The 112160-nt window shown below is 64.5% G+C and carries 96 protein-coding genes, 4 tRNA genes and 1 pseudogene; 41 read left to right on the forward strand and 60 right to left on the reverse strand.

The features are described from left to right. Nucleotides 1-229 precede the first annotated feature (229 nt). The 11 genes from xylB to AC3WJE_RS04780 all read right to left on the reverse strand — a co-directional run bounded on the left by xylB (nt 230) and on the right by AC3WJE_RS04780 (nt 27952). Complete coding sequence (gene xylB, locus AC3WJE_RS04730; protein ID WP_493729627.1) at nt 230-1723, reverse strand: xylulokinase; 1494 nt, start codon at nt 1721-1723, stop codon at nt 230-232. Continuing rightward, a complete protein-coding gene (locus AC3WJE_RS04735; RefSeq protein WP_493729628.1) occupies nt 1720-4107 on the reverse strand; it encodes a glycoside hydrolase family 95 protein in 2388 nt (795 codons plus the stop codon). Before AC3WJE_RS04735 ends, xylB begins: the two co-directional genes overlap by 4 nt. Nucleotides 4108-4234: 127 nt before the next feature. Further along, nucleotides 4235-7111, reverse strand: a complete 2877-nt coding sequence (locus tag AC3WJE_RS04740) for a TIM-barrel domain-containing protein (RefSeq protein WP_493729629.1) — start codon at nt 7109-7111, stop codon at nt 4235-4237. Nucleotides 7112-7187: 76 nt separating this feature from the next. Next, on the reverse strand, nt 7188-8882 hold the full coding sequence (locus AC3WJE_RS04745) for a DUF5597 domain-containing protein (RefSeq protein WP_493729630.1): 1695 nt from the start codon (nt 8880-8882) through the stop codon (nt 7188-7190). 87 nt (nt 8883-8969) lie between these two features. Continuing rightward, nucleotides 8970-10895, reverse strand: coding sequence for a sialate O-acetylesterase (locus tag AC3WJE_RS04750; protein WP_493729631.1), 1926 nt, complete (start codon nt 10893-10895; stop codon nt 8970-8972). 16 nt (nt 10896-10911) lie between these two features. Then, complete coding sequence (locus AC3WJE_RS04755; RefSeq protein WP_493729632.1) at nt 10912-13239, reverse strand: WD40/YVTN/BNR-like repeat-containing protein; 2328 nt, start codon at nt 13237-13239, stop codon at nt 10912-10914. Nucleotides 13240-13608: 369 nt separating this feature from the next. After that, nucleotides 13609-16557: a TonB-dependent receptor gene (locus AC3WJE_RS04760; RefSeq protein WP_493729633.1), complete on the reverse strand. Its 2949-nt coding sequence runs from the start codon at nt 16555-16557 to the stop codon at nt 13609-13611. Between the two features lie 435 nt (nt 16558-16992). Further along, nucleotides 16993-19698 (reverse strand): TonB-dependent receptor, encoded by a 2706-nt coding sequence (locus tag AC3WJE_RS04765; protein WP_493729634.1) that lies wholly within the window; start codon nt 19696-19698, stop codon nt 16993-16995. Nucleotides 19699-20068: 370 nt separating this feature from the next. Beyond that, complete coding sequence (locus AC3WJE_RS04770; protein WP_493729635.1) at nt 20069-22975, reverse strand: TonB-dependent receptor; 2907 nt, start codon at nt 22973-22975, stop codon at nt 20069-20071. Between the two features lie 655 nt (nt 22976-23630). Beyond that, nucleotides 23631-26627 (reverse strand): TonB-dependent receptor, encoded by a 2997-nt coding sequence (locus AC3WJE_RS04775; protein ID WP_493729636.1) that lies wholly within the window; start codon nt 26625-26627, stop codon nt 23631-23633. A 368-nt stretch (nt 26628-26995) separates the two neighbouring features. Beyond that, entirely contained in the window at nt 26996-27952 is a 957-nt protein-coding gene (locus tag AC3WJE_RS04780; protein WP_493729637.1) for a LysR family transcriptional regulator, read from the reverse strand. 267 nt (nt 27953-28219) lie between these two features. Between AC3WJE_RS04780 and AC3WJE_RS04785 the strand changes: the two genes are divergently transcribed. The 6 genes from AC3WJE_RS04785 to fdxA all read left to right on the forward strand — a co-directional run bounded on the left by AC3WJE_RS04785 (nt 28220) and on the right by fdxA (nt 33011). Beyond that, nucleotides 28220-28960 (forward strand): SDR family oxidoreductase, encoded by a 741-nt coding sequence (locus AC3WJE_RS04785; RefSeq protein WP_493729638.1) that lies wholly within the window; start codon nt 28220-28222, stop codon nt 28958-28960. Between the two features lie 4 nt (nt 28961-28964). Continuing rightward, complete coding sequence (locus AC3WJE_RS04790) at nt 28965-29591, forward strand: 2-dehydro-3-deoxy-6-phosphogalactonate aldolase (protein ID WP_493729639.1); 627 nt, start codon at nt 28965-28967, stop codon at nt 29589-29591. Next, the gene (gene dgoD / locus AC3WJE_RS04795; RefSeq protein WP_493729640.1) at nt 29588-30736 is read left to right on the forward strand and encodes a galactonate dehydratase; all 1149 of its coding nucleotides are present in this window, start codon (nt 29588-29590) and stop codon (nt 30734-30736) included. The genes AC3WJE_RS04790 and dgoD overlap by 4 nt, the downstream gene beginning before the upstream one ends. A 9-nt stretch (nt 30737-30745) precedes the next feature. Then, nucleotides 30746-31645: an SMP-30/gluconolactonase/LRE family protein gene (locus AC3WJE_RS04800; protein WP_493729641.1), complete on the forward strand. Its 900-nt coding sequence runs from the start codon at nt 30746-30748 to the stop codon at nt 31643-31645. Further along, on the forward strand, nt 31642-32526 hold the full coding sequence (locus tag AC3WJE_RS04805; RefSeq protein WP_493729642.1) for a 2-dehydro-3-deoxygalactonokinase: 885 nt from the start codon (nt 31642-31644) through the stop codon (nt 32524-32526). Before AC3WJE_RS04800 ends, AC3WJE_RS04805 begins: the two co-directional genes overlap by 4 nt. A gap of 161 nt (nt 32527-32687) precedes the next feature. Continuing rightward, nucleotides 32688-33011: a ferredoxin FdxA gene (gene fdxA, locus AC3WJE_RS04810; protein WP_493729784.1), complete on the forward strand. Its 324-nt coding sequence runs from the start codon at nt 32688-32690 to the stop codon at nt 33009-33011. Nucleotides 33012-33128: 117 nt separating this feature from the next. Here the strand turns inward: fdxA and AC3WJE_RS04815 are convergent, their stop codons facing one another. Both AC3WJE_RS04815 and dapA read right to left on the reverse strand, forming a co-directional pair. After that, the gene (locus AC3WJE_RS04815) at nt 33129-33656 is read right to left on the reverse strand and encodes a hypothetical protein (RefSeq protein WP_493729643.1); all 528 of its coding nucleotides are present in this window, start codon (nt 33654-33656) and stop codon (nt 33129-33131) included. A gap of 16 nt (nt 33657-33672) precedes the next feature. Then, complete coding sequence (dapA, locus tag AC3WJE_RS04820; protein WP_493729644.1) at nt 33673-34581, reverse strand: 4-hydroxy-tetrahydrodipicolinate synthase; 909 nt, start codon at nt 34579-34581, stop codon at nt 33673-33675. 145 nt (nt 34582-34726) lie between these two features. Here dapA and AC3WJE_RS04825 point away from each other — a divergent pair, with 145 nt between their 5' ends. The 9 genes from AC3WJE_RS04825 (at nt 34727) to AC3WJE_RS04865 (ending at nt 40157) form a co-directional block, all read left to right on the forward strand. Further along, nucleotides 34727-35302 carry a glycine cleavage system transcriptional repressor gene (locus tag AC3WJE_RS04825; RefSeq protein ID WP_493729645.1) on the forward strand — a complete coding sequence of 192 codons (576 nt, stop codon included), beginning with the start codon at nt 34727-34729 and terminating at the stop codon, nt 35300-35302. A 14-nt stretch (nt 35303-35316) separates the two neighbouring features. Beyond that, complete coding sequence (locus AC3WJE_RS04830; protein WP_493729646.1) at nt 35317-35673, forward strand: ribonuclease E inhibitor RraB; 357 nt, start codon at nt 35317-35319, stop codon at nt 35671-35673. Nucleotides 35674-35700: 27 nt separating this feature from the next. Further along, nucleotides 35701-36183 (forward strand): peroxiredoxin, encoded by a 483-nt coding sequence (locus tag AC3WJE_RS04835; RefSeq protein WP_493729647.1) that lies wholly within the window; start codon nt 35701-35703, stop codon nt 36181-36183. A gap of 81 nt (nt 36184-36264) precedes the next feature. Continuing rightward, nucleotides 36265-37662, forward strand: coding sequence for a PhoH family protein (locus AC3WJE_RS04840; protein WP_493729648.1), 1398 nt, complete (start codon nt 36265-36267; stop codon nt 37660-37662). Continuing rightward, nucleotides 37659-38138, forward strand: coding sequence for a hypothetical protein (locus AC3WJE_RS04845; protein ID WP_493729649.1), 480 nt, complete (start codon nt 37659-37661; stop codon nt 38136-38138). The genes AC3WJE_RS04840 and AC3WJE_RS04845 overlap by 4 nt, the downstream gene beginning before the upstream one ends. A 25-nt stretch (nt 38139-38163) precedes the next feature. Continuing rightward, nucleotides 38164-38856 carry a YoaK family protein gene (locus AC3WJE_RS04850; RefSeq protein WP_493729650.1) on the forward strand — a complete coding sequence of 231 codons (693 nt, stop codon included), beginning with the start codon at nt 38164-38166 and terminating at the stop codon, nt 38854-38856. A gap of 91 nt (nt 38857-38947) precedes the next feature. Beyond that, a complete protein-coding gene (locus tag AC3WJE_RS04855; RefSeq protein WP_493729651.1) occupies nt 38948-39787 on the forward strand; it encodes an alpha/beta hydrolase family protein in 840 nt (279 codons plus the stop codon). A 152-nt stretch (nt 39788-39939) separates the two neighbouring features. Beyond that, nucleotides 39940-40016 (forward strand) — tRNA-Arg (locus tag AC3WJE_RS04860). Nucleotides 40017-40080: 64 nt separating this feature from the next. After that, nucleotides 40081-40157: transfer RNA gene (locus tag AC3WJE_RS04865), tRNA-Arg, on the forward strand. 52 nt (nt 40158-40209) lie between these two features. On the opposite strand, the gene AC3WJE_RS04870 is transcribed toward AC3WJE_RS04865, so the two are convergent. Next, the gene (locus AC3WJE_RS04870) at nt 40210-41172 is read right to left on the reverse strand and encodes a DedA family protein/thiosulfate sulfurtransferase GlpE (RefSeq protein WP_493729652.1); all 963 of its coding nucleotides are present in this window, start codon (nt 41170-41172) and stop codon (nt 40210-40212) included. Nucleotides 41173-41217: 45 nt separating this feature from the next. After that, nucleotides 41218-42153, reverse strand: a complete 936-nt coding sequence (locus tag AC3WJE_RS04875) for a LysR family transcriptional regulator (protein ID WP_493729653.1) — start codon at nt 42151-42153, stop codon at nt 41218-41220. Between the two features lie 139 nt (nt 42154-42292). Here AC3WJE_RS04875 and AC3WJE_RS04880 point away from each other — a divergent pair, with 139 nt between their 5' ends. Continuing rightward, nucleotides 42293-42997 carry a pirin family protein gene (locus AC3WJE_RS04880; protein WP_493729654.1) on the forward strand — a complete coding sequence of 235 codons (705 nt, stop codon included), beginning with the start codon at nt 42293-42295 and terminating at the stop codon, nt 42995-42997. Nucleotides 42998-43223: 226 nt separating this feature from the next. Here AC3WJE_RS04880 and AC3WJE_RS04885 read toward each other — a convergent pair. The 17 genes from AC3WJE_RS04885 to rlmE all read right to left on the reverse strand — a co-directional run bounded on the left by AC3WJE_RS04885 (nt 43224) and on the right by rlmE (nt 60017). Next, nucleotides 43224-43316: transfer RNA gene (locus tag AC3WJE_RS04885), tRNA-Ser, on the reverse strand. 86 nt (nt 43317-43402) lie between these two features. After that, nucleotides 43403-43606 carry a carbon storage regulator CsrA gene (gene csrA / locus AC3WJE_RS04890; RefSeq protein ID WP_493729655.1) on the reverse strand — a complete coding sequence of 68 codons (204 nt, stop codon included), beginning with the start codon at nt 43604-43606 and terminating at the stop codon, nt 43403-43405. Nucleotides 43607-43746: 140 nt separating this feature from the next. Then, the gene (gene alaS, locus AC3WJE_RS04895; RefSeq protein ID WP_493729656.1) at nt 43747-46395 is read right to left on the reverse strand and encodes an alanine--tRNA ligase; all 2649 of its coding nucleotides are present in this window, start codon (nt 46393-46395) and stop codon (nt 43747-43749) included. 216 nt (nt 46396-46611) lie between these two features. After that, on the reverse strand, nt 46612-47157 hold the full coding sequence (recX, locus tag AC3WJE_RS04900; protein WP_493729657.1) for a recombination regulator RecX: 546 nt from the start codon (nt 47155-47157) through the stop codon (nt 46612-46614). 10 nt (nt 47158-47167) lie between these two features. Then, nucleotides 47168-47539 carry a TfoX/Sxy family protein gene (locus AC3WJE_RS04905; protein ID WP_493729658.1) on the reverse strand — a complete coding sequence of 124 codons (372 nt, stop codon included), beginning with the start codon at nt 47537-47539 and terminating at the stop codon, nt 47168-47170. A gap of 148 nt (nt 47540-47687) precedes the next feature. Further along, complete coding sequence (gene recA, locus AC3WJE_RS04910) at nt 47688-48719, reverse strand: recombinase RecA (RefSeq protein WP_493729659.1); 1032 nt, start codon at nt 48717-48719, stop codon at nt 47688-47690. 174 nt (nt 48720-48893) lie between these two features. Continuing rightward, nucleotides 48894-49526, reverse strand: coding sequence for a transcriptional repressor LexA (gene lexA, locus AC3WJE_RS04915; protein ID WP_493729660.1), 633 nt, complete (start codon nt 49524-49526; stop codon nt 48894-48896). Between the two features lie 137 nt (nt 49527-49663). Next, nucleotides 49664-51355, reverse strand: a complete 1692-nt coding sequence (gene ubiB, locus AC3WJE_RS04920; RefSeq protein WP_493729661.1) for a 2-polyprenylphenol 6-hydroxylase — start codon at nt 51353-51355, stop codon at nt 49664-49666. Nucleotides 51356-51389: 34 nt separating this feature from the next. Next, nucleotides 51390-51884, reverse strand: coding sequence for a CinA family protein (locus tag AC3WJE_RS04925; protein WP_493729662.1), 495 nt, complete (start codon nt 51882-51884; stop codon nt 51390-51392). 106 nt (nt 51885-51990) lie between these two features. Continuing rightward, entirely contained in the window at nt 51991-53298 is a 1308-nt protein-coding gene (locus AC3WJE_RS04930; RefSeq protein ID WP_493729663.1) for an MFS family transporter, read from the reverse strand. A 162-nt stretch (nt 53299-53460) separates the two neighbouring features. After that, nucleotides 53461-54771, reverse strand: coding sequence for a ribosome rescue GTPase HflX (gene hflX / locus AC3WJE_RS04935; RefSeq protein WP_493729664.1), 1311 nt, complete (start codon nt 54769-54771; stop codon nt 53461-53463). 14 nt (nt 54772-54785) lie between these two features. Beyond that, nucleotides 54786-55067, reverse strand: a complete 282-nt coding sequence (hfq, locus tag AC3WJE_RS04940; protein ID WP_493729665.1) for an RNA chaperone Hfq — start codon at nt 55065-55067, stop codon at nt 54786-54788. Nucleotides 55068-55148: 81 nt separating this feature from the next. Then, nucleotides 55149-56129 (reverse strand): tRNA (adenosine(37)-N6)-dimethylallyltransferase MiaA, encoded by a 981-nt coding sequence (gene miaA / locus AC3WJE_RS04945; protein ID WP_493729666.1) that lies wholly within the window; start codon nt 56127-56129, stop codon nt 55149-55151. Nucleotides 56130-56174: 45 nt separating this feature from the next. Then, nucleotides 56175-57071 (reverse strand): dihydropteroate synthase, encoded by an 897-nt coding sequence (gene folP / locus AC3WJE_RS04950; protein WP_493729667.1) that lies wholly within the window; start codon nt 57069-57071, stop codon nt 56175-56177. Continuing rightward, nucleotides 57071-57250, reverse strand: coding sequence for a hypothetical protein (locus AC3WJE_RS04955; RefSeq protein WP_493729668.1), 180 nt, complete (start codon nt 57248-57250; stop codon nt 57071-57073). The genes folP and AC3WJE_RS04955 overlap by 1 nt, the downstream gene beginning before the upstream one ends. 136 nt (nt 57251-57386) lie before the next feature. Then, on the reverse strand, nt 57387-59321 hold the full coding sequence (gene ftsH, locus AC3WJE_RS04960) for an ATP-dependent zinc metalloprotease FtsH (protein ID WP_493729669.1): 1935 nt from the start codon (nt 59319-59321) through the stop codon (nt 57387-57389). A gap of 63 nt (nt 59322-59384) precedes the next feature. Further along, a complete protein-coding gene (gene rlmE, locus AC3WJE_RS04965; RefSeq protein ID WP_493729670.1) occupies nt 59385-60017 on the reverse strand; it encodes a 23S rRNA (uridine(2552)-2'-O)-methyltransferase RlmE in 633 nt (210 codons plus the stop codon). On the opposite strand from rlmE, the gene yhbY reads away from it, so the two are divergent. The 3 genes from yhbY to AC3WJE_RS04980 all read left to right on the forward strand — a co-directional run bounded on the left by yhbY (nt 59980) and on the right by AC3WJE_RS04980 (nt 62060). Continuing rightward, nucleotides 59980-60387, forward strand: coding sequence for a ribosome assembly RNA-binding protein YhbY (gene yhbY / locus AC3WJE_RS04970; protein ID WP_493729671.1), 408 nt, complete (start codon nt 59980-59982; stop codon nt 60385-60387). The genes rlmE and yhbY overlap by 38 nt on opposite strands. 8 nt (nt 60388-60395) lie before the next feature. Continuing rightward, nucleotides 60396-60770, forward strand: a complete 375-nt coding sequence (locus AC3WJE_RS04975; protein ID WP_493729672.1) for an Mth938-like domain-containing protein — start codon at nt 60396-60398, stop codon at nt 60768-60770. 105 nt (nt 60771-60875) lie between these two features. After that, complete coding sequence (locus AC3WJE_RS04980) at nt 60876-62060, forward strand: hypothetical protein (RefSeq protein WP_493729673.1); 1185 nt, start codon at nt 60876-60878, stop codon at nt 62058-62060. 93 nt (nt 62061-62153) lie between these two features. Here AC3WJE_RS04980 and AC3WJE_RS04985 read toward each other — a convergent pair whose 3' ends face one another. Genes AC3WJE_RS04985 through surE form a run of 4 tightly spaced genes read right to left on the reverse strand, consistent with a single transcriptional unit; the run spans nt 62154 to nt 65001 of the window. Further along, complete coding sequence (locus AC3WJE_RS04985) at nt 62154-62918, reverse strand: peptidoglycan DD-metalloendopeptidase family protein (RefSeq protein WP_493729674.1); 765 nt, start codon at nt 62916-62918, stop codon at nt 62154-62156. Further along, the gene (locus AC3WJE_RS04990) at nt 62915-63529 is read right to left on the reverse strand and encodes a YqaA family protein (protein WP_493729675.1); all 615 of its coding nucleotides are present in this window, start codon (nt 63527-63529) and stop codon (nt 62915-62917) included. Before AC3WJE_RS04990 ends, AC3WJE_RS04985 begins: the two co-directional genes overlap by 4 nt. A gap of 18 nt (nt 63530-63547) precedes the next feature. After that, complete coding sequence (locus AC3WJE_RS04995; RefSeq protein ID WP_493729676.1) at nt 63548-64225, reverse strand: protein-L-isoaspartate(D-aspartate) O-methyltransferase; 678 nt, start codon at nt 64223-64225, stop codon at nt 63548-63550. Further along, complete coding sequence (surE, locus tag AC3WJE_RS05000; RefSeq protein ID WP_493729677.1) at nt 64222-65001, reverse strand: 5'/3'-nucleotidase SurE; 780 nt, start codon at nt 64999-65001, stop codon at nt 64222-64224. Before surE ends, AC3WJE_RS04995 begins: the two co-directional genes overlap by 4 nt. 91 nt (nt 65002-65092) lie before the next feature. On the opposite strand from surE, the gene AC3WJE_RS05005 reads away from it, so the two are divergent. Further along, a complete protein-coding gene (locus tag AC3WJE_RS05005; RefSeq protein WP_493729678.1) occupies nt 65093-65632 on the forward strand; it encodes a Smr/MutS family protein in 540 nt (179 codons plus the stop codon). 128 nt (nt 65633-65760) lie between these two features. On the opposite strand, the gene truD is transcribed toward AC3WJE_RS05005, so the two are convergent. The 8 genes from truD to AC3WJE_RS05045 all read right to left on the reverse strand — a co-directional run bounded on the left by truD (nt 65761) and on the right by AC3WJE_RS05045 (nt 72886). Further along, nucleotides 65761-66795, reverse strand: a complete 1035-nt coding sequence (gene truD / locus AC3WJE_RS05010; protein WP_493729679.1) for a tRNA pseudouridine(13) synthase TruD — start codon at nt 66793-66795, stop codon at nt 65761-65763. Beyond that, nucleotides 66792-67280, reverse strand: a complete 489-nt coding sequence (gene ispF / locus AC3WJE_RS05015; protein ID WP_493729680.1) for a 2-C-methyl-D-erythritol 2,4-cyclodiphosphate synthase — start codon at nt 67278-67280, stop codon at nt 66792-66794. Before ispF ends, truD begins: the two co-directional genes overlap by 4 nt. Nucleotides 67281-67308: 28 nt before the next feature. Continuing rightward, nucleotides 67309-68007 carry a 2-C-methyl-D-erythritol 4-phosphate cytidylyltransferase gene (gene ispD, locus AC3WJE_RS05020; protein ID WP_493729681.1) on the reverse strand — a complete coding sequence of 233 codons (699 nt, stop codon included), beginning with the start codon at nt 68005-68007 and terminating at the stop codon, nt 67309-67311. Next, on the reverse strand, nt 68004-68360 hold the full coding sequence (gene ftsB / locus AC3WJE_RS05025) for a cell division protein FtsB (protein ID WP_493729682.1): 357 nt from the start codon (nt 68358-68360) through the stop codon (nt 68004-68006). Before ftsB ends, ispD begins: the two co-directional genes overlap by 4 nt. Before the next feature lie 3 nt (nt 68361-68363). Further along, the gene (gene eno, locus AC3WJE_RS05030) at nt 68364-69656 is read right to left on the reverse strand and encodes a phosphopyruvate hydratase (protein ID WP_493729683.1); all 1293 of its coding nucleotides are present in this window, start codon (nt 69654-69656) and stop codon (nt 68364-68366) included. 182 nt (nt 69657-69838) lie between these two features. Next, nucleotides 69839-70684 carry a 3-deoxy-8-phosphooctulonate synthase gene (gene kdsA, locus AC3WJE_RS05035; RefSeq protein WP_493729684.1) on the reverse strand — a complete coding sequence of 282 codons (846 nt, stop codon included), beginning with the start codon at nt 70682-70684 and terminating at the stop codon, nt 69839-69841. A gap of 144 nt (nt 70685-70828) precedes the next feature. Further along, a complete protein-coding gene (gene pyrG / locus AC3WJE_RS05040; RefSeq protein ID WP_493729685.1) occupies nt 70829-72493 on the reverse strand; it encodes a CTP synthase in 1665 nt (554 codons plus the stop codon). A 129-nt stretch (nt 72494-72622) separates the two neighbouring features. After that, entirely contained in the window at nt 72623-72886 is a 264-nt protein-coding gene (locus tag AC3WJE_RS05045) for a hypothetical protein (RefSeq protein ID WP_493729686.1), read from the reverse strand. A 168-nt stretch (nt 72887-73054) separates the two neighbouring features. On the opposite strand from AC3WJE_RS05045, the gene parE reads away from it, so the two are divergent. Then, a complete protein-coding gene (gene parE, locus AC3WJE_RS05050) occupies nt 73055-74944 on the forward strand; it encodes a DNA topoisomerase IV subunit B (RefSeq protein ID WP_493729687.1) in 1890 nt (629 codons plus the stop codon). 191 nt (nt 74945-75135) lie between these two features. On the opposite strand, the gene AC3WJE_RS05055 is transcribed toward parE, so the two are convergent. Continuing rightward, nucleotides 75136-75936, reverse strand: a complete 801-nt coding sequence (locus AC3WJE_RS05055; protein WP_493729688.1) for a CDP-diacylglycerol diphosphatase — start codon at nt 75934-75936, stop codon at nt 75136-75138. A gap of 141 nt (nt 75937-76077) precedes the next feature. On the opposite strand from AC3WJE_RS05055, the gene AC3WJE_RS05060 reads away from it, so the two are divergent. Beyond that, on the forward strand, nt 76078-77565 hold the full coding sequence (locus tag AC3WJE_RS05060) for a S10 family peptidase (RefSeq protein ID WP_493729689.1): 1488 nt from the start codon (nt 76078-76080) through the stop codon (nt 77563-77565). A 120-nt stretch (nt 77566-77685) separates the two neighbouring features. Here AC3WJE_RS05060 and AC3WJE_RS05065 read toward each other — a convergent pair whose 3' ends face one another. After that, nucleotides 77686-78807, reverse strand: a complete 1122-nt coding sequence (locus tag AC3WJE_RS05065; protein ID WP_493729690.1) for an inorganic phosphate transporter — start codon at nt 78805-78807, stop codon at nt 77686-77688. A gap of 67 nt (nt 78808-78874) precedes the next feature. Further along, entirely contained in the window at nt 78875-79501 is a 627-nt protein-coding gene (locus AC3WJE_RS05070; protein WP_493729691.1) for a DUF47 domain-containing protein, read from the reverse strand. A 258-nt stretch (nt 79502-79759) separates the two neighbouring features. Here AC3WJE_RS05070 and AC3WJE_RS05075 point away from each other — a divergent pair, with 258 nt between their 5' ends. Together AC3WJE_RS05075 and AC3WJE_RS05080 are read left to right on the forward strand one after the other, a co-directional pair. Continuing rightward, a complete protein-coding gene (locus AC3WJE_RS05075) occupies nt 79760-81097 on the forward strand; it encodes a hemolysin family protein (protein WP_493729692.1) in 1338 nt (445 codons plus the stop codon). Next, nucleotides 81081-81734: an exopolysaccharide biosynthesis protein gene (locus tag AC3WJE_RS05080; protein ID WP_493729693.1), complete on the forward strand. Its 654-nt coding sequence runs from the start codon at nt 81081-81083 to the stop codon at nt 81732-81734. Before AC3WJE_RS05075 ends, AC3WJE_RS05080 begins: the two co-directional genes overlap by 17 nt. A 44-nt stretch (nt 81735-81778) precedes the next feature. Here AC3WJE_RS05080 and AC3WJE_RS05085 read toward each other — a convergent pair whose 3' ends face one another. Further along, a complete protein-coding gene (locus AC3WJE_RS05085) occupies nt 81779-82780 on the reverse strand; it encodes an LLM class flavin-dependent oxidoreductase (protein WP_493729694.1) in 1002 nt (333 codons plus the stop codon). A gap of 328 nt (nt 82781-83108) precedes the next feature. Continuing rightward, nucleotides 83109-83492 carry an RcnB family protein gene (locus AC3WJE_RS05090; protein ID WP_493729695.1) on the reverse strand — a complete coding sequence of 128 codons (384 nt, stop codon included), beginning with the start codon at nt 83490-83492 and terminating at the stop codon, nt 83109-83111. Nucleotides 83493-83747: 255 nt separating this feature from the next. On the opposite strand from AC3WJE_RS05090, the gene AC3WJE_RS05095 reads away from it, so the two are divergent. The 5 genes and pseudogenes from AC3WJE_RS05095 (at nt 83748) to AC3WJE_RS05115 (ending at nt 89929) form a co-directional block, all read left to right on the forward strand. After that, nucleotides 83748-84539, forward strand: a complete 792-nt coding sequence (locus tag AC3WJE_RS05095; protein WP_493729696.1) for an SPFH domain-containing protein — start codon at nt 83748-83750, stop codon at nt 84537-84539. 260 nt (nt 84540-84799) lie between these two features. After that, nucleotides 84800-86012 (forward strand): annotated as a pseudogene (locus AC3WJE_RS05100) (IS4 family transposase). A 408-nt stretch (nt 86013-86420) separates the two neighbouring features. After that, nucleotides 86421-88016, forward strand: coding sequence for an N-6 DNA methylase (locus AC3WJE_RS05105; protein ID WP_493729697.1), 1596 nt, complete (start codon nt 86421-86423; stop codon nt 88014-88016). Beyond that, nucleotides 88013-88918 carry a XamI family restriction endonuclease gene (locus AC3WJE_RS05110; RefSeq protein ID WP_493729698.1) on the forward strand — a complete coding sequence of 302 codons (906 nt, stop codon included), beginning with the start codon at nt 88013-88015 and terminating at the stop codon, nt 88916-88918. Before AC3WJE_RS05105 ends, AC3WJE_RS05110 begins: the two co-directional genes overlap by 4 nt. A gap of 627 nt (nt 88919-89545) precedes the next feature. Next, nucleotides 89546-89929, forward strand: a complete 384-nt coding sequence (locus tag AC3WJE_RS05115; RefSeq protein WP_493729699.1) for a hypothetical protein — start codon at nt 89546-89548, stop codon at nt 89927-89929. 935 nt (nt 89930-90864) lie between these two features. Here AC3WJE_RS05115 and AC3WJE_RS05120 read toward each other — a convergent pair. From AC3WJE_RS05120 to serS, 5 genes are all read right to left on the reverse strand, one after another. Next, a tRNA-Ser gene (locus tag AC3WJE_RS05120) sits at nt 90865-90954 on the reverse strand. 104 nt (nt 90955-91058) lie between these two features. Continuing rightward, complete coding sequence (locus AC3WJE_RS05125) at nt 91059-92054, reverse strand: LysR family transcriptional regulator (protein ID WP_493729700.1); 996 nt, start codon at nt 92052-92054, stop codon at nt 91059-91061. 107 nt (nt 92055-92161) lie between these two features. Next, the gene (locus AC3WJE_RS05130; protein ID WP_493729701.1) at nt 92162-92791 is read right to left on the reverse strand and encodes a LysE family translocator; all 630 of its coding nucleotides are present in this window, start codon (nt 92789-92791) and stop codon (nt 92162-92164) included. A gap of 125 nt (nt 92792-92916) precedes the next feature. Continuing rightward, nucleotides 92917-93717 carry a helix-turn-helix transcriptional regulator gene (locus AC3WJE_RS05135; protein ID WP_493729702.1) on the reverse strand — a complete coding sequence of 267 codons (801 nt, stop codon included), beginning with the start codon at nt 93715-93717 and terminating at the stop codon, nt 92917-92919. 21 nt (nt 93718-93738) lie between these two features. Continuing rightward, nucleotides 93739-95019 carry a serine--tRNA ligase gene (gene serS, locus AC3WJE_RS05140; protein ID WP_493729703.1) on the reverse strand — a complete coding sequence of 427 codons (1281 nt, stop codon included), beginning with the start codon at nt 95017-95019 and terminating at the stop codon, nt 93739-93741. A 178-nt stretch (nt 95020-95197) separates the two neighbouring features. On the opposite strand from serS, the gene AC3WJE_RS05145 reads away from it, so the two are divergent. Continuing rightward, nucleotides 95198-95791 carry an energy transducer TonB gene (locus AC3WJE_RS05145; protein WP_493729704.1) on the forward strand — a complete coding sequence of 198 codons (594 nt, stop codon included), beginning with the start codon at nt 95198-95200 and terminating at the stop codon, nt 95789-95791. A gap of 104 nt (nt 95792-95895) precedes the next feature. After that, nucleotides 95896-96465: an energy transducer TonB gene (locus AC3WJE_RS05150; RefSeq protein ID WP_493729705.1), complete on the forward strand. Its 570-nt coding sequence runs from the start codon at nt 95896-95898 to the stop codon at nt 96463-96465. Here AC3WJE_RS05150 and aroA read toward each other — a convergent pair. From aroA to serC, 3 genes are all read right to left on the reverse strand, one after another. Further along, nucleotides 96449-97771 (reverse strand): 3-phosphoshikimate 1-carboxyvinyltransferase, encoded by a 1323-nt coding sequence (gene aroA, locus AC3WJE_RS05155; RefSeq protein WP_493729706.1) that lies wholly within the window; start codon nt 97769-97771, stop codon nt 96449-96451. The genes AC3WJE_RS05150 and aroA overlap by 17 nt on opposite strands. Nucleotides 97772-98248: 477 nt before the next feature. Next, the gene (gene pheA / locus AC3WJE_RS05160; protein ID WP_493729707.1) at nt 98249-99388 is read right to left on the reverse strand and encodes a prephenate dehydratase; all 1140 of its coding nucleotides are present in this window, start codon (nt 99386-99388) and stop codon (nt 98249-98251) included. A gap of 70 nt (nt 99389-99458) precedes the next feature. After that, nucleotides 99459-100544 (reverse strand): phosphoserine transaminase, encoded by a 1086-nt coding sequence (gene serC, locus AC3WJE_RS05165; protein WP_493729708.1) that lies wholly within the window; start codon nt 100542-100544, stop codon nt 99459-99461. A 176-nt stretch (nt 100545-100720) separates the two neighbouring features. On the opposite strand from serC, the gene msrP reads away from it, so the two are divergent. Continuing rightward, a complete protein-coding gene (msrP, locus tag AC3WJE_RS05170; RefSeq protein ID WP_493729709.1) occupies nt 100721-101692 on the forward strand; it encodes a protein-methionine-sulfoxide reductase catalytic subunit MsrP in 972 nt (323 codons plus the stop codon). 105 nt (nt 101693-101797) lie between these two features. Beyond that, the gene (msrQ, locus tag AC3WJE_RS05175) at nt 101798-102427 is read left to right on the forward strand and encodes a protein-methionine-sulfoxide reductase heme-binding subunit MsrQ (RefSeq protein WP_493729710.1); all 630 of its coding nucleotides are present in this window, start codon (nt 101798-101800) and stop codon (nt 102425-102427) included. On the opposite strand, the gene AC3WJE_RS05180 is transcribed toward msrQ, so the two are convergent. Then, entirely contained in the window at nt 102396-103208 is an 813-nt protein-coding gene (locus AC3WJE_RS05180) for an FHA domain-containing protein (protein ID WP_493729711.1), read from the reverse strand. The two genes, msrQ and AC3WJE_RS05180, sit on opposite strands and share 32 nt — an antisense overlap. Nucleotides 103209-103296: 88 nt before the next feature. Here AC3WJE_RS05180 and AC3WJE_RS05185 point away from each other — a divergent pair, with 88 nt between their 5' ends. The 6 genes from AC3WJE_RS05185 to AC3WJE_RS05210 all read left to right on the forward strand — a co-directional run bounded on the left by AC3WJE_RS05185 (nt 103297) and on the right by AC3WJE_RS05210 (nt 106821). Next, nucleotides 103297-103581 (forward strand): polyhydroxyalkanoic acid system family protein, encoded by a 285-nt coding sequence (locus AC3WJE_RS05185; protein WP_493729712.1) that lies wholly within the window; start codon nt 103297-103299, stop codon nt 103579-103581. A gap of 144 nt (nt 103582-103725) precedes the next feature. Beyond that, nucleotides 103726-104232, forward strand: a complete 507-nt coding sequence (locus AC3WJE_RS05190) for a phasin family protein (protein ID WP_493729713.1) — start codon at nt 103726-103728, stop codon at nt 104230-104232. An 88-nt stretch (nt 104233-104320) separates the two neighbouring features. After that, entirely contained in the window at nt 104321-104632 is a 312-nt protein-coding gene (locus tag AC3WJE_RS05195) for a hypothetical protein (RefSeq protein ID WP_493729714.1), read from the forward strand. Beyond that, a complete protein-coding gene (locus AC3WJE_RS05200; protein ID WP_493729715.1) occupies nt 104626-105096 on the forward strand; it encodes a hypothetical protein in 471 nt (156 codons plus the stop codon). The genes AC3WJE_RS05195 and AC3WJE_RS05200 overlap by 7 nt, the downstream gene beginning before the upstream one ends. Nucleotides 105097-105456: 360 nt before the next feature. Beyond that, nucleotides 105457-106446, forward strand: a complete 990-nt coding sequence (locus AC3WJE_RS05205) for a restriction endonuclease (RefSeq protein WP_493729716.1) — start codon at nt 105457-105459, stop codon at nt 106444-106446. A 75-nt stretch (nt 106447-106521) separates the two neighbouring features. Then, nucleotides 106522-106821, forward strand: a complete 300-nt coding sequence (locus AC3WJE_RS05210; RefSeq protein ID WP_493729717.1) for a hypothetical protein — start codon at nt 106522-106524, stop codon at nt 106819-106821. Nucleotides 106822-106842: 21 nt separating this feature from the next. On the opposite strand, the gene hutC is transcribed toward AC3WJE_RS05210, so the two are convergent. Further along, nucleotides 106843-107589, reverse strand: a complete 747-nt coding sequence (gene hutC / locus AC3WJE_RS05215; RefSeq protein WP_493729718.1) for a histidine utilization transcriptional repressor HutC — start codon at nt 107587-107589, stop codon at nt 106843-106845. A 168-nt stretch (nt 107590-107757) separates the two neighbouring features. Continuing rightward, on the reverse strand, nt 107758-109140 hold the full coding sequence (locus tag AC3WJE_RS05220) for a formimidoylglutamate deiminase (RefSeq protein ID WP_493729719.1): 1383 nt from the start codon (nt 109138-109140) through the stop codon (nt 107758-107760). A 63-nt stretch (nt 109141-109203) separates the two neighbouring features. Between AC3WJE_RS05220 and hutI the strand changes: the two genes are divergently transcribed. Both hutI and hutH read left to right on the forward strand, forming a co-directional pair. Further along, nucleotides 109204-110409 (forward strand): imidazolonepropionase, encoded by a 1206-nt coding sequence (gene hutI, locus AC3WJE_RS05225; protein ID WP_493729720.1) that lies wholly within the window; start codon nt 109204-109206, stop codon nt 110407-110409. Nucleotides 110410-110541: 132 nt separating this feature from the next. Next, on the forward strand, nt 110542-112080 hold the full coding sequence (gene hutH / locus AC3WJE_RS05230) for a histidine ammonia-lyase (RefSeq protein WP_493729721.1): 1539 nt from the start codon (nt 110542-110544) through the stop codon (nt 112078-112080). Nucleotides 112081-112160: the final 80 nt, after the last annotated feature.

The following is a 112160-nucleotide window of genomic DNA, read 5'->3' on the forward strand; positions in this document are numbered from 1 at the left end:
CCAGCGGATTGTCCGAATCGCGACCTTCGAATTTGATCTGGCCGATGCCGGGGAAGTATTCCTTGGCGCCGACGAATAGATTGCTGCTCATGGTGTGGGTCCTTCTTTACTTTGACGAGTCTGGGGGAAGAAACAAACGGAGGAGTCGTAGGAGCGGCTCTGGGTGGCCTAGGGCCATCAGCCGCGAGGGCTTTTTACCGGTAACGCCCCATCGCGGCTGAAGCTGCTCCTACATAGCGGAGGCGCTGTACAGCGGCGTTACCGCGTGCAGGTTCTTGAGGAAAGTTTTGTAGGCATGGTCATAGGCCGTCACGCGGCCCGGATCGGGTCTGGTGGATAGGCTGTCGTCGACCTGCAGGTGCTCAAGCACCACATCGGCCAGCGACGCACCCTTGCCCTCGCACGCCCACAGCGCCTGCAGCGCGGCGCCGAACGCGGCACCTTCCGGCTGAGTCGGCACGATCACCTGCAGATCGAACACGTCGGCGACCATCTGCCGCCACTGTGCGCTCTTGGAGCCGCCACCGGTGAGCAGGATCGTGTCGAACTTCAGACCGGCATCGACAAAGGCGTCATAGCCGTTGCGCAGGCTGTAGGTCGCACCCTCCATCGCAGCGCGATAGACGTGCGCCGAGGTGGTGTTGTGCGGATCCATGCCGAACAGCATGCCGCGTGCGGCCGGCAGGTCCGGGGTGCGCTCGCCGTTGAGGAACGGCAGCATCGACAGGCCATCCGCGCCCGGCGTGGTGCCGGCGACGGCTGCTTCGGCCTGCTCGCGGTTGAGACCGAACATGCGCATCGCGGTCTCGGTGGCGACGGTGCAGTTCATCGTGCAGATCAGCGGCAACCAGCCGCCGGACGAGGAGCAGAACGCGGCCCAGCGCGCCTGATCGTCCACCACCGGATGATCAGCGTAGGCAAACAGCGTGCCGGAGGTGCCCAGGCTCATGGTCAGGCGCCCGGGAACCACGTTGCCGGTACCGATCGCGGCCATCATGTTGTCGCCGCCGCCGGTGGTGACCTGCACGCCATCCGGCAGGCCCAGCGTCTTCGCGGCGGTGGCCGACAGCGCGAACGTGGTGCCCAGCTCGACCAGTGGCGGCAACGCCTGACGCAGGTCGCGTTCGGAATCGAGCGCGCGCAGCATCGGCTCGGACCAGGTGCGCGTGCGCACGTCCAGCCAGCCGGTGCCGGAAGCGTCGCCGGCTTCCATGAAGCGCTCGCCGGTCAGCCAGAAATTGATGTAGTCGTGCGGCAGCATGACGCTGGTCATCGCCGCATACGCGTCGGGTCGGTGGGTACGCGTCCATGGCAGCTTGGAAGCGGTGTAACCGGCCAGAATCGGGTTACCCGCCGTCGCCACCGCGCCGCCGACGCCGCCGACTTCGGCCATGATCGTTTCGCACTCGGCCTGGGTGCTGGTGTCGCACCACAGCTTGACCGGCGCGGTCACCGTGCCGTCGGCCGCGACAGGCACGAAGCCATGCTGCTGGCCGGACACCGAGATGCCACGCACCTGCGCCCGTTGCTCGGCCGTCAGCGCGCCGAAGCAATGCACGATCCCGTCGACCCACCACGCCGCTTGCTGCTCGCGGGTACCGTCTTCCTCGCTGATCAGCGCCATCGGCGCCGCCGTGGTCGCCACGACCTGCCGCTGTACCGGATCGTAGATCACCAGCTTCACGCTCTGCGTGCCTACGTCCAACCCTGCATAAAGACTCATTGATTCACCAATCGATTGTTCTTGAGACCCACGCGCCGCTCGCGCCCGGCCCCCAGCTCGAAAGCCAGGACCTGATCGGCATAGGAAATCTCGTAATGGCCACCGTTGTCACTGTGCAGCACGGCATTTTTCAGCTGCCCCTGCTCCCAGGACAGGTCCAGCGATGCCGCACCGCGCACACGCAGGCCGCGTACGCTGCCGTTCGGCCAGGCCTTGGGCAGCGCCGGCAGCAGGAACACCGTGCCACCCCAGCTCTGCACCAGCATCTCGGTGATGCCGGCGGTGCCGCCGAAGTTGCCGTCGATCTGGAACGGCGGATGCGCATCGAACAGGTTCGGATAGCTCCGATCCGGTGCCAGCAGCAGTTCCAGGATCCGATAGGCGTGTTCGCCATCGCGCAGGCGCGCCCACAGGTTCAGGCGCCAGCCGATGCCCCAGCCGGTGGCGTTGTCGCCACGGATCTCCAGCGAACGCCTTGCAGCCGCGGCCAGATCGGGGGTGTCGCGCACGTTGATCTGGCTGGACGGATGCAGGGCATACAGGTGCGAGACGTGGCGATGGTGGATTTCCGGCGCCTGCATGTCCCAGTCCTGCTGCCACTCCTGCAACTGGCCGGCCTGGCCGATGCGGTGCGGCGGCAACTGCGAGCGTAGCTGGGCCAGTTGTGCACCGAACGCCTCGTCCACGCCCAGCAGCTTGCCCATCGCGATGCACTGCGCGAACAGGTCGCGGAGCAGTTGCGCGTCCATCGATGGACCAGCACAGACCGCCGCACCGAATGGATGCTGATTCTCTGGCGACATCGATGGATTGGTCACCATCGCACCGGTGCTCGGGTCGCGCTGCAGGGTGGCGACGAAGAATTCGGCAGCACCCTTGAACAGCGGATAGATCTTCTTCAGGTAGGCACGATCACGGCCGTAGTCCCAGCGATCCCACAGCTGCTGCAGCAACCACACGCCGCCCATGGGCCACAGGCTCCACTGCGCACCGTCGATCGGCCCGGCCTGGCGCCACAGATCGGTGTTGTTGTGCACCACCCAGCCCGGCGCGTCGTACATCGCTTTCGCGGTGTGCGCGCCAGTTTGTGCGAGATCGAACAGCATGGCTTCCAGCGGCTCGACGCACTCGTGCAGCGCGCTCGGCTCGGACGGCCAGTAGTTCATCTCGGTGTTGATGTTGATCGTGTACTTGCTCTCCCACGGCGGCATCATCAGGTCGTTCCAGACGCCCTGAAGATTGGCGGGCTGGCCGCCGGGTCGCGAGCTGCAGATCAGCAGGTAACGGCCGTACTGGTGGTAGAGCGCGGCCAGCGCGGGATCGTCACCACCGGCGAAACGGCGCACACGCTCGTCGGTCGGCAACTTGGCCGCTTCGCTGCTGCCCAGTTCGATGGCGACGCGCCGGAACAGACGGCGATGCTCGGCCAGATGGCGTTGCAGCAGCGTTGGATAGTCGAATGCGGCCGCCGTACGTAGCGTCTGCGTGGTGGCGGCAAGCGGATCGCCGCTGACATCGTCGTAACGGCGATAGCTGGTGGCGGCAGTCAGCAGCAGCACGACCTCGTCGGCATTCTCGACGTGGATGCGGTCGCGCAGCACGCGCACGCTGCCGCCCGTAACCTTCGGCAGTACCCGCAGCGCGAAGCGAAGCTGTCCTTCGATGCCGGCAAAGCCACCGTTGTTGCCGCTGAACAGCAGTCCGTCCTGCGCCGCAACGACCTCGCCCGTCTGCGGGCTGTCGATGCCGATACGCAGCGACACCCGGCCCGGCTGATTGCAGGACAGTCGCACCACGATGCATTGGTCGACCGGCGAGACGAACACCTCGCGCCGATGCAATGCACCGCCGGAAGTGAACGTGGTGGTGGCGATCGCGCTGTCCAGATCCAGCTCGCGGCGATAGCCGGAGATGCCGTCGGCGCGGTCGAAATCGAGCAGCAGGTCGGCCAGAGGCTGGTACGGCATCTGTTTGAGCGGACGCGACAACAGTTTCTCGTCGGCGAGCTTCTCGGCCTCGGCGTAGCGACCGGCGAAGATCAGCTCGCGCACCTGCGGCAGCGCCGCCAATGCGTCAGGACTGGTGGCGTCGTAAGGGCCACCGGCATAGAGCGTATCCTCGTTGAGCTGCAGGCGCTCGTGCGCGATGCCGCCCCACACCATCGCCGCCAGCCGGCCGTTGCCGACCGGCAGCGCTTCCACCCATTCGGTGGCCGATTGCGGATACCAGAGCGTCAGCGCGTCCTTCGGTGCGACCGGTGGCAGCTCGACGCTGAGCTTCGCCACCGGCGCGGCGACGCCCTCACCTGCTACCGCGACGACGCCGACCGCAAGGCCGGCGCCCATCGCTTTGCACAGTTCACGGCGAGTGAGTTCAAGGCTCATTGCACGCCCGCCCTTTGTGGGAGGGAATTCATTCCCGACGGGCTTTCCCGGCCATTCATCGGGAATGATGGCCCTAGGCCACCCAGAGTCCCTCCCACAGACGTCAAACCAGATGCTGCAAGCTGCATCACTTCGCCTGGCCGCCCTTGAACGCGACGGTCAACGGCTTGCCGCTGTACTGCACGCTTGCGTCGGCCTTCGGTTCCAGCGCGCCGGCATCCTCACGCGGGCCATCGACGAAGCGGACGTTGATCGTGCGCTTGCCCAGCATGCCCGGCCAGTTGCCTTCGCGCTTGCCGATGCTCAGCACGCCCTTGGCCTGGTCCCAGCTCAGCGGAATGCGGCTGAACTCGCCCTTCTCGTAGCCGTAGTCCTTGCCCTGGTCTTCGTAGAGCGAGAACTGGCCGTCGGCGCCGGTGTAGACGACCACGGTCAGCGGTGCGTCCGGCTTCTCGTCGACGTACTGCTGCACGGTGGTGGTCGGCACGATGGCGCCGGCACGCACGAACAGCGGCATGCGTTCGATCGGCGCGGCGGCCTCGACGGTCTGGCCGCCCTCGTAACGCTTGCCGGTGGCGAAGTCGAACCAGCTGGTTCCCGCCGGCAGATAGACCGACCGCGAGGTCGCGCCGAACTTGGTCACCGGAGCGACCAGGAACGACGGGCCGAACAGGTACTCGTCGTTGAGATCGGCCACCTTCGGGTCGTGCGGGAAGTCCATCGGCAGGCCACGCATGATCACGCCGTCCTTGAAGTAGGTATCGGCGGCCAACGTGTAGATGTACGGCATCAACGTGTAGCGCAGCTTGTCGTAATAGGCCATCGAGGCGTAGTACGGCGTGCCTTCCGGCGCGATGTTCCAGATCTCGCGGTACGGGAACTGGCCATGCGAGCGGAACAGCGGCACGAACGCACCGAACTGGAACCAGCGCGTATTGAGCTCGCGCCATTCCTGCTGGTGTGCCGGATCCTTGTTCTCGTAGCGCTTCTCGACCGAGAAACCGCCGATGTCGAAGGTCCAGTTCGGCAAGCCGGACATGGACACGTTCACGCCAGCGGTGATCTGGTCGAGCATGTCGTCCCAGCGCGAGACGATGTCGCCGCTCCACACCGCCACTGCGTTGCGCTGCGTGCCCGCGTAGCCCTTGCGCGAGAGGATGAACACGCGCTTGTTGTCGGCCGCGCGATCGCCCTCGTAGACGCCGTGGGTGTGCGGCAGCGGATAGGCATTGAAGTACTCGGTGGAGCTGCCCAGCGCATTCGGGGTCAGGCGGTACTTGCGGGTCTCGATATCCAGGTTGGAATGGATGTCCGGCTCGTCGGCATCCATCCACCACGCGTCGAAGCCCTTGCTGTTGAGCTTCTCGTTGATCTGGCGCCAGTAGATCTTCTGCGCCTCGGTGGCAAACGGATCGTAGAACCCGTTCAGATAGCCCTCACCGATCCAGTCCCGCTCGCCGGCCTCGACGTTGCGGGTGAACATGTAGCCCTTGGCCGCCAGTTCCTTGTAGTTGTCCGTGTTCGGATAGAACTTCGGCCAGATCGAGATCATCACGTTGGTGTGGTGATCGTGGAAGTAGTTGACCATCTCCTCCGGCTTCGGGAAGAACTTCTTGTCGAAGTCATGCGAGCCCCAGGCATCGACCGGCCAGTACGACCAGTCCAGCACGATGTTGTCCAGCGGCAGGCCACGCTTGCGGTACTCGGCAACCACGTCCTCCATTTCCTGCTGGCTCTTGTAGCGCTCGCGGCTCTGCCAGAAACCGTAGGCCCACTTCGGCAGCAGCACGGCCTTGCCGGTCAGCTCGCGATAGCCGGCGATGACCTGATCGGCGTTGTTGCCGGCCACATAGTAGTAATCGATCATCTGCCCGGCTTCGGACCACAGCGACAGATCCTTGGCCTCGGTCGCCGGCAACGGATCGCGGTGCAGCAGCGCGATGTAGCTCGGGTCGATCAAGTCCCACTCGACCTTGACGGTGTGACGCTCGCCCGGCTTCAGCTGCAGCGCGAACTCGTGATGCCACGGGTTCCAGTTCTGGCGCCAGCGATCGACGACCGGCTTGCCGTCGATGTAGAGCTTCAAATACTCGCTGCCGTACAGCGAGAAGGTGTGCTCACCGGCGCTGAGCGCCTCGATCTGCCCTTCCCAGCTGGCCTGCATGCGGCCGTTCTTGCTCTTGGCATTGTCCGGGTACTTGGCCAGATCCTTGATGTACTGGTAGTTGATCTCGCTCTCGCGACGCGTCACCACCACCTTGCCATCGACCGAATAGGTCGCGGTCAGCGCGCCCGGCTTGCCCTTGGCGTCGTACAGCTTGAGCGACTTGTCGAGCGGCTGCAGGCCGCGCGGATCGCCCAGGCGGGTGATCGAGTTGTTGTCCCAGAGGATGCCGTAGTTGCGACTGGACACCAGGAACGGCACCGCCAGGTCGAGATTGCTCTGCAGCAGCTCGACGTTGCGGCCCTTCTGGTTCATCCAGCCTTGCTGGTGCTGGCCGAAACCGTAGATCGCCTCGCCCTCCGGCGAGACGAAGCGCTGGCGCGTGCTCAGCAGGTGCTGGGTACCGTCAACGGTGATCGGCGTGAAGGTGCGGCCGCCGGCCACTTCGGACAGCACCGGCTTGCCATCGGCGTCGGCGAAGCTGACGTGGCCGTCGGTGGTGGACACGGTCGCGGTGACCTTGGCGGTCTTCAGCGTGACCACGTCGCCCTGCTGGTCGAGCGTGAACGCGGTATTGCCCTGCACCGGTACGCGCATCAGGCTGGCCGAGCGCTGGAAACCGCCGCCCTGGTCGGCACTGACGCGGATGATGCCGGCATCGACCACCTGCAGGCGCACCGGCGAGGCACCCTGCGCGCTGGGTACCACGGTGACGCCGTCGGCGGCCTTCTTCACTTCCTGTGCGCTGGCCGTGCCGGCGAGCAGCATCAGCGAGAACGCCAGGCTGCTCGCCAGCGGCGTGAGGTGCAGGCCGGCGGCCGTGCGGTTGGACTTGTGCATGTTCACTCCCTTTGTGATGCGGATTCGGCGTTCTTGTGTTGCGTCGACGCCTGGATCATTGAAACAGCGGGGTTGCTTACTGATAGGTGGCGAGCTTGATCTTGAGCAGTTGCGGGGCGCTGGAGAAGTTCACGCCGTAGTCGGTCTGGTCGCCGTTCCAGTTGCGCTGGAACTGCCACTGCCCGGCCTTGTCGTAGAAACCTTCCTCGACCCGGTCGTAGACCATGTTGGCGGTCGCTGCGCTTGCCGGATGCAGGGTCACGCGGGCATGCATGGCGGTGACCAGGAACTCGTCCGGCCCCAGCTCGGCGATCAGCGCGCCGCCGATCGGCTCCGGATTGCCCGGCGGCTCGCCCTGGAACCAGAACTGCGGCACGCCATAGGTGATGGTGGCGCTCCAGCGATCGTTGAGCGGCACTTCCTGCACTGCCACGCCCGGTTGCTCGGCTACGCCGTGCAGCTTGCCTTCGGAAGATGCCTTGGCGAACTGGCGCATGCCCAGCCCGACCAGCTTGAAGCCGAGCGCGAACGGCGCCAGCGCCTCGTCGTCGACCTGCTTGGCGCCGAGCGGATAGTTGGAATAACGCGTGTAGTCGATGCCGAATGTCGACCAGCCGATGCCGTCATGGCCCAGGGTCGGGAACAGGTAGCGCGCGTACTCGGTGCGGTTGCCGGTCTCGGCGACGAACAGCGCGTTGTCCGGGCGCGCGTAACGATCGAGCACCGTGGTGTACATCGTGTACTCGGGCATGTAGATGTCCGGCGCCAGCAGGTCGATATGCGGACCGGCCGCCTTCCAGATATCCAGCACGTTGTCGGTGGGACCACCGCTGGCGTACTGGCCCGGCTGACCCGGGTTGAACGGGCCACGCAGCGCCGCATTGACGTACATCGGCAGCGGATAGACCGCCTTGCCCGCTTCGGCGACCTGATCGATGAAGCGCGCGATCGACCAGGCGTGGAAGAACTCATCCGCATCCTTGCCGAATACCTGCGACCAGGTACCCGGCTGCTTGCCGAGCTTCTTCAGCAGTTCGTCCGGCACCTGGCCTTCGAACAGCTGCTGTGCCATCGGCGAGAAGTCGCGCACGCTGCCGTAGGTGCCCGCCTCGTTCTCCGGCTGCACCATGATGACGGTGTGCTGTGGGTCGGCCTGCTTGAGGTGCTTCATGAACTCGACGAACGCCTTGCGATCGGCGTCCAGCGTGGCCGGCGCGTGCGGCGACAGCGAGCCGATGCTGCGGCCATCCTGGGTCACCACGCGCGGGAAGCGCTTGTTGTCGGTCTTCACCCAATGCGGAGCGTAATTCGGGCCGTTGTTCTTCCAGGTGCCGAACCACAGCAGCACCAGCCGCACGTCATGCGTGCGTGCCTGCTGCAGCAGCGTGTCGACAAACGAGAAATCGAACTTACCTTCCTCCGGCTCGACCTGCTCCCAGCCGATCGGCACCTGCACGGTATTCGGGCCCAGCACCTGCATCGCCGGCCAGACCTGTTCCAGCGTCGCCGGATAGTTGCTGGAATTGTTGACCTGCGCGCCCAGGATCAGGAACGGCGCGCCATCGACCAGTAATGCGTGCTTGCCGTCCTTGCTGACGAATTGCGGCATCGACGTCTGTTTGGCTGACGTGTCGGAAGCTGCCGCTGTCACCGCGGGGGCCGTCGCGTCGGCTTTGCCGGCGCTTGGCGGTTCGACGCGCTGACAGGATGCCAGGACGCACGTCGCGGCAAGCAGCAGGAAACGGGATCGGCCAGACAGGGAAATCTTCATCAACAAGCAACTCCTACGTTTTTTCAACGAACAACGAAACGTGGTCCGCGCCAGACGACGATGGAACGAACTCAAAAGTCACAGCGCTCACCAGTCATCCGACCGGAACGGCGAGACCGGCAACCGCTCGCGATTGATCAGATCGGCATCGACCGGGTTTTCGCTCCAGCCATAGCGCACGGCCACCGGTGCGGGCACCGCATCGCTGTGCACCACCACACTGTCGCCCTCAATGCGCGCCTGCGCCGGATGGAATGCCTTGTCGGCACCGGCCACGGCGAAACCGTGTACCTCGTTGCCGCCACCACGCACCGCCAGCGCGCTGCCCATCGCAGCGAAGCGCACGCGCGCCTGACCGTCGGCGAACTCCGCACGTTCGAACACCGGCGCGCTGTAGACCAGCGACTCGCCGTAGGCGACATGCCGCGCCGCCAGCGCCAGGCGATGGCCCACGTCCTGCTTGTTGGTCGGATGGATGTTGTCGGGCATGCCGACGTCGATGATCACCGCCTGCCCGGTGGCCGGCAGCGCCAGGGCCCTGGACTGCGACTCGCGCAACTGCGCCCACGGGCTCAGATCGCCCTTGTCCGAACCGGCCTTCCAGTTGGCCAGTTGCACCCACAGGAACGGCAACTTCGGCTGGCCACGCTCATCGCGCCACTGCCGGATCATCGCCGCGAACTGGTCGCGGTAGCGCAGCGCACCGTATTCGTAGGCGTTGCTCTCGCCCTGGTACCAGATCACGCCCTTGACCGGGAACGCCTGCAACGGATGGATCATGGCGTTGTAGAGCAGCGTCGGCACCTGGTTCTTGTCGTCGTTGGCCGCCACCGTCACCTTGGCCGGGCGGAACTTCCAGGCGCCGTCGATCGGGCGCCGCGCACCGCCCTGCGGCTGCACGAAAAACACCGAAGCATCGCCCTTGATACCGCCACCGCCGCCGGTATCGAGAACCCGGATGGCGACATGATTGACGCCGGCATGCAGTGCGGTCGGCGGCACCGGATAGGCGCGCGGATCGTTGTAGCGCCATTCGGTATGGCCGACCTCGACGCCGTTGACATAGGTGACGTCGGTGTCGTCGGCAGGACCGATGCCCAGCGTGATACCGGCCTTCGCCTCGGTCGCATTCAGGGTGAACGTGACGCGGTACCAGGCGATGCCGTCCATGCCGGCATACCCACTCTGCTCCCAGAAAGCCGACACCGGGATGCTGTCCCAGTCGCTGTCATCGAAATCGGGAGCGGCCCAGGATGCACCTTCGTCGTCGACCTGGGGCCAACGCGCGATGCGCTTGCGTGTCGCCGCTATCTGTTGCTCGTCCTTGGTTCGCATCTCGTTGATGCGCGCGGCTACCTTCGACGCATCTACGCCTTGCGAGGCCACATCCATCCACGCTTCGATCGAACTGCCGCCCCAAGTGCTGTCGATGATGCCGATCGGCACACCGGTGCTCTGGCGCAGATCGCGTGCGAAGAAGTAGCCCACTGCCGAGAACGCCCCGGCGTTCTCAGGTGTGGCCGCCTTCCAGTCACCGCCGGCCAGACGCGGCTGTGGCGACTCGTTCCAGGATTTGGGCACCTTGAAATGACGCAGTTGCGGATCATGCGCGTTGGCGACCTCCTGCGCACCATCGCGCGCCTGTGCCAGCGGCCATTCCATGTTCGACTGACCACTGGCCAGCCACACGTCGCCGACCAGCACATCGCGGACCTGCAGCGCGCCGCCATCGCCATTCACCGTCAACACGTACGGGCCACCTGCCTTGTGCGCCGGCAGCACGGCCTTCCACGTGCCCTGTGCGTCGGCGGTGGCCTGAGCACGATGACCGTCGAATTCGACGCGGATCTTCGCTCCGGGCGTCGCCCAGCCCCATACCGGCATCGGCTGGTCGCGCTGCAACACCGCGCCATCGGCGAACAGCAACGGCAACTGCGGTTGTGCGGCCGCGGTACCACTCAGAACGCCGAGCGCCAACGTGGCCGATACGAACGGAAAACGGAAACGTTTCATCTGATCTCCTGAAAATTCAGCGCGGATCGCCATAGATCACCCCACGGCCCTCGGCGGCGAAGTACACGCGCCCATACAGGCGCGGATCGCCCGTCACCAGACGCATCCCGCCATAGCGATGCGCGTCGTCGTCGATACGGGTCCAACGTTTGCCATCGTCATCGGAGCGGAACAGCCCGGTGACCCCACCGACCTGGCCGTACACGAACAGCGTCGGCACCTTGCTGCCTGGCTTGGGCGCACCCAGCCCCAACGACAGCGCATTCTCCACGCCCGGCAGCCGCTCGAGCCCGCGTGCCGACCAGCGCAGCAGACCATGCCAGGCACCGGTGACATACACCGTTGCCGGCTGGGTGAGCGACGGGCGCACCTCCGCCCGGTACCACGGGCCGACTTCACCGATGCCCGCGCCCGCTTCCTTGAATTCCACACCACCATTGCCGCTGATGTAGAGCTTGCCGGTGATGGCATCAAAGCCGTAGTAGATGCCGGCATCGAACCGATCGGCCTCGACCACCGCATTCGCGGGGAGCCCCTTCACTGCCTGCCAACGGCCGCCGAAATCGGCGCTGATCCAGGCAATGTCAGACTTGTCCGGGGTCCAGATCACCCGCTTGCCGTCGGCCGCGATGGTGATGCGCCCGGCGCCCTCGCCCTGCGGCGGTTCGTTGGCGAACGCCTTCCAGCTGCGGCCGCCATCCTGCGAATACAGCGCCCGCACCTCGCCCTTGTGGTTACGGATGCGACCGGCGCGGACCAGCACCTGCGGCGCTTGCCCGGCCCAGGCCATCGCCTCGGTATTGGTCAGGCGCGGACCGCCGAACTGCAGCGTGTACTTGTCCAGATCGTCATGACGGAAACCGTCGATATCGCCCACGCCGCTGAGCAGATTTGCGCCCTCGGAAGGGCTTGCCAGTGCCAGCGCCGCGGTCTCTTCCAGGCCGTCGTCATCGAAGCCCCAGCGCACCGGCGCATGACCCGCCTCGCTGAGATTGCGCGATGCCCACAGGCCGTAACCGGTGACGAACAGCGCGTGGTCGGGATCGAACGGATCGATCGCCAGCGAGGCGATCCAGTGCGGGAACGCCTGCGCGGTCCACGGCACCACGCTGTGATCGAACTGCGAATCGCCGAGGATCGGTGTCCAGTGCTCGCCACCATCGACGCTGCGGAAGATCTCTTCGTGCGGCGCGTAGCGGCAGAACGTCGAGGCGATCAGCACCTTCGGGTTGGACGGATCCACCGCCACCGCGCCCCAGCCGAAACCATCGTGCTGCAGATCGGTCGACTGCGCCGCCGGGCTGATGTCACGCCACGCGCCGCCAGCGCTGGAATAACGCCACAGCGCGCCATTGTTCATCACGTTCGGGCCCGGCTCATCGCCGTAGGCCACGTACAGTTCGCCATCGCTGGCCAAGGCCATCCGCGTCGGTCGCACCCCATTCGGCTGGCCCGTCACCGGCGCCCAGTTCGCGCCACCGTCGTGCGAGACATACAGGCTGGTGCCCCGGGTCGACACACCGGCATACAGCGTCGGCGTGGGCGCACCCTGCCGCCCGCTGGCCGGATCGAACAACACCGACACGATGCCGATCGGCTGCAACCCGGCCCAACTGGTCTGCGTGCCGGATTCCGGTGCGGTGGCGACCGCCGGGAACGAGGTCACCTGCTTCCAGTGCGCACCGGCATCGTCGCTGCGCCATAGCCCATTCGCGCGCGAGCCGAAGAACAGCACCCGCCCATCATGCGGATCGACCGCCAGGCGCTCGCCATTGCCACGCCCCATCTCGTTGCCGCCAAGCGAGAACGGCAGGTCGGCGCGCTGGAAGGTGCGGCCGCGATCGGACGAGCGCAGGATCGCGCCATTGCCGTTCTTCAGATAAGTGCCGACGGCGAGATACAACCGCTCCGGATCGGAAGGATCCATCGCCAGGCTTTCCACCCCCATCAGATTGGCGTCGTCATGGCTCAGCCAGTCCAGCAGCGGGATCCAGCGCTTGCCAGCCGCATCCCAACGGTAGGCACCGCCGATATCGGTACGCGCATACGCCAGGCCGCGCTCGTTCGGGTGGAACATCACGCCGGAGACGAAACCGCCCGCCCCGACCGCGACGTTGCGCCAGGCATAGGGTGCCGACGCAGCCATGACCTGCGGTACGCACACCGCCAGCAATGCGACCAACGCCAGCAGCGCGAGCAGCTCACGCGCGCGGCGGCGGAGTGAACCAGGCCAGCCAAACAAAAACACCGGCCCGGATGCCTGCTCGGCATACCGGACCGGAGACGCACTTCCTACGGCGCGTTCTTGGAATGGCCTGCGCGCAGAGACCATACCGATGTTCATCGACGGCACTCGCATGCCGCTGGTTGGCGGCACGCGGGCCTGATCACATTCCGCAGGCGCGGAGCGTGGAGATACTGTCTCGACATGATTCCCTCCCAGGACACATGTGCTGTCGCCGCGCAGGTGCGGCATGCTCGACGCGCATGCTCGATGAATTCGACCATGCCTGCCTACCGCGTCGGACGCCCCCCCGAGGTGGCTGGCGCCTGCCAAACCCCGAGCATAGGACGGGCCAACCATTCCATGCCAATAAAAAAATAAAACCAAGCTATCCGAGTGGGGAATACGACCATCGGCTAGCGGCGGGTCAAACGCAGGACGGCAGGGCTCGGAAGAGCCCTGCCGTCCGTATATCGCACACTTGTGCGATCACCAGTTCATGCGCAGCACCAGCGAGTAGCGCCGATCGTTGATGAACCAGCCACGGCTGTACAGGCGGCTGTCGATTTCGCCGTCGGAATAGCCGCTCGGCCCCATCAGCACCTTGGTCACGGTATCGGTGATGTTGGTCGCCTGCAGGCCGACCTTGAGGTGCGAGTTGATGTTGTAGAACAACGAAGCATCCAGCTGGCCGTAATCATCGCTCCACATCGGCAGGCCGACATTGGCATCGCTGGTGGTCAGCAGGTAACGCGAGCGCCAGTTGTACGCCAGCCGGAACGAGAAATCGTACTTCTCGTAGATCAGCGCCGCGTTGTAGCTGCGCTTGGACAGCCCTTCCAGCGGCAGCGTCGCATACACGCCGGACTCGGCCTTGGTTACCGGCGTCAACAGTTCGACTGGCGAACCCTTGCTGTCCAGGTAGGTATAGTTGGCCGACACGCCGAAACCACTCAGCCAGCCCGGCAGGCTGTCGAAAAACTGCGTATAGCCCCACTCCGCACCGCGGATGTAGCCGTGACTCATGTTGTAGGGGCGCGAGATGCTGAAATCCACGCCGTCGTAGGTCTCGGTGCGGGTCTGCGTGGCGATGTAATCGCGGACATCCTTGTAGAACAAGGTCAGGTACATCATGTCCGTATTGTCGAAATACCACTCAAGCGCGGTATCGACCTGGTTGGCACGCATCGGCTTGAGGTTCGGATTGCCTGCGGTACCCGTCCATGAGGTGACGGAGACGGTGCCATCGCTGCCGGTGGTGGTGTTCGCGTACAGGAACATGTTCGCGGTGAGCTTGTCCATGTCCGGCCGCGCGACTGCCTTGGACACGGCAAAGCGCCACTGCAGATCGTCAGTGAACTTCACCCGCAGATTGAAGCTCGGCAGCACGTTCGTGTACTGCGTACCGCCCTCGATCGGGAAATACTGGCCGGTGAACTGGGTTTTCAGATAGGCCAGCTCGCCCAGGTCGGAAGCATCGTAGCTGCTGAAATCCGGATAGTTGCCGTAGCCGTCCGCCTTCGTCGACGTCTGCACCACGCGCACACCGATGTTGCCGTCGATCGGCGTCGAGACTTCATCGGTGCCGAAATAGGCAATGGCGTAAGCCGCCTGCGTGCGTTCCTTCTGCCGGTTGATGTACTGCAGGTCGTAGGTATCGACCGCGCTCCAGCTGCTGGCGAACGACTCCAGCGCCGCCACGGCGGCCGCATAGTTCTTCACCAGCGACGTACTCGGGAACCACAACGACGTCGGCACGTTCACCTGCCCCCGGAAGAAGCTCCCGAAGCTGTACAGCGACGAGCTGCCGGTCAGATATTCGTCCAGGCCGGCGGTGCCGCTGGAGTCCCAGGTCTCGCTGAGATAGTTCCAGTTGTAGGGCGTCGACTTGTTGGTCTGGTTGCGATCGGTGCTGCGCACGCCGAACTTGATCTTGCGCACGAACTGGTCGTCGAAGTCGTGTTCCAGATCCAGACGCAGCGCCAACTCACGCCCCTGGTTCTGGGCGAAATGATCCATCGCCCAGTTCCAGTAGTAGTTGCTCGAACTGGTGACCGCCGACGAGTCGCTCACGGTAAGCGTCGGGTACTCGCCCGTCAGGTCGTAGCCGACACCAGACAGGAACGTACTGCTCGCCACGGTCAGGTCGTACTGGCTGCTCCACGAACGCACCAGCTGAGCATCGGCACTCAGGATCGTGTGATCGGTCAGGTAACGCTCAAAACCCAGCGAGATATCCTGCGTCACCGTCTTCTGCTCGGCATAACGCGTATCGGTGGTGAACTTGACGCTTCCGTCGCCGCTGTAGATGTACGAGATCGGCGAACCCTTCTCGAACACGCCATCGGCGGAATAGCTGAACTGGGTGCCCCAATCCGGCAGCAGGTACTCGGAGCTGTCGGCGAACATCGCCGCATGCTCCAGCCAGCTCATGCGGTACTCCGAACGCAGGTACTGCAGCGTCACGGTGGTGTCATCGTCCGGACGCCACTGCAGCGTCGAGGCGATGCCCAGGCGCTTGCGCTCGAAATCCAGGTTGCGCCAGCTCACACCACCCGGCACATAGACCGAGCTGAGATCCGTGCCCGACGCCAGGTACGAGAAGGTGCCGTAGCCATCGTCGGCGGTGTGGCGCAGGTACGGCTCCACCTGCACGCCCTGCGTGGTCGTCGCCAGCTCTGAATAGGCCACGTCGAACAGCGCACCGACCTCACCGATGCCGGTCTGCCAGCGATCACTGAACAGGAACGACGCCGATGGCTTCTTTTCCTTGCTCAGGTCACCCCGGTTCATGTCCGCGCTCGCGGCGATCTTCCGGCCTTCGAAATCGAAGGGCTTGAAGGTACGCAGGTTGACGGTGCCGCCCAGGCCGCCTTCGATGATGTCGGCCGACGGGTTCTTGTACACGTCCACACCGGCCATCAGCTCCGAAGGCACGTCCTCGAAGCTCAGCCCTCGCCCGCTGTTGGCACTGAAGATGTCGCGGCCGTTGAGTTCTCCGCGCACCTGGGTCATGCCGCGGATCATCACGCCGCTGCCCTCGGCCGAGAAATGATCGGTGTCGTTGCGGGCCATGAAGTGATCGATGGTCACACCGCTCACACGCTGCAATGTTTCGGTGACGCTACGATCCGGCAAAGCGCCAATGTCTTCGGCGCTGACAGAATCGACGATCTGGTCGGAATCGCGCTTGATCACCTGCGACTTGATCAGGCTCGCACGCACACCACGCACTTCGACGGCATCCAGATCGGTGGCCTTGCCCTTCTCGGCAGGCTTTTCCTTGGTGTCCGTGTCGCTGGCGGCACTGTCCTGGGCATGCACCGATCCGGCCAGACACAACCAGATGCCAAGCGTGACCAATGAGCGGCGCGCAAGCTGACCTTGTTGCGGATGCACGGCATGACTTGACCGCGTGCGGCCTGAATGATTCGACATCTGATCCCTCCCAGGATGGTGGCGACTTTGGTTTTTTGAGACGTCCCGGATAAGGACGCCAAGCACCTGACAGAAGCGGGAGAAGACCTCAGCGGCCTTCCGGAGACCCGGAACGACCCAACAACGCCACCCAGGATGCGGGTGAAAAGTAGAGGCGAGGACATCGGTTGCGCCAATGAATTTTTAACAGGCGACTTATCCGAACAAATAATATCTTTTCAATTTCAATGCCTTGAGTGAAATAAATCAAACGGCGTCATTTGACGGCAAATTTCTCATCAAAAAACACTCGTCAGAACACATGACAGCTCGCGATCGCCGACCTCGACGTCGGTACCTGACACCGATCCCACAGCAAAGCCACACACGGGCAGGCACGAAAAAGCCCGGCTGCACTAGGCAAGCCGGGCCAGAGAAAACCACTTGGTTGCGGGATCAGAAGCTCGCGCGAACGGTCAGGCCGTAGCGACGATCGTTGATCACGAAGTCGCGATAGCGCGACTCGAAGCCAAGATAGCTTTCGTTGCGGGTGTCGAGCAGGTTGTTGCCATCCAGCGAGACCGACCAGACGTCATTGATGTTGTAGCGCAACGACGCATCCAGCTGACCGAAACCCTTGTTGTATACCGGCAGATTGCCGGTACCGTTACCGGCCGTGGTCACCAGCCAGTCACTGCGCCAGTTGTAGGCCACGCGTGCCTGGAACTTCGGCACTTCGTAACTGAGGATCACGTTGTAGCTGTTCTTGGACAGGCCCTGCAGCGGAACGATCAGCGCCTGACCATTGGTATCGGTCGCCGTCGGGCTCGGCGACTTCGAATCGACGTAGGTGTAGTTGGTCTGCAGACCGAAGTTGCTCAGCCAGCCCGGCAGGAAGTCGAAGAACTGGGTGTAGCCCAACTCGACGCCCTTGATCGTGCCCTCGTCGCCGTTGACCGGGCGGGTGATCTCCCAGGTCTCGCCACCGTAGACTTCGTTGAACACGGCATCGGCGATGAAGCCCTTGACCTTCTTGTAGAACACCGTGCCGTAGGCCATCGAACCCTTGCCGAAGTACCACTCCAGCGCGGTGTCGAACTGGTCGGCCTTCATCGGTGCCAGGTCCGGATTGCCAGCCGAGCCGGTACGACGGGTCACGCCGCCCGATTCAGCCGCGCTCAGACTCAGGTTCGGGTTCATCTGGTCGAAGCCCGGACGCGAGATGCCGCGCGAAGCAGCGAAACGCCACTGCAATTGGCTCGTCAGCATCCAGCGCAGGTTCAAGCTCGGCAGCACATCGGTGTAGGTCTGCTTGACGTCCACCGGCAGCAGGCCACCACCCTCAGCGTCGGTGCCGGTGCGCACGCCCTGCGAGTTCACCTCGGTGCGGACAATGCGCATGCCGATGTTGCCGTCGAACGGGATGTCGCCGTCGGTGCCGAAGCGCAACACGCCGTAGGCGGCGTAGGTCTTCTCGCCCTGGCTGTTGATGTTGTTCGGCGCGAACTCCAGCGGCGAAGCACCGAAGGCCGCCAGGGTCTGCTCGTAGTTGTTCACCGCCGAATCGGAAGCCGAGAGCGTCGGCCCGAACGCCTGCGAATCGCCGCGGAAGAAATCGGTGATCGGGTTGGCCACCAACTGCACGTCCGGATACTGCGAGAACGGCGCGCCGAGCCACATGAAGCGCCACACGTTGCCCTTGTTGTCGGCATCGCGGTCGGTGTAACGCACGCCGGCCTTGAAGCTGCGCGCGAAATCGCTGTCGAACGCCAGGTCCATATCGGCGCGCCAGGCGAATTCGGTGCCCTTGTTGTCGTCCTTGTTGTCGAGGTGGAACTTCCAGCCGGTGTAGTTGGCCGGATCGGTCAGGTAGCCCGAGTTGCCGCTTGCATCGGTCACCGACAGACGCGGCAGATCGCCGCGGAAATCGATGGTGTAGAACGGCACGGCCGTCATGCCGGTACCGATGATGTAGCGCGTGCCCTTGGTGGTGGCATCGACGTACTGCAGGTCGGTACTCAGGGTCAGGCTCGGATTCACCGTCCACTTGGCGCCCAGCGAGTAGTCGGTGGTGACCGAGTGACGCGTGGTCAGACTGGTGTTGGAGTCAGCCGGGGTGTTCTGGAAAGTGCCGCTGACGAACTCGTTGCGATTGTTGACCACGATGTCGTCGTAGCCCTGCATCGCATCCTGGCCGCTGTAGGCGAAGAACGAATAGTCGTGCCAGCTGAAGTCGTAATCCGAACGCAGCACCTGCGCGGTGACTTCCACGTCATCGGTCGGGCGCCACTGCAGCGCGAATGCACCGGTCTTGCGCTTGCGCTCGCCCACGGTGGTGTTGATGCCGGCGCCGTGCGGCACCGAAATTTCCTGCCCTTCGTAACCCGGCAGATCGGTCTGCGTGTACCACGGCTCGACCGAAATGGTGTCCTGGCGGAACGGGCTGGTCTGCTGCGAATAGTTCACCAGCAAGCCGATCTCGCCGATGCCGGTCTGCCAACGATTGCTGTACATGCCCGAAAACGCCGGCTTGCTGTCATCGGCCAGGTCGTAGTGGTTGTACTGCACGCTGCCCGCAATCTTGCGGCCGTCGTAATCGAATGGCAGACGCGTGCGCAGATCGACCGTACCGCCCAGACCACCTTCGATCATGTCGGCCGACGGGTTCTTGTAGACGTTCACGCCGGCCAGCAGCTCGGCCGAGACGTCCTCGAAGCTGAGACCACGACCGTCGTTGGCGGTGAAGATGTCGCGGCCGTTCAACTCGGTGCGGACCTGGGTCAGGCCGCGGATGGCGATCGAGCTGCCTTCGCCGTAGTTGCGCGTGATCTGGATGCCGGAGATGCGCTGCAGCGCTTCGGCGACGTTGTTGTCGGGCAGCTTGCCGATGTCCTCGGCAACGATCGAATCGACGATCTGCTCGGAATTCTGCTTGACCAGCTGCGCCTTGGTGACGCTCGAACGCGTGCCGGTGACCTGCACGGTATCGAGCTGGGTGGCGGCCTGGTCAGCCGGCTTGTCCTGTTCGGTGGCTTCCTGCGCGTAGGCGTTCGCGCTCAGCAGCGCGGCGACGCTGATCGCCATGATCGAACGGCGGAAATCACGGATGGATTGCTGGCCCACGATCCGGCCAGCCGGGACGCGGCGGTGTTGTACTGACATGAAACTCCCTCCCAGGACGCATGTACTGATTTTTCGACAGTGATCACGCCGGGATGGCGGTCCTGCCTGGTTGTTGTGGATTGCCGGCGCCTGCATCGGACACCCGCACCGGTCGTTCTCGATGCACAAGCGGAATGAGGGTCATGCCATTCCGCCATCGACCGGGGCGGGAGCATAGGCGGCCGCCGCGATGCCACACCAATGAAATAATTGACCACTTGTATCCGTATATTGCATATGTGGACACACATTTCACTGGAGGACACTGTCAGCCACGTATTCAGCGTCCCTCCCCCCTCGGAAAAAGCGAAGGCCCGCCAAGTGGCGGGCCTTCGATGGGCAGTGGCCGCGGGTGCGGCGCAGGATTCCTTTACCAGTTGGCGCGCAGCACCAGCGAGTAGCGGCGGTCGTTGATGAACCAGCTGCGGGTGTACAGGTGATAGTCGATCTCACCGTCGGAGTAGACCGTCGGCCCCATCAGCACCTTGGTCACGGTGTCGGTCAGGTTGTTGGCCTGCAGGCCCAGCTGCCAGTGTTCGTCGAACCGGTAGAACACCGAACCGTCAAGCTGGCCGGTGTCATCGGCCCAGGTCGGCAGATTGGTCGACACGTCGCTGGTGGTCAGCAGGTAGCGCGAGCGCCAGTTATAGGCCAGGCGTGCGGAGATCTTGCCCTTCTCGTAGATCGCCGCCAGGTTGTAGCTGCGCCGCGACAGACCTTCCAGCGGCAGCTTGACGCCGGTGACGGTGGTGTTGGTGTACGGATCCGTCGAGGTGTTGACGCCGCCCTGGCTGTCCACGAAGGTGAAGTTGGCATTGACGCCGAAACCGCTCATCCAGCCCGGCAGCGAATTGAAGAACTGGGTGTAGCCCAGCTCGAAGCCGCGGATGATGCCCTTGTCCATGTTGTACGGACGGGTCACCAGCCAGTCCTGATCGTTGTAGGTTTCGGTCCGGGTCTGGGTGGCGAAGTAGTCCTTCACACTCTTGTAGAACAGCGTCGCGTACAGCATGTCGCTGGTGCCGAAGTACCACTCCAGCGAGGTGTCGTACTGGTTGGCCCGCATCGGCTTCAGATTCGGATTGCCGGCGGTTCCGGTGTACTTCGAGACAACCTGGTTCCCGTCCGAATCCTCCGTCGTGGTCGCGGCCAACAACAGGTAGGGCTGCAACTGTGTGTAGTCAGGCCGTGCTATCGCCTTGGATGCCGCGATGCGCCACTGCAGGTTCTCGGTGGGCTTGAAGCGCACGTTCAGGCTGGGCAGCACGTTGGTGTACTGGCCCTTCGCATTGTTCGTGAAGTACTGACCGTAGTACTCCGCCTTCAGCTCATCGGAGACGTTGAGGTCGGTCATGTCCGGATAGATGCCGTAGCCGTCCGCCCGCGTCTTGGTCTGCACCACGCGCACGCCGACATTGCCATCGACCGGCCAACCCAGCGCCTCGTCGTTGCCGAAGTACAGCACCCCATACGCCGCCTGGGTGCGTTCGAACTGGCGGTTGGTGTCCTGCAACTGGTATTCGTCCGGCGACCAGCCCCACCCGCGCAGCGCCACGAGCTCCGAAAGCAGCGCCGAAGCCTGCGCGTAGTTCTTCACGAAGCTCATGTTCGGGAAGTACAGGTTGCTCGGGATGTTGACGCTACCGCGGAAGAAGTTGGAATAGCTGAACAGCGACGAGCTGGAGGTCAGGTAGCTCGACAGGTTCGCCAGTCCGGTCGACGAGGACGAGATGGTCGCCCAGTTGTCGCTGATCACGCCCCAGTTGTAACCGGAGTTCTTGTTGGTCTGGGTACGATCGGTACCGCGCATGCCGAAGCGGGCGAAACGCAGCCAGTCGTTGTCCTGGAAGGTGTATTCCAGGTCGACGCGGGTCGCCAGTTCGCGCCCGCGATTCTTGGCGAAATGATCCATCGCCGCCGCCCAGAAATAGTTGGACGAGTCGCTGGTGTAGCTGGTGTCGCTGATCGTCACCGACGGATACTTGCCGGACACGTTGTAGGTCAACCCGGGCAGGTAGGTCGCGGCGAAGACGGTGAAGTCGAAGTTGTCGTACTCGGACTGCACCAGCTGGATGTCGCCCTTCAGCACCAGGTTGTCGTTGAGATAGTGCTTGAAGCCGGCCGACAGGTCCTGGGTGACCGACGTGCTGCTGACATAGCGGCTGTCGGTCTGGAAGCGCACGCCACTGCCGGTGAGGTTGCCGCGCCACGAACTGGACTGCGGCGAACCACTCTCGAAAACACCGTCGCTGTCATAAGTGAAGGTGGTGCCATCGGCAGGTGTGATGCTGTTGGTACTGTCATTGAAGAACGCGGCCCGTTCCTCCCACTCGCTCTCGTAGCGCGAGCGCAGGTACTGGACATAGACTTCGGTGGTATCACTGGGACGCCACTGCAAAGCCGCAGCCACGCCGTCGCGTTTGCGGTTGAAGTCGAGCTGGCGCCAGTTCACACCACCGGGCACGTAGACCTCGCTGAAGTCGGTACCTGCCAGCACTGCACTGTCGGTACGCCGCACGTACGGCTCGACCTGGATGCCATCGCTGCGCGTGGCCAGCTCCGAGTGCGCCACGTCGACCATGAAGCCGATCTCGCCCAGATCGGTGTTCCAGCGGTTGCTGTAGAGGAATGAACCGGAAGGCTTGTACTTCTTGCTGAAGTCGCCGTAGTTCACGTCGAAGTTGCCGCCCATCAGCTGGCCGGGATTGTCGAACGGCATGCGCGTGCGCAGGTTCACCGTGCCGCCCAGGCCACCTTCGATGATCTCGGCCGACGGATTCTTGTACACGTCCACGCCCGCCATCAGCTCGGCCGGCACGTCCTCGAAACTCAGCCCGCGCCCGCTGCCGGCGCTGAAACTGTCACGCCCGTTCAACTCGCCACGCACCTGGGTCAGGCCGCGGATCATCACACCGCTGCCTTCCGCCGAGAAATGGTCGGGATCACTGCGCGCGGCGAAGTGGTCGATGGTCACACCGCTGACGCGCTGCAGGGTTTCGGTGACGCTCCGATCAGGCAGCGCCCCGATGTCCTCGGCGCTGACCGAATCCACGATCTGTTCGGAGTCACGCTTGATCACCTGTGACTTGATCAAACTGGCGCGTACGCCACGCACCGTGACGGTTTCCAGATCGATTGCCTTGCCCTTCTCCGCAGGCTTGGCGGCGCCCTTCTCTGCCGGCTTGGCGTCCGCATTCTTGGCGTCCGTGTCACTGGCATTGCTGTCCTGTGCCTGTGCGGATGCCGCCAGGCAGAACCATATGCCGAGCGCGATCAAGGAATGACGGACAAGACGAGTATCTTGATGGCACACAGCATCACTAAGCCGCTTGCGGCTTGATTGGTTCGACATCTGTTCCCTCCCAGGAAAGTGACGATAACTACGTGTTTTAGGCCTCCTGTTGGAGGCGAGATATATCCACCGGAACCCAATATGGCTTCGGTGCCCCGTTGATAAAGCCCGGCCCCCTACTCAGGTGCCATTAATGTGCAACGGAAAATAAACATCAAAAATCCAACATAGCCAATGAAATTTAGGCCGCAGACCTATATAAACAAATAATAGCCAATCAATTTCAATGACTTACATTAAATAAATCAAAATATTACCTGAGCGACAAAATTTCCATTGATTGCAATGTTCAGCAACAATGCGAGTTGATTGAACGTCAGGCGGCGGCGTTTATTTTTATCATCTGTAAATTTCGACACGATTCCCGGCCCTGGATGCCTGCGGTTCGTGGCTTCAATAACGGGCCGTACGCGTGGTCCCTTGGCATTTCACGGCCGAAGATCGGGAACCCGTGAATCCAGCAACGGCATCCTGCACCGATGATTCATCGACAAAAAAAAGCCCGCCAGTGGCGGGCCTTCATTCCAACAGTGATCTCAACAGAGAGAAGGATGTATCCCTTTCCCTGCCACCTCCGCAATCAGAACGTCACGCGCAAGGTCGCGGCGTAGCGCCTGTCGTTCACGTACCAGGAAGTGATCCGGCTACCGGCTCCATTCTGCTCCATGATCGTGCGCTGCTCGGCATTGTTGAGGTTGTTCATCTCCAGGCCGAGCTGCACATGGTCGTTGAACTTGTAGAAGATCGAGCCATCCAGCTGGCCGTAGTCGTCGCTATACACCGGCAGCTTCCACGCGACCGACTCGTTGTCCAGGTTGTTGTTGGTGCCGTTGTAGCCATTCGGCCCCACCGACAACAGATACTTGCTGCGCCAGTTGTAGGCCAGGCGGATCTGCCAATGTCCCTTTTCGTAGAACACGGCCATGTTGTAGGCGTTCTTGGACAGGCCGTCGGCCGGCAGGCTGCCGAAGGTTGAACCGTCGGTATCCGTCGGCACCACGGTGGGGTCGTTCGGCACCTTGGTCGAGCTGTCGATGTAGGTGTAGTTCGCCGACATGCCCAACCCGCTGAGAAAACCCGGAAGGAAGTCGAAGAACTGGTTCCAGCCGATTTCCGCGCCCTGGATCTTCGCCGTGCCGATGTTCACCAGCTGGGTGACCAGATAGTCGTAGTTGTTGCCGTCCACGCCCGGATAGGACACCAGTTGCGACTGGCGACGGAAGTAATCCTTGATGTCCTTGTAGAACACGTTGACCCAGGCCATGCCACCGTGATCCGGGTCGAAGTACCACTCCAGCGACAAGTCGAACTGGTTGGCCTTCATCGGATTGAGGTAGGGGTTGTCGTCGGAACTGCCGGTCAGGTCCAGTTTATCCACCGGCAAGGTGGTGGTGCCGGTCGGTGGCGTGTAGCCCTCCTTCACGGTAGCGTTGAGGATCTGGTAGGCCTGCATGTCGCTGAAATTCGGCCGTGCAATGGCCTTCGATGCGGCGAAACGCACGATCCAGTCCGGAGCCAACTCCCAACGCACGTTCAAGCTGGGCAGTACGTCCGTGTATTCGTTCTTCGCGACCATGGGCTCGGTCTGGCCGGTGCCCAGGTACGGGGCCAACGACTCGTCGGGGTAGACCAGATAGCCTCCGGCCGAGTTCGTGGTGCGTACCACGCGCACGCCGACGTTGCCGTCCAGATTCAGCCTGTCCACGCCGAAGTTGAGCATGAAGTACTGGGCCTGGGTCACCTCGCGTTGGCGATTGGTGTGGGCTTCGTCCAACTGCGTGATGGTATAGGTGCCGTCGTAGCCTTCCAGGTAGTACGGAAGGGCGGCGTCATGGATGGCTTGGTAGCTGCCGGGATAGCCCAGCGCGGTCGCCAAGATGGGGGCGTAGAACGAGCCTGGCGAATTGACTCCGCCCCGGTAGAAGTTATTGAAGGTGTTCAGATGTGTCAGACCGACATTGACGGTGTCGCTCAAGTTCAGCCCAGGCATGGGAGCGCCTTCAGGCAAGGCGTTCCCTGACATCCAGGTCTGGAACACCGGCTTCCAGTTGTAGCCGGTATCGATGCTGGTCGCGTTGCGCCGGGTCAGGCGGATGCCGGTCTTGAACGACTTGAAGAAGCCGCTGCCGTCATCGTTGGCCAGGTTGTACTTCAGGTCGGTACGCCAGGCCACTTCGGTGGCGACGTTCTTGTCCTGATGATCCATCGTGAACGCCCAATAATAATTATCGGGATTGGTCGTGTAGCTCTGATCCACCCCGATCGACGGCACACCCTTGCTCAGGTCGACGTCGATGTAAGGCACGTTAACGCCGAGGGATACCGTGGAGTCCAGGCTGTTGGTGGTGGACTTGATGTACTGCAGGTCGGTCGAAAGTTCGGCATCGTCGTTCAGCACCCACTTCAGGCCGGCCGAAAAGTCGGTGGTCTTGGAAGCCCGATGCGAAGCGCGGATGTCCGTGCCCATGGGGATACCGCCACTCTGGGTAAGCCGGCCCGAACGGAACACATCGCCGTCCAGTTCATACGGCTGGCTCGCGTCCAGCATCACCTGGGTCGGGTCGTTCTGCACGAAGATCGCGTCTTCGTTCCAGAGTTCGTCGTACTTGCTCTGGAACGCGGTGGCGTACACCTCGACATCACTGTTCGGCCGCCACTGCAGGGCCATATATGCGCCATCGCGCTTGCGTTCGTATTCCAGCGTACGCCAGTCGGCGCCGCGCGGCAGCCAGAGCTCTTCGTTGGTGCCATCGCCGTTCAAGTCGGTGTTGTTGTTCTTGAAGAACGGCCGCACGAACAGGCCATCGGTGCGGGTAGACAGCTTCGACTGGGCGATATCGACCAGGATGCCGAAGTCGCCGCCGGATCCGGTCTTCCATCGATTGCTGTACAGGAAGGAGCCGGACGGCTTGTACTTCTTGACGAAGTCGCCATAGTTTTCGCTGAACGAGGCGCTGACCTTCTGCCCCTGGAAATCGAAGGGCATGAAGGTGCGCAGGTTCACCGAACCGCCCAGGCCGCCTTCGATCATGTCGGCCTTCTGGTTCTTGAACACGTCCACGCCGGCCATCAGTTCCGACGGCACGTCCTGGAAGCTCAGGTTGCGGCCACCCGAAGCGGAAAAACTGTCGCGTCCGTTCAACTCCGAGCGCACCTGGGTCATGCCGCGAACCTGCACGCCATTGCCTTCGGCCGAGAAGTGTTCCGGATCGCCGACGGACAGGAAGTGGTCGATGGTCACGCCAGGGATGCGCGAGAGGGTTTCGGTGACGCTGCGGTCGGGCAGCGCGCCGATGTCCAGCGCGGTAACCGAGTCAACGAACGTCTCGGCGTCGCGCTTGATGTCCTGCGCCTTGTAGACGGACGCGCGGATGCCGGTGACCGTGACCCTGTCCAGTTCGGTGACCTTGTCTTTGGCCTTCTCGTCCTGGTCGGCATTTTGCGTATTGGCCTCCTGCGCGAACGCAGGGGAAGCCAGCAGCATCGCAATGCCGGCGGCAATGGCGGTGCGACGGAAACAGGGGACATGCGGGCGCACGCCCGCCCCCACCAACGTGTGGCTCGAATGGATCGACATCGCGACTCCCTCCCAGGAAACGACAATCAAGTTTTGAATTACAGGCAAACCCTTGCGGTTCACCTCGCCATGCCGCCCCTTCGGGTTACGGCACGCCCCCTGTTACCGGTCAACGCCCGACGTCACGTCGCTTCGGCGCTACCCGTCACAAACGTACGGGCAGCGCTGTCATTTGCACCAATAGAAAAAATTGCGGCAGATATTCGTTTTTGACATTCCTTGGCATATTGCGACAAGGAAAACGATTACTGCCACTTGAGCCCTCGCATTTATTTGGCAAGACCTGCATCCGGCCGTGGTTCTCGCCAGTCCATGTTGTGCGATGCAGCAGCGGCGAGCGCGGCGCTCTACAGCCTGGGACTACACAACTAGGCTCTCGGCTCCGGATAAAGCCGCCGTGCCGTGGTCCGCAGCGCCTGCAGGATGCGTTCCGCGCCGGGCGGGAGGATGTAGTCGCGGCGGCGGATGATCCCGAACGATTCCATGCGCACCCCCAGTTCGATCGGCAGCACGGTCAGCAGCTTGGCCTGGATCAGCGGCGCGACCGAATCCACCGGCAACGCGGTAAGCATGTCGCTGCCACGCAGCAGGTTGGTGGTGACCGGCAACGAGGAGGTCTCGATGGTATTGCCCGGTGCGTGCAAGCCGTGCTCCAGGAACATCGAGTCCAGCCGCGCCCGCAATATGCTGTCGGCCGGCGGCAGGATCCAGCCATAGCGCAGCAGATCGGCATGCTGCAGGCCGCTGCGGGTGGCCAGCGGGTGCCCGGCGCGGGCGATCACCGAATGCGGCTCGTCGGCCAACGGTTCGAATTCCAGCTCGCCCGCGCCTTCCGGGCCGAGGATGCGGCCGATCACGATGTCGAGCTGGCCATCCAGCAGCCTGGCCACCAGCGGGCGGCTGTAGTCCATCTCCACGCGCACCAGGATGTCCGGGAACTCGCGTTTCACCTCGGCAATCGCCTGCGGCACCAGGTTGGTGCCGGGATTGACCACGGTGCCGATCGAGGCCTGCCCCATCCGTCCACTCTTCAGCGCCGCGATTTCCTCCTGGGCGCGACCGATCTCGGACATCGCCGCGCGTGCACGCCGGATCAGCACCTGCCCGTACCAGGTCGGTTCGACCCCGCGCGCATGCCGTTCGAACAGCTTCACCCCCAGCATGTCCTCCATTTCCGCCAGCAGCTTGGAGGCGGCCGGCTGGGTCATGCTCGCCGCCTCCGCCGCGCGCAGCACCGAGCGCTGCTCATATAGATGCAACAGCAGCAGCAGTTGACGGGTCTTCAGTCGAGAGGCGTTGAACCAGGGTGTACCGGGAGTTGCCATGGGGGGGCTCGCTGCATTGGCGTATTCGTGAGGGGAATAGCATATGACGAAAAATTCATTTGCAGCACATATCTTGCACGCGCGAGGCTATCGACCGCCGATGCTGGAGTCCCCTACCTCCTGTTCTGCGGCAGAACACGAACGCGCCCGCCCCCTTCCCATGCCGGGATGACGGTGCGTCGTTGCCAGAAGCACCAGGAGGAGTGACATGACGCCAATCCCTCGACCGCCATCGGGTCGTAGACGCGTAACGCGCAGGATGTGCAAATGAGCGGCCGGCTTGCCGGCAAATCGGTCATCGTGACCGGCGCCGCCAGCGGTATCGGCGCAGCCACCGCCCACTTGTTCGCCGATGCCGGCGCGCAGGTCGCGGGCCTGGATCGCAACGCGCCGGTCGTCGCCGATCCGCGCGTGCACTACCACTGCACTGACATCACCGATCCTGCCGCGGTGGCTGAGGCCGTCGCCGCGGTGCTGGAGCATCACGGACGTGTCGATGCACTGGTCAACAACGCCGGCGCCGACGTGTTCTCCGATCCGCTGCAGCTCGACGATGCCGACTGGCAGCGCGGCATCGACCTGAACCTCAAGGGCGCCTGGAACGTCTGCAAGGCCGTGCTGCCGCCGATGCTCGCGCAGCGGGCCGGCAGCATCGTCAACATCGCCTCGGTGCATGGTCACAAGATCATCCCGCACGCCTTTCCATACCCGGTCGCCAAGCACGGCCTGATCGGGCTGACCAAATCGCTCGGCATCGAATACGCCGCGCACGGCATCCGGGTGAACTCGATTTCGCCGGGATTGATCCTGGTACCGCGCATAGAAGCCTGGTTCGAGCGCGAGCCCGAGGCACGCGAACGCCAGACCGCCTTGTTGCCCTCCAGGCGCATCGGCACGCCTGAGGAAGTGGCCTACACCGCGCTGTTCCTCGCCAGTGACGAGGCCCGCTTCATCAACGCCACCGACATCCTGATCGATGGCGGCCGTTCCCAGCTCTATCACGAGTGACGCCATGACCCATACCGACGCCCCATTCAAGCTGCCGCTGGTCGCGATCCTGCGCGGCATCACACCGGAAGAAACCCTGGCGCATGTCGGTGCGCTGGTCGATGCCGGCTTCGACGCGATCGAAATCCCGCTCAATTCGCCACGCTGGCGCGACAGCATCGCGCTCGCACAACGCGAGTACGGCGCACGCGCATGGATCGGCGGCGGCACCGTGCTGCGCAACGAGGACGTGGATGCGCTGGCCGACATCGGCGCGCGCTTCATCGTCACGCCCAATACGCGTCCATCGCTGATCAGTCACGCGGTCGAGCGCGGCCTGGTCGTCGTTGCCGGTTTTGCCACCGCCAGCGAGGCGTTCGACGCGATCGACGCCGGCGCGCAGTTGCTCAAGCTGTTCCCCGCCGCGACTTACGGGGCGAGCCACGTGCGTGCACTGCGCTCGGTATTGCCGGTGAGCGTGCCGGTCTATGTGGTCGGTGGCGTCACCACCACCAACCTCGACGAGTTCCTTGCCCAGGGCGCCGCCGGCGCCGGCATCGGCGGCGAGCTGTATCGCCCTGGACAACCCCTCGAAACCACCCAGTCGCATGCACGTGCGTTCGTGCAGGCATACCAGGAAGCCCAGGGATGAAGATCACCCGCCTCACCACCTATCACGCCGCACCACGCTGGCTGTTCCTGAAGATGGAAACCGACGAGGGCATCACCGGCTGGGGCGAGCCGGTGATCGAAGGGCGTTCGCGCAGCGTCGAGGCCGCCGTCCACGAACTGTCCCACTACCTGATCGGCAAGGATCCGAGCCGCATCAACGATCTGTGGCAGACGCTGTATCGCGGCGGCTTCTACCGCGGCGGCGCGATCCTGATGAGCGCCATCGCCGGCATCGACCAGGCGTTGTGGGACATCAAGGGCAAGGCGCTGGGCGTGCCGGTCTACGAACTGCTCGGCGGCCTGGTCCGCGATCGCATGAAGACCTATCGCTGGGTCGGCGGCGACCGCCCTGCCGACATCGTCGCGCAGATGCAGTCCTACCGTGAACTCGGCTACGACACCTTCAAGCTCAACGGCACCGAGGAAATGAAGCTGATCGACAGCCCGCGCGCGGTCGATGCCGCGGTGGCCAAGATCGCCGGCATCCGCGACGCGCTCGGCGACAGCGTCGATTTCGGCATCGATTTCCACGGCCGTGTCGGCCCGGCGATGGCCAAGTCGCTGCTGCGCGAACTGGAGCCGTATCGCCCGCTGTTCGTCGAAGAACCGGTGCTGGCCGAACAGGCCGAGTACTACCCGCGCCTGGCCGCAAGCACCTCGATTCCGCTGGCGGCCGGCGAGCGCATGTACTCGCGCTTCGAGTTCAAGCACGTGCTGGCCGGCGGTGGCATCGCGATGATCCAGCCCGACCTCTCGCACGCAGGCGGCATTACCGAATGCGTCAAGATCGCCGCGATGGCCGAGGCCTACGACGTCGGCTTCGCCCCGCACTGCCCGCTCGGTCCGGTTGCGCTGGCCGCATGCCTGCACGTGGACTTCGTCTCGCACAACGCGGTGCTGCAGGAACAGAGCATCGGCATCCACTACAACGAAGGCGCCGACCTGCTCGACTACGTCATCAACAAGGACGACTTCCGCTGCATCGATGGCAGTATTGCCGCGCTTCCGAAACCTGGCCTGGGTGTGGAAATCGATGAGGACATGCTCAAACGTGCGAATGAGAACCCGCCGGACTGGCACAACCCCGTGTGGCGTCATGCCGATGGCAGCATCGCCGAATGGTGAGGTAAGCGCGTGAATCCGATCGTCGCGACCCTGGCGGTCGACAGCCGCTGTACCCATGGCGAGGGTGTGATCTGGTGCGAGCGCCGGCAGGCGCTGTTCTGGGTCGACATCAGCGAAAAACGCATCTGGCGCCACGATCCCGCCACCGCGCAGACGCGGCAGTGGACGTTGCCCGATCGCCCCGGCTGCCTCGGCCTGATCGAGGACGGCCGCCTGCTGATCGTGCTGGCCAAATCCATCTGCGTGGCCGATCCGGACGCACCCGCCGGCGAGCTGCCGCTGCAGCGACTGGCGGAACTCGAAACCGACAACCCGCATACCCGCAGCAATGACGGGCGCAGCGACCGCCACGGCAATTTCGTGTTCGGCACGATGGACGAACACGCGCAGAAAGCCGCACGTGGCGCGTTCTATCAGTTCTCGCTGCGCCACGGCCTGCGCCGGTTGCCGCTGGGTGGCGTGTCGATCCCCAACTCGATCTGTTTCAGCCCCGACGGCCGCACGATGTACTACTGCGACTCGGTGCAGCCGCAGATCCTCTGCTGCGACTACGACCCGGACACCGCGCAGACCCGCAACCCACGCGCATTCGCCCCGCTCGATCACAACGCTGCAGAGCCGGACGGTTCGATCATCGACAGCGAAGGTTTCCTGTGGAACGCACAGTGGCGCGCCTGGCGCGTGGTGCGTTATCGCCCGGATGGTCAGCTCGATCGCATCGTGGAGATGCCAGTGAAACACCCGACTTGTAGCGCCTTCGGCGGCCCCGCGCTGGATCGCCTCTACGTGATCAGCTCACGCCTGGATCACGGCGACGACGAACTCACCCACACCCCGACCGCCGGCAGCCTGTTCCAGTGCGAACCAGGCACGACCGGCCTGCCGGAAAGCAGGATCGCCCTCGCATGATCGCCATCGACTGGGGTACCAGCAGCCTGCGCGCCTACCGCCTCGACGCGCACGGACAAATCATCGATACACGGCGCAGCGACCAGGGCATCCTCGCCAGCGCCGGCCGCTTTGCCAAAGTGTTGCGCGAACTGATCGGCGACTGGCCCGGCGACATCCTGCTGTGCGGCATGATCGGCAGCCGCAACGGCTGGATCGAGCTGCCCTACCTGCCCTGTCCGGCCGACACCTCGGCGCTGGCTGCGGCGATGCAGTTGCACGAGGACGCCGCCCTGCCCGGTCGACGCCTGTGGTTCGTGCCCGGCGTCGCCGCCCGCGTGCAGAGCGGCGTGCCGGACGTGATGCGCGGCGAGGAAACCCAGATCGTTGGCCTGCTGCCCACGCTCGGCGCCGGCAAGCACACCCTCTGCCTGCCCGGCACGCACTGCAAATGGGCGCGCGTCGAGGACGGTCGTCTGGTCGACTTCGCCACCACCATGACCGGCGAGCTGTATGCGCTGCTGCGTCAGCACAGCATCCTCGGCAAGCTGATGGACGGCGTCGACGACCATCTGCACGACGGCGCCTTCGCGCTCGGTGTCGCCCGCAGTGGCGAACCCGGCGGACTGAGCCATCACCTGTTCGGCACGCGCACGCTCGGCCTGTTCGACCGCCTGCCCGGCGCAGCGCTGGCCTCCTACCTGTCCGGCATGTTGATCGGCCACGAGATCCGCGACCGCCAGCCGATCGGCGACGTGGTGCACCTGGTCGGCAGCTCCGGCCTGTCGCAGCGTTATGCGCGTGCATTGGGCCTGCTCGGGATCGGCTCGATGCGCCATGGCGAAGACCTGGCCGCCACCGGCCTGTACCTGCTCGCCCAGCAGCACAGCCTGAGCGCCTGATCCTCCCGTAGGAGCGGCTTCAGCCGCGATGAAGCGTTCCCGGTAACGCCTCATCGCGGCTGAAGCCGCCCCTGCCCCGGCATGGCATGCGCGTTGAGAACAATCCGCACCTCAAACCTCCGACTGTTCTAGAATTGCCCGGCTTAACGCTGGACCACACCATGCCTTTTGTTGTCACCGAAAACTGCATCAAGTGCAAATACACCGACTGCGTCGAAGTCTGTCCGGTCGATTGTTTCCATGTCGGCCCGAACTTCCTGGTGATCGATCCCGACGAGTGCATCGATTGCACGCTGTGCGAGCCGGAATGCCCGGCAAATGCGATCTATCCGGAAGACGACGTCCCGGCCGGCCAGGAGGGCTTCGTCGCGCTCAACGCCGAGCTGGCCAAGGTATGGCCGGTCCTGACCCTACGTCAGGAACCGATGCCCGATGCCGCCGAATGGGACGGCAAGCCCGGCAAGCTGCCGCTGCTGGAGCGCTGAACCCGTACGCCGGCGAAGCCCATCGGGGCTGAAATCCCTGCCGCCTGGCCGACCAGATAACCAAAACGAAACGGGCGCCTCAAGGGCGCCCGTTTTGCTTTCAGCCGCCGCGGTGGCTCATTGGCCGCCGAGCTTGGCCTTCAGCGTCGCGATCAACTTGACCGGCGCCTCGGCCGTCGCCGGCACGCCGCGCGGATCGACCGCCGAGACGTAGCTGCCGCCATCGACCGTGGTCACGCGGACCAGGAAGTTGTTGCCTTCATAGCTGACGTCGAACGACCCCAGCAGCTGGGCACGGCTGGCGATCGTCACGCCTTCGACCTGCGTCAGCGCCTCGCCGACCTGACCGAACACCGCGTCCTTGGCACCGGCGACGGTAAAGCCGCTGTGGCTGGTGGCCGCCGCCGACTGGCCAACCGGGGCCGGTCCCTGCACCACCGACGCCAGCGCCGGCACCTTCATCGCACCCGAGGTATCGGGCAGATTCAGGCCCGGCGGCACTTCCAGCGGACGCTGCTCGGCCGGCAGCGCGTAGTCGCCACGAGGACCCTTGTGGAACCAGCTGCAGCCACTCGTGGCAGCGACGGCGGTGGTCGCCAGCAGCGCGAGCGACAGCACGCGGAAGGGGGAAACGGTAAGGCGCATCGGTAAATCTCCTGGGTCAGGCCGCGAGGCTTTCGCGGCTGGAAAGTTCTTCCAACGTTCTGGCCTCGATGGCCAGGCGGTCGGCGGCCGCATGATGCGACCCGGACAACGGCAGCAGCGGCAGCCGCAGCCCATGACCGATGCCAGCCCGCTGCAGCAGCGCCTTGACTGGGATCGGGTTGGATTCGATACCGCAAAACTCGTGAAATTCGCGCAGCCGTGCATCCCACGCCTCGGCCGCGGCACGATCACCGGCACGCGCCAGATCGCACAGGCGGCGGTAAGCCGCCGGCACCGCGTTGGCGCCCACCGAGATCAGGCCATCGCCACCCGTGAGCATCGCCCGCGCCGCAGTGCCGTCATCGCCACTGAGCACCGCGAAATCCTCGCCGCGCAGCGCCAGCAACGCCTGCATGCGTTCCGGTTCGGCGCGCGCCTCCTTGATGCCGACGATGTTCGGATGCCCGGCCAGCTCGGCCACCGTCTCCGGCAGCAGATCGCAACCGGTACGGCCCGGCACGTTGTAGAGCACCACCGGCAGACCGCCGTCATCGGCAACCGCCAGGTAATGCGCTTTCAATCCGTCCTGGGTCGGCCGCACGTACGGCGGTGTCACCACCAGCGCGTACTCGGCACCATTGGCCGCCGCACGCCGCGTCTGCGCAACGGTTTTGGCGGTGCCGGACAAGCCGGTCCCCGCCAGTACCGGCACGCGACCCGCCACGCGCGCGACTGCGTTGCGCAGGATCAGGTCGTATTCGTCGTCGGACAGCGTCGCCGCTTCGCCGGTGGAGCCGGCCACGACCACACCCTGGATGCCAGCGGCCAATTGCTGGTCGAGCAGGCGGTGCCAGGCGTCCAGGTCGAGAGCGCCGTCGGGACCGAATGGGGTCGCCAGCGCGGTGATGATGCCGGAAAGTGACAAGTTGGAACGGCTCTGTGCGGGGTTGAAAGGCCCGCGCAAGCGGGTCCGGGGCATCCTGCATGTTACTTGCGGCGCGAAAGCACGGGCAAGTATGCTGCGTACAGCGTGCCGGGGTATGCCGGCCGCCATTCAGCCTTACCCTGCAATGCCGGAATCCCCTTTGACCGACTCCACACCCCGGCCTTCGCCGAACGAAAACCACCTCCTGATCAACGCCTACACGACGCATCCGGAGTCCCCCCTGTTGCCCGTCACCCGCCGCATTGCCGACAGCGGCTGCAATCTCGTGGATGCGCGCCTGTCGACCGTCGGCCGCGACGTCTCGGTGACCGCCCTGGCGACCGGCTCGTGGGATTCGGTGGCCAAGCTCGAAGCGATGATGACGCGGCTGGAGCGCGAGGAAGGGCTGAAGCTGGTGTGGTATCGCACCGGGCCCAAGCAGACCCAGTCGAACCTGCTGCCCTACATCGTCGAGGTCATCGCCGCCGACAAGCCGGGCATCCTGTTCCAGCTGGCCGACTTCTTCGATCGCCAGGGCATCACCATCGAGAACCTGCAGAGTTCGCGCTACCGCGCGATGCAGACCGGTGCGGAGATGTTCTCGGCGCAGGTGACGATCGGCGTGCCCGCCAACATGCACATCGCCGCATTGCGCGACGATTTCCTCGAATTCTGCGATCACCTCAACCTCGACGCGATCATGGACCCGATGAAGTTCTGATCGCCGGAGCAGCGATGGCCATCGAGATATCCGCACTGGAACAGATGTTCGCCAACATTCGCGCCGATACCGACTGGAACATCGACGGCCCGATGCAATGGGGCTATTTCTTCGCCGACGGTGACGCCGACGCCCTGCAGCGGCTCGGTGCCGAACTGGCCCGCGAAGGCTACCGTTTGGTGGATGTCTTCCTCGCCGACAGGGAAGAAGGTGATGAAGACGAGGACGACGTCTATTTCCTGCACGTGGAGCGCATCGAGACGCACACGATCGACTCACTGCGCCGACGCAACGAACATCTCCAGGCGATGGCCGAGCAGTTCGGCGTGGCCACCTACGACGGCATGGACGTCGGCCCGCCTCCGCATTGACCCCTTTCCCGTCCCGCTTGAGGAGCCATGACTGAATCCCGGATCGAACTGCCGGCCTCGGCACTGAACCTTCCCCTCGCACTGTCCGACGGCGCCGGCACGACCCTGGCCGAACAGGCCGGCCACTGGCTGGTGCTGTACTTCTACCCCAAGGACAGCACACCCGGCTGCACCACCGAAGGCCTGGACTTCAACGCGCTGCTGCCGAAATTCGAGCGTGCCGGCGCCCGTGTGCTGGGTGTTTCACGCGACTCGGTAAAGTCCCACGATAACTTCTGCACCAAGCAGGGATTCCGCTTCCCACTGGTCAGCGATGCTGACGAGGCGCTGTGCAAGGCATTCGATGTCATCAAACTGAAGAACATGTACGGCAAACAGGTGCTGGGCATCGAACGCAGCACCTTCCTCATTTCGCCAGACAGTCGTATCGTGCAGGCGTGGCGCAAGGTCAAGGTGGCCGGCCACGCGGACGCAGTACTCGAAGCCCTGAAGGCCCACAGCAAGCAGTGAATCCTTTGTTTCCCGCATACAACATCACCCTGCTCCGCAGGTCGTGATGGTTCGTCCCTGCCCCTCACCCAGGAATCGATGATGACCCGAGGCAAGCGCATCTACGTACTGGATACCAACGTGCTGATGCACGACCCGACCGCGCTGTTCAAATTCGAGGAGCACGACGTCTTCCTGCCGATGCAGGTGATCGAGGAACTGGACAACGCCAAGAAGGGCACGTCCGAAGTCAGCCGCAACGCGCGCCAGGTCAGCCGCTTCCTCGACGAACTGCTGGGCAGCGCCAGTGCCGAGCAGATCCAGGCCGGCATCACCCTCAGCCACCCGCAGGGCATCCAGCTCAAGGGCCAGGGCGGCATCGGCAAGCTGTATTTCCAGACCACCGCCAGCCAGCCCGGCCGCACCTTCGGCGAGGTGGTGCCGGACAACAAGATCCTGGCTTCGGTATTGGAGCTGCGCGAGCTTCACCCGGAAGTGCCGGTGGTGCTGGTCTCCAAGGACATCAACCTGCGCATCAAGGCCTCGATCAGCGGCCTGACCGCCGAGGACTACGAGAACGACCGCGCGCTGGACGATTTCAGCCTGCTGTTCACCGGCGCGCTCGAACTGCCCGAGAACTTCTGGCAGAAGCACAACCAGGATCTGCGCAGCTGGAGCGACAAGGGCCGCACCCACTACGAGATCCAGCTCGCCGAGGACGAGGACTTCTACCCGAACCAGTACCTGTACCTGCCGGGTGAGGACGAGGTCGAAATGCGGGTGGCCAAGCTCGGCGCCGGCAAGGCGACGCTGAGCCTGGTCGAGGACTATCGCAGCGGCCAGCACGCGGTGTGGGGCATCGCCGCGCGCAACCGCGAGCAGAACTTCGCGCTCAACGCATTGATGGATCCGGAGATCGACTTCGTCACCCTGCTCGGCACCGCCGGCACCGGCAAGACCTTGCTTGCACTGGCGGCGGGTCTGGCGCAGACCATGGACCAGCAGCGCTACCGCGAGATCATCATGACCCGCGCGACCGTCAGCGTCGGCGAGGACATCGGCTTCCTGCCCGGCACCGAGGAAGAGAAGATGACGCCGTGGATGGGCGCGCTGACCGACAACCTGGAAGTGCTCACGCACAATCAGGAAGGCGGCGCCTGGGGCCGCGCGGCCACCAACGACCTGCTCGCCAGCCGCATCAAGATCCGCTCGATGAACTTCATGCGCGGCCGCACCTTCCTGTCGCGCTACCTGATCCTCGACGAAGCGCAGAACCTCACGCCCAAGCAGATGAAGACGCTGGTCACCCGCGCCGGTCCGGGCACCAAGATCGTCTGTCTCGGCAACGTCGAGCAGATCGATACGCCCTACCTCACCGAAACCACGTCCGGCCTGACCTACGCGGTGGACCGCTTCAAGGCCTGGCCGCACAGCGCGCACATCACCCTGCGTCGCGGCGAGCGCTCGCGTCTGGCCGATTACGCGTCGGAGGTCTTGTGAGCCGCGGCGCCCTCTGCGTCGCCGTAGCCGGCCTGCTGCTGGCCGGCTGCGCCACACGCGGGCCGGCCACGGTGCCGACCCAGGTCAGGAGCGGGCAGTCGTGGGTGATCACCCGCCCGCTCGCCGCCGCGCAGGTGCTGGACACCTGCTCGCGCGACAGCCCAGGGCGACATCCCGGCGAAGTGACCGGTTTCTGGGCACCCAGCCGGCAGCAGATCGATCAACTGGAAGCAGTGCTGCACAAGCTGCAACCCACGATCGCCGCGCCGGCGAAATCCGATCGCCAATACGTGGGCATCGAATCCAACGGGCGCCAGCTGATCTACATCAACGCGTTTTATCTTGCCGACCATTCGGATCTCGATCCCGGCCGGGCCGCCATCCGTGTCTGCGATGGCGGCTCGGCCTTCTGGGGTGCGATTTACGATCCGCAGAGCGGCGAGTTCTCCCAGATCGAAACCAACGGACCAGGCTGAGGCCGGAAACGCACGGAGGAACACCGTGGGAATCAACCTGCCGCGCTGGGTCTGGGTCGGGGCCGTTACGCTGTCGGCGGTAGCCGGTATGGTCAACGTGATCGCCTACCTGGGAGTCGAGCATCAGGTGGTCAGCCACATGTCCGGCACCACCAGCCTGCTCGGTGCCGCCCTGGCGCACGGAGACTGGAGCGAGGTGCGATTGCTGTGGGGCGTGTTGATCGCCTTCAGTCTCGGCGCGATGCTCAGCGGCCTGATCATCCAAGACAGCGCGTTGCAGCTTGGCCGGCGCTACGGCGTCGCGTTGTTGCTGGAGTCGATCCTGCTGCTGGCCGCGATCCCGCTGCTCGAACGCCATCCGACCTGGGGCATTTTCTCGGCCGCGGCGGCCTGCGGCCTGCAGAACGCAATGGCCACCACCTACAGCGGCGCTGCCGTGCGCACCACCCACCTGAGCGGGATGTTCACTGACCTTGGCATCGGCCTGGGCCACCTGCTGCGTGGCATGCCGCTGCAGATACGGCGGCTCACGCTGAGCGGCCTGATCATCAGCGGCTTCCTGTGCGGAAGCCTGCTCGGCACGTGGCTGTTCCAGAACCTGTACTACCGGTCGCTACTGGTACCGGCCTGCATCACTGGCCTCACCGGCACCGGCTACGTGATCTACCGGCAGTGGTCGCTGTACCGGGCCGAAGACGCGCAGTCGCACATCCGTTGAATGCACTGACGCTGGCACCACCAGGACCTTGCGTCATTTCTCGGCAACATGGCTTCGCCACACCCCCCTCCGTCAGTCCGCCAGACCACCGATGACCCCGACCACGCTCGACATCCAGGCAAGTGATGGACATCGCTGGCAACTGATCGCCCGGCTGCCCGCCAATCCGGTCGCCCGCCTGCTTTGGGTGCCCGCGCTCGGCGTGGCGGCACGCCACTACGAAGCCCTTGCCGACACGCTCGCAGCCAAGGGCATCGCCGTGTTTCTGCACGAATGGCGCGGCAATGGCAGCAGTTCGCTACGCCCTTCCCGCGAATGTGACTGGGGCTATCGAGAGCTGCTGCTCGAAGATCTCGCCGCCAGCCGCGCCGCGCTCTCCGCACATGCCGAAGCAACTCCACTGATCCTCGGCGGGCACAGCCTGGGTGGGCAATTGGCGTGCTGCCACGCGGCACTCTCGCCGGACGGAATCACGCACTTGTGGCTGGTCGCAAGCGGCAGCCCCTACTGGCGAACCTTTGCGCCGCCCCGACGCTACGCCCTGCCACTCGCCTACCGCTTCATGCCATGGCTGGCGCAACGCCGCGGCACGCTGCCGGGGCGCAGCCTGGGTTTCGGCGGAACCGAAGCACGCGGACTGATCCGCGATTGGGCGCGCGTCGGCCTCACCAATCACTATGCCGCTGCGGGCCTGCCCACGGAGCTGGAAACCGGCATGGCGGCGCTCCACGTCGCCATCACCGGCGTGGTGATGGCTGACGATTGGCTGGGTCCGGAAAGTTCGCTGCGGGCAATTCTCGCCAAGCTGGGCGGCCAATACAAAAGCATTCATCGCATCACACAGGCGCAATTGGGCACCCGCGCGGACCATTTCGCATGGATGAAGCAGCCTCAGGCAGTGGCACAGATGCTGTGTGAATCCCTGCGCTGACGCCTTTTCCCGCAGGCTTTCACGCCGACAGCGGCAAAGTACCGGAACCCGCCACGTTCAGCCGCTCGATAACCTCCGGCAGATGAACCATCCATTCGCCACAAAAGGTTGACGCCCGCCGTTCACATCCGCATAATTCCGCTCCTGTTGACGCGCCCGTAGCTCAGTTGGATAGAGTACCTGGCTACGAACCAGGCGGTCGGGAGTTCGAATCTCTCCGGGCGCACCATCATCAGGAAAACTAAAGAGACAGCATCCAGTGCTGTCTTTTTGCTTCAAAGCAGTAAAAAAATGCGCCCGTAGCTCAGTTGGATAGAGTACCTGGCTACGAACCAGGCGGTCGGGAGTTCGAATCTCTCCGGGCGCACCAAATTCGAAACGACCTACGGCAACGCAGGTCGTTTTTTTATGTGGCTTGTTTTTTATGCGGCTTGAGTGGCCTTCACGGCCAGCAGCTCAACCTCGTAGCCCGCTTCCTGCCATGCCGCCAGGCCACCGCGCAGGGGCCGCACATCACGATAGCGATGCTCACGCAGTCGCGCTGCAAGCCAAGCCGCCGACACCTCATCCGGGCACGCGCAGAAGATCACGATGCCTCGTTCAACCGGGTACGCCGCAAGGATCTCGTCGAGACGGCGCTCGTCCGCAAACACCGCACCCGGGATCGTGTAAGGCTCCAGCTCGCGATAACCCGGCGCACGGATATCGAGTACGACCGGCGCATCCTGCCCTTCAAGCGCGGCATACAGCTCGTCCACCTCGATCCTGGATTTCTCCAGCGAACGCCGCAGCACATGACGACGCCAGCCACGCCAACCGATGTAGATCGCCAGCAGCACGATCACCACGATCACCGCACCGGAACCAAGCTCGACCAGCACATCGGTCGCCCGCTCGATCTGCCCACGAAACAGCACGCCCAGCGCCACACCGGCCAACGCCCACAACGCCGCACCAAGCGCGTCGTAACGAAGGAACGCAGGCAGGCCTACCCGCATTGCACCCGCCATCGGTACGGACACCATCGACAGTCCCGGCACGAACTTGGCGATCGCCAGCACCCGCACACCCCAGCGACCATAGAAGCGCTCCGTCTTCTTCATGCAGCTGTCGCGCGACAACGACAGCCGACACAGCGAGCTCAGCGTCGAAGCACCATAGCGACGCCCGGCGCCGTACCAGACCAGATCACCCAACAGACTGGCCGCGATGGACACCGCCAATACCGCAAGGCAGCCGAACCAACCCGTCACACCGTCCTGCAACGCGAATCCCGCACCGACCACGATCAGCGTCGGCATCGCCGGCACCGGCAGTCCCAGCGACAACGCCAGCACGTTCACGAACACCAGCACCAGCCCGTATTGCTCCAGCAGCGCCTGCATTGCCCGACTCCACCACCCCAAGTAACCGTTGCGGATTATCCCGCCTTACGCGATGGAACCGACGGAACGGTACGTTGCCGCGATACGCTGTTGCCACTCGTCGAGCAGCCCCTTGCGCCGCAGGCGCTGACGCCACCAGGCCAGCGCCTTGCCCTCTTCCTCGATCCGCCAGGCGAGATAGAACGTTTCCTCCGGCTTGCGCTCCTCCACCTGCACCGCTACCAATCGCCCCTCCTTGATCGCCGCTTCCGCGTACGGCACAGGAAGGAAGCCGTAGCCCAGTCCCGAGAGCTGGAACAGGTACTTGTCATGCATGTCGGCCACCGTCAGCACGTCACGCTCGGACAGCAGCCCCACGGTCCGCGGCAACAGACGACGCGCCGTGTCCCCCACCGCGATGGCGCGATGCATCGCCAGGTCAGCGGAGGACACCTTGCCAAGCGCAGCCAACGGATGACTCGGCGCAACCGCGAACACGAAACCCACCTTGCCCAGCGGCTCGGCGACATAGCCCGCGCCACTCGGCCCCTCACCGGCCGCAATCACCAGATCCGCACGCCGATCCAGCAACGCCTCCCAGGCGCCAGACAGCGCGTCGCGCTGCAGGCGCAAGCGCGTGTTCGGCGCGGTGCCGCAAAAGGTACGAATGTCCGGCTCCAGCAACCATCCCGGAAACACCGAATCGACCGCGATCCCCAGATCGGCCTCCCAACCCGAAGCAACACGTCGCACGCGCTGTTCGAGCTCCTGCGCCGCCTGCAGCAGATGACGCCCCTCACGCAACAACTCCCGTCCGGCCTCGGTTGGCCACGCCTTGGGACCGGAGCGTTCGAACAACTGCACGCCAAGATCCTCCTCCAGCTTGGCGACCGTGTAGGAAATCGTGGAAGGCACTTTGAACAGCAGTTTCGCAGCGCCCGCGAACGAACCCCGCCGGTCGATCGCATCCAGGATCTGCAGCGCTTCCAGGCTGATCTTCATGTTCGAATTTTTCGATTGTATCGCTCGAATCTACTCGCTTTTTCAATCATAAAAAAGCCGCGAGACTACGCCCAATCCAAAGGGACAAGGCAAACAGGGCCCCGAGGGAAATCATCGATAGAATCGAAAGGAGACCGACATGCTGCAAGTTCGCAAGAGCAACACCCGAGGCCATGCCGAACACGGCTGGCTGTCCTCGCGCCACACGTTCTCGTTCGCGCATTACCACGATCCCCACCACATGGGCTTCGGCCCACTGCGGGTGATCAACGAGGACCGCGTGCAGCCGTCCGAGGGCTTCGGTACGCACGGCCATCGCGACATGGAGATCGTCTCCTACGTCCTGTCCGGCGCGCTCGAACACAAGGACAGCATGGGTACCGGCTCGGTGCTGCATTACGGCGACGTCCAGCGCATGAGCGCCGGCAGCGGCGTGACGCACAGCGAGTTCAACCACTCCCACGAAGAGCCGGTGCACTTCCTGCAGATCTGGCTGTTCCCGGAGCGCAACGGCATCGAGCCGAGCTACGAGGAAAAGAACTTCACACCCGAGAGCAAGCGCAACCAACTGCGCCTGATCGCCTCCCCGGACGCGGCCGACGGCTCGCTTGCGATCCATCAGGACACACGCATCTTCGCCTCGATCCTGGATGGCGAGCAGCATCTCGAACATCGCCTGGCCAAAGGACGCGCCGCCTACGTACAGGTCGCACGCGGCAGCCTCGTCATCAACGGACAGCCACTGCAGCAAGGCGACGCCGCGCAGATCGTGGAGGAAGACAGCATCATCCTGTCCGATGGCAAGGACGCGGAAATCCTGCTGTTCGATCTGCCACTGCAGTGACCGGCACCTGATACCGCGCCAAAGCAGACAACCCGCCTTTCGGCGGGTTGTTTGTATCCAGCAGAAGCAAGTAGAGATTCATCATGCGCCACTTGCCACCTCGCCACTCCTGCTGGCACATGCCATTACCGCAGCGCCGAGCAATACCCCGGATCCCCAGAGCAAAATCCATCGGCGCCACAAACAAAAACGCCCGCAACTCACTGAGTTACGAGCGTTTCGATTTTGGCGGAGTGAGAGGGATTCGAACCCTCGATAGAGCTTTTGACCCTATACTCCCTTAGCAGGGGAGCCCCTTCAGCCGCTCGGGCATCACTCCGGAATTTCCGTCCCCGTCGCGATGATCGCTGCGGGGTGCGAAGAATACCGGTTAATGAGGGCTAACGTAAACCCTCATCGCAAAGATTATTCCTCGCTGTGGCCCGCACCATGCGATGTCGGCTCTTCGCCGCGCTGGATGCGCTGGTAAATCTCTTCGCGATGCACCGCGACATCCTTCGGCGCAGTGATGCCGATACGCACCTGGTTACCTTTGACGCCGAGCACGGTCACCGTCACCGAATCGCCAATCATCAAGGTTTCGCCGACACGGCGGGTCAGGATCAACATGGTAGTAGTTCTCCAGGAACTGGCAGGGGACTTTCCCGCCAGCTTCGGCACTCCAGACGGAGCACCCCACAGTAAGGGAAAAAGATCAGAAATGTTAACGGCATCACCCACCGCCCTTCAAGGCACGGCGGGCAAAACATTCAGGGGAGATGCTGCTTGACCCACTCAGCGACCCCGGCGAGGGTCGGGGCAAGGGCGGGCCCGTCCTCGCCACCACCCTGGGCGAGATCCGGGCGGCCGCCGCCCTTGCCCCCGATCTGACTGGCGACATGGGCGAGGAGTTCCCCCGCCTTGACCTTGCCTGTTGGGCTGCCATTCACGCCAGCAACCAGGGCGATCTTGCCGTCGACTGCACCGGCCAGCACGACCACCAGATCCGGCAACTGCTGCTTGAGACGATCAACCGCCTCGCGCAGCGCCTTGGCATCGAAGCCTTCCAGCCGCGTCGCCAATACCTTCACTCCGGCAACATCGACAGCCGAACCCGCCAGATCAACGGTAGCACCGGAGGCCAACTTGGCCTTCAGCGCTTCCAGCTCGCGCTCCAGCTTCTTCTGGCGCTCGCCGAGCTGACGAATCTTGTCGACCACATCCGTCGCGTTGCCGCCCAGCAGGCCTGCAGCCTCATGCAGGCACTGTTCCTCGGCAACCACATGATCCAGGGCGCCCTGCCCGGTCACCGCCTCGATGCGGCGCACGCCCGAGGACACGCCACCTTCGGAAACGATCTTGAACAGGCCGATATCGCCGGTGCGGCCGACGTGGGTACCGCCACACAGCTCGACCGATTCGCCCATCGTCACCACGCGCACGCGCTCACCGTACTTCTCGCCGAACAGTGCCATTGCACCGGCATCGAGCGCGGCCTGCATGTCCATCTGCTGGATGACCACGGCGTGGTTCGCGCGCACCTCGTCGTTGACTCTGCGCTCGACCTCGGCGAGATCAGCAGCCGCCACCGGCTGGAAGTGCGAGAAATCAAAGCGCAGGCGATCCGGTGCGACCAGCGAGCCCTTCTGCGCCACGTGGGTACCCAGCAGATCGCGCAGCGCGCCATGCAATAGGTGGGTAGCCGAGTGATTGAGCACGATCGTGCCGCGCCGACTGCCATTGACGCTGCCTGACAGCACGTCGCCGATCTTCAGCGCGCCCTGCGCAATGCGACCGACATGGCCGTGGAACTGTCCGGCGAACTTCTGCGTGTCGGCCACGTCCAGATGCACGCCTGTCGCCACCAGAGTGCCGGTATCACCAACCTGACCACCGGATTCGGCATAGAACGGCGTGCGGTCGGTGAACACGATGACGTCATCCCCCGCCGATGCCGATTCCACGGGCCGACCATCGCGCAACAGCGCCACGATCTTCTGACCGTCGACCTGCAGCAGGTCATATCCCAGGAACACCGTCGGCGACAATGTCGAGACCAGTTCGGCCGGCAGCTGTACGCCACCGCCGAACTTGCCCGCCGCACGCGCGGTCTCGCGCTGGCGTTCCATGGCGGCATCGAAGCCCGCCATGTCCACGCTCATGCCACGTTCGCGCGCGATGTCCGCGGTGAGATCGACCGGGAAGCCGTAGGTGTCGTACAGACGGAACGCATCAGCACCGGGGATCATGCCGTCGGTGACCTTGGCGGCCACGTCGTCGAAGATCTTCATGCCGGCGTCTAGCGTCTCGGCAAAGCGCTCCTCCTCGGCCAGGAGCGCACGCTCCACCGTGTCGGCTGCGGCCGGCAGCTCCGGGTAGGCCTCGCCCATCAGCCCAACCAGCGTCGGCACCATCTTGCTGAAGAACGGCTGGCGCACGCCGAGCATCCAGCCGTGTCGCAGGGCGCGGCGGATGATCCGGCGCAACACATAGCCGCGCCCCTCGTTGGAAGGCAGCACGCCGTCGACGATCAGGAACGAGCAGGCGCGGATGTGATCGGCGATCACGCGCAACGACTTGTTCTCCAGATCGGAGGTACCGGTCAGCTCGGCCGCCTTGCGGACCAACACTGCGAACAGGTCGATCTCGTAGTTGCTGTGCACGTGCTGCAGGATCGCCGCCAGACGCTCCAGACCCATGCCCGTATCCACGCACGGCGCCGGTAGCGGCATCAGGGTGCCGTCGGGCTGGCGATCGAACTGCATGAACACCAGGTTCCAGATTTCGATGAAACGATCACCATCCTCGTCCGGCGAGCCTGGAGGACCACCGGCGATGTGGTCGCCATGGTCGTAGAAGATCTCGGTGCATGGACCACATGGACCGGTGTCGGCCATCTGCCAGAAGTTATCCGAAGCGTACGGCGCGCCCTTGTTGTCTCCGATGCGCACGATGCACTCGGCCGGCACGCCGATCATGTCGCGCCACAGCGCGTACGCCTCGTCATCGGTGTGATACACCGTGACCAGCAAGCGCTCGGCCGGCAGTTTCCAGACCTGGGTCAACAGCTCCCAGGCCCAGGCAATCGCTTCCTTCTTGAAGTAATCGCCGAACGACCAGTTGCCCAGCATCTCGAAGAAGGTGTGGTGGCGGGCGGTGTAGCCGACCTGATCCAGGTCGTTGTGCTTGCCGCCGGCACGCAGGCAGCGCTGGACGTCCGCCACGCGCACGTAGCTGCGCTTTTCTGCGCCCAGGAACACGTCCTTGAACTGCACCATGCCGGAATTGGTGAACAGCAGGGTCGGGTCGTTGCCCGGCACCAGTGGCGCCGACGGCACGATGGTATGGCCCTTGCCCTTGAAGAACTCAAGGAAGTCGCTGCGGATCTGAGAAGTGGTGAATTTGGCGGGTGCGTTCATGAGACTGGCAGTAGGCGGCATCGCCGAAGCGACGGCACTCCCGGCGGGAGCGCGAAATCGGAACAACCTAACCGCCAAGGGTATCAGGCCTTGCCTGTTCAGTCCCATGGACGCGTTTAGGTCCTCCGAAAACTGCCAACCAGCACCGCGTGAACGGCCAGGTCTATCTGGCGCAGATCACAACTCGAGCCTTGGCGCCCCCACTGAGCCAGCCACTCACTCGAGCATCTCGGCATCTCCCGGATCAAAGCGGGTCGCGGTACGGATGCAATCGCCATCGAAGCCACGGCGCGCCAGCAAATCAGCGGCTTTGCGCCGCTGGGCCAGATCGACCGGACCAGACTCGCCGAAGCGACGGCAGACCAGATCGCGGGCGTTCCGGCTCCAGTCTCCGTCGAACCCTGCCAGCGCAGCCGCTACCGCCTCGCTATCCAGGCCATGGGTGCCCAGCTCGGCGCGGATGTGCAGCGGCCCGTATCCGGTGGCCGCGCGACTGCGCACCAGCAACTCGGCGAAGCGGACATCGTCCTGCCACCCCTCTCCGGCCAGGCGCTCGACCGCGGCAGAAGCCGCTTCGGCCTCGACACCCCGCGCAAGCAGTTTGCGGGTCAGTTCCTTGCGTGAATGTTCGCGCCGGACCAGCAGCCCCAGGGCACGCTGAAGTGGCGTGGGCTCCGGTCTGGATTTGCGATTCGGCTTGTGGGTCATTGCAAGATCGTCAATACCAAGATCGTCAATACAGGGAAGGCCGCTCGGCATCATTTGCGCTTCATTACTTGCGCTTCGGAGCGGAACCGGATCGTTTGCTCGGTCCAGTCTTGGGTTTCGACGCTGGGGGTTTCGGCACCGGCAGCTCGGCAGCGGTGACCATCATCAGGCGGCGCAATAGACCAGGCTCATCCAGGGCCTCGTCGATCACGAACCAGAGCTTGGCCTCAGGATACGGCCGGCCCTCGAGCGCCTGGGGCAACAGCTTGCGGCCGGCTTCGGTCGGTTTGAGGAAGAGCGTGTTGTCGGCAGCTATGGCTACGAACTTCCCATCGCAATAAAAACCGTACTCACCGAACATCTTCCGGTGCGTCAGCCTCTCCGGCAGGCCCGCTTGTTCGAGCACATACTCGATGAAACCCTGATCCGTCGCCATCACGGCCCCTCACGACAATGCCGAGCCGGTCCGGCCCAGAGGTGCGCCATCCTTGGCACCTGCCCTCCTGGTCAGCATTCAAAAGTTGCCCCGGACGAGGAACGCCACTGACAGCATTCCCCGCCCGGAGCAGAAGACTCAATGGAACTCAGTCATCCTTGCCGTCGTCTTCCTCACGCGCGGCCTCGGCGGGCTGGAACTTGTCGCGCAGTTCGGCCTCGAGCTTGGCCGCCACCTGCGGGTTGTCGCGCAGGTAGCCGCGGGCGTTGTCCTTGCCCTGGCCGATGCGCTCGTCGCCGTAGCTGTACCAGGCACCCGCCTTCTCCACGAGCTTGGCTTCCACGCCCATGTCGATCAGCTCACCCTCGCGGCTGATGCCTTCGCCGTACAGGATCTCGGTGACGACCTGCTTGAACGGGGGCGCCAGCTTGTTCTTGACCACCTTGATCTTGGTCTGGTTGCCGATGATCTCGTCGCCCTTCTTGATCGAGCCGATGCGACGGATATCCAGGCGCACCGAGGCGTAGAACTTCAGCGCGTTGCCACCGGTGGTCACTTCCGGGCTCTGGCCCGGCATCATCACGCCGATCTTCATGCGCAGCTGGTTGATGAAGACCACCAAGGTGTTGGAACGCTTGATGTTGCCGGTCAGCTTGCGCAGCGCCTGGCTCATCAGACGCGCCTGCAGACCCGGCAGCTGATCGCCCATCTCGCCTTCGATTTCGGCCTTCGGGGTCAATGCCGCCACCGAGTCGATGACCACGATATCGACCGAGCCCGAGCGCACCAGCATGTCGGTGATCTCCAGCGCCTGCTCGCCGGTATCCGGCTGCGACAGCAGCAGATCGTCGACGTTGACGCCGAGCTTGGCAGCGTAGATCGGGTCGAGTGCGTGCTCGGCGTCGATGAAGGCTGCGGTACCCCCCTTCTTCTGGCACTCGGCGATCGCCTGCAGGGTCAGCGTGGTCTTGCCCGAGGATTCCGGGCCATAGATTTCCACCACCCGGCCCTTGGGCAGGCCGCCGATGCCCAGCGCGATGTCCAGCATCAGCGAGCCGGTCGGAATCACCTCGACCGCTTCGACGACGCGATCGCCCATGCGCATCACCGAGCCCTTGCCGAACTGCTTCTCGATCTGGCCCAGGGCGGCGGAAAGGGCGCGCTTCTTGTTCTCGTCCATCGGGTGGTTCCTCGTCAGTGAATTTGGAGTGGGATCAATCTAGCGTCGGTGTATCGCAGAAGCTGAGACTGTCTGCGATGCCCTCAAAATTAAGTGCGGTCGAACCTGCCCGGCAGCAGGACACACCGGTCGATCGCGTGAGAAAACCACGCATATCGACATCAGATGGCGCGCTCACCGGTTCGGCCTCAGCAGGCCGCAGTACAAGCCCTCGATCGCGAAATCCTGGTCCGGCAGCACCTCGATCGGGGCGTAGTCCGGATTGCGCGGCAGCAGGCGGATGCGGTCCTTGCCGATCTTCAGCAACTTGACGGTGATTTCCTCATCGATCCGCGCCACCACGATCTGCCCGGAATGGGCGTCACGGGTACGGTGCACGCCGATCAGGTCGCCGTCGAAGATGCCCTCGTCGCGCATCGAGTCGCCCTGCACCTTGAGCAGGTAATCCGGCGAAGGCGAGAACAGCACCCGATCCAGTACCAGGAAGTCGTCCGAACCGATGTCGGCGCCGATAGGCAGGCCGGCAGCGACCCGGCCCAGCACCGGCAAGCGCAGGACGTCGTCACGTGCCGCGACCGGCTCGTTCGCCGCTGTCGCGGCAGCGACCAGTCGGATACCGCGCGCCTGCCCAGGCACACGCCGGATCGCGCCTGCCTGCTCCAGCGCCTCCAGGTGGTACTGCGCGGCGCGCACCCCCTTGAAGCCGAAGGCGCGGGCGATTTCGGTCTGCGACGGCGGCACGCCGTCGGATTCGATGCGCTCGGCGATCATGGCCAGAATCGCCTGCTGGGTATCGGTCAGGTCCATGGTTAGTAGTATTACTACTAATTGAAGCCACTGCAAGCAGCAATCGATGCCGGCTCTTCGTAGGAGCGGCTTCAGCCGCGATGGGGCTTTCCCGGTAAAGCCTCATCGCGGCTGAAGCCGCCCCTGCGGGAGTCAGGTCAGTCCCTGCCGCTGCGCCAGATCGAGACCAGTATCCAGATGCCGCATAGCGCGGCACCAAGAAAGCCGGTCACGCCGATCACCAGCAGCCAGCGGCTGGAAATGCCGCCGACGCTGTTCATCACGATCGACGAACCGATCAGCAGCGCAGCGGTCACTATCCCCATCGTCAGCCGGTTGGCGGCGCGATTGATCTGTGCACCGAACGCCTTGAGCGACTGCGTTTCCACATGCAGCTGCAACCGCCCACGACGGGCCGCCTGCAACAAGCGTTTGAGATCACGCGGCAGATCGCCGATCAGGTCGATGGCGCCGCTCAGGGTGCGCCGGCCGCGTCGCAACACCTGCTTCGGCCCGAAACGCTGCAGCAGCGCCCGCTGCAGGAACGGGCGCGCCGCGCTGGCCATGTCGAAGTCGGGATCGAGCTGTCGACCCATCCCCTCCAGGCTGAGGAACGTCTTGATCATCAGCGCCAGGTCTGCCGGCAGGGTCAGTGCGTGCTCGCGCAGGATCGCAGTGACATCGCCCAGCATCGAGCCGATCCGCAGCTCCTTCAGCGGCACGCCACGGTACTGGTCCACGAAGGTGCCGATCTCCTGCTGCAGCCGCATCTCGTCCACTTCGAGTCCACCGGCCGCCCATTCCAGCAGCACATCGACCACGATCTCGGCATCGTGCTCGACCATGCCGTACAGCAGCTGCGCGACCTGCTGGCGCCGCTGCTCGGAGATACGACCAACCATGCCGAAGTCGATCATGCATATCCGGCCATCACGCATGTAGAAGATGTTGCCGGGGTGCGGATCGGCATGAAAACAGCCGTCTTCCAGCACCATCTTCAGCACGATGCCGGCGCCGAGCTGGGCCAGCCGTACGCGGTCGAGCCCGGCCGCATCCACCGCCGCCAGGTCGCGCCCGGGGATGCCATCGACAAAGTCCTGCACGTTGAGGCTTTCGCAGGTCCACTGCCAATGCACCGCAGGAATCAGGACATCGCCGTTTCCGGCGAAATTGGCGGCAATGCGCTCAGCATTGCGGCACTCGGCAGCGAAATCCAGCTCGCGTCGCAAGGACACGGTGAACTGATGGACCACTTCCTTCGGCCGGTAGCGCTGCAGATCCGGCGCGCGCGCCTCGACGATCTCGGCCAGCCGCGCCAGCAGGCGCAGGTCGGCCTCGACCACGTCGCGGATGCCGGGTCGACGCACCTTGAGCACCACCGGGCTGCCATCGTGCAGCCACGCCCGGTGGGTCTGCGCCAAAGAAGCCGCCGCCAGCGGCCGCTCGTCGAAGCGTGCGAACACCTGCTCCGGCGGTACGCCCAGATCGGCCAGAAGCTGGTCGCGGATCTGCTCGAACGGCAGCGCGGGCACTGCGTTCTGCAGCTCGGAAAGCTCGTCGGTCCACTCCGGCGGCAACAGGTCCACGCGCGTGGCCAGCACCTGACCCAGCTTGACGAAGGTCGGTCCGAGTTCCTCCATCGCGCGCCGCACCCGCACCGCCGCCGACATGCGCAGCATTCCCTCGGCGTTGTGCCAGTGCAGCAGCCGCCCTGTCCGTTCGAGCACATCGGCCATGCCGATGCGGCGCACGACATCGCCAAAACCGTAGCGAATCAGGACCGAGGCAATCTCCTGCAGACGCCCCAGGTCGCGCACGGTCCCGAGTGCATCCCACATCATGCCGCGCATGACGTCCTCCGTGACGGGAGCGGCGTATGTGTACTCACAACAACGCGCTCAGTCCGCGCAATGCCGCGGCGACCGTCTGCCGACGTACCGCGTCGCGGTCACCGTCGAAATGGAACGTTGCCGCGCCGGCGTAACCACCACGGTGCTTCCAACCGATCCAGACCGTACCGACCGGCTTGTCGATACTGCCACCGCCCGGACCGGCGATGCCGGTGACCGCCACCGCGATGCTCGCGCCTGAATTGGCCAGCGCACCGGACACCATCTCGATCACCGTCTCGCGACTGACCGCGCCATGTGTTTCCAGCGTCTGCGGGCGCACGCCGAGCAGCGCCTGCTTGGCCTCGTAGCTGTAGGCCGCCATGCCGCAGTCGAACCATGCCGAGGAACCGGCAACATCGGTCATCGCCTTGGCGATCCAGCCGCCGGTGCAACTTTCGGCCGTCACCAGATGCTCACGCCGCTCCAGCAGTTGCGCACCCAGCGCCTCGGAAAGCTCGCGCAGTTCGGAATCGGAAGGAATGGGCATGAGACGACAGGCCTGTGGATCAGGCCTGTTTGTAACCGAATTCGGGAGCCCTGTCTGCGCCGCATCGCAGGCCGGGGCGGCGCTCATACGCCCCGGCATTCATGCATCAATGGTCGTGATGCAGGTACGCCGCCTGTTTCGGCAGGCGCAGGCTGACCAGGAACGCCACCACCATCATCACCGTGACATACCAGAAGAATGCAGGTTCATAACCCAGCTGCTTCAAGCCCAGCGCCACGTACTCGGCCGACCCGCCGAAGATCGCGTTGCCGACCGCGTAGGCCAGGCCCACGCCGAGCGCGCGCACCTGCGGCGGGAACATCTCGGCCTTCACGATGCCGCTGATCGAGGTGTAGAAGCTGACGATCGTCAGCGCCACCACGATCAGCACGAAGGCAATGACCGGACTGGTGACGTGCTGCAGCGTGGTCAGGATCGGCACCGTCAGCAGCGCACCGAGCGCGCCGAACAGCAGCATGTTGTTGCGCCGACCGATGCGGTCGGACAGCATCCCGAACACCGGCTGCATGCACATGTACAAGAACAGCGCACCGGTCATCACGAAACTCGCGGTCTTGATCGGCAGGTGCACCGTGTTGACCAGAAATTTCTGCATGTAGGTGGTGAAGGTATAGAAGATCAGCGAACCGCCTGCGGTGTAACCAAGCACGGTGAAGAACGCTGCCTTGTGATCGCGGAACAGCGCACTGATCGAGCCGGCGTCCTTGTCCTTGCGCACATCTGCGCTCTGGGTCTCGCTGAGCGTACGCCGCAGCAGCACCGACACCACTGCCGCGAGCGCACCGATCACGAACGGCACCCGCCAGCCCCAGGCACGGATCTCCTGTTCGGACAGCAGCGCTTCGATCAGCACGATCACCAGCACGGCCAGAAGCTGGCCACCGATCAGCGTCACGTACTGGAACGAGGAGAAGAAGCCGCGTTGACCGCGCAGCGCTACCTCACTCATGTAAGTCGCGGTGGTGCCGTATTCGCCGCCGACCGACAAGCCCTGCAGCAGGCGCGCAGCCAGCAGCAGCACCGGTGCGAGCGCGCCGATCGCGGCGTAGGTCGGCAGGCAGGCGATCATCAGCGAGCCGGCGCACATCATCGTCACCGAGATCAGCATCGATGACTTGCGCCCGTAGCGATCGGCGACGCGTCCGAACAGCCAGCCCCCGATCGGGCGCATCAGGAACCCGGCGGCGAACACGCCGGCGGTATTCAGCAACTGCGCGGTGGGATCGCTCTTGGGAAAGAACTCGCCGGCGAAGTAGATCGCGCAGAACGCGTAGACGTAGAAATCGAACCACTCCACCAGGTTGCCCGAGGATGCCGCCATGATCGAGAACACCCGATGGCGTTTTTCCTGGGCGGTGTATTGGGGAAGCGCGGCAGTCTGCTGGTCTGACATGGGAAAGGACTCCGTGGTGTCCGGGGATATGCGCGGGAAGCGGTCACCGGACGGGTAAGACGGATGCACTGCATGGGCCGCATGCTCCGCGCACCCTTCCTTCATGTACACCCAACCGGATTAACACTTTGGTCTGACGGGCGCGGCAACTCCCTGACACGCCTACCATTCATCCTCTGCGTGCGGCAGCAAGGCACGGATCGGTTCACCATCACGGCCCGCCGCCAGACGTTCTGCCTCGGCCATCGGCAGGTCCACCTCGATCAGCCAGCCCTGCTCGTCGGCCTGCTCGCCACGCACCACGTCCAGCGCATGCAGCCGCGAGCGCAGCCGACCGGCCGAAGGTGACAGCCGCAGCGTGCCCTGCACGTGCTGCAGGTTGAGACGCCGGGCGAGCACATCGCGCAGCAGTTCCAGGCCTTCGCCATTGCGGGCGGAGATCCAGACCCGCTCGCGGCGCGCCTCGTCCGGGACGCCGTCCTGCGCGTCGTGACGTACTTCGGCACCTTCGATGCGGTCGATCTTGTTGAACACCAGCAACTGCGGCAGATCGCCGGCACCGACCGCCTGCAACACTTCGTCGACCTGGCGGATGCGGTCCTCGCGCAACGGATCGGCCGCATCGACGATGTGCAGCAGCATGTCCGCCTCGCGCGCTTCCGACAGGGTCGATCGGAACGCGGCCACCAGTTCATGCGGCAGATCGCGCACGAAGCCGACGGTATCGGCCAGCACCACATGACCGCCGGGCAGCGCGATACGGCGCACGGTCGGGTCCAGCGTGGCGAACAGTTGGTCGGCGGCGTAGGCCTCCGCGCCGGTCAGCGCGTTGAACAGTGTCGACTTGCCGGCATTGGTATAGCCGACCAGCGCCACCCGCGGCAGCTCGCTGCGCACGCGTGCACGGCGCATCTGGGTGCGCTGCACCTCGACTTTCTCCAACCGCTTCTGCAACTGCTCGACCCGCTTCTGCAACAGGCGGCGGTCGGTTTCGAGCTGGGTTTCACCCGGGCCACGCAGGCCGATCGAACCACCGCGCTGGCGCTCCAGGTGGGTCCAGCCACGCACCAGTCGCGTGGCCATATGGCGCAATTGCGCCAGCTCGACCTGCAGCTTGCCTTCATGGCTGCGTGCGCGCTGGGCGAAGATGTCCAGGATCAGCCCGGTGCGGTCGATCACGCGCCGCCCCAGGTACCGCTCCAGGTTGCGCTCCTGCACCGGCGAGAGCTGATGGTTCACCAGTATCAGGTCGGCGCCGGTGGCGTCGGCTGCAGCCTTGACCTCTTCCAGCTTGCCGCTGCCGATCAGCGTGGACGGATTCGGCCGGTCGATACGCGCGGTCAGGGTAGCGGCCACGCTCGCGCCGGCCGAACGTGCCAGGTCGGCAAACTCCTCCAGCACGTCTTCCTCGACCGGCCCGGCGTGGGGCTGGATCAACAGCGCGTGCTCGCCCTTGCGCGAACGGTCAAACACGCATCACTCCCATCTCACTCAACGTCGTCGCTTTCATCCTGCACGGAGCCATCAGCACCGGACTGCACATAGCCGCCACCCGGCCCCACGCGCACATTGCGCGCCGGCACCACGGTGGAAATGGCGTGCTTGTAGACCATCTGGCTGACGGTGTTGCGCAGCAGGACCACGAACTGGTCGAACGACTCGATCGTGCCCTGCAGCTTGATGCCGTTGACCAGGTACACGGATACCGGAACGCGCTCACGACGCAGTGCGTTCAGGAAAGGATCCTGCAAAGACTGTCCCTTGGACATCGAAGACTCCCGATTATTGATTGTTCTTATTGGGTTCCGGTCGACACCTGCTTTCCCCAGCCGGCTTCCGGACCCCGGATGTTACACGGGTGGCGGTCGGCTGGCAGTGACGCCGGCGGCAAGGAATGTCGCAATCGACGACTTCAAGCGACCGGCGTCACCTTCCGGATCGAACCAGCGTGCGTCCAGTTCTCCACGCAGCCAGGTCATCTGACGCTTGGCGAGCTGGCGCGTGGCCTGGATCGCACGCTCGCGAAACTCGGCTGCGCTGAAGCGTCCATCGAGGTGCTCCCAGGCCTGCCGATAGCCGACCGCGCGTACCGCCGGCAGGTCGAGCGGTTGCGTGACCCGCACCATCTCCGGCAAGGCCCGCAGCGCCTGTACCTCGTCAAGGAATCCCTCCGCCAGCATCAGGTCGAAGCGGCGCTCGATCCGCGCATGCAAGACCGCGCGTTCACGCGGCGCCAACACCAGCTTGAGCACTCGCAGCGGCAGGCGCGGTGGTGGTGGCATTGCCTGCCAGGTGCTGATCGGACGCCCGCTCAACCGATAGACCTCCAGCGCACGCTGGATACGTTGCGGATCTGTCGCATGGATGCGTGCGGCGGCAACCGGATCGATCGTTGCCAGTTCGGCATGCAGCGCCGACCAGCCACGCTCGGCGGCCTCGGTCGCCAGTTGCGCGCGTACCGCCGGATCGGCCTGCGGCATCTGCGACAGCCCGGTCAGCAGCGAGCGAAAGTACAAGCCGGTGCCGCCCGCCAGAATCGGCAGGCGTCCGCGCGCCACGATGTCGTCGATCGCGGCGCGCGCATCGCGGGCGAAGTCTGCGGCCGAATAAGGACACCAGGGATCACAGACATTGATCAGGTGATGCGGCACCGCTGCCAGCATCGCCGCATCCGGCTTGGCTGCACCGATGTCCAGGCCGCGATACACCAGCGCGGAATCGACACTGACGATCTCGCCATTCCAGCGTTGCGCAAGCTCCAACGCCGCCGCGGTCTTGCCGCTGGCGGTTGGCCCCATCAAAGCGATGGCGAGGGGACGCGTGTCGTGCATGCCGGGTTGCGCGTGGATGCCGTCAGTTCCGTGCCGTCGGCGCGATCATTCGTCGTCGGGCCAGCGAATGCCGGCAGACGGCGACGGCGCAGTCGCCGTCTTCGGCGGGAGCGCCGCCAGTATCTTCAGCGCATCCACGGTGGCGGCAACGTCGTGCACGCGCAGGATCCTGGCGCCGCCCTGAGCGGCGATCAGATGCGCCGCCACCGAGCCATGCACACGCTCGGCCGGCACTTCGCGACCGGTCAATTCGCCGATGCTGCGCTTGCGCGACAAACCGGCCAGGATCGGCAGACCGAAACCTGCGAACCGCTCCAACTCGGCCAACAGCTGCATGTTGTGCGCCGTGGTCTTGCCGAAACCGAAGCCCGGATCGACCACGATCCGGCGCTTGTCGATACCGGCCATCTCGGCGGCGAAGATGCGCTCGGCCAGAAACCGGTGCACCTCGGCCACCACGTCGTCGTAATGTGGCGCGGCCTGCATCGAGCGCGGCTCGCCCTGCATGTGCATCAGCACCACCGGGACGCGCAGCTCCGCTGCAGCCTCCAACGCGCCAGGCGCACCCAGCGCGCCGATGTCGTTGATCATGCCGGCACCGGCGGCAACCGCCGCACGCATCACCTCCGGCTTGAACGTGTCGATGCTGATCGGGACCGCCGTCTGCGCCGCCAGTCGCTCGATCACTGGCAGCACCCGGCGCAGTTCTTCTTCAATCGTGACCGGCTCGGCACCGGGCCGGGTCGATTCGCCGCCGATGTCCAGGATCGCCGCGCCCTCTTCCACCAGCTGCAGGCCATGTGCGACCGCGGCCTCCACGCTGTCGTGGCGCCCACCGTCGGAGAACGAATCCGGCGTCACGTTGACGATGCCCATCACCTGCGGGCGATCCAGCGCCAGGACGCGCCCACCACAGTCCAGCACCGGCCGGGTATCGAACATCACTTGTCCTTCTTCTGCATGCGGATCACCTTGATCACGCTCAACAGGCAACCCAGCGCGATACCCACGCCGGTACCGAGTATCAGATTGTCGGCCAGCAGCCCAACGGTCGCACCCACGCAGGTGCCGATGATGATTTCCAGCGTGTAGGACGGCGTTCCGGTGGACGGCGGCGACATGGCGACCTCGTGATACGTCTCGGCATATTTTCGCCGAGTGGCGTCGGATTGCCTAATCGGCGGTGAAACCCTTTCCCCAAAAGCGAAGGGCGCGCATTTGACTGCGCGCCCTTGCGTTCCTGCTCGACCCGCAGACTCAGGTCTGCTCGGCCGGGCCGGTGATCGGTGGCAGCGGACGCGGGTTGCCCTTGTCGTTGCCACCGTCCTTGCCGGTCTTGTTCCAGCCCATCGGCGGCGGCGGCTCGCGGCCTTCCATGATCGCGTCGATCTGCGGCACGTCGATGGTCTCGTACTCGAGCAGCAGCTTGGACATCGAATGCAGCTTGTCCAGGTTCTCGGTGAGGATTTCCTTGGTGCGGGCGTAGGCCCTGTCCAGGATCGAGCGCACGACCTCGTCGATCTTGCGCGCGGTCTCGTCGGAGACGTTCTTGTGCTGGGTCACCGAGCGGCCAAGGAACACCTCGTCCTCCTGCTCACCGTAGGCCACCGGGCCCATTTCGTCGGACAGGCCCCACTTGGTGACCATGTTGCGCGCCATCTTGGTGGCCCGCTCGATGTCGTTGGAGGCACCCGTGGTGACCTTGTCCTCACCGAAGATCAGCTCCTCGGCGACGCGGCCACCATACAGCGAGCACAACTGCGACTCGATCGCGACCCGGTTCATCGAATACTTGTCGCCTTCCGGCAGGTACATCGTCACGCCCAGCGCACGACCGCGCGGAATGATCGTGACCTTGTAGACCGGGTCGTGCTCGGGCACCAGACGACCGACGATGGCATGACCGGCCTCGTGGTAGGCGGTGAGGGTCTTCTCCTCCTCGCTCATTGCCATCGAACGGCGCTCGGCGCCCATCAGGATCTTGTCGCGGGCACGATCGAAGTGGTCCATGCGGACCTCCTTCTCGTTGCCACGCGCGGCGAACAGGGCAGCCTCGTTGCAGAGGTTGGCCAGATCGGCACCGGAGAAGCCCGGGGTACCGCGTGCAATCACCATCGGCTCGACGTCGTCGGCCAGCGGCAGCTTGCGCATGTGCACGCGCAGGATCTGCTCGCGGCCCCTCACGTCCGGCAGGCCGACCACGACCTGACGATCGAAACGACCCGGGCGCAGCAGCGCCGGATCCAGTACGTCCGGACGGTTGGTCGCGGCGATCACGATCACGCCCTCGCCCCCCTCGAAGCCGTCCATTTCGACCAGCAACTGGTTCAGGGTCTGCTCGCGCTCGTCATGACCGCCGCCCAGACCGGCACCACGATGACGACCGACCGCATCGATTTCGTCGATGAAGATGATGCACGGCGCATGCTTCTTGGCCTGCTCGAACATGTCGCGCACGCGGCTGGCGCCGACGCCGACGAACATTTCGACGAAGTCCGAGCCGGAGATCGAGAAGAACGGCACCTTGGCCTCGCCGGCGATGGCCTTGGCCAGCAGCGTCTTGCCGGTACCCGGCTGGCCGACCATCAGGATGCCGCGCGGGATCTTGCCGCCGAGCTTGGTGAACTTGGACGGATCGCGCAGGAAGTCGACCAGCTCGCCGACCTCTTCCTTGGCCTCGTCGCAGCCGGCCACGTCAGCGAAGGTGACCTTGATCTGGTCTTCGCCCTGCAGCTTGGCGCGTGACTTGCCGAACGACATCGCGCCCTTGGCACCGCCGCCACCGCCCTGCATCTGGCGCATGATGAACAGCCAGAAGCCGATGATCAGGATGACCGGCAGGAAGTTCAGCACGATCGACCAGAAGCTCGGGCCGCTGGCCGGCTTGGCGCGGGTCATCTCGACCTTCTTGGCATACAGCACGTCGACCAGCTTGTCGTCGCGCGGGCCGTAGACCGTGCCTTCGCTGCCGTCGTTGCGCTTGAAGCGGATGGCGTTGACCGCAAACCCGCTCTCATCGGTGAAATCCACCGACTTGACCCGGCCGTTGTCCACGTCTTCCAGGAACTGGGTATAGCTGATCGAGTCGTTTCCGGTCCCGGCCGCCATGCGCGGCGAGAAGCTCTGGAACACCACCATCAGCACGACGGCGACGACCACCCACAGCAGCAGATTCTTGGTCAAGTCGTTCATCCTCATTGGCTCCGGTGTCCCTCTTCTCTCGTTTTTCTAAGGATCATTTGGTTTTTGGGCAGCTTACTTGATCTGAGCACGCTTGCCCTGACCGAGGGCGTAAACCTCGGGCGAGCGCTTGCGCGACGCCTGCGGCTTGCGGATGGACACCTTCTCGTAGCGCCGGCGCATCTCGCGGATGTAATCGTCGGACCCGACGCCCTGGAACAGCTTGATCAGGAACGCCCCGCCCGGCTTCAAGTGGTTGTCGGCGAAATCCATCGCCAATTCAGCCAGATGCATCATCCGCGGCTGGTCGACCGCGTCCATTCCACTCTTATTGGGGGCCATGTCCGACAGCACAAGGTCTACCGGCTGGCCACCCAACATTTCCTCGAACTGGGATAGGACGGCCGCTTCCCTGAAGTCGCCGTGAAGAAACTCCACGCCCGCCAGCGGCGGCATCTCCAGGATGTCCAGCGCCAGTACCCGGCCGCGCTCGCCCATCTGCTTGCGGACCTGCTGCGACCAGCCCCCGGGAGCGGCGCCGAGGTCGACCACGACCATGTCCGGCTTCAGCAGGCGGTCGCGCTCGAGTACCTCCTCCAACTTGTAGGCCGCACGCGAGCGCATGCCCTCGGCCTGAGCCTTCTTCACGAAGGGGTCGGAGAAATGTTCCTTGAGCCAACGCTGGCTGCTCTTGCTGCGGGAGGACATTGGCTGGCGGGACCTGAGGGGGTGCCATGATACCCTGAACCCCCTTGGCTTCCCCTTTTCCTGCATGTCTATTGCTCTCACATCCGCCCAGACCCGTTTCCTTCGCGGCCAGGCCCACGACCTCAAGGCGCTGCTCCAGACCGGCAGCAAAGGGGTCACACCCGCGTTCCTGACGGAGCTGGACGAAGTACTGGAGCAGCACGAGCTGGTAAAGGTGAAGGTCGGCGCGGACGATCGCGAGGTACGCGACGCGATGATCGCCGATATCGTTGAAAAGACCGGCAGCGCGCTGGTCCAGCGGATCGGACACACCGCCATCCTGTATCGCCCGAGCAAGGAAAAGCGCCACATCGTCCTGCCGCGCGCCTGAGTCGCCCCATGCTGCTGAGCCAGGAACATCCCGACTACACCTACGCGCTGCGTTCGGCCGATGGCCATCACGCCAAGGTCAACGAGCAGGTCCTGCACCGGAGCTTCGTCATCGCCCCGGATACACTGATCGAGACGTGGACCGAGGCGACGGCCGCGACATTGACGGCCACCGACATGGCGCCGTTGCTTGCGCTGAACCCGGCGGTCGTCCTGCTGGGCACCGGCGACCGCCAGGTGTTTCCCGCCGCCGAAGTGATGGCGGCCTGCCTGACCCGCGGGGTCGGCATCGAGATCATGGACAACGCCGCCGCCGCACGCACCTACAACGTGCTGGCGGGTGAAGGCCGGCGTGTGGCAGCGGCGTTTCTGATCACGTCCTGAACGCAAGGGCGGGTGCGGCGTCCTCTCGACGCCGCTGCCAAGCTTCGGCAAATGCGCGCCAAGGGGGGTGCCTAGGTTGGGCCACCCCATCCCGAGCAGGCGCTCATGGCCCAGATTTTTCTGCATATCGGCGGCGAAAAGACCGGATCGACCTATCTGCAGCACTGGCTGCACCGCAACGCCGATCGCCTGTTGCGATACCACGGCGTGCTCTACCCCACCGGCAAACCCTTGTGTATACGGCGCGCGCACTTCCCGCTGGCCGCCTCACTGTTGCCTCCACACGCACGTGATTTTCTGCCATGGAACGATGCGGAAATCGCGCTCACGCTGTTCGCCGATCTGCAACGGCAGTTGCAGCGCAGCGGCGCCCATACCCTGGTACTGAGTGCGGAGCACTTCGCCTCGCGCCTGGACGTGGCCGCGATCCGGCAGCTGCGCCGCCTGCTCGGCGCGCACGAGGTGAAAGTGCAGCTGTATGCACGCTGGCAGGACGAAGTCGCGCTGAGCCGATACGGCACCGGGCTGCGCAATGGCGAACGCGGCGGTTTCCGGCCCGGCAGGATCACCCTGCAGGACCGCGCCTATAACCCCTGGCGTGTGGCCTGCGACTGGATTTCGGTGTTCGGCGAGGAACAGGTCAAGGTCAAAGGCTATGCGGAAGCCACGCGCACGGGCCTGGCCTGCGACCTGCTGGACAGCCTGCACCTGCCACGCGAGGGCGGCTGGGAGAACGTCGCGCGCGCCAATGAACGGCTCGATCGCAACGAGACACGCCTGCTGCAGATGCTCAACCGCTACCTGCCCACCTGGCAGGAGGCGCTGCTGGCAGGCACCCCGGAACAGCATCGCCGTTCGGTGCGGCTGCGTGATCTCGCCCTGCGCCACTATCGCGCCCGCTACTGTGATCGCGGCGCGCCACTGTCGAGCCTGTTGGCGCAACACGATCGCGAGCAATTGCTGGCCCGGTTCGCCGATGACAATGCACGGCTGGCGCGCCGCTTTTCGATCGCCCCTCGCACCACCGGCGATGACCATGCCGACGCCGAAGCCCCCGCTCCACTCTGCGACGAAACGCTTGCGCACCGCCTGCGCGAAATCCTGGATGATGCGGGCCTGTGCCTGACCGGCGAGAGGATCGTGCCGCGCTGGCCGGCAGGCCTGCATCGCCTGCGTGCGGCGTGGCGGCGGCACGTCCCCGTCACCCGGCCGACGCGCCGGTATGGCGGCGCGATGGGCCTCTCAGCGATCGCCTCCACCCTGACGTCGCTGACTTATTGCTGGTACTGAACCCATCCGCTGCATCCCAGGGGAAATCGCAGCGGGACGAGCCTCACGCCACCAAGCACTTGCCGGGACTTACTCGTCACATCGTGGCGAGGCTTACTTCTTCGGCAGGTACAGCACCGGATCGACGGGCTTGCCGTTGTAGCGGATCTCGAAGTGCAACATGTCGCGGGATGCGCCGCTTCGGCCCATCTCGGCAATCTGTTGTCCCGCCTTGACGCTCTGCCCTTCGTTGACCAGGCGCTTGCGGTTGTGGCCATAGGCCGACAACCACTGCTCGTTGTGCTTGATGATGATCAACTCACCGTAGCCCACCAGGCCGTTGCCCGAATACACCACCACGCCGTCGGCGGCCGCACGCACCGCCTGGCCGCTGGCCCCGGCGATGTCCACGCCCTGCTTGGTCGTCTCGCCCTGGACGAAACTGCCGACCACTACGCCGTCGGCCGGCCAGCGCCAGTTGATGCCGCTATTGACCGGCGCAACCACCGGAGCCGCCGGACGCGGCGCGGTGCTCGCCCCCGACGTGGCAGCCGGCCTGGTCGCGCTGGCAGCCCCTGCCGGGTACAGCCGCAATGTCTGGCCGGGATAGAGCGTGTCCGGCGAGGACAGGCCATTCCAGGCACTGAGATCCTGCGGGGTGATGCCGGTGCGGCGCGAGATCGCATACAGCGTGTCGCCACGCTGCACGGTCACCGTGGCCCCTGGCTTGGGGACGGAGGCCTTCGGTGCGCTCGACGCGCCCGTACGACCGCCCGCGTTGGGGGAACGCACCACCGTGGCGCTGCTGCAGGCTGCCAGCGCGCCGATCAGCAGGAGCGCCGCTGCATGCCGCATGTCCATGCCTAGCTTCTGTTTCATCCGAACTTCGCCCTCCATACCAGCCAGCCGGCCAAGCCGAGCAACACCGCGCTCGCAATCCACCCCAGCGGTTCGATCCAACGGTGCAGCGCCGCTTCCGCACGCGCGCCACCCAGCCGGATCGCCCCTGCCACCAGATACACCCGCTTGCCGCGTCCGACCAGCATGCTCGCCAGGAACGGCAGCATGGGTACACCGACCACACCGGAAGCCCAGGTGAAGATCTTCAACGGGATCGGGGTGAAGCCCGCCAGCACCAGCAGCCAGAACGCACGCCAGGGCGACTCGGCGACCACCTGACGCAGGTGCGCCACCTGCTCATCGATCTTCGCGCTCCAGCCCAGCCATTCGATCAGCGGTTGCGCAGCGGCAAATGCGAAATGTCCGAGCAGGTAGCCCACCACCGCACCACTCAGCGAACCCAGCAGGCTCAAGGTGGCGAACCACAACGCGCGGCGAGGTTGCGCCAGCGACATCGGCGCCAGCATCACTTCGGGCGGAACCGGGAAGATGAAGCCTTCCGCCAGACTCAATCCGGTCAGCAGGGCCGGCGCGCGGCGGTGGCGGGACCAGCGAATGGCCAGGTCGTACATCGGCCCGAATATCTTCATCAAGGATTTCCGTTGAGTTCAGTCCAGCATGCCCGACAACAGCGGCACGAACGTGACCGGCGCCAGAACTTGCTGCTCGATACTACCGTCCTCGCCCCGGCTGATCTGCACCAGCGACTGGGTGCTGGCACCGCCGACCGGTGCCACCAGACGGCCGCCCACGGCGAGCTGCTCGACCAGTGCATCCACCAGCGCGGGCGCCGCGGCAGTCACCACGATCGCATCGAAGGGACCGTGCTCGGGCCACCCGATACGACCGTCATCGTGTTTGCTGCGCACATTCATGCCGAGCTGGCGGAAGCGCTTGCGGGCCTGTCGCAACAGGTCGCCGATGCGTTCCACCGTGTAGACCTCCAGCCCCAGCGCAGCCAGGATCGCGCCCTGGTAGCCCGAACCGGTGCCGACTTCCAGCACCTTTTTCGGCGCGGCTTCCAACACGGCCTCGGTCATGCGCGCCACCACCCACGGCTGCGAAATGGTCTGGCCATGGCCGATCGGCAGCGCGGTGTCCTCATAAGCACGCGAGGCCAGCGCTTCGTCGATGAACAGATGCCTCGGCACGATCCGTACCGCATTGAGCACGGACTCGTTCTGGATGCCGGCTTCGCGCAGACGCTCGACCAGGCGGTCGCGCACGCGCTGCGAGGTCATGCCGATGCCGACCGCCTCGGGCTGCAGGCGCAACCGCGGCGTCATGCCGGCTCGTCCAGGGCCGCGGTCAAGCCGCCGACCCAGCTCGCCACCTTTTCCAGCGCCTGGTAGCGGGTCAGATCGACCTGGATCGGGGTGATCGAGATGTAGCCGGTGCGCACCGCATGAAAATCGGTACCGGGGCCGGCGTCCTGCTCGGGACCGGCCGGGCCGATCCAATAGACGGTGCGGCCGCGCGGATCGCTCTGCGGGATGCACGGCTCGGAGCGATGCCGATTGCCGAGGCGAGTGACCTCGAAACCGCGCACCTCGCTCCACGGCAAATCGGGCACGTTGATGTTGAGGATGGTGTCGGCCGGCAGCGGATCGGCCTTCAGGCGTTTGACGATCTCCACCGCGGCGCGCGCGGCGGTCTGGTAGTGGTGCGCCTCGTGGTTGCGGGTGACCAGCGACACCGCCACCGCCGGCAAGCCGAGGAAGCGCCCTTCCATCGCCGCCGATACCGTGCCCGAATAGATCACGTCATCGCCGAGGTTGGCGCTGTTGTTGATGCCCGACACCACGATGTCCGGCTCGTATTCGAGCATGCCGGTCAACGCCAGGTGCACGCAGTCGGTCGGCGTGCCGGCGACGCTGCAGGTGTAGTGGTCGATGCGCTTGGTGCGGATCGGCAGATCCAGCGTGAGCGAATTGCTGGCGCCGGAGCGATCGCGGTCGGGGGCCACCACGGTGACCTCATGACCTGCGCGACGCAGTTCCTCGGCCAGGATGTTGATGCCGGGTGCGTCGACGCCGTCGTCGTTGCTTACGAGTACTCGCATGGGACCCCTCGGAAAACATCCCCATGATACCGGATGCGCCTGGCCCCATCCGTGCGGTTGCATGGCAGATCAGTGACGCTACCCTGTACGCATGTCGCATCCAGAAGACGAAGACGATGCCGCGCTGTTCCGTGCCGCCATCGGTGACGTGAAGCCGATCCGCGCCCCCGCATCCGTCGCCAACGAAAAACCCAAACCGCGCCCACGTGCGCGCATGGCCGAACGCGACGAGGCCGAGGCACTTGGTGAATTCGCCCGGATGCTGCGCGATTCCGCACCGCTCGAAGCCGGCGACACCGCCAGCTACCGTCGTGACCATCTGCCGCCGCGGTTGTTCCAACGACTCAAGCGCGGCCAGTTCTCGATCCAGGACGAATTGGACCTGCATGGCGCGACCGCCGCGCAGGCGGAGGCAATGCTGCGGCAATTCCTGGGCGAGGCGCACGCACACGAGTACGGCTGCGTACGGATCATCCATGGCAAGGGCTTGCAGTCCGATGGCGGTGCGCCGGTGCTCAAGAACCTCGTCGATCGGATGCTGCGCCAGCGCAACGACGTGCTGGCCTTCCATTCCGCGCCGCCGGCACAGGGCGGTACTGGTGCGGTGCTGGTGTTGTTGAAGCCGGCCTAGGGTATTGCCCGCGTTTCGTCGTTCCCGCACAGGCGGGAACCCCGCGACTCCCACTCCAACCGTTCCCCTGTCCTCATTCCTGCGAACGCGGGGATGACGACGGAACCATTTAGGTGAACGGGATGCACTCAGAGCGAGTGCGCATCCTCAACGGCACCCAGCTCATGCAGCAACGCGGTGGCATAACTGCCCGGCGGCAGCGAGAACGTCAACTCCAGCACACTCGCTTCGCGCCAAGTCCAGGCCAGATCAGCCACCTGCAGCCGTAGCGAACGCCGCTCCTGCTTCAACTCGGCCTGCTCCAGACCCTGCCGTATCCTCCGCGAAACCTCATCGCCGAGCGCAGCCAGTTCGGTTTCGGCGGAGGCGGCGGTCGCACGCAGCTCACCCTCGCCCCAGAGCGGCCCGCTCGGATGGATGTCGAACGCGGCCAGCCGCTGCGCCAACACCTCGCTCCACGGCTCGGGGCCGAACACGCTGCGGCTGCCGGCGAGCATCCAGACTTCACCCTCCAGAGCGGCGTCCCAACTGCCCTGCGCAACACGCTGCGACAGCACCCGGTTGAACAACTCCGAGCGTGCCGCCGACAGCAGAATCGAGCGCTGCTCGCGCTTGACCCGACGCCCGCCGAACATTGCCAGTGCCTGTGCGACATTGCCGCCGCCACGACCGAAGCGTTGTTCGCCAAACCAATTGGGGATGCCACGCGCGGCTATCTGTTTGAGCCGCGCATCGATCTGCGCCTGATCGCCCTGCGCCTCGCGCAACACCAGGGTGAACCGGTTGCCGGCCAACGCGCCGCGCGGCAACTTGCGGTTGTGCCAGACGCTGTGGCGGACCTGCAGGCTCCCGTCCTGCAGTGTTTCCAGATCAGGCGCGACGCGACGCGGCAGGTGCACGCTGAAACGCTGCGTGGTGACGGCGTGGCGATCCTTCAGGCCTGCATAGCCGATACCGACCTCACCGATCCCGGCCCATTGAGCCAACCGTCGCGCGACCTCGGCGGTGTTGAGCCCGCGCTTCTCGACAGTCAGCAGCAGGTGTTCGCCCTCACCGTGCGGCTCGAATCCGTCGATCTCATCGACCTGGAAATCCTCGGCCTGCGTGCGGATGCGCGCACTGAGAACCGATGTGCCGAATGCACGCGGCAACGCCTCGCTCATGCCTTCACCAGCAGCACGATCGCCTGCGCCGCGATGCCTTCGCCGCGTCCGGTGAAACCAAGCTTCTCGCTGGTGGTGGCCTTGACGCTGATGCGATCTGGCTCGAGCGCCAGAACCTCAGCAATCCGCTCGCGCATCGTCAACGCATGCGGTCCCACCTTGGGGCGCTCACACACCACGGTGACGTCGGCATTACCCACCTGCCAGCCACGCTCGCGCAGCAGGCCATCGCAATGAGCAAGGAACTGCGTGCTGTCGGCACCCTTCCAGCGCTCATCGGAAGGCGGGAAATGCTGACCGATATCGCCCAGGGCCAGCGCCCCAAGCATCGCATCGCACAGTGCGTGCAGCACCACGTCGCCGTCGCTGTGGGCGAGCACGCCCTGACTGTGTGGCACGCGCACGCCACCGAGCATGATGTGGTCGCCCTCGCCGAAGGCATGTACGTCATAGCCCTGGCCAATGCGGAAATTCAACGCGGTCATGCAGTTACCTGTCAGAAACGGGGGCGGGTCAACCGCCACGCCGGGAAAGTTCGAATTCGAAGCGCGCCAGGTCGGCGGGCGTGGTGACCTTGAAGTTGCCCTCGGCGCCTTCAACCAGCAACGGCCGCAAGCCGAGCCGCTCCATCGCCATTGCTTCGTCGGTGACCTGCACGCCTGCCGCAGCAGCCTCCTGCAGGGCACGCACCAGTTGATGTCGACGAAACAGCTGCGGGGTGAACGCGCGCCACAGCCGCTCGCGTGGCTCGGTGATGTCGATGCCACCATCGTCGCCCGCACGCTTGAGCGTGTCGCGCACCGGCGCGGCGAGGATCGCACCAACCGGATCACCGCGACCGGTTTCCAGCAGCCGGTTCAGATCCTCGATCGCCAAGTTGGGTCGGGCAGCATCGTGCACCAGCACGAAGTCGTCGGAGCGCACCGTATCAGGCAGCGCGAGCAGACCCGCCAGCACCGAATCGGCGCGGCTGGCACCGCCTGTGCAGGTCAGCACCGGCTTGCCCGCCACCTCGCTCCAGCCAGGCCAGTCGGCATCGTCTTCGGAAATCGCCACCATCAACCCAGCCACCGCCGGATGCATGGCCAGCGCCTCAAGCGCATGTGCGATCAACGGCCGGCCGGCGGCGAGCAGGTACTGCTTGGGCATCGGCCCACCGAAACGGGTGCCACGGCCAGCGGCCGGGACCACCGCCCACACCGATGTCCTCATGGCTGTTCGCCAGGCGCAGGAGTAGCAGGCGCTGCGTCAGCGCTCGCCGGCGCGTGCGGAGCGGCGACCGGTGCATCCTCGACCACGCGATAGAACTTCTCGCCCGGCTTGATCATGCCCAGTTCGCTGCGCGCGCGCTCCTCGATGGCCGCCTCGCCTTCCTTCAGATCCTTGACCTCGGCAGCCAACGCCGCATTGCGCTGGCGCAGGCCTTCGTTGTCGCGCTTCTGATGCGCGACCTGGGCTTCCAGCATCATCACCTCGCCGGAATTACCCGTGCCGAACCAGAAGCGGTACTGCAGCAAAGCCAGCAGTACCGCCAGCACCAGCAGCAGCCAGCGCCAGTTGCGCACGACTCAGCGCTTGAGCGAGACGAACGCGTTACGGCCGGCGTAGCGCGCGTTGCTGCCGAGCGCTTCCTCGATACGCAGCAACTGGTTGTACTTGGCCACGCGATCGCTGCGGCACAGCGAGCCGGTCTTGATCTGGGTCGCGGTGGTCGCCACGGCGATGTCGGCGATCGTGGTGTCCTCGGTCTCGCCGGAACGGTGCGAAACGATCGCCGCGTAGTTGGCGTGGTGCGCCATCGCGATCGCTTCCAGCGTCTCGGTCAGCGTGCCGATCTGGTTGACCTTGATCAGGATCGCGTTGGCGGTGCCGGACTCGATGCCTTCCTTGAAGATCTTCGGGTTGGTCACGAACAGGTCGTCGCCGACCAGTTGCACCTTCTTGCCGATGCGATCGGTCAGCAGCTTCCAGCCGGCCCAGTCGTTCTCGGCCAGGCCATCTTCGATGCTGATGATCGGGTACTGGGCAGCCCAGTCAGACAGGAAGTCGACGAACTGCTCGGAGGTCAGGCGCTTGTTCTCGCCGACGAGGTTGTACTTGCCGTTCTCGTAGAACTCGCTGGAAGCCACGTCCAGGCCGAGCAGCACGTCTTCACCGGCGGTGTAACCAGCCTTGCCGATCGCTTCCAGGATCGTGTCCAGCGCTTCCACATTGCTGCGGAAGTCCGGAGCGAAACCACCCTCGTCGCCGACCGCCGTGCTCAGGCCGTGGCCCTTCAGCACCGACTTCAGCGAATGAAAGATCTCGGTGCCGGCGCGCAGCGCTTCGGAGAACGAGGTGAAGCCGACCGGCAGCACCATGAACTCCTGGAAGTCGACGTTGTTGTCGGCATGCGCACCGCCGTTGATGATGTTCATCATCGGCACCGGCAGCGCGATGTCCGATTCGGTGATCGTCGACAGGTACTGCCACAGCGACTGCTTCTTCGATGCCGCCACGGCATGCGCGGCGGCCAGCGACACGCCCAGCAGCGCGTTGGCGCCCAGGCGGCCCTTGTTCTCGGTGCCGTCCAGGTCGATCAGGCGGCGATCCAGGCCCTGCTGGTCGGCGGCATCAAAGCCCTTGACCGCACCGGCGATCGCGTCATTGACGTTCTCGACCGCCTTGCGCACGCCCTTGCCCAGGTAACGGGTCTTGTCGCCGTCGCGCAGTTCGACGGCCTCCTTGGTGCCGGTCGAGGCACCCGACGGCACCAGAGCGCGGCCGAACGAACCATCTTCCAGCGTAACTTCCGCTTCCAGAGTGGGATTGCCGCGGCTGTCGAGGATCTCGCGGGCGTGGATCTTGGCGATGTTGGTCATAGGTCCGATCGGTTGCCAGAAAAGGGGGAAACGCCGAAACGCCCGCGATTATCGCCGGCGTGCGCGCCAAAGCCAAATGCAAGCCGGCGTGCCGGGCATTCCGTGCAGGCATATGAACACGGATAAAAAAGGCCCGGAACCAACGGCTCCGGGCCTTTGATCACACAGCATGGCGCATCTCGTCAGGCAAACCGCTCGAAACCGTGCTTCTTGGTGACCGCATCCAGTTCCAGCAGCGTTTCCAGCAATGCTTCCATCTGATCCAGCGGCCATGCGTTGGGGCCATCGGACAGCGCCTTGGACGGATCCGGATGCGTTTCGGCGAACAGACCGGAGATACCCACCGCCACCGCGGCCTTGGCCAGCACCGGCACGAACTCGCGCTGACCACCGGAACTGCTGCCCTGCCCGCCCGGCAACTGCACCGAATGCGTCGCATCGAACACCACCGGACAACCGGTATCGCGCATCACCGCCAGCGAGCGCATGTCGCTGACCAGGTTGTTGTAACCGAAGCTGGCGCCGCGCTCGCAGACCATGATCTGCTCGTTGCCGGTCGACTTGGCCTTGTCCACCACCGGCTTCATGTCCCAGGGCGACAGGAACTGGCCCTTCTTGATGTTGACGGGCTTGCCGGCCGAGCAGACGTTCTTGATGAAGTCGGTCTGGCGCACCAGGAATGCCGGGGTCTGCAGCACGTCGACGACCGCGGCGACCTCGTTCATCGGGGTGTATTCGTGCACGTCGGTCAGCACCGGCACGCCGATCTGCTTCTTCACCGCCTCCAGCACTTTCAGGCCTTCTTCCAGGCCGGGGCCGCGGAAGCTGGTGCCCGAGGTGCGATTGGCCTTGTCGAAGCTGGACTTGAAGATGAAATTCACCCCGAGCTTGGAGGTGATTTCCTTCAGCGTGCCGGCAGTATCCAGCTGCAGCTGCATCGACTCGATCACGCAGGGACCGGCAATCAGGAACAGCGGCTGGTCGAGGCCGACTTCGAAACCACAGAGCTTCATCGAATCACCTGTCATCTAAAGCCCCTCTCCCGGCGGGAGAAGGGTTGGGGTGAGGGTAAGGGGCGAAGCCCCCGAGAAATTGGATACGTGAAGTTTCGCCCGTATCCTCATTCGCCCCTTCGGGACACCTGCTCCTTGGACGGAGCAGGCACCAAGGCCTTACGCCCGCGCTTCCTTCAAAAGCTTGCCGCCCGCCTTTTTCTCACGCGCAGCGCGGATGAAACCGACGAACAGCGCGTGACCATCACGTGGCGTGGACAGGAACTCCGGGTGCGCCTGGCAGGCCAGGAACCACGGATGCACCTCGCGCGGCAGCTCGACCATCTCCACCAGCGTGTCGTCCATCGACTTGGCGGCGACCACCAGACCGGCATCTTCCAGTTGGGTGCGGTAGCGATTGTTGAACTCGTAGCGGTGACGGTGGCGCTCGGACACCACGTCCTTGCCGTACAGCTCACGCGCCAGCGTGCCCGGCTTGAGGCGCTGCTCCTGCAGGCCCAGGCGCATGGTGCCGCCCAGATCGGACTTCTCGTCGCGCTTCTCGACTTCGCCACTGGCGGTGCGCCACTCGGTGATCAGGCCGATCACCGGGTTCGGCGACTGGCGGTCGTTCTCGGTGCTGTTGGCATCCTCCAGCCCGGCGACATGGCGGGCATAGTCCACCACCGCCGCCTGCATGCCGTAGCAGATGCCGAAGTACGGCACCCGATGCTCGCGTGCGTACTGCGAGGTCAGCACCTTGCCTTCGAAACCACGGTCGCCGAAGCCGCCCGGTACCAGGATGCCGTCGACATCGCGCAGCAGCGCCATGTCGGTGCCTTCCAGTTCCTGCGCCTCGATCCATTTCAGGTTGACCTTGGTGCGCTGGCGCAGACCGCCGTGCTTGAGCGCCTCGCCGACCGACTTGTAGGCGTCCTGGTGGTCGACGTACTTGCCGACCACGGCAACGGTGACTTCGTCGAGCGGATGCTTGACCGCATCCACCACCGCCGCCCATTCGGACAGATCGGCCGGACCGGCCTTGCCGCGCAGCTTGAACTGATCGATGACGATCTCGTCCAGGCCCTGGCGATGCAGTTCCAGCGGCATGCCGTACAGCACGTCGATGTCGGCGCAGCTGATCACCGCGCGCTCGGGAACGTTGGTGAACAGCGCGATCTTGCGGCGCTCGGAGTCGGGGATGGCCTGCTCCGACCGGCACAGCAGCACGTCCGGCTGGATGCCGATCGAGCGCAGTTCCTTGACCGAGTGCTGGGTCGGCTTGGTCTTCAGCTCACCGGCCGCGGCGATGTACGGCACCAGCGTCAGGTGCATGAACATCGCGCGCTCGGCGCCACGCTCGGTGCGGACCTGGCGGATCGCCTCCAGGAACGGCAGCGACTCGATATCGCCGACGGTGCCGCCGATTTCGACCAGCGCCACATCGAAGCCTTCGGTGGCCTCGTCGATGCAGCGACGGATCTCGTCGGTGATGTGCGGGATCACCTGCACGGTCGCGCCCAGGTAGTCGCCGCGGCGCTCCTTGCGGATCACGTTCTCGTAGATCCGGCCGGTGGTGACCGAATTCTTGCGACTCAGGCGCGTGCGCAGGAAGCGCTCGTAGTGCCCCAGGTCCAGGTCGGTCTCGGCACCGTCATCGGTGACATAGACCTCGCCGTGCTGGAACGGGCTCATCGTGCCCGGGTCGACGTTGATGTAGGGGTCCAGCTTCATCATCGTGACCTTCAGGCCACGTGCTTCGAGGATGGACGCAAGCGAAGCGGCCGCGATGCCCTTGCCAAGCGAGGACACCACGCCGCCGGTAACAAAAATAAGGGGGGTCATGATCGGGGACTCCCGGAAAGCCATAGTTTAACGGGTGGAGCCGGGATGCCCAAGCACCCCGACCGGTATTGACGCAAAAAAAGACGCCCCGGCCGGAGCCGGGGCGTCCGTGAAGCGATCAGGCCGGCGTCAGAACGAGGGCTTTCCTTCCTCTTCCTCGACGCGGCTGCTGAGCTTGCCATCCTTCTCGGCCTTGGATTTCTCCGCGGCGGCGGCGGCACGGCGCTGGGCCTTGCGCTCGGCCTCGCTCTGGGCCTTCTGGTCGGCCTGCTGCTGCGCGGCGGCACCCTGCTCCTTGGCCTGCGGCGGGGTCGCACTCTGCGCCAGCACCATCGGTACGGCAGCAATTGCCGCCAGCCCTGCCGCCAGCATCAGAACATTCTTGAGTTTCATCACTGCACCTCCGTATTCGGCCTGTCCCCGTAATGGGGGCGGCACCTCTGGAAATCCACGCCAGCCTAGTCCCTGGTGCCCCCATCGGCACTGAACGCGCGCCTGGTCGCGTGCAAAAAAACCTCCCAGACCGCACACTTGCGCGTCGTTTCACGCCGTCAGAGATGCATGAATACCCGCTATAACGCCGCCGATATCGAAGTCCTTTCCGGCCTGGATCCGGTCAAGCGCCGCCCCGGCATGTACACCGACACCACGCGCCCGAACCACCTGGCGCAGGAAGTCATCGACAACTCGGTGGACGAGGCCCTGGCCGGCCACGCGCGCCAGATCGAGGTCACGCTTTACAAGGACGGCAGCTGCGAGGTGTCCGACGACGGCCGTGGCATGCCGGTGGACCTGCACCCGGAGGAGAAGATCCCCGGCGTGGAGCTGATCCTTACCCGGCTGCATGCCGGCGGCAAGTTCAACAACCGCAACTACACCTTTTCCGGCGGCCTGCACGGCGTCGGCGTCAGCGTGGTCAACGCGCTGTCAAAACTGGTGGAAATCCACATCAAGCGTGAAGGCAGCGAGCATCGCATCACTTTCCGCGACGGTGACCGCGCCACCGCACTGGAAGTGGTCGGCACGGTCGGCAAGAAGAACACCGGCACGCGGCTGCGTTTCTGGCCGGATCCGAAGTATTTCGATACGCCCAAGATCAACCTGCGTTCGCTGCGCCACCTGCTGCGCGCCAAGGCGGTGCTGTGCCCCGGCCTGACCGTCAAGCTGTTCGATGAAGCCAGCGGCGAGAGCGACACCTGGTATTTCGAGGACGGCCTGCGCGATTACCTCAAGGGCGAGATGGCCGAGCGCGAGCTGCTGCCGGCCGACCTGTTCGTCGGCGCCCTGAAGAAGGACACCGAGATCGTGGACTGGGCCGTATCCTGGGTGCCGGAAGGCGAGCTGGTGCAGGAAAGCTACGTCAACCTGATCCCGACCGCCCAGCATGGCACCCACGTCAACGGCCTGCGCTCGGGCCTGACCGATGCGCTGCGCGAGTTCTGCGACTTCCGCAATTTGCTGCCGCGCGGCGTCAAGCTGGCGCCGGAGGATGTGTGGGACCGCGTCGCGTTCGTGCTGTCGCTGAAGATGACCGATCCGCAGTTCAGCGGCCAGACCAAGGAGCGGTTGTCCTCGCGCCAGGCCGCCGGCTTCATCGAGGGCGCCGCGCACGACGCTTTCAGCCTGTATCTCAACCAGAACGTCGAGATCGGCGAGAAGATCGCGCAGATCGCGATCGAGCGCGCCAGCGCGCGCCTGAAGACCGAGAAGCAGATCGTCCGCAAGAAGGTCACGCAGGGCCCGGCGCTGCCCGGCAAGCTGGCCGACTGCATCAGCCAGGACCTGTCACGCACCGAGCTGTTCCTGGTGGAGGGCGACTCAGCCGGCGGCAGCGCCAAGCAGGCACGCGACAAGGACTTCCAGGCGATCATGCCGCTGCGCGGCAAGATCCTGAACACCTGGGAAGTGTCTTCGGGCAGCGTGCTGGCCTCGGAGGAAGTGCACAACCTCGCCATCGCGATCGGCTGCGATCCGGGCAAGGACGACATCTCCGGGCTGCGCTACGGCAAGGTGGTGATCCTGGCCGACGCCGACTCGGACGGATTGCACATCGCCACGCTGCTGGCAGCGTTGTTCCTGAAGCATTTCCCGGCGCTGGTCGATGCCGGCCATGTGTTCGTGGCGATGCCGCCCCTGTTCCGCGTGGACCTGGGCAAGCAGGTGTTCTACGCGCTCGATGAGGAAGAAAAGCGCGTGCTGCTGGAAAAGATCCAGCGCGAGAAGCTCAAGGGCCAGGTCAGCGTGACCCGCTTCAAGGGCCTCGGCGAGATGAACCCGGTGCAGCTGCGCGAGTCGACCATCCATCCCGACACCCGTCGCCTGGTCCAGCTTACCGTCGACGATGGCGAGCAGACCCGCTCGTTGATGGACATGCTGCTGGCCAAGAAGCGTGCGGGAGACCGCAAGCAGTGGCTGGAAACCAAGGGCGATCTGGCTTCGCTCGAGGTCTGATCCGACGGTCGCCGCGACCGCATCGGGTCTTCAATACGGCCCGGTTGGTCGCGGCATCGCCCTGCCCCGGCAGGGCCACGATCACTGTCGCCGACGGCGGCGCGATATGCCCCGCCGTCGCTATCCGCTAACGACTCGAACGGATCACACTGACGACCGCTGTTACAGACGGTTCGACAGTAGGCGCGCGCTCAGCGCACGCCTTCCAGCACCTGCTCGGCTCCGGTCACCAACCCGCAGGCATGGTCCTGCAACTCCTCACCGCTGGCGGGGTTACCCGCCGCCAAGTCGTAGCGGGTTGCCAGCAGCGTGAAGCCGGGGCCGCCATCGGCCTCGTCGCGGCCCACCACCACCAGCGAGTAATGACTCAGATCGTCGCCCGCCGGAAGCGTCGCGGCGAGCAGTCGTATCGGATCCTGCGCGAGCGATTCACCCGGCAGGTCGCGGGCGAGATAGCGATGCCCTAGCAGCGGCTCCGGCAGCGGCTGCCATTGCGGGCCGATATCGCTGCGCAGGCGATCGAGCTGCGCACGCACGTCCGGCCTCACGCAATCGACATGGATGTGCAACTGCTCCTGCGAGCGCCCATGCGGGGAATTCAGCGCGAGGCTGGTGTATCGCCGGGGCAGCGGCTGTTCCAGCGCTGCAGCGACGAAGCTGCGCGCTTCCCAGGCGATCGCGAAATAATTCGGGGTCTGCGGCTGTTGCAGCCATGGGCTCTCGATGCCGCTGACCTTGTCGGCCGGGATCAGCAGGTACTGGAAATGTCCATGACTGTCTTTCAGCACCACCGACCGGCGCGCCGGATCGGTCCAGATCGCGACGCAATCCTGCGCCGGCTGCTGTCCCGCTGCGACCAGACATCGAGTGCTGACAATGCGCCACAGCGCATCCGGATCGGCTGCATGCCGCACCTTCGGCACGCTCACGCACGCAGCCAGCATCACCGCCACCGCCAGACCACCCCAACCCCACCATTTCGAACGCGACATCGCACCACGCATGCAAGACAGGCCAAAAGCCATGATAACGAGCACCGATGACACGCGATGTCAGGCATGGCTTTGTGCACATTCCGCACCCCGGCATGCGGCCTACCATCGGCCGATCCTCCCGAACCCCGGATGCATGGCATGAAGTCCGCGCTGTACGCCGTCGCCCTTGCAGCCTCGCTGCTGCTGGCGCCCCCTCCCGCCCTCGCCGACGACAAGCCAGCCGAGGACAAGAACGCCCCGCCGACGCCCGCGCCGCTGCCGGCCGATGCTTCGGTCCGTCAGTCCACTCGCGTGGAGGGCCGCACGCTCAGCTACACCGCCACCGTCGGCACACTGCCGGTGCGCGACGACCACGGCAAGACCATCGGCGAGGTGGTGTTCACCGCCTACACCGCCGACGGCAAGGACCGCCCGGTCACCTTCGCCCTCAACGGCGGCCCGGGCGCGGCCTCGGTCTATCTCAACCTTGGCGCGATCGGCCCCAAGGTGGTCGCGTTCGGCGCCGAAGGCGACAGCGCCTCCGCGCCGGCCACGCTGCGCGACAACCCCGGCACCTGGCTGGATTTCACCGATCTGGTGTTCATCGACCCGATCGGCACCGGCTTCAGCCGCTCGCTGATCGCCGAGGAGCAGGCCAAGAAGCAGTTCTACAACCCCAAGGCCGATGTCGAATACCTCTCGCGCACGATCTACGACTGGCTGCTGAAGAACCGCCGTCTGCAGTCGCGCAAGTATCTGGTAGGCGAAAGCTACGGCGGCTTCCGTGGTCCACGCATCACCCAGTACCTGCAGACCCGGCTGGGTGTGGCGATGAACGGCGTGGTGCTGGTCTCGCCGTACCTGAACCCGACACTGGAAGACAATCCGGACGTCTCGCCGCTGGCCTGGATGCTGACCCTGCCCTCGATCACCGCCGCGCACCTGGAACGCCAGGGCCAGCTCACCGACACGGCGATGAAGCAGGTCGTCGACTACACCCGCGGCGACTATGCGGTGGCGCTGATGAAGGGCCGTTCCGACTCGCAGGCCAACGAAGCGATGGTCCGCAAGGTCATCGACCTGACCGGTCTGGACCCGGCCTATGTGCGCCGCGCCGGCGGTCGTCTGGAAATCCAGGCGTATCTGCGCGAAGTGTTCCGCGACAAGGGCGAGCTGGGCAGTCGCTACGACTCCAACGTCACCGCGTTCGATCCGTTCCCGAACGATCCGGAACAGCGCGCCAACGATCCCCTGCTCGACAGCATCATTGCCCCAACCACCACCGCGATGGTCGATTTCGTCACCCGCGTGGTCGACTGGAAGGTCGATGCGCGCTACCAGGCGCTCAACTACGACGTGAACAAGCTGTGGGACTGGAACGACGAACTGCGCAAGGGCGCAGTGACGCAACTGCGTCAGGCGGTGGCGATCGATCCGCGACTGCGCGTGCTGATCGCACACGGCTGGAATGACCTGTCCTGCCCATTCATGGGCTCGGTGCTGACCGTCGATCAGATGCCGGCCATGGGCCAGGATCCCAACCGCGTCCAGGTCAGGGAGTACCCGGGAGGCCACATGTTCTACAACCGTCCCGACAGCCAGAGCACATTCCGGCATGACGTGCAGGCGATGTACGGCATGCACTGAGCGCAACGCGCGAACCGGGAATTCATGGAGCCGAACTCGCGCGGCTCAGACCTTCCCCATATAACTGCAACGCTTCCGGTAGAGCCGAGCCAGGCAAGCTCGGCTCTACGGAACGCCGCCTCAGGTCCAGCCGGCCATCTCGAACAACCGCAGGATCAGGTAGGCGACCACGCCGGCCGCCGGGATCGTCAGGATCCAGGCCCAGACGATCCGCTCGATCACCCCGAACTTCAACGAACGCGGGTTCTTGGCGAAGCCCACGCCCATGATCGCGGTGGAGATGCTGTGGGTGGTCGACACCGGCATGCCGAAGTGCGCGGCCACGGTCAGGATCGTCGCCGAGCTGGTCTCGGCCGCAAAACCGTGGATCGGATGCAGCTTGACCATCTTGTGGCCCAGCGTCTTGATGATCTTCCAGCCACCCGACGCAGTGCCGGCCGCCATCACCAACGCGCACGACAACACGATCCACATCGGGATGCCCTCGCCGGCATGCGCGCCCGGATGCAGGAAGCCCAGCCACTGCGGCAGGTCATCCAGCGCACCGACCGATTGCGCGCCGAGCAACGTCATCGCGATGATGCCCATGGTCTTCTGCGCATCGTTGTGCCCGTGCGCGTAACCCATGTACGCGGCCGAGGCGATCTGTGCCTTGCCGAAGAAGGCATTGACCCAGCGCGGCCGCGCCATGCGCCCGACCACACCGCCGATCCTGGCCATGCCGGCGATGATCGCCCACAGCAACATCATCACCAGGATGCCGAGGATGAAGCCTGCGATCGGCGAGCTGACCATCGGCACGAACACCTTCCACAACAGGCCCTTGTTCTTGGCCCAGTCGCCGACATTCTGCGACCAGATCAGCACGTCCCAGTTGTTGTGCGCGGCCGCCAGGCCGGCACCGCACAGGCCACCGATCAGTGCATGCGAGGACGAGGACGGCAGGCCTTTCCACCAGGTGATCAGGTTCCAGATGATCCCGCCCAGCAGCGCACACAGCACCACCTGTGGGGTCACCTCGATCACGTCGGCATCGAGCAGGCCGGACGAGATCGTCAGCGCCACCGCGGTACCGGTCAGCGCGCCGATCAGGTTCATGCCGGCCGCCAGCATCACCGCCCAGCCCGGCGAGAGCACCTTGGTCGCCACCACCGTGGCGATCGAGTTGGCGGTGTCGTGGAAGCCGTTGATGAACTCGAAGACGAAAGCGGCCAGGATCACCACAATGACCAAGCTCAGCATCGCGACGGCTCCCCGGCAGCGAGGCAAGAGACGTCGCCGCAAGCGCAAAAGACCCTCGGCATATCCATTACGAGTTCTTCAGCACGATCTGGTAGACCACCACGCCAGCCTCGCGGCAGCGGTCGATCGCCTTCTCCAGGATCTCGAAGAACTCCTTGAGCAGGAACATCTGCAGGTTGTCCAGGCGACCGGAATAGATGTCGCGGTACAGCTCCAGCATCAGCCGGTCGGCCTCGTTCTCCAGCATCCGCAGCTTGTCGTTGAGCGCGGTCATGCTGTCGATGTTCATCGCCGGCAGTTGCTGCACCATGTCCACCACCACCGAGGCGGCCTGCTCCAGCATCGCCGCGCGCGGAGCGAAGTCGATGTGGGCCAGGTGCTGGGTCGCCAGCGAATAGCGGTCGGCGAACTTCTCGACCTGCTTGGGGATCTTGTACAACGCCGAGCCCAGCGCCTCGATGTCCTCGCGCTCGATCGGGGTCATGAAGCTGTCGACCAGCGCCTGGCCGATCTTGTCCGAGGCGGCGCGCTCGCGCAGGCGCGCCAGCTTGAATGCGTCGAGCGCCGGCTGCCGGTCGGCATCGCGCATCATCGAATGCAAGGCTTTGGTACTGTCGTAGGCGGCCACGGCCGCTTCGTTCAACAGCGTATAGAACTGCTTGCCGGAACCGAAGATGGTCTGCAGAGAGAACATGCGTAAAGACGTATCCCGCCGTCGCGGAGGGACGGCACTGGGGCGGAATTATGACGGTTCGATGACCTTTCTGGGTATCCGCCGCCTTCACAGCCTCCGGCCCTGGCCGCTGCTGGCCGGGTTTTTGCTACCATGTCCCCTGCGCCCGATGGGCGCAGCCTATGGACGACGACCCTATATCCCCCTTCCGCGCCGCCGCGGTGCGCGCCGGACAGCGCTTCACGACGCCCTCCCCTTCACCAACCGGGGATGACGCCCGTGTTTGAACTCGCCATCGTAATTGCCCTGATTCTGGTCAACGGCTTCTTCGCCATGTCGGAGATGTCGCTGATGACGTCGCGCAAGAGCCGGCTCAAGCAGATGGCGCTGACCAGCAAGCGTGCCGCCAAGGCACTGGCGCTGGCCGAGAACCCCGAGAAATTCCTGTCCACGGTCCAGATCGGCATCACCCTGATCGGCATCCTGACCGGCGTGTTCGGCGGCGAGGCGATCGGTGCCGCGATCGGCGCCTGGCTGCAGAACGCAGCCCCCGTGCTGTCCGCCCATTCGGAATTGTTCGACAACACCTACGCGGCACTCATCGGCAAGGGGCTGGCGGTGGGGCTGATTACTTTCCTCACGCTGATCTTTGGCGAACTGGTGCCCAAGCGCCTGGCGCTGACGCGTTCGGAGACCATCGCCAGCTTCGTGTCCGTACCGATGTCCGGGCTCGCCTGGATTGCCGCACCGTTCGTCTGGGTATTGGCCCGCACGACCCGGTTGGTGCTGCGCCTGTTCGGCCTGGGCAAGGACGAATCGACCTCGGTGACCGAGGAAGAAATCCGCATGCTGGTGGCCGAGAGCCATGAAGCGGGCCTGATCGACACGCATGAGCGCGACATGATGAACCGCGTCATGCGCCTGGGCGATCGCACCGCCGACAGCCTGATGACGCCGCGCAACCGCATCGCCTGGCTGGATTTGAACGCGGCGCCGGAAAAGAACCTGGCGCTGATGCACGAGCACGAGTTCTCGCGTTATCCGGTCTATCGCGACAGCGACCAGGACATCGTCGGCGTGCTTGAGGTCAAATCGCTGGTCGCGCACCTGGAGAGCGGCTCGCGCAAGCTGTTCCAGAACCTGCGCGAAACCCTGTTCGTCTCCGAATCCACCCATGCGATGAAGCTGCTGGAGATCTTCCGCGAGGAACAGCAGTCGATGGCCCTGATCGTGGACGAATACGGCGAGATCCGTGGCCTGGTGACCATCAGCGACCTGATGGGCGCCGTGGTTGGCCGCCTGCAGGCAGTGGAGAACACCGACGAGGATGCGCTGGTGGTGATGCGCGAGGACGGCTCACTGCTGATCGACGGCTCGCTGCCGGTGGAAGAACTGCGCGAGGTGCTGGGCGGCGCCGAGCTGCCCAACGCGCAGGAAGGCGATTACCACACGCTCGCAGGCCTGTGCATCTACTACTTCGGCCGCATCCCGCATGCCGGCGAATACTTCGATTGGGCCGGCTGGCGCATCGAAATCGTTGATCTGGACGGCGCCCGCATCGACAAGCTGCTGCTGCGCCGCCTGCAGGAAGAAGAGAGCGATGACATCGTCGGATGATCGCAGCGCGGACGCGGAAGACCTCCGCTACCGCAACCACGGCCTTCGCACGCTGCTGGAGCACTTCACGATCGGCGACGACGAGACCGTGCTGACCCTGCGCAACATCCTGGCGACGCTGCAGCAGAGCGGCTTCGGAGTATTCCTGTTCGTGGCGGTGCTGCCGGCCTTCATCCCGATTCCCGGCGTCGGCGGCGCGGTCAGCGGCCCGCTGACGATCCTGATCGGGCTGCAGATGCTGTTCGGCCTGCGCAATCCGTGGCTGCCGCGCTTCATCGGCGAGCGCGGCCCGCGTCGCAGCACCACGCGCCGCTTCATGGGCAAGATCGCGCCGATGCTGCGCTGGCTGGACCGGCTGCTGAAACCCCGCCTGGGCCTGCTGCTGACGCCGCTGCCGGCACGCATGTTCACCGGGCTGCTGCTGGCGCTGACCGGCCTGTTGCTGGCGTTGCCGATCCCGTTCACCAACTACCTGTTCGGTGCGCTCCTGTTGCTGTTCGCGCTGGCACTGGTGGAACGCGATGGCATCCTGCTGCTCGGCTGCTGGATCGCTGCGGCGATCTGCGTGGTCGTGTTCGGCATCACGTCGGGCCAGCTCGTCAACATGTTCCACCACTGGTTCACCCAGCTCGCCTGAGTTCGTGGCCGGACCTCGCGCCGGCTCCAGCCACCTGCCCGGCCTTACGCCACGGCGACACCCCGTGCCTTCCAGGCCCGCGCTGCCAACTCGAACGAGTGCAGCCGTGCAGCGTGATCGTGGATGTTCGCGGTGATCATCAGCTCATCCGGGCGATGCCGCGCTACGAAGTCGGACAGGCCCTGCGCCACTTCCGTTTCGTCGCCGAGCACGGTGCAGGCCAACGCATTCTCGACCCCGAACTTTTCGTGCGGCTGCCAGTACGCCTCGATGTCCTCGATCGGGGGCGGGATCTTGCCCGGACGGCCACGCCGCAGATTGACGAACGCCTGCTGCTGGCTGGTGAACAAGCGCCGCGCTTCCTTGTCCGAGTCGGCCGCCACCACGTTCAATGCCAGCAACGCATACGACGCCTGCAGTCGTGCCGATGGTCGGAAATCGCGTCGATAGATCGCCAGCGCCTCATCCATCGCATCGGGCGCGAAGTGCGAGGCGAATGCGAATGGCAGCCCCAGCGCAGCGGCCAGGCGGGCACTGAACAGACTGGAGCCGAGCAACCACACCGGCACCTCGATGCCGGCGCCCGGCACCGCACGCACCAGTTGGCCGTCCACTGCCGGTTCGAAGTAGCGCAGCAGCTCAGCGACATCCTGCGGGAACTGGTCGGCACCGTCGAAGTAGCGGCGCAGCGCACGTGTGGTCGGCTGATCGGTACCGGGTGCGCGGCCCAGGCCCAGGTCGATGCGCCCCGGATACAACGAGGCCAGCGTGCCGAACTGTTCCGCCACCTGCAGCGGCGCGTGATTGGGCAGCATGATGCCGCCGGCGCCGACGCGGATCGTCTTCGTCCCGCCAGCAACATGACCAATCAACACGGCGGTCGCGGCGCTGGCAATGCCCGGCATGTTGTGGTGCTCGGCGAGCCAGTAGCGTTGGTACCCCCAGCGCTCCGCATGCTGCGCCAGATCGAGCATGTTGGCGAAGGCATGCGTGGTGTCGCCGCCCTCGCAGACGGGCGCCAGGTCGAGTACGGAAATCGGGATCATCGGCGGCATTCCAGACAGGATGCCTTCCGAGATGGGGCCGTCAGCCGGCAAAGCCAGCGATGCAGTGTCCGGCCGATGGCGCTACAGCGTTCCAGAACGCCCTGTGGGAGGGACTCTGGGTGGCCTCGGGCCATCAGTCCCGACGCTCCTCTGTGATCGGTGATCGGCCGTCGGGACTGATGGCCCGAGGCCACCCAGAGTCCCTCTCACAACAACGAGTGCGCGAGTGGCGGGTGCCGCTTCCACACCTATGCCGATCGAATGCAGATCGCGTTTTTGGATCCTTCCACAAACGAATCCCCGCCGAAGCGGGGATTCGAGTATTGACTCAGCGATGCGGCCCGCTGAGCAGCAGATCGGCAATGATGCCGGTGGTGATCGCAATCAGCACAAAATCGCCGTTGCGGTCACGTACCCAGCGATGACGGCGATCCGGCGGCGGTGGCAGATCGTAGCGACGGTAATCGTCAACCACATAGCGTGGGCCGTCGTAGCGATCGCCACGATGCCACTCGCGATCCGGACCTGCACCACGGTCACGCCGACCGTTGTCATCGTGATCGCGGCGCGGGCCACCATCATCGTCGCGATGATCGCGATGCGAACCACGGTCGTCATCGTCATAGCGGTAATCCTGCGCAAAAACCGGGGTCGCCACCGACAACGATGCGACGCCGAACAGCAACCAGGCAACAGACTTCTTGGTATTCATGTGGGGCTCCTCGTCAGACCACGGCAACGATGCTGCGACCCGGCAACTGAATGACAAGCCGCATTTTCCGGGCCTCCGGACTCCCTATTCAGGTTGGGTAGCGAGATGCGATCATTGCGTGCCGTTACCGGCAAGAAACCCGCATCATCGTGTCAACTGATGGCTCATTTGATACATCAAGATACGCATGCAGCGCTCGTCCGGCCGATCCAAGCGGCCATCCAGCGAACGCCGGACATTCAAAAGGGGAAATCGATGAAGAAAACCATGTTGTTCGCTGTTCTGGCGAGCTTGCTCTCGGCCTGTACCGTGGTCTCGCCCGAACCGGGCCAACAAGCCGTACTGGTCGACAAACCCGTGTTCTTCGGCAAGGGCGGCGTGCGCCTGGATGACGTGCGCGATGCGGGCCGCACCTATGCGTGGTGGACCACTTCGGCCACCTATGTGGACGTCACTCCGCAGACCGTGCAGGTCGCTTTCGACGACTTCTCGTCCAGCGACAACATCCTGCTGGACTTCTCCACCCAGATCCAATACCGGATCACCGCCCCGGCGCTGCTGCTGTCGCGGTTCGGCCCGGACTGGTTCAAGAACAACGTCGCCAGCCAATACGCAGCGATCGTGCGCGACCAGGTCAAGCGCTACGACATGACCCGGATGATGAGCGACCCGGACACCGCCGGGAAGATCGACGACGCAGTCACCGAGAACGTGCGCACGCTCGCCAAGGAGCAGGGCCTGCCGATCGAGATCCAGAACATCACCCTCGGCCGCGCCCGTCCCAACCCGGACGTGCTGCAGCAGATGAACCTCACCGCCGCCCAGCAGCAGCGCGTCAAGACCTTGGTCGAGGCCACCAACGCCGAACGCCAACGCGAGCAGGAACAGATCGCCAAGGCCGATGCCGACAACGCCTACCGCAACCGCATGGGCCTGACCCCGGAGCAATACCTGGCCAGCCAGATCGCCGAGGTCAACGCCGAAGCCTGCGCCAAGGCACAGGCGTGCTACATGGTGCCGTCGGGGACTTCGGTGATTGCGAAGTAATCCGCCCCACCATCAGCGTCAATAACCAGAATAATGCTGCCTTCAGCGCGGCGTTTCTGTCGCGGGCCAAGTCGCAAGACCGAAGTCACTCAAATGATCGAGTGCCCCCCCCTACTTGCCGCTCCAATAACTGAACCTGACCCTGAGGTATCCCCACGTTTTCCACCGCTGGATCAATAGCTTGCCGTTGATCTGATTGGAAACAAGTGCGCGCATGGCGCAGTCTTCAAGGTGACCAAACCAGAAAAGGACTGACAGCCATGCGCGCCAGCGAAGTATTGCAAAGGTGTCTTGCCGACGCACTGGGGCCGATGCATGCCCTGCGCGAGCGGGTTCTGTTACGTGCGGTGGAAGCATTGAGTGCCGGCTGGCGGCTGACCTTGATCGATATCACCCGTCGCTGGCCCGATGCCCAACGCGTGTGCGCACCGCTCAAGGCCCTGGATCGACTATTGAGCAACCGTCACCTTCAGCACGAATGCATAGGATTGCATCGGGCAATGGCCCGTTGGCTGTTGCGAGGTCCGCGCCCGTTGATCGTGATCGACTGGAGTGATCTGAAGGCGGATAAATCCTGGTGTTTGCTGCGAGCCGCGGTGCCGGTGGGCGGGCGAACATTGACGTTGCTGGACCGGGTTTATCCGGGACGCGAACAAGGATCGCCGCATGCAGAGCGGAAATTCCTGCAGCTATTGCACGAGCTGGTGCCGGCTGGCATGCGCCCGATCCTGATCACCGATGCCGGCTTACGCACGCCGTGGTTCAGGGCCGTGCAGGCGCTGGAATGGAGCTGGGTGGGGCGCTTGCACGGTACGACCTTGGTAAAAAACCTGCGAGCGTGGAAGACCGCGCAGATCAGTGGGTTTCCTGTCGCTGCTTGTGGGCGCTGGCACGACGACATCCACATGAGCTCCCGCCAATGCACATCAACCGCAGCGATCCGCTGGCCTGCCAATTGGTGATCCATGGAAAGCCACCGCGCGGACGCAAACATTACAACCGACGCTGTCGTACCGAAGTGACCCGTAGTTCACACAGCCGCAAGGCAGCCGCCAGTGAGCGCGAGCCCTGGCTGATCATCACCTCGCCGGATTTGGGGCAATCAGTCCACGCCAACGCGTCGGCCTTTATGCCCGCCGCATGCAGATTGAGGGCAGCTTCCGTGGCCTCAAATCGCATCGTTATGGCGCGGCCTTCGAGGACAGCCTGACCCGCCAGGGCCCAAGCCTGACCATCCTGCTGATGCTCAACACGCTGGCCAGCTTCGTATGCTGGTTGATGGACTTGAGTAGCCAACAGGCCGGACGTGACCAGTGGTTGGCCCCCTCAAGGGCAACCCGCAAGCTCTATTCCACACTCCGCATCGGACGAGAAGCGCTGCTCAGACGATGGCCGTTGCCCCCCATGTCGCAATGGCTGGCATTACTACGCACATTGCCTGAGCAGGTACATCGGGAGATGGTTCTATGCTGAAAAACGTGGGGATACCTCAGAACCTGACCCCGGTTTCGCGGGGACGACGCGTTCGCCGCCTGGCGAGGGGGCATGGGGGCAATGCCTGCGCCCCACCTATGGATACCCCTTCGGATTTTTCCAGTGATTCCGCTGACCTAGGCGACTTGACCGCGCTATACGTAGCAAGGGTCTTCTGACTACCGCTACCGAATCTCATCCGGTGATCCGCAAGGAAGCTAGGGTCCACAAATCACCCCACTTCCCCGCAAGCAGGCACTACAATCACGAAGTAGTGGCACGGCTCAAGGGAAACGGTCCGGCAGAAGATGACGGGGTGCAGTTCGTCCTTTCACGCTTTAGTCGTGCCAGAGGGAACGGACAAGGGTGCCCCCCTCATCGCCAGATTTTGAAGAGCAAAACACAAGTATGAACGAGCATCTGACTACCGAATCGCAACTTATCGCGGCGTCCGCTGCATTAGGGGCAGACACGGTATCTGGCCTGTCTCAAGATGAGGCCACGCTGCTCCGAACCGCACCTCCGTTGCCAAAGTCGGTGGTCTCAGAACTTCGGCGAATGATCCAAGGCGGCAAAGACCCGCTTGGCTCAGCATTCGGCACTATTCGCAGCTCCGCCGAACGCCGCACTTCGGGCGCCACTTACACGCCTCCTGAGATCGTCCGGGCAATGATGTCTTGGGCCAGCCAGCAAGATCGTCCAGACCGGGTTGTGGACCCAGGGATCGGCTCTGGCAGATTTCTCTCTGCTGCAGGCGAGGTCTTCAGCAAGGCTCAGCTCTTGGGCCGCGAACTGGATCCCCTTGCTGCGTTGATGGCCAGAGCCACGTTAGCTGCCAAAGGCTACGCAGCGAGGTCCAAGATCGAATTGGTTGACTATCGTCATCCAATTGAGGGAATTGATGGCAAAACCTTGTACGTTGGAAATCCACCGTACGTACGCCACCACCTCATTGACGCGACTTGGAAGCAGTGGCTGAGCGATGTGGCGCTCCGGTTCGGCATGAAGGCGAGCCAGCTCGCGGGGCTGCACGTTCACTTCTTTGCTGCGACCGTACTCCATGGTCGTTCTGGCGATTCCGGCGCGTTCATTACCGCAGCCGAATGGATGGACGTCAATTACGGACGCCTCGTGCGTGAGATGTTCCTAGGACCGCTAGGCGGCCAATCGATTGTTGTGATGGAACCGACCGCACAACCGTTCCCCGATGCAGCGACAACCGCCGCTATCACGACCTTCAAGATTGGTAGCAAGCCCACTTCGGTCAAGATCCGTCGTGTGAAACGCATGAAGGAGCTGACTGACCTGAGTGGTGGCCGCCAGGTTAAAAGAGAACGTTTGGAACTTGAAACGCGATGGTCGCGCCTATCGCACGCGAGCCGCGCTTGCCCCGAGGGGTATGTCGAGCTGGGAGAGCTTTGCCGTGTGCATCGCGGAACGGTCACGGGCGCAAACGCTGTATTCATTGCCGGGACCGATGCGCAGGACGTGCCTCAGCGCTTCAAGTTTCGCAGCATCACAAAAGCGCGCGAGATCATCGCGGCTGGTCGCGTACTCTCTGACTCATCGTACCTGCGTCAAGTTGTTGATCTTCCAGATGACCTGGATCAACTTGAACTCCAAGAGCGAACTGCTGTTGAGCACTTTCTCCGGACAGCGAAAGAAAAGGGGGCAGACCAAGGCTACGTGGCCAAGAATCGCAAAGCATGGTGGTCGGTAGGCTTGCGCTCAGCCGCGCCTATCTTGGCCACTTATATGGCTCGGAGTGCCCCGACGTTTGTACGAAACGTCGCTGAGGCTCGGCACATCAACATCGCTCATGGTCTCTACCCGCGTGAACCGCTCACCGAACATCAAATGCTTGCCTTGGTAGACCATCTCTCCTCAAAGACCAGCGTGCTTGACGGCCGGACATACGCTGGCGGCCTCACCAAGTTTGAACCTGGTGAGATGGAACGACTTCTCGTGCCCGCCCCCTCTTTGTTAGCGATGCCTGCCGCATGAAGCCAACGCCATTGTGGACCGCTGAAAAGCTTGAAGAACATCGACGGATTGCAACGGAACGCTTTCGGCGTACGCGCATGGAAGAGCCGCTTGAGCAGTACATTGAGAGCTTTGACGAATCGCAAGTTGCCGTCGAGGAGTTACTTGAGTTCACCCTAGATCTGACGGACCTTCAGAGCAACATTCTGGAGGTGTTAACTGCTCCCAAACTACTGGAAGCGTTTCGGTCGATGGCGGGACCTCCAGTATCGGAGGATGATTTAAAGGTAGTTGCCGAAGCTACTTTCAGCCGAAAGAGACTCGCAACTGATCCCGCGCTGGTTTCCAGAATTCGACAGGTTATCCTGAGCGGATTAGATCGACGACGGTTTCCCTGGGTGATCGAGGGTCGCGAACCTACTGAAATTGAGCGCCATGCCGCAATAATCGCATCAGCTGCTCTTTTGGCGACTCGACAGTCTCAAACGCAGCGACGTAGCGACGGAAAGCGAGAGCAGGAAGCAGCCCTACATGCCGCATTGCTCGCGAACGGGTTCGTCCAGGTGCCGACTCGATCCGTAAAGGTTCTTAACGATGCGCCTCGACCAGGCGAATTCTGCGCCGAGTCTGAACTCGGCACTCGGAAAGCCGACGTTCTCATCGGACTGCCGGACCGCAGAATCATGCCAGTAGAGTGCAAGGTCTCCAACTCATCGACCAACTCTGTAAAACGACTAAACAACGACGCAGCCGTCAAAGCCGAAACTTGGAAGAAGGACTTTGGCCTGCTACAGGTAGTACCGGCCGCCGTACTTGGTGGCGTCTACAAGCTCCGGAATCTTGAGGATGCGCAATCGAGGGGCCTAACCCTATTCTGGGAGCATCAGCTCCATGAATTGACCGACTGGATCAATGCCTGCTGACGCAGGTTACTCATTATCCTCAAAATCCATTGAAGGCCCGTGCGTAGTCGCGTCGATGAGCCGCAGAGCTTTGCGTGCAGCGGTATGCGCATTGCTCAACGTCGGATCCATGCAGACGGCTGCCAAGAATGCGACGTCGTTTGGACTCGTGGTAGAGCACGCGAGCATGCGCGCCCAATAGGCGCGACTATCGGCCGCGCCACGACCTGGTACCGGGTCAGCTTCGAGAGCCGCCCAAGCCTCCCCTGCTGTGCCAAAACCAGTACTTAGATCCAAGACGGCTTCACGTGCTCTCTCTGTGATAGACCTCCTCCCCGAATTGATAGCTCGCTCGACTGCGTCGGGCAACGACGCTGCCGCGTCTGCTGCTGTAGTGCTGCGATTCTTACATTCAATAAACAATGGATGATTGGCAGGAAGAGGCCTGGACCTCTCAATTGCGTTGATTCCGACTACGGCTTCTTCAGTTATCTTCTGCGTCAACGTGCCACGCTGCCCCACTCGAGCAGCCCGCTGCAATTGCGTGCGCAACTGACCCAAGTCCTGTACGCGCCGAACCAAGAACCAGTAAGGCCAAGGGGTTCCATTTCGCAAACCTAGCGCGCTAGCGATGAAGGCCCACGCCTTATGCGCGGTAAGCACGCTACCTCCAAATGCCTCTTCAAGCTGCCTTTCCGGCATCGCGAACAAACTAGCTATGATCCGATCAGGTGGAAGGTGGAGGGTGTTCTGGTTGAGCCTACCGTTAGCGTTCGCTATGTCACCACCGATCTGATCGGCGATGTTCGTAAACTCAGATCGAAGCGACTGCAGCTCTACTGGCAGAGCGGCTGGAGAGCGGGAGACGGAGACATTGATTGCTCGGCCGCCGCCAGTCAGTCTCGAAAAACGCGCCGGCTGCGCGGCCTGAAGTGTCGTCATCAAAACGCTGACGTCTCGGTCGGTTGGGACTACCATCACTCGCTCGAAAGCTTCAAGCCAATCTGGCGCATCCGCCGGAACCTCGGGTAGCACCAGAAAAAGCTGACGGAGTATTGCGCCCTTTTGAGGTGCTGTCTCAGCACTTGCGAGTCGTGCTACTAGTTCGTCAAGTATGAGATAAGGTTCGGTTGGCGTCTCCGGCATGCTAGGCATCGCAGAGATATAGGGCTTGATCTTCGCTGATTTTCCCAGAAGCGAGATGAAGCCATGAACAGTTCTCACAGAGTGCAGGACCACCTCCCTGCTTACACCGAGCCCACCATGAAGCGCCCCCGCTCGTTGAGCGGTTAACAGGGTGAACCTCTCCAAATAGCTCAGCAGATCCTGACGATGCCGTGCGACGTCCTGAAGACCTGCTGTTAGAAATGCAGCCCTAGCCACAGGCGGGGCCGTGAGAATTCTACGAACATCACTCAGCACATGCCCTGCAGTTTTGAATTTCCCATCCGGCGTAAGAGCTGCAGAATCGCCGTCCACCTGAATCAGAATTGCGGATAGCACTTGCTCTGCTGCAACCCCCGTCATGCCTACGACCGTGGCGAAGGCGGAGTCAGCTGACTTCGGTGTATGGCGAACAGGCGCCGCCGCCGCAGTCATCGCTAGCGACAAGCTGTCCAAAGCGGCCTCTAACAGGCGAACCGCACTACGGGTCAAAAACTGCGGCACGAACCAGCCCCCTCACCGCTCATAAGCACGCTCCCTGCCCATCCCCCCGTAGGGTGTAGAAGTTCAGGCTAGCCGATTAAGCACGTGAGGGCGATGACAGCCATTGCCGGTACGGGAGGGTATAAGGCGCGTCGAGCACAGCGCAGCAGGGTACCAAACGGCCGAGAGACAGTGGGGGGGGCGTTATCAGACAAACATCCATTCGGACTTTGCACACCCGCCAGGGTGACCTAGCGGCCTAGCCTAGATCGGAAGCAATTGGATCCATAACGCGTTGTTTTATAAACCATTTTCGACATTGGCGGAGAGAGTGGGATTCGAACCCACGGAAGGTTTGACCCTTCGCCGGTTTTCAAGACCGGTGCCTTAAACCGCTCGGCCATCTCTCCGTTCGTGCCGCATTTGCGACCGCGCCGGTCGCGTTGGGCGCCACGTTGCATGGCACCCGGTGCTTCGCCGGGCGGGCATTCTCGCATGCCCGGCGCGGTTTTGCTCAACCTACTTCGGCTGTCACCAGGCTGCGTTCGCTGGCCTGCTTGAGCTTGGCCCTCACTTCATCGCAGTTGCCGCCGCAATCCAGGCGCGAGCGCTCGATTTCGCGCGGCAGGCGTTCGGCAAGGAAGTCGATGAACATCCGTACCGCCGGCAGCAGGCCGCGGCGCGAGGCGAACACGGCGTGGCAGATGCCTTGCGGCAGTGACCAGTCCGGCAGCACCACTTCGAGCTCGCCGGCGCGCACGGCTTCGGCGCAGACGGTCTCCGGCAGCATGGTGATGCCGAATCCGTCGCGGGCCATTGCCTGCAACAGCGGGAAATCGAAACCGGCCACGCGTGGCTGCAGATCGACCCGGCGCATCTCGCCATTGGGGCCGTGCAGTTCCCAGCGTTGATGCACCTCGTCCTCGCTGATGCTCATCGTGGTGTGGTGAGCCAGGTCCTCCGGCGTCTTCGGGCGGCCGGCGCGGTCGAGATACTTCGGGCTGGCGACCAGCAGTTCCTGCACATGGCCGAAGCTGCGCATCACCAGACTGCCATCATCGTCCAGCCGTGAGCGCACGCGCAGGGCCACATCGTAGCCCTCGTTGATCACATCGACGCGGCGGTTGCTGATGTTCAACTGCAGCCGCACCTTCGGGTACTTGTTGAGGAACTCCGGCAGCAGCTTGGGCAACTGGATCTGCGCCAGCGACACCGGCACGCTCACCCGCACCAAGCCACGTGGTTCGGCGCTCAGCCGGTCCACCACCTCGCGCGCGGCCTGCGCCTCGGCCAGCATGGTCTGGGCGTGGCGATGCACACTCGTGCCGACATCGGTGACCGCGAAGCGACGAGTGGAACGCTGCAGCAGGCGCACGCCCAGATCGGTCTCCAGCTGGCTGATGCGTCGGCTCAGGCGCGACTTGGGGATGCCCAGCGCGCGTTCCGCCGCGGCGAAACCGCCGTGATCAACCACCATTGCGAAGTAGTACAAGTCATTCAGGTCGTGCATGACGGCATCACCAATAGAACGATGCCCGCCATTAAATCTAATTAATCCCACCAAGGCAACGATCAGTTTGCCACTGGTTCAGCCGCCATGCCTCAAACCTCGCCTATTCAGGCATTAAGCGTCCGCAGCAGCATCGCAGCGACCAATCCGGCCATCAGCACCAGCACACCGCCAGTCAGCCGCTCCAGCCACGGCAAGACGGCGACGAAGCGACGCAACACCGCGCTATGCCCGATCAACCCGGCGACCAGCAGATCCCACAACAGCACGATCGCGAACATCCAGACGCCATAGGCCAGGTCTAGCCCAGGCGAGCGGACCGGTCCGAGTACCGCCACCAGACTGGTGTAGAACAGCGCATTCTTGGGATTCAGCAGCGCCGACAGCAGCCCCATCAGCAACGCGACGCCTGGTGCGGGTGCGTTTCCACGCATCTGTCCGCCCAGTTGCATCGCACCTTGCCCGGCGTGGCGCAGAAACAGCACGCCCAACCAGAGCAGGTAGCACGCGCCGGCAATCTGCAATGCCAGGAATGCCGGACTGCCTTCGCTCAACAGGCGAGACCCGCCAAAGGCCATCGCGATGAACACCGCGTTGCCGATCGCAATACCAAGACAGACGGCGGCAGCTGAACGCCATCCGCCTGCCAACGCGGTGCGGGCGATCAGGAAGAAGTCCGGCCCCGGCGACAGCAAGGCCAGGAAATGCGCAGTAGCGACCAGCAGGAATTGCGACATGGCACGTGGGCGATGAAGGCGGTCACGCAGCCTGCTCCGGCATCGACCGTCAGGTATTGAACGAAATTGCAGCGCCGCCGTGTCGTCCCGTCATATCCACCCGGCTACAAACCTGCGAAGAGCCCTCACGCCCGATAGCGACCAGGCGTCAGTCCGACATGCGCCTTGAATACACGCTGGAAATGGCTCTGGTCGGCGAAACCCAACCGATACGCGACTTCAGCCAACTCCGCGCCCTCTCGCAGCAGCAGGCGCGCGCGGTTGACGCGATGATTGAGCTGCCAGGCATGCGGAGTCAGACCGGTAGCGGCACGAAACCCGCGGATCAGCTGATAGCGCCCGCAACCGGCCAGGGCCGCCAGCTCGCTCAACGTCGCCGGCGTGGCGACATCATCGGCCAGGCGTTCGAATACCGATCGCAGTGCCTCCACCGGTGTGGCGGCACCACCATCCAACGCATCGCCCTCACCCAGATCGCTGCGCCCGAAGAACTCGATCAGCGCCGCTTCCTTGTCCTCGATGCTGGCGTTTCCGAACAGGCGGGCGTTGAGCGCGCAGAAATCCCGGTAAAGCCATGGCTCGGAACGTACCCGCACCGGCTCATCGGCCGACATCGCAGTACCCACGTATTCGCCGCGCAACTGATGCAGCCAGTCCGCCTCGACGTGCAGCATCTGGTAGCTCCATGCCGATCCCGGCAGCGGATTGCAGGCGTGCACCCGCTGCGCCGGGACGAACACCAGCATGCCCGGAGCAAGTGCGACCTCACCCTCACCCGCGCCGCGAAAACGGCTGCCGCCGGCATCGACGGCACCGACGGAAAACGTGGGATGGCTATGCGCCCGATAGCAGGCGCGGCTGTGGCACGCGCGCCGGGTTTCGACGAAGGGCAGACGTGGATCGCGCCAGAAATCGGTGGCGCTCATGGCGCTACGAGAGAAACGAACTCAGCCAATCCGCTCGACGCCGCCCATGTACGGACGCAGCGCCTCGGGCACGTCGATCGAGCCATCGGCGTTCTGGTAGTTCTCCATCACCGCGATCATCGCGCGGCCGACCGCCACGCCCGAACCGTTGAGCGTATGCACCAGCTCCGGCTTGCCGGTGGCCGGGTTGCGCCAGCGCGCCTGCATGCGGCGGGCCTGGAAATCACCGCAGTTGGAGCACGAGGAAATCTCTCGGTAGGTGTCCTGCGACGGCAACCAGACTTCCAGGTCATAGGTCTTGCGCGCGGCGAAGCCCATGTCGCCGGTGCACAGCAGCACCTTGCGGTACGGCAGGCCGAGCTTCTGCAGCACGGCCTCGGCGCAGCCGGTCATGCGCTGGTGCTCTGCATCGCTATCCTCCGGCTTGCTGATGCTGACCAGCTCGACCTTTTCGAACTGGTGCTGACGGATCATGCCGCGGGTGTCGCGACCACCGCTGCCGGCCTCGGAACGGAAGCACATCGAATGCGCGGTCATGCGCAGCGGCAGGCGCTCGGCTTCGACGATCTCGTCGCGCACGATGTTGGTCAACGGCACTTCCGAGGTCGGGATCAGATAGCGCTTGTGCTCGCCTAGCTGAGTGGCGAACAGGTCTTCCTCGAACTTCGGCAACTGGCCGGTGCCGGCCATGCTCTCGGCATTGACGATCACCGGTACGTTGGTTTCCTCGTAGCCATGCTCACCGGCGTGCAGGTCGAGCATGAACTGCGCCAGCGCACGATGCAGGCGCGCGATCGGCCCGCGCAGCACGGTGAAGCGTGCGCCGGACAGCTTGGCGGCGGTCTCGCCGTCCAGCCAACCATTGCGGGCACCCAGCTCGACGTGATCCTTGACCGCGAAATCGAAGCCACGCGGCGTGCCCCAGCGCGAAACCTCGACGTTGTCGGCCTCGTCCTTGCCGGCCGGTACATCGTCGGCCGGCAGGTTCGGGATGCCCTGCGCGACGGCTTCCAGCTCGCCGCGAATACGCTCCAGATCGATCTCGGACGCCTTCAGCTCGTCACCGAAGCCGGCCACCTCGGCCATGATCGCCGAGACGTCCTCGCCCTTGGCCTTGGCCTGGCCGATCGCCTTGGACTTGCTGTTGCGCAGCGCCTGCAGCTCCTGCGTACGCACCTGGATGCGCTTGCGCTCACTCTCCAGTGACTCCAGCCGGTCGGTGTCGAGCGCGAAGCCGCGCGTGCTGCGCAGACGTTCGGCGAGTTCAGCGGGCTGTTGACGGAGCAGGGCCGGATCGAGCATGGAGGCGGTTCTTGTTGGGACAGACCGCAATTATCGCCTGTCACGCGCCGTTCTGCCGCTCGATTCATTTGCGCTGTGACAGAATCCGGCGGTCATCTCCGGTGAACTCATGGCTTCCTCGTCCCGCTCCCGCGCTCCACGCTTCGCTTTCCACCTGCCCCACGGAACCTGGAAGATCGTGGGCATCGCTTTCGGCATCGGGGTTCTGTGCTTCGTGCTGGTGTGGCGGGAGGCACGCAAGGACGACCCTCTCGCCGCGCCGCAGACCCCGGCCGAGGCCGCCGCCCAGCCTGTCAATCCACTCGATCCGCTGCCTGCGCCGCTGGCGGCCGGTGACGACGGCGCCTCGGATATGCCCGACGCCAAGCCCGCCCCGGACCCGGCCGAGGACGAGGCGCCCAAGCTGGTCGAAACAGCGCCCGCGGCACCGCCGGCCGCAGTTGCTGAAACCACGCCGGCTGCGCCTGCCACTGCATCGGCGCCGGCCGCACAGGACGACCGCCCGCTGCCAATCCAGGGCCAGATGCCGCCCCCCACCTACCCCGCGTCCGCACTGCGTCGCGGCGAAAGCGGCAAAGTCGTGGTGCGGGTCGATGTGGATGCCAATGGAGCACCGGTCGATGTGAACCTGGTTCAGCGCAGCGGCTCGCGCGATCTCGACCGTGCCGCGATGGATGCGGTCCACGACTGGCACTTCCGCCCGGCGCAGCGCGATGGCCATCCGGTGCCCGGCAGCATCGACATTCCCTTCGATTTCAATCCCGGTCAGTAAGCTGAATCCTGGCGGCCCCGCGGCCACCATGTTCACCCAAAGCTGACACGCTCAGGCCCGAGACGGACAAAACTGGTCGCGTCCAACGACGCAGGAGATTGACCATGTCCATGTCCCCGATCCAGCACCGCGACTTCCGCCACCAGGGCGATGCCCCTGCCGAAGACCGCGATGGACGTTGGGCCTCGCCGCTGCTGTGGAGTCTGTTCATCCTGCTGCTGATAGCGGCACCGGCGTGGTGGTGGATCCGCAACAGCGGCGAACGCCCCGATACCGTCAACCCCGCCTCGACCGTGCCGGCCATCAGCGAGGTACTCCCCGCCCCGGCACAACCCAAACCGCCGGCGATGGTGAAGCAGCACGAGCCGCAGCGCGCCGTGCCGACCATCCGCGATCGTGATGCCCGCCCGTTGGCCGGCAATGCACTCCCGGTCTATCCGCCGCGCGCGTTACGCGCTGGCATCGAGGGTAGCGTGGTGGCGCGCGTCAGCATCGACACGCAGGGACAGGTCCAGGACGTTGCGATCATCGAGCGCAAGGGCGCACGCGACCCTGACCTGGACCGCGCCGTGATCGACGCGATACGCGGCTGGCGATTCGAGCCGGCGATCAGGGACGGCCGCGCCGTGACCAGCACGGTGCAGTTGCCGGTCGACTTTACGGCGCAGCAGTGAGCCCGAAACCGGCGCCGCGCGCGAGTGCGTCGAAGCCCGGGAACGAGGTCGCCACATTGGCGATGTCTTCGACCCTGACCTCGCCGGTCGAGAGCTGACCGGCAATCGAGAAGGCCATGGCGATCCGATGGTCGCCATGGCTTTCGATCGTGCCGCTACCGAGCGCGCTGCCACCATGGATGGTCGCCCCGTCCGGGGTCTCGTCCACCTGCATGCCGAGCGTGCGCAGACCGGTCGCCATCGCCGCCAGACGGTCGGATTCCTTGACCCGCAGCTCCGCCGCGCCGCTGACGATGGTCTGGCCTTCGGCCGCCGCCGCGGCGACAAACAGCGCCGGGAACTCATCGATCATGTCCGGCACCAGTTCCTCGGGGATGCGGGTGCCCTTCAACGGCGCGTAACGCACCCGCAGGTCGGCCACCGGCTCGCCGCCATGCTCGCCGTGGTTCAACTCCTCGATGTCGGCGCCCATCAGACGCAGCGCGGCCAGCAGGCCGGTGCGGCGCGGGTTGAGGCCGACGCTCTTGAGAGTCACGTCCGAACCGGGGATCACGCTGGCGGCAACGAGGAAGAACGCAGCCGAAGAGAAATCGGCCGGCACCGCGATATCGGTCGCGCGTAGCCGCTGACCGCCGCGCAACTTCGCATAGCCCGGCGAGAATTCGATCTCGACGCCGAACGCGGACAGCATGCGCTCGGTGTAGTCGCGGGTCGGATGCGGCTCGTGCACCGTGGTTTCGCCCTGCGCGTACAGGCCGGCGAGCAGCACGCAGGACTTGACCTGGGCGCTGGCCACCGGCGAGGCGAAGTCGATCCCGCTCAGCGCCTGACCACCATGGATATGCAACGGCGGCGTGCCGTCGGGCTGGGTATCGATCTTCGCGCCCATCTGCGCCAGCGGACCGGTGACGCGACGCATCGGCCGGCGCGACAACGACTCGTCGCCGACCAGCACGCTGTCGAACGACTGCGCCGCCAGCAGACCGGCGAGCAGCCGCATGCCGGTACCGGCGTTGCCGCAATCCAGCTCCCCCTGCGGCGCCTTGAGGCCATCCACACCGACGCCATGCACGATGCGCTGCGATGCCGACGGCGTCTCGATGCGTACACCGAGTTTGGAGAAGATCGCCGCGGTCGAACGCGTGTCCTCGCCTTCGAGGAAACCGTCGATACGTGAAGTACCGTCGGCCAACGCGGCGAACATCACCGCTCGATGCGAAACCGACTTGTCGCCGGGGATGGCCAGCGCGCCGTGCAGCGCCGTGCCCTTGTGTGCGATCCAGGATTGCGAATGCGAGCTGGTCATTGATCGTTCCGTTCAGCGGCGAGAGCCGCGTTGTTGCTGTTGAATTTGTTGTTGCTGTTGCTTGTGATCTTGCTGTTGCTCGTCGCCTTTGACTTCCCGGGGCCCCTGCCGCAGCGGCGGAGACGACGGGTAAAACCCCGAAGGGGCGACGCACATGGATGTGCGTCGTTTTCTGCCGCGACAGGAAGTCGCGTCAGAAAATCCCGTCGTCGCAGCGAACCCGAAGGGCGCGTAGGCGGGGTGTGTTTCTTTTGGTTACTTTTCTTTGCACAAGCAAAGAAAAGTGACTCGCCGCAAGGCGAAAGCTTTTGCTGTCGCTTCAAACCAAACAACAAGCAAAAGCAACGTCCCTGGATCCCCGCCTACGCGGGGATGACGGTAGAGAGATTACGGGTGAAGCCGCCTGCAGGCTTCGCTCGTGCCCTCACCACCCCTTCGGGGCACCTTCTCCCGCAAGCAGAAGAAGGGAAAACACGTTTACGGCACCGCCACCGGATAAGACCCCAACACCTTGATCTGCGCCGAATGCGCCTCCAGCTCCGCCAGCGCCGATTTCATCGTCTCATCCTCGACATGCCCGGCCAGGTCGATGAAGAACCCGTACTCCCACTTGGCCTGATGCGAAGGCCGCGACTCGATCCGGTTCATGGTGATGCCATGACGCGCGAACGGGCTGAGCACATCGAACAACGCGCCCGGCTTGTCGTGGATGAACACCAGGATTGAAGTCCTATCGTGCCCCGACGACGGGAAGATCTTGCGGCCGATCACCAGGAAGCGCGTGGTGTTGTCGTCGTCATCCTCGATCGGCTTCATGATGACCTTCTTCAGGCCATACACGTGCGCGGCGCTCTCGCCACCGATCGAAGCGGCGTCCTCGGCATTGCGGGCGCGGCGCGCGCCTTCGGCATTGCTCGATACCGCGATCTTCTCGACCTTGGGCAGGTGCGCGCGCAACCAACCCGCGGTCTGCGCGAACGACTGCGGATGCGCGTAGATGCGCTCGATGTCCTCGATGCGGCCACTGCGCGACATCAGGTACTGGCGTACGCGCAGTTCGGTCTCGCCGCAGATCTTCAGGTTGGAGGTCAGGAACATGTCCAGCGTGACCTGGATCGTGCCCTGCCCCGAGTTCTCCACCGGCACCACGCCGAAATCGGCATTGCCGCTCTCGACCTCCTGGAACACCTCCTCGATCGTCGCCATCGGGATGCCGACCGCCGAGCGCCCGAAGTGCTTGAGCACCGCCTGCTGGCTGAAGGTGCCTTCCGGGCCGAGGTAACCGATCTTCAACGGCTCCTGCTGGGCCAGGCAGGCCGACATGATTTCGCGGAACACGTGCACCAGCACTTCGTCCGACAGCGGCCCCTCGTTACGGTCCACCACCATCCGCAGCACCTGCGCCTCGCGCTCGGGACGGTAATAGTCCACCGCGGCGGCGAGCTTGCCCTTGGCCTTGCCGACCTGATGCGCGAACTGTGCGCGCTCGGCGATCAGCGACTGGATGGTGCGGTCGATCTCATCGATCTTGGCGCGCACGTCGGCCAGTACCGGCGCGGGTGCGGCGGCCGCCTGTTTGGGCGGGCTTTTCTTGGTCTTGCCGGGTTTCGCGGCCATCTACTGTTTTCCTCGTCAGCCGTTCCTTGGCGAACAGCCCATGTCACTTGTGATGATGGTTGCTACGGCGTCAGCCGTGGCGCTGCTGGAAGTCGCGCATGAAGGCGACCAAGGCTTCGGCGCCGGACACCGGCAGCGCGTTGTACAGCGAAGCGCGGATGCCGCCGACCGCCTTGTGGCCCTTCAGTGCCAGCAGACCGGCCGCTTTGGATTCGGCAACGAAGCGCGCATCGAGTTCGGCGTCCGCCAGGAAGAACGGAATGTTCATCCGCGAACGCACCGCCGGCGCCACCTCGTTGCGATAGAAGCCGCCGGATGCGTCGATCGCGTCATAGACCAACGTGGCCTTGGCCGCGTTGCGACGCGCGAACTCGTTCACGCCGCCCTGCTCCAGCATCCACTTCACGGTCAGCCCGAGCAGGTACCAGTTCCAGGTCGGCGGAGTGTTGAGCATCGAGTCGCGTGCGGCGTGCGAGGCGTAGGTGAAGATGTCCGCACGCGGCTGGCCGGCGCGCTCCAGCAGATCGCGACGCACGATCACCACGGTGATCCCGACCGGCCCCAGGTTCTTCTGCGCACCGGCGTAGATCAGGCCGTACTTCGACACGTCGATCGGCTCGGAGGCGATCGAGGAGCTGAAATCGGCGAACAGTGGCACCTCGCCCACGTCTGGCGTATCGCGGTACTCCACGCCGTGGATGGTCTCGTTGGCGGTGATGTGGACATAGGCAGCGTCCTTCGACAGCTGCCAGCCCTCGCGCGCCGGGAGGTCACGGAAACCGCCGGCCTCGCCATCGGCGGCGATGTTGATCGCCACGTACGGCTTGGCCTGCTTGATCGCGGTCTTGCCCCAGTGGCCGCTGACGACGTAGTCGGCGGTCTGGCCGGGCGCGGCGAAATTGAGCGGGATCAGTGCCTGCTGGCTGGTCGCGCCGCCAGACATGAACAGCACGGCGTAGTCGTCGGGGATCGACAGCAAGGTGCGCAGATCGGCCTCGGCAGCCTCCGCAACCGCGATGAAATCGGCACTGCGGTGGCTGATTTCGACGATCGAGGCGCCCACGCCGTTCCATTCCAACATCTCCGCCTGCGCCTGGCGCAGGACCGATTCCGGCAACGTCGCGGGGCCGGCACTGAAATTGAACGCGCGTGTCATATCACACCTTCGGGGCAAGACCCCTAGTATGCCGCAGCGCACCAGCCCTGGCATCGCCGGCAAAAGGTTGCAACTGCACCCATTCGCGCGCTTCATACGGGGAATGCGGGCCGCGGCGGCGAACTTCCCGCTTCCGCCGCCGGTCTGAACGGACAAATCCCCCTCAGGAATCTGCGATGTCCCTGCGCGACGCCCTCCGGCTTTCCTCGAGCGAAACCATCACCGACGAAGCCGTCTACCGCGACCGTCGGCGCCTGCTGCAGATGCTCGGGCTGGCACCGGCGCTCGGGCTGGCCGGTTGCAGCGACGCTGCCCCGCCTCCACCGCCGGCCCAGACCGTGACACCAGAACAGGCCCGCAGCGGTTTCAGCACCAGCGAACCGCTGACCCGCTACGAGGACGTCACCAGCTACAACAACTTCTACGAGTTCGGCACCGACAAGGGCGATCCGTCGCGCGCCGCCAAGACCCTGCAGACCAAGCAGTGGTCGATCAAGGTCGGCGGCTATTGCGACAAGCCGGGCATGGTCTCGCTGGACGATCTGCTCAAGGGCCTGAAAGCGGAGGAACGCGTCTACCGGCTGCGCTGCGTGGAAGGCTGGTCGATGGTGATCCCGTGGCAGGGCGTGCCGCTGGCGGATGTGCTCAAGCGCTTCGCGCCGACCTCGAAAGCCAAGTACGTCGCCTTCACCACGCTGGCCGACCCGCAGCAGATGCCCGGGGTGCGCTACCGCTCGATCAACTGGCCGTACCGCGAGGGCCTGCGCATCGACGAGGCGATGCACCCGCTGACCCTGCTCGCCACCGGCCTGTACGGCAAGCCGCTGCCGCAGCAGAACGGCGCGCCGGTGCGGCTGGTGGTGCCGTGGAAATACGGCTTCAAGAGCATCAAGTCGATCGTCGAGATCAACTTCGTCGAGCGGATGCCGCCGACCGCCTGGAACGATCTGCAACCAAACGAGTACGGCTTCTTCTCCAACGTCAATCCGGCGGTGGACCACCCGCGCTGGAGCCAGAAGACCGAGCGCCGCATCGCCGGCACCGCCAGCAAGCTGTTCGCCGAGCGCATCCCGACCCGGCCGTTCAACGGCTATGCCGATCAGGTCGCGTCGATGTACGCGGGGATGGATCTCAAGAAGTGGTTTTGATGCCCTCAACCCGGCCGTTTTTGTGGGAGGGACTTCAGTCCCGACAGATGACCGATACAGCCCGTCGGGACTGAAGTCCCTCCCACACTCGAAACCGATCGCCCCATGCCCCCAGTCTCATCCCGCCTCAGTGCCGCCAAGACCGTGCTCCACGCCCTCGCGCTGGCACCCGCCGCCTGGCTGGGCTGGCAGTTTTGGGAGGTTTGGCAGACCGGCAGCAACGCGCTCGGTGCCGATCCGGTCGCCGAGATCGAACATCGCACCGGGTTGTGGGCGTTGCGACTGCTGCTGGCGACACTCGCGCTGACCCCGTTGCGCCAATTGACTGGCCAGCCGGTGCTGATCCGTTTCCGGCGCATGCTCGGGCTGTACGCCTTCTTCTACGCGACGTTGCACCTGACGGCCTATCTCACACTGGATCTGCGTGGCTACTGGACGCAGATCTTCGAAGAAATCGTCAAGCGCCCCTACATCACCGTCGGCTTCGCCGCGTGGCTGCTGCTGGTGCCGCTGGCGATCACCTCGACCCAGGGCTGGATACGCCGGCTCAAGCGCAACTGGGGGCGCCTGCACAAGCTGATCTACCCGATCGGCCTGCTCGCGGTGCTGCACTTCTGGTGGCTGGTGAAGTCCGACATCCGCGAGCCGGCGCTGTATGCGGCGATCCTGGCGGTACTGCTGGGCTGGCGCGCGTGGAAATCCTTCAGCGCGCGCCGAACCACAGCAGCGCGCTGATCACCGTCGCCAGCAGCAGTGCGCTCAACAACAACCACGGCCAGCGCGCGACCTTGACCGGTCGCATGGGCCTGGTCTGGGTCCGTCCGGACGTGACCGGTACCGGTTCGTCTTCCTCGACCGACGGGAGCGTCATCGTGGATGGCTGCAACGGCACTTCCAGCACGAACCGATGGCGCGAATCGAAAGCGACCTGATCGCCCGGCTGCAACCAGGCGTCACGGACCTGAACGCCATTCACCAGACTGCCGTCCTCCGAACCGAGGTCGCGCAGCAGCACCTTGCCGTCGTGCAACTCGATGCTGGCATGGCGCGGGGCGAACGCAGGGTCGTCGATGACGATGTCGGCGGCCGGGTCGCGGCCAACCACGCGCGGGGCTTGCAGGGTGAAACTGCGGCCGTGATGCGGCCCGCCCACGCCGCGCAGCAGAATGCACGGGTCGTGATCTTCCGCCTGCCCTGGCTCGGGAAGGCGGCCGGCCGGCGCCAGCGCGCCGCGCACCACCATCTCCACGCCATCGGCATAGACCGCGTCACCGGCGCGCAGCAGCGCCATGCGCCGGACCGGCCGGCCGTTCACGTGGATGCCGCGCACGCCGTTGGCGACCTGCAGCCACAGGCCACGCCGATCCAGGCAGAACTGCGCAAGCAGCAACGCCCCCTGGGTATCCTCGACCAGCCGCACACTGCCACTGGCATGGCGGACGACCCGATGGACGCCCGGCTTGAGGGGATGATCCGGCTGCTGCCGATGAGTGAAATGGACTTGCAAATCGTGCACCGGCGCAGCCTATCAGGTTGATCCTTCCGCCAGAAGCATCGCACGCCGAAACTGGCACAATGTACGGCTCATCCAGCAAAGCACGCCCATGTCCAGCATCGACATCCGCCAAGACCACGCATTGAGTGCCGAGCAGGCCCGCACCGCGATCGAGGAGGCTGCCCGCAAACTCGACGAGCGCTTCGGCCTGCGTTCGAACTGGAGCGGCGAACGCCTGAACTTTTCCGGCTCCGGCGTCGATGGCGCGATCGAGCTGCTGCCCGGGCAGGTGCGGGTGACCGCCACGCTGGGCTTCCTGCTCTCGGCCATGCAGGGCATGGTCGAATCGGAAATCCGCCGGGTGCTGTCGGAAAAGCTGGGCAGCTCGGCCTGATGGCTTGCGCCTGATCGGTCGCGCGCCCGCCCCCGCGCAGCTCGACCGCCGGGAAACATCGGATCAGGGAACGGCTTCACCTTATCGATGCGGTTTTGGCGTTAGCGTTGTGGCTTCCATCGTCCGATGAGGAGCCGCGCCGCTATGACCACGACGAACCGATACAGCAGATCCCATGCAGACGAGCACGAGGCGGAGAGCCTCCAGGCCCAGGCCAATCGGTTCTCACGCAAGCTCGGTGATTCGGCCGAACAGGTATGGCTGGCCGGCCTCGGTGCACTCGGCCGGGCGCAGAGCGAAGGCACCCGGCTGTTCGAATCGCTGGTGAAGGAAGGCACCGCCTACCAGAAAGAAGGCAAACGCCAGGCTGAGGCCAGTGCCGAATCGGTACGCGAACAGGTCGAGACCCGCTTCGAGCAGGCCCGTGAAAAGGCCGGCGAGAACTGGCACCGGCTCGGCAAGGCCTTCGATGAACGGGTCAAGGGCGTGCTGCACAGCCTGCAGTTGCCCGATCGCGAGGAAGTCGAGGCCCTGCGCGCCGAGGTCGAGGCGCTCAAGAGCAAGCTGCACGCCGCTCAGGTACGCGCACGCCGGAGCAGCCGCAGCTCGCATGCCCGAGGCACGCCGCCACCTTCCTCGAACAGTGAATAAACCGGCGGCGCCAACCTTCAGCTGTATGCCCGAACCCCGTCGCCGGATCGCCCCCTGAGGCTGGAGTTTGGTGGGCACTGAGAGCAGCATGACGGAACAGGCCGGCAAGAAGTTCCAGGACGCGGAAATCTACAAGTTCACCGACCAGGTTCAAGATAGGCGAAACCACTTTCCAGAAGGGCGTCTACTTCTAGCCTGCGCATCGCAGGGCCATCCCATCAGTCGGGTGATGCTTAGTGCGTCGAGGTATTTCTTCTCGCACTTCAATGCCAACGACCTGTACACGATCAAAAACTTCGACGAGGCGCTTTACTTGAGATGGTGCAACGACTATTTCGAGCGGTTCCAGGATCTGATGTCCGGTAGCGCTGTACGACGATTTTCTGAAGTTCAATGTTGAAGCAAACCATTGCTGCGCAGCTCCACCTGCTGCACTACCTTGAGCGAGGGGCCGTGCATCTGTCCGCCGGCATTAGCACTCCGGAAGAGACGGCCTGGGCCTATGAGGCCGACGAGCAATGGCGCACGGGGGCAGGTGTTGTCTACACCTTCGATTTCGACGGCTGGAGCCTCAACCTCAACTTCGACCCCGAAAAGAATTTCTCGCACGACACTATCGACTTCTTCGGCCATTGCGATCTACCCGGTTTCCTGGACATTGCCGGGCCCTCGCAGGCCGCCTACGCCGTTGAGGGCGCGAGGGTCTTCGACCTGGGCGACGAGCAGGTGGTTCTGCTTCCCTCCAGCGTCACGGTTCATTTCCGCAAGGACCAGGGCGACGCGCAGGTACTGACGAAGATTGCCGGCGCTCTGCTTCCGTACGGTGCACTCGCGGACTACTACCGCTCGATGCTGCGGCGTTGAACGTGGCCCCGATGCAGACACTCGAGGACTCGCCGGGTGCGCCGCTGACCAGGTACGCCGACGGGCCGGCCGCGGCTCGCATGCCCGAGGCACCCCGCCACCTTCCTCGAACAGTGAATAAAGCGCCTGCCAGCAGCGCGTGAAAGTCGTGTTGCAAAGCACAAAATGTTTGCCCACAATCGATCGGGCCCGCCAGTCCATCAGAAGACCGTTTGCTCCCCTCCCCTTTCGGCTTCGGACTGGCGGGCTTTTTCGTGTCTGTCATCCACTCCCGCTCGACTGTAGCGCGGCGCTCAAGATGACACGCCCTGGGGCCGATATACACTTGTTGGTTAGCCGTATCTCGGTTCAGGGAGCTTTATGTTTGCGTGGATCCTCGCGTTTGCGTCGGCCGCGGCCGTGTGGACCATCGCGTCTCTCTACCTGTGGCTGATCCGTCGCCGCGCTGACGAAACGCGTGCGGGCCTGACCGCCCTGGCAGCCCTGCACTGGCGCGACTTCTCCGAGATCGTGCGGCGAGCACTGAGCGACGAACGCGACTGGCATGCACAGATGGAGCTGCAGCCGGATGGCCTGCCACGTCCCGACTTCCTGATGCACGACGCCCACAAAGGCGGCAACTGGATGGTCTCGTGCAAGCACGGCCGCGCCTACCGGATCGGCACGGTGGCGGTGAATGAGCTGGGCACCCTGCTGCGCCTGGCTGGCGCTGTCGGCGGCGTGCTGATCACCGAGGGCAAGGTCGAGCGCGAAGGCCTGGCCGCCGCCGAAAAGCAGTCCATCGAAATCCTGGATGGCCGCCGCATCTGGCCGCTCCTGAAACCCTATCTGCCAAGCGAGACGGAAACCGGCATCGTCCGCAGCGCGCGCCGACGCGCACAACGGCATATCGGTATCGCGGGACTGGCTTCGATCACGCTGGGATTGCTGGTCGGGCTGGGCTGGCTGTCCTCGCATGACCCGAATGCTCACCAGCCGATGGTGTCGACTGCGCCGCCGGCGCCGGCCGGCGCGCCGACAACAACCGTGCCGGCCCAGATCGGCGCTCCCGCAGCGACGCCCTCGCCGGCCACGCCGCTCCAGGACATCACCGAGCCTGACGAGGCCACGCTCGATCGCTACCAGCAGTCGGTATCGCGCGCATTGACCGGTGCGCCGGGCATCATCCGTGGCATCTGGCTGACCCGGATGACGCTGTCGGTCGACCGCACCGGCGAGGATGTCGAGATCTGGCCGTCGATCTGCAAGGAGCTGGAACGCTATCCGGTGCTGCGGACGGTGCGCGTGCAACTCAATCCGCGTGCAGGCGTCGACGAACCGGTGCGTTGGCGGCAGTGCGCCACCTTCTGAACGGATGCCCTCAAGTCGGCCGCATGAGCGCCGATACCTTCGAGGTCTCCACCGCTTCATGAAAGGGAAACCGCAATGGCGATCAGCAGCGTATCCGCCGCCAGCAATGCCGCGAGCGCCGCTCACCTCCGCCCCAAGCCGACCGACGGCAAAACCCTGGTTGGAGTGAAGGGCGCCGAGGAAGCCAAGACCGAGGAAGCCGACGGCAGTGGCGGCAGTCTCCAGGCAGTGCATTCGGTCGTCGCCGGCGCACTCGGACTGGAAGACCCGAAGGCGGCCAAGCCGCCGGAAACCGAGAAGAACAGCTTCTACACCGCCGGCAAGTTTCTGGCTGCCGCCGGCACCATCGGCACGATCCTGTCCGTGCTGGCCTGATCGCCGGCGCCGGACGATGCCTCAGCGCAATCCCGGCGCGAAGCGCGCCACCAGATCGTAAGTGCTGCCCAGGAACACCTGCCTGACATAGGTCACCGGCTGCTCACCGCGCCAGGTGTGTCGATCGATCACCAGACATGCCGTACCGAGCGGCACCCGCAAACGCTCTGCCTGCGCGGCATCGGCATTGATCGCGCTGATGCGGTGTTGTGCACGCGTCCACGGCACGTGTCGCAGCAGCCAACTGCCTGGCGCCATCGCCGAGAAATCCTGTTCCAGCGCTTCCGGCACCGTGCCGGTATCGATGAGCCGCTCCTCCAGCGCAAACGGGCAGCCGTCGGCGAGGTGCAGGCAGTGCAGCGACAACAACCGCGCGCGACTGCCCAGTTCCTGCTCCTGCGGCACCGAGGCACGGGTCTTGCGCAGGCCACGTTCGATCAGTTCGAACCCGTAGACATGGCCGCGCGCGGTCACCTCGACCTCGATATCCGGGATCGCCAGCGCCACCTGCTCGATGTGCGGGTGCGGACGCGCGACGAACGAACCGGCGCGACGGCGGCGCTCGATCATGCCGGCGTCGGCCAGCAGCCCCAGCACCTTGCTGACCGTCATCCGTGAGCAGCCGTACTGCGCCATCAGCTCGTGCTCGGACGGCACGCGATGGCCCGGCGGCCACTCGCCGCTGTGGATACAGGCTTCGATGTCACCGCGGATGCGCTGATGCAGCGTGGTGGCGGTGTTAGCGGATGTTCGGGAAACGACGGACATGCGATCTCTACTCTTCAGGGCCGGCATTGTGCCTGCCTGGTTTCTGCAGGAGCGGCTTCAGCCGCGATGGGGCTTTCCCATTTAAGTCCCCGCACATGGATGCGCGGGCTTTTGCAGAGGGATCTGCATGACAGCCCCATCGCGGCTGAAGCCGCTCCTACGGCGTGCTTATCCAGCCGATAGAAGTCGCGCCAGCACCTGCCGGTAACGCGCCGCAACCGGCTCGCGCAGCACATGCCGCCCCTCGTGCACCCATTGCGTGCCGCGCCGCCATACCGAGCGCACGGCACCGCCCCGGGCGGCGAACAGCCAGCTGTCCAGCAGGGCGTCGCCCTCACGACCGGCAAGCGCGGGGTGCGCCAGGTCCAGTTCGACGATGTCGGCCGGTGCCCCCACTTGCAGACCGGTCTCCACGCCGAGCGCCTGCCCCGCACCGCTCAGTGCGTGCTGGTACAGCCAGCGCCCGCTCGACACCGCCGCATCCGGCACCACGACGTTGCGGCCGCGCACGTGCAGGCGTTGGCCGTACTCGAGCAGGCGCAGCTCTTCGGCCGCATCGATCAACACATTGGAATCGGAACCCACGCCGAAGCGGCCACCGGCGCGGGCAAACTCGCGCATCGGGAACAAGCCATCACCGAGATTGGCCTCGGTGATCGGGCACAACCCGGCGACCGCGTGGCTGGCGACGATGCCCGCCAGCTCATCCGGCGTGATGTGGGTCGCGTGCACCAGACACCAGCGCGCATCCACCGGCACATGTGCCAGCAGCCATTCGACCGGACGCTGCCCGGACCACGCCAGGCAGGCCTCGACCTCGCGCATCTGCTCTGCGATATGGATGTGCACCGGTCCGTCATTGAGCGGCAGCAATGCCGTCAGCTCGTCGGGGGTCGCCGCGCGCAGGCTGTGCGGGGCGATGCCGAGTACCGCGTCGGGCAGGCCGGCCAGCACGGTGCGGCAACCTTCCAGCAGTCGCGCGAAGCCATCGATATCGTGGATCAATCGGCGCTGCGCGGGATTGGGCGGCGCGCCGCCGAAATCGGCATGCGCGTAGAACACCGGCAGCAGGGTCAGGCCGATACCCGAGGCTTGCGCGGCGGCGGCGATGCGCACGGACATCTCGGCAGGATCGGCGTAGGCGGTGCCGTCCGGCGCATGGTGCAGATAGTGGAACTCGCCGACGCGGGTGAAGCCAGCCTCCAGCATCTCGACGTAGGCCTGCTCGGCGATGGCCTGCAGGCTGTCCGGGTCCAGCCGATCGAGAAAGCGGTACATCAGCTCGCGCCAGCTCCAGAAACTGTCGCCACTGCTGCCGCCGACCTCGGTCAGGCCGGCCATGCCGCGCTGGAACGCGTGGCTATGCAGGTTGCCCAGGCCGGGCAGCGCTGCCTGCAGCCGCACATCGCCGGCCCCTGCCGGCACCCCGACCTGCACCTCGGTCACGCACCCGCCGGCGATGCCCAGGCGCACATCGCGCGCCCAGCCCTGCGGCAGCAAAGCGCTTTCGGCCCAGAAATGCTGCGCATTGTCGTCGTGCTGCACTGCCACTGGACGCCCTCCTCGGACTGAATCTATTGTATATACATATCACGAACCAGGCCGGATCACGACATGCACTGCGACACGCTCTGGCACCACGCGCACCTGATCACGCTTGATACCGCCGACGGCGGCCTGGGCATCGTCGCCGATGGCGTGATCGCCAGCGTGGACGGGCGGATCACCTACGCGGGCCCGGCCGTGAGTGCACCGCCATTCGCCGCCACCGAGCGCATCGACTGCGGCGGCCGCTGGATCAGCCCCGGCCTGATCGACTGCCACACCCATCTGGTCTATGCCGGCAATCGCGCCAACGAGTTCGAGCAGCGCCTGGAAGGCGTCAGCTATGCCGACATCGCCCGTGCCGGCGGCGGCATCGTCGCCACCGTGCGCGCCACCCGCGCCGCCGACGAGCAGGCGCTGATCGCCGCATCGCTGCCGCGCCTGGACGCGATGCTGGCCGAGGGCGTCACCACGATCGAGATCAAATCCGGCTACGGACTGACGCTGGAAGACGAAGCCAAGCAGTTGCGCGTGGCCAAGCGCCTGGGCGATCTGCGCGGCGTGGACGTGGTGCCGACCTTCCTCGGCGCACACGCGATTCCGTCCGGGCGCGATGCGCAGGACTACATCGACGAGGTCTGCACGACGATGGTCCCGGCGATTGCGACGCAGGGACTGGCCGAAGCGGTGGACGTGTTCTGCGAGAACATCGCGTTCTCGCCCGCACAGGCCGAGCAGGTGTTCGTCGCCGCACGCGCCGCCGGGCTGGCGGTCAAGATCCACGCCGAGCAGCTCAGCAATCAGCACGGGGCGGCATTGGCCGCTCGCTTCGGCGCGTTGTCGGCCGACCATATCGAACACCTCGACGCCGCCGGCATTGCCGCAATGGCGGAGGCCGGCACCGTCGCGGTGCTGCTGCCCGGCGCGTTCTATTTCACCCGCGACACGCTGGTACCGCCGATCGCCGGGCTGCGCGCGGCCGGCGTGCCGATCGCACTGGCGACCGACTGCAATCCTGGTACTTCCCCACTGACCAGCCCACTGTTGGCAATGAACATGGGCGCGACGCTGTTCCGGTTGACCGTCGCCGAGTGCATTGCCGGCTTCACCCGTGAGGCTGCACGCGCGCTTGGCCGTGTCGATCGCATCGGCCGGTTGCGCGCCGGGCTGCAGTGCGATCTGGCGATCTGGGACATCGAGGCGCCGGCCGATCTGGTCTACCGGATCGGCTTCAACCCGCTGCATGCACGTGTCCGGCATGGCCGCCATGCGTGATGACACATCGAATCGCGGAGCCGAGCTCGCGCGGCTGGAGCTTTGCCGAGAAAGCCTCAGCGGAGCGAGCTCCGCTCTACGACATGGCCTGAACTCTTTTCGCAACATCAACCTGATCCGTGGAGTAACCGCATGAGTTCCCCCCTCGTCCTGCACCCCGGTGCAGTCGACCTCGCGCAGTGGCGCGCCATCTATCGCGGCGCCAACATCCAGCTCGATCCGGCCTCGGCCGCGGCGATCACGCGCAGTGCACAGACCGTGGCTGACATCGTCGCCAAGGGCGAGCCGGTCTACGGTATCAACACCGGTTTCGGCAAGCTGGCGACGGTGCGCATCGAGCGCGACGACCTGGCCACGCTGCAACGGAACATCGTGCTCTCGCACGCAGCCGGCGTCGGCGAGCCGATGCCGTTGCCGGTAGTGCGACTGATGATGGCGCTCAAGCTGGTCAGCCTCGCGCAGGGCGCTTCCGGTGTGAAGCCGGACACCATCGCGCTGCTGGAAGCGATGCTGCAACACGACGTGGTGCCGGTGGTGCCATGCCAGGGTTCGGTCGGCGCCTCGGGCGATCTGGCGCCGCTGTCGCACATGGCCGCGGCGATGATCGGCACCGGCGAGGCCTTCCTGCGTGGCGAGCGCATGAGCGCCATCGATGCACTGGCGCGAGCCGGGCTGGCACCGCTGACACTCGGCGCCAAGGAAGGCTTGGCGCTGCTCAACGGCACCCAGTTCTCTACCGCCTACGCATTGGCCGGTCTGTTCGAGATCGAAGCGGTATTCCATGCGGCGCTGATTGCCGGTGCGCTCTCGACCGAAGCCGCCAAGGGCTCGGACACGCCGTTCGACCCGCGCATCCACGCCTTGCGCGGCCAACCCGGGCAGATCGTGGTCGCCGATGCATTGCGTGGCCTGATGACCGGCTCGGCGATCCGCGAGTCGCATCGCGTCAACGACGTGCGCGTGCAGGATCCGTACTGCCTGCGCTGCCAGCCGCAGGTGATGGGCGCAGCGCTGGACGTGATCCGTCAGGCCGCACGCACGCTGTACATCGAAGCCAATGGCGTGTCCGACAATCCGCTGATCTTCACCGATACCGGTGAAGCGCTGAGCGGCGGCAACTTCCACGCCGAGCCGGTCGCCTTCGCCGCCGACATGCTGGCGATGGCGGTGTGCGAAATCGGCTCGATCAGCGAGCGCCGTATCGCGATGCTGGTCGATCCGGCGCTGTCGGGTCTGCCGGCGTTCCTGACACCCAAACCCGGCCTCAATTCCGGCTTCATGATCCCGCAGGTCACCGCCGCGGCGCTGGTATCGGAGAACAAGCAGCGCGCTTATCCGGCCAGCGTCGATTCGATCCCGACCTCGGCCAACCAGGAAGACCACGTGTCGATGGCTGCGCACGGCGCACGCCGGCTGCTGGCGATGGCCGAGAATGCCGCCAACGTGGTCGGCATCGAACTGCTTGCCGCCGCGCAGGGTTGTGACTTCCACGCCCCGCTCCATTCCAGCACCGCGCTGGAAGCTGCACGCGCGCTGCTGCGCGCTCAGGTGCCGACGCTGCAGGAAGACCGCTATTTCCATCCGGACATGCTGGCTGCGACCGAACTGGTGCGCTCGGGGGCGCTGGTGCGCTCGGCGGGATCGCGACTACCCGGCATAGACGCCACATGAACCTGCAGGAGCGGTTCTGGGTGGCCTAGGGCCATCAGCCGCGATGGGACTTCACCGGTAAAACCCCATCGCGGCTGATG

It is taken from the genome of Pseudomonas sp. GW821-FHT07E12 (assembly GCF_058986605.1).

What these genes read in the sequence shown, in the direction of transcription:
- xylB (WP_493729627.1), bottom strand. Translation starts at nt 1,723, where the DNA reads ATGAGTCTTTATGCAGGGTTGGACGTAGGCACGCAGAGCGTGAAGCTG.
- AC3WJE_RS04735 (WP_493729628.1), bottom strand. Translation starts at nt 4,107, where the DNA reads ATGAGCCTTGAACTCACTCGCCGTGAACTGTGCAAAGCGATGGGCGCC.
- AC3WJE_RS04740 (WP_493729629.1), bottom strand. Translation starts at nt 7,111, where the DNA reads ATGCACAAGTCCAACCGCACGGCCGCCGGCCTGCACCTCACGCCGCTG.
- AC3WJE_RS04745 (WP_493729630.1), bottom strand. Translation starts at nt 8,882, where the DNA reads ATGAAGATTTCCCTGTCTGGCCGATCCCGTTTCCTGCTGCTTGCCGCG.
- AC3WJE_RS04750 (WP_493729631.1), bottom strand. Translation starts at nt 10,895, where the DNA reads ATGAAACGTTTCCGTTTTCCGTTCGTATCGGCCACGTTGGCGCTCGGC.
- AC3WJE_RS04755 (WP_493729632.1), bottom strand. Translation starts at nt 13,239, where the DNA reads ATGAACATCGGTATGGTCTCTGCGCGCAGGCCATTCCAAGAACGCGCC.
- AC3WJE_RS04760 (WP_493729633.1), bottom strand. Translation starts at nt 16,557, where the DNA reads ATGTCGAATCATTCAGGCCGCACGCGGTCAAGTCATGCCGTGCATCCG.
- AC3WJE_RS04765 (WP_493729634.1), bottom strand. Translation starts at nt 19,698, where the DNA reads ATGTCAGTACAACACCGCCGCGTCCCGGCTGGCCGGATCGTGGGCCAG.
- AC3WJE_RS04775 (WP_493729636.1), bottom strand. Translation starts at nt 26,627, where the DNA reads ATGTCGATCCATTCGAGCCACACGTTGGTGGGGGCGGGCGTGCGCCCG.
- AC3WJE_RS04780 (WP_493729637.1), bottom strand. Translation starts at nt 27,952, where the DNA reads ATGGCAACTCCCGGTACACCCTGGTTCAACGCCTCTCGACTGAAGACC.
- AC3WJE_RS04785 (WP_493729638.1), top strand. Translation starts at nt 28,220, where the DNA reads ATGAGCGGCCGGCTTGCCGGCAAATCGGTCATCGTGACCGGCGCCGCC.
- AC3WJE_RS04790 (WP_493729639.1), top strand. Translation starts at nt 28,965, where the DNA reads ATGACCCATACCGACGCCCCATTCAAGCTGCCGCTGGTCGCGATCCTG.
- dgoD (WP_493729640.1), top strand. Translation starts at nt 29,588, where the DNA reads ATGAAGATCACCCGCCTCACCACCTATCACGCCGCACCACGCTGGCTG.
- AC3WJE_RS04805 (WP_493729642.1), top strand. Translation starts at nt 31,642, where the DNA reads ATGATCGCCATCGACTGGGGTACCAGCAGCCTGCGCGCCTACCGCCTC.
- fdxA (WP_493729784.1), top strand. Translation starts at nt 32,688, where the DNA reads ATGCCTTTTGTTGTCACCGAAAACTGCATCAAGTGCAAATACACCGAC.
- AC3WJE_RS04815 (WP_493729643.1), bottom strand. Translation starts at nt 33,656, where the DNA reads ATGCGCCTTACCGTTTCCCCCTTCCGCGTGCTGTCGCTCGCGCTGCTG.
- AC3WJE_RS04825 (WP_493729645.1), top strand. Translation starts at nt 34,727, where the DNA reads ATGCCGGAATCCCCTTTGACCGACTCCACACCCCGGCCTTCGCCGAAC.
- AC3WJE_RS04830 (WP_493729646.1), top strand. Translation starts at nt 35,317, where the DNA reads ATGGCCATCGAGATATCCGCACTGGAACAGATGTTCGCCAACATTCGC.
- AC3WJE_RS04835 (WP_493729647.1), top strand. Translation starts at nt 35,701, where the DNA reads ATGACTGAATCCCGGATCGAACTGCCGGCCTCGGCACTGAACCTTCCC.
- AC3WJE_RS04840 (WP_493729648.1), top strand. Translation starts at nt 36,265, where the DNA reads ATGACCCGAGGCAAGCGCATCTACGTACTGGATACCAACGTGCTGATG.
- AC3WJE_RS04855 (WP_493729651.1), top strand. Translation starts at nt 38,948, where the DNA reads ATGACCCCGACCACGCTCGACATCCAGGCAAGTGATGGACATCGCTGG.
- AC3WJE_RS04870 (WP_493729652.1), bottom strand. Translation starts at nt 41,172, where the DNA reads ATGCAGGCGCTGCTGGAGCAATACGGGCTGGTGCTGGTGTTCGTGAAC.
- AC3WJE_RS04875 (WP_493729653.1), bottom strand. Translation starts at nt 42,153, where the DNA reads ATGAAGATCAGCCTGGAAGCGCTGCAGATCCTGGATGCGATCGACCGG.
- AC3WJE_RS04880 (WP_493729654.1), top strand. Translation starts at nt 42,293, where the DNA reads ATGCTGCAAGTTCGCAAGAGCAACACCCGAGGCCATGCCGAACACGGC.
- csrA (WP_493729655.1), bottom strand. Translation starts at nt 43,606, where the DNA reads ATGTTGATCCTGACCCGCCGTGTCGGCGAAACCTTGATGATTGGCGAT.
- alaS (WP_493729656.1), bottom strand. Translation starts at nt 46,395, where the DNA reads ATGAACGCACCCGCCAAATTCACCACTTCTCAGATCCGCAGCGACTTC.
- recX (WP_493729657.1), bottom strand. Translation starts at nt 47,157, where the DNA reads ATGATGCCGAGCGGCCTTCCCTGTATTGACGATCTTGGTATTGACGAT.
- AC3WJE_RS04905 (WP_493729658.1), bottom strand. Translation starts at nt 47,539, where the DNA reads ATGGCGACGGATCAGGGTTTCATCGAGTATGTGCTCGAACAAGCGGGC.
- recA (WP_493729659.1), bottom strand. Translation starts at nt 48,719, where the DNA reads ATGGACGAGAACAAGAAGCGCGCCCTTTCCGCCGCCCTGGGCCAGATC.
- lexA (WP_493729660.1), bottom strand. Translation starts at nt 49,526, where the DNA reads ATGGACCTGACCGATACCCAGCAGGCGATTCTGGCCATGATCGCCGAG.
- ubiB (WP_493729661.1), bottom strand. Translation starts at nt 51,355, where the DNA reads ATGCGCGGCATGATGTGGGATGCACTCGGGACCGTGCGCGACCTGGGG.
- AC3WJE_RS04925 (WP_493729662.1), bottom strand. Translation starts at nt 51,884, where the DNA reads ATGCCCATTCCTTCCGATTCCGAACTGCGCGAGCTTTCCGAGGCGCTG.
- AC3WJE_RS04930 (WP_493729663.1), bottom strand. Translation starts at nt 53,298, where the DNA reads ATGTCAGACCAGCAGACTGCCGCGCTTCCCCAATACACCGCCCAGGAA.
- hfq (WP_493729665.1), bottom strand. Translation starts at nt 55,067, where the DNA reads ATGTCCAAGGGACAGTCTTTGCAGGATCCTTTCCTGAACGCACTGCGT.
- miaA (WP_493729666.1), bottom strand. Translation starts at nt 56,129, where the DNA reads ATGCACGACACGCGTCCCCTCGCCATCGCTTTGATGGGGCCAACCGCC.
- folP (WP_493729667.1), bottom strand. Translation starts at nt 57,071, where the DNA reads ATGTTCGATACCCGGCCGGTGCTGGACTGTGGTGGGCGCGTCCTGGCG.
- AC3WJE_RS04955 (WP_493729668.1), bottom strand. Translation starts at nt 57,250, where the DNA reads ATGTCGCCGCCGTCCACCGGAACGCCGTCCTACACGCTGGAAATCATC.
- ftsH (WP_493729669.1), bottom strand. Translation starts at nt 59,321, where the DNA reads ATGAACGACTTGACCAAGAATCTGCTGCTGTGGGTGGTCGTCGCCGTC.
- rlmE (WP_493729670.1), bottom strand. Translation starts at nt 60,017, where the DNA reads ATGTCCTCCCGCAGCAAGAGCAGCCAGCGTTGGCTCAAGGAACATTTC.
- AC3WJE_RS04975 (WP_493729672.1), top strand. Translation starts at nt 60,396, where the DNA reads ATGCTGCTGAGCCAGGAACATCCCGACTACACCTACGCGCTGCGTTCG.
- AC3WJE_RS04980 (WP_493729673.1), top strand. Translation starts at nt 60,876, where the DNA reads ATGGCCCAGATTTTTCTGCATATCGGCGGCGAAAAGACCGGATCGACC.
- AC3WJE_RS04985 (WP_493729674.1), bottom strand. Translation starts at nt 62,918, where the DNA reads ATGAAACAGAAGCTAGGCATGGACATGCGGCATGCAGCGGCGCTCCTG.
- AC3WJE_RS04990 (WP_493729675.1), bottom strand. Translation starts at nt 63,529, where the DNA reads ATGAAGATATTCGGGCCGATGTACGACCTGGCCATTCGCTGGTCCCGC.
- AC3WJE_RS04995 (WP_493729676.1), bottom strand. Translation starts at nt 64,225, where the DNA reads ATGACGCCGCGGTTGCGCCTGCAGCCCGAGGCGGTCGGCATCGGCATG.
- surE (WP_493729677.1), bottom strand. Translation starts at nt 65,001, where the DNA reads ATGCGAGTACTCGTAAGCAACGACGACGGCGTCGACGCACCCGGCATC.
- AC3WJE_RS05005 (WP_493729678.1), top strand. Translation starts at nt 65,093, where the DNA reads ATGTCGCATCCAGAAGACGAAGACGATGCCGCGCTGTTCCGTGCCGCC.
- truD (WP_493729679.1), bottom strand. Translation starts at nt 66,795, where the DNA reads ATGAGCGAGGCGTTGCCGCGTGCATTCGGCACATCGGTTCTCAGTGCG.
- ispF (WP_493729680.1), bottom strand. Translation starts at nt 67,280, where the DNA reads ATGACCGCGTTGAATTTCCGCATTGGCCAGGGCTATGACGTACATGCC.
- ispD (WP_493729681.1), bottom strand. Translation starts at nt 68,007, where the DNA reads ATGAGGACATCGGTGTGGGCGGTGGTCCCGGCCGCTGGCCGTGGCACC.
- eno (WP_493729683.1), bottom strand. Translation starts at nt 69,656, where the DNA reads ATGACCAACATCGCCAAGATCCACGCCCGCGAGATCCTCGACAGCCGC.
- kdsA (WP_493729684.1), bottom strand. Translation starts at nt 70,684, where the DNA reads ATGACAGGTGATTCGATGAAGCTCTGTGGTTTCGAAGTCGGCCTCGAC.
- pyrG (WP_493729685.1), bottom strand. Translation starts at nt 72,493, where the DNA reads ATGACCCCCCTTATTTTTGTTACCGGCGGCGTGGTGTCCTCGCTTGGC.
- AC3WJE_RS05045 (WP_493729686.1), bottom strand. Translation starts at nt 72,886, where the DNA reads ATGAAACTCAAGAATGTTCTGATGCTGGCGGCAGGGCTGGCGGCAATT.
- parE (WP_493729687.1), top strand. Translation starts at nt 73,055, where the DNA reads ATGAATACCCGCTATAACGCCGCCGATATCGAAGTCCTTTCCGGCCTG.
- AC3WJE_RS05055 (WP_493729688.1), bottom strand. Translation starts at nt 75,936, where the DNA reads ATGTCGCGTTCGAAATGGTGGGGTTGGGGTGGTCTGGCGGTGGCGGTG.
- AC3WJE_RS05060 (WP_493729689.1), top strand. Translation starts at nt 76,078, where the DNA reads ATGAAGTCCGCGCTGTACGCCGTCGCCCTTGCAGCCTCGCTGCTGCTG.
- AC3WJE_RS05065 (WP_493729690.1), bottom strand. Translation starts at nt 78,807, where the DNA reads ATGCTGAGCTTGGTCATTGTGGTGATCCTGGCCGCTTTCGTCTTCGAG.
- AC3WJE_RS05070 (WP_493729691.1), bottom strand. Translation starts at nt 79,501, where the DNA reads ATGTTCTCTCTGCAGACCATCTTCGGTTCCGGCAAGCAGTTCTATACG.
- AC3WJE_RS05080 (WP_493729693.1), top strand. Translation starts at nt 81,081, where the DNA reads ATGACATCGTCGGATGATCGCAGCGCGGACGCGGAAGACCTCCGCTAC.
- AC3WJE_RS05085 (WP_493729694.1), bottom strand. Translation starts at nt 82,780, where the DNA reads ATGATCCCGATTTCCGTACTCGACCTGGCGCCCGTCTGCGAGGGCGGC.
- AC3WJE_RS05090 (WP_493729695.1), bottom strand. Translation starts at nt 83,492, where the DNA reads ATGAATACCAAGAAGTCTGTTGCCTGGTTGCTGTTCGGCGTCGCATCG.
- AC3WJE_RS05095 (WP_493729696.1), top strand. Translation starts at nt 83,748, where the DNA reads ATGAAGAAAACCATGTTGTTCGCTGTTCTGGCGAGCTTGCTCTCGGCC.
- AC3WJE_RS05105 (WP_493729697.1), top strand. Translation starts at nt 86,421, where the DNA reads ATGAACGAGCATCTGACTACCGAATCGCAACTTATCGCGGCGTCCGCT.
- AC3WJE_RS05110 (WP_493729698.1), top strand. Translation starts at nt 88,013, where the DNA reads ATGAAGCCAACGCCATTGTGGACCGCTGAAAAGCTTGAAGAACATCGA.
- AC3WJE_RS05115 (WP_493729699.1), top strand. Translation starts at nt 89,546, where the DNA reads ATGCGCGGTAAGCACGCTACCTCCAAATGCCTCTTCAAGCTGCCTTTC.
- AC3WJE_RS05125 (WP_493729700.1), bottom strand. Translation starts at nt 92,054, where the DNA reads ATGCACGACCTGAATGACTTGTACTACTTCGCAATGGTGGTTGATCAC.
- AC3WJE_RS05130 (WP_493729701.1), bottom strand. Translation starts at nt 92,791, where the DNA reads ATGTCGCAATTCCTGCTGGTCGCTACTGCGCATTTCCTGGCCTTGCTG.
- AC3WJE_RS05135 (WP_493729702.1), bottom strand. Translation starts at nt 93,717, where the DNA reads ATGAGCGCCACCGATTTCTGGCGCGATCCACGTCTGCCCTTCGTCGAA.
- serS (WP_493729703.1), bottom strand. Translation starts at nt 95,019, where the DNA reads ATGCTCGATCCGGCCCTGCTCCGTCAACAGCCCGCTGAACTCGCCGAA.
- AC3WJE_RS05150 (WP_493729705.1), top strand. Translation starts at nt 95,896, where the DNA reads ATGTCCATGTCCCCGATCCAGCACCGCGACTTCCGCCACCAGGGCGAT.
- aroA (WP_493729706.1), bottom strand. Translation starts at nt 97,771, where the DNA reads ATGACCAGCTCGCATTCGCAATCCTGGATCGCACACAAGGGCACGGCG.
- pheA (WP_493729707.1), bottom strand. Translation starts at nt 99,388, where the DNA reads ATGGCCGCGAAACCCGGCAAGACCAAGAAAAGCCCGCCCAAACAGGCG.
- serC (WP_493729708.1), bottom strand. Translation starts at nt 100,544, where the DNA reads ATGACACGCGCGTTCAATTTCAGTGCCGGCCCCGCGACGTTGCCGGAA.
- msrP (WP_493729709.1), top strand. Translation starts at nt 100,721, where the DNA reads ATGTCCCTGCGCGACGCCCTCCGGCTTTCCTCGAGCGAAACCATCACC.
- msrQ (WP_493729710.1), top strand. Translation starts at nt 101,798, where the DNA reads ATGCCCCCAGTCTCATCCCGCCTCAGTGCCGCCAAGACCGTGCTCCAC.
- AC3WJE_RS05185 (WP_493729712.1), top strand. Translation starts at nt 103,297, where the DNA reads ATGTCCAGCATCGACATCCGCCAAGACCACGCATTGAGTGCCGAGCAG.
- AC3WJE_RS05190 (WP_493729713.1), top strand. Translation starts at nt 103,726, where the DNA reads ATGACCACGACGAACCGATACAGCAGATCCCATGCAGACGAGCACGAG.
- AC3WJE_RS05195 (WP_493729714.1), top strand. Translation starts at nt 104,321, where the DNA reads ATGACGGAACAGGCCGGCAAGAAGTTCCAGGACGCGGAAATCTACAAG.
- AC3WJE_RS05200 (WP_493729715.1), top strand. Translation starts at nt 104,626, where the DNA reads ATGTTGAAGCAAACCATTGCTGCGCAGCTCCACCTGCTGCACTACCTT.
- AC3WJE_RS05205 (WP_493729716.1), top strand. Translation starts at nt 105,457, where the DNA reads ATGTTTGCGTGGATCCTCGCGTTTGCGTCGGCCGCGGCCGTGTGGACC.
- AC3WJE_RS05210 (WP_493729717.1), top strand. Translation starts at nt 106,522, where the DNA reads ATGGCGATCAGCAGCGTATCCGCCGCCAGCAATGCCGCGAGCGCCGCT.
- hutC (WP_493729718.1), bottom strand. Translation starts at nt 107,589, where the DNA reads ATGTCCGTCGTTTCCCGAACATCCGCTAACACCGCCACCACGCTGCAT.
- hutI (WP_493729720.1), top strand. Translation starts at nt 109,204, where the DNA reads ATGCACTGCGACACGCTCTGGCACCACGCGCACCTGATCACGCTTGAT.
- hutH (WP_493729721.1), top strand. Translation starts at nt 110,542, where the DNA reads ATGAGTTCCCCCCTCGTCCTGCACCCCGGTGCAGTCGACCTCGCGCAG.